The organism is Streptomyces sp. SPB162 (genome assembly GCF_029504575.1).
In the GTDB taxonomy this organism is placed as follows: Bacteria; Actinomycetota; Actinomycetes; order Streptomycetales; family Streptomycetaceae; genus Actinacidiphila.
Genome location: NZ_JAQFII010000001.1, coordinates 892,501 through 1,007,051 on the forward strand (window position 1 = coordinate 892,501; position 114,551 = coordinate 1,007,051).

The 114,551-nt window shown below is 72.5% G+C and carries 93 protein-coding genes, 1 rRNA gene and 7 pseudogenes (2 of these 101 only partly in view); 60 read left to right on the forward strand and 41 right to left on the reverse strand.

What is annotated here, in order from left to right; translation table 11 throughout:
• A 16S ribosomal RNA gene (locus M2266_RS04105) occupies positions 1–23 on the reverse strand (it extends 1,500 nt beyond the left edge of the window).
• A 699-nt stretch (positions 24–722) separates the two neighbouring features.
• Here M2266_RS04105 and M2266_RS04110 point away from each other — a divergent pair.
• Together M2266_RS04110 and ptsP are read left to right on the forward strand one after the other, a co-directional pair.
• Positions 723–1,172: a PTS glucose transporter subunit IIA gene (locus M2266_RS04110; protein ID WP_277436872.1), complete on the forward strand. Its 450-nt coding sequence runs from the start codon at positions 723–725 to the stop codon at positions 1,170–1,172.
• Between the two features lie 101 nt (positions 1,173–1,273).
• A complete protein-coding gene (gene ptsP, locus M2266_RS04115) occupies positions 1,274–2,944 on the forward strand; it encodes a phosphoenolpyruvate--protein phosphotransferase (RefSeq protein WP_277436873.1) in 1,671 nt (556 codons plus the stop codon).
• 99 nt (positions 2,945–3,043) lie between these two features.
• Here ptsP and M2266_RS04120 read toward each other — a convergent pair whose 3' ends face one another.
• Complete coding sequence (locus M2266_RS04120) at positions 3,044–3,991, reverse strand: hypothetical protein (protein WP_277436874.1); 948 nt, start codon at positions 3,989–3,991, stop codon at positions 3,044–3,046.
• Between the two features lie 21 nt (positions 3,992–4,012).
• Entirely contained in the window at positions 4,013–5,266 is a 1,254-nt protein-coding gene (locus M2266_RS04125) for an MFS transporter (protein WP_277436875.1), read from the reverse strand.
• Between the two features lie 115 nt (positions 5,267–5,381).
• Between M2266_RS04125 and M2266_RS04130 the strand changes: the two genes are divergently transcribed.
• Positions 5,382–6,710, forward strand: coding sequence for an aminotransferase class I/II-fold pyridoxal phosphate-dependent enzyme (locus M2266_RS04130; RefSeq protein WP_277436876.1), 1,329 nt, complete (start codon positions 5,382–5,384; stop codon positions 6,708–6,710).
• Between the two features lie 107 nt (positions 6,711–6,817).
• Positions 6,818–8,380, forward strand: coding sequence for a cellulose binding domain-containing protein (locus M2266_RS04135; protein WP_277436877.1), 1,563 nt, complete (start codon positions 6,818–6,820; stop codon positions 8,378–8,380).
• Between the two features lie 58 nt (positions 8,381–8,438).
• Here the strand turns inward: M2266_RS04135 and M2266_RS04140 are convergent, their stop codons facing one another.
• The gene (locus M2266_RS04140) at positions 8,439–10,448 is read right to left on the reverse strand and encodes an acetoacetate--CoA ligase (protein WP_277436878.1); all 2,010 of its coding nucleotides are present in this window, start codon (positions 10,446–10,448) and stop codon (positions 8,439–8,441) included.
• Between the two features lie 222 nt (positions 10,449–10,670).
• Here M2266_RS04140 and M2266_RS04145 point away from each other — a divergent pair, with 222 nt between their 5' ends.
• A complete protein-coding gene (locus M2266_RS04145; RefSeq protein WP_277436879.1) occupies positions 10,671–13,028 on the forward strand; it encodes a glycoside hydrolase family 31 protein in 2,358 nt (785 codons plus the stop codon).
• A gap of 43 nt (positions 13,029–13,071) precedes the next feature.
• On the opposite strand, the gene M2266_RS04150 is transcribed toward M2266_RS04145, so the two are convergent.
• The gene (locus tag M2266_RS04150; RefSeq protein WP_277436880.1) at positions 13,072–13,620 is read right to left on the reverse strand and encodes an NUDIX domain-containing protein; all 549 of its coding nucleotides are present in this window, start codon (positions 13,618–13,620) and stop codon (positions 13,072–13,074) included.
• 125 nt (positions 13,621–13,745) lie between these two features.
• On the opposite strand from M2266_RS04150, the gene M2266_RS04155 reads away from it, so the two are divergent.
• Entirely contained in the window at positions 13,746–14,513 is a 768-nt protein-coding gene (locus M2266_RS04155; RefSeq protein ID WP_277436881.1) for a M15 family metallopeptidase, read from the forward strand.
• Here M2266_RS04155 and M2266_RS04160 read toward each other — a convergent pair.
• The 4 genes from M2266_RS04160 to M2266_RS04175 all read right to left on the reverse strand — a co-directional run bounded on the left by M2266_RS04160 (position 14,423) and on the right by M2266_RS04175 (position 18,904).
• Positions 14,423–15,730, reverse strand: a complete 1,308-nt coding sequence (locus M2266_RS04160) for an adenylosuccinate synthetase (RefSeq protein WP_277436882.1) — start codon at positions 15,728–15,730, stop codon at positions 14,423–14,425. The two genes, M2266_RS04155 and M2266_RS04160, sit on opposite strands and share 91 nt — an antisense overlap.
• A gap of 208 nt (positions 15,731–15,938) precedes the next feature.
• On the reverse strand, positions 15,939–16,934 hold the full coding sequence (locus M2266_RS04165) for a hypothetical protein (protein WP_277436883.1): 996 nt from the start codon (positions 16,932–16,934) through the stop codon (positions 15,939–15,941).
• A 72-nt stretch (positions 16,935–17,006) separates the two neighbouring features.
• Positions 17,007–18,044 (reverse strand): molecular chaperone DnaJ, encoded by a 1,038-nt coding sequence (locus M2266_RS04170; protein ID WP_277436884.1) that lies wholly within the window; start codon positions 18,042–18,044, stop codon positions 17,007–17,009.
• Positions 18,041–18,904: an NUDIX domain-containing protein gene (locus M2266_RS04175; RefSeq protein ID WP_277436885.1), complete on the reverse strand. Its 864-nt coding sequence runs from the start codon at positions 18,902–18,904 to the stop codon at positions 18,041–18,043. Before M2266_RS04175 ends, M2266_RS04170 begins: the two co-directional genes overlap by 4 nt.
• A 137-nt stretch (positions 18,905–19,041) precedes the next feature.
• Here M2266_RS04175 and M2266_RS04180 point away from each other — a divergent pair, with 137 nt between their 5' ends.
• The 5 genes from M2266_RS04180 to glpK all read left to right on the forward strand — a co-directional run bounded on the left by M2266_RS04180 (position 19,042) and on the right by glpK (position 23,598).
• Entirely contained in the window at positions 19,042–19,395 is a 354-nt protein-coding gene (locus M2266_RS04180) for a DUF962 domain-containing protein (RefSeq protein WP_277436886.1), read from the forward strand.
• Between the two features lie 140 nt (positions 19,396–19,535).
• Positions 19,536–19,997 (forward strand): zinc ribbon domain-containing protein, encoded by a 462-nt coding sequence (locus tag M2266_RS04185; RefSeq protein WP_277441061.1) that lies wholly within the window; start codon positions 19,536–19,538, stop codon positions 19,995–19,997.
• Positions 19,994–21,181: a lipid-transfer protein gene (locus M2266_RS04190; protein ID WP_277436887.1), complete on the forward strand. Its 1,188-nt coding sequence runs from the start codon at positions 19,994–19,996 to the stop codon at positions 21,179–21,181. The genes M2266_RS04185 and M2266_RS04190 overlap by 4 nt, the downstream gene beginning before the upstream one ends.
• 149 nt (positions 21,182–21,330) lie before the next feature.
• Positions 21,331–22,062, forward strand: a complete 732-nt coding sequence (locus M2266_RS04195) for an MIP/aquaporin family protein (protein ID WP_277436888.1) — start codon at positions 21,331–21,333, stop codon at positions 22,060–22,062.
• 9 nt (positions 22,063–22,071) lie between these two features.
• Entirely contained in the window at positions 22,072–23,598 is a 1,527-nt protein-coding gene (glpK, locus tag M2266_RS04200) for a glycerol kinase GlpK (protein ID WP_277436889.1), read from the forward strand.
• A 3-nt stretch (positions 23,599–23,601) separates the two neighbouring features.
• Here the strand turns inward: glpK and M2266_RS04205 are convergent, their stop codons facing one another.
• The 4 genes and pseudogenes from M2266_RS04205 to M2266_RS04220 form a co-directional block, all read right to left on the reverse strand.
• Positions 23,602–24,210 carry an ATP/GTP-binding protein gene (locus M2266_RS04205; protein ID WP_277436890.1) on the reverse strand — a complete coding sequence of 203 codons (609 nt, stop codon included), beginning with the start codon at positions 24,208–24,210 and terminating at the stop codon, positions 23,602–23,604.
• Positions 24,191–24,583: a DUF742 domain-containing protein gene (locus M2266_RS04210; protein WP_277436891.1), complete on the reverse strand. Its 393-nt coding sequence runs from the start codon at positions 24,581–24,583 to the stop codon at positions 24,191–24,193. Before M2266_RS04210 ends, M2266_RS04205 begins: the two co-directional genes overlap by 20 nt.
• A 32-nt stretch (positions 24,584–24,615) precedes the next feature.
• Positions 24,616–25,038 (reverse strand): roadblock/LC7 domain-containing protein, encoded by a 423-nt coding sequence (locus M2266_RS04215; protein WP_250974712.1) that lies wholly within the window; start codon positions 25,036–25,038, stop codon positions 24,616–24,618.
• Positions 25,035–27,552 (reverse strand): annotated as a pseudogene (locus M2266_RS04220) (nitrate- and nitrite sensing domain-containing protein). Before M2266_RS04220 ends, M2266_RS04215 begins: the two are co-directional and overlap by 4 nt.
• 324 nt (positions 27,553–27,876) lie before the next feature.
• Here M2266_RS04220 and M2266_RS04225 point away from each other — a divergent pair.
• The gene (locus M2266_RS04225; RefSeq protein WP_346780866.1) at positions 27,877–28,215 is read left to right on the forward strand and encodes a hypothetical protein; all 339 of its coding nucleotides are present in this window, start codon (positions 27,877–27,879) and stop codon (positions 28,213–28,215) included.
• Between the two features lie 7 nt (positions 28,216–28,222).
• Here M2266_RS04225 and M2266_RS04230 read toward each other — a convergent pair whose 3' ends face one another.
• The 3 genes and pseudogenes from M2266_RS04230 to M2266_RS04240 form a co-directional block, all read right to left on the reverse strand.
• Positions 28,223–32,953, reverse strand: coding sequence for a hypothetical protein (locus tag M2266_RS04230; protein WP_277436893.1), 4,731 nt, complete (start codon positions 32,951–32,953; stop codon positions 28,223–28,225).
• Positions 32,954–33,082: 129 nt separating this feature from the next.
• Positions 33,083–33,982: pseudogene (locus M2266_RS04235) on the reverse strand (hypothetical protein); the annotation flags it as partial.
• Positions 33,983–34,031: 49 nt separating this feature from the next.
• Positions 34,032–35,546 (reverse strand): hypothetical protein, encoded by a 1,515-nt coding sequence (locus M2266_RS04240; protein ID WP_277436894.1) that lies wholly within the window; start codon positions 35,544–35,546, stop codon positions 34,032–34,034.
• 247 nt (positions 35,547–35,793) lie between these two features.
• On the opposite strand from M2266_RS04240, the gene M2266_RS04245 reads away from it, so the two are divergent.
• Genes M2266_RS04245 through M2266_RS04255 form a run of 3 tightly spaced genes read left to right on the forward strand, consistent with a single transcriptional unit; the run spans position 35,794 to position 38,062 of the window.
• Complete coding sequence (locus M2266_RS04245; RefSeq protein WP_277436895.1) at positions 35,794–36,567, forward strand: 5-oxoprolinase subunit PxpA; 774 nt, start codon at positions 35,794–35,796, stop codon at positions 36,565–36,567.
• On the forward strand, positions 36,564–37,181 hold the full coding sequence (locus M2266_RS04250) for an allophanate hydrolase subunit 1 (protein WP_277436896.1): 618 nt from the start codon (positions 36,564–36,566) through the stop codon (positions 37,179–37,181). Before M2266_RS04245 ends, M2266_RS04250 begins: the two co-directional genes overlap by 4 nt.
• Positions 37,178–38,062 (forward strand): biotin-dependent carboxyltransferase family protein, encoded by an 885-nt coding sequence (locus tag M2266_RS04255; RefSeq protein ID WP_277436897.1) that lies wholly within the window; start codon positions 37,178–37,180, stop codon positions 38,060–38,062. The genes M2266_RS04250 and M2266_RS04255 overlap by 4 nt, the downstream gene beginning before the upstream one ends.
• A 21-nt stretch (positions 38,063–38,083) precedes the next feature.
• Here the strand turns inward: M2266_RS04255 and M2266_RS04260 are convergent, their stop codons facing one another.
• The 3 genes from M2266_RS04260 to M2266_RS04270 all read right to left on the reverse strand — a co-directional run bounded on the left by M2266_RS04260 (position 38,084) and on the right by M2266_RS04270 (position 41,929).
• Entirely contained in the window at positions 38,084–39,262 is a 1,179-nt protein-coding gene (locus M2266_RS04260) for a glycosyltransferase (protein ID WP_277436898.1), read from the reverse strand.
• Positions 39,259–40,380 (reverse strand): glycosyltransferase family 1 protein, encoded by a 1,122-nt coding sequence (locus M2266_RS04265; protein WP_277436899.1) that lies wholly within the window; start codon positions 40,378–40,380, stop codon positions 39,259–39,261. The genes M2266_RS04260 and M2266_RS04265 overlap by 4 nt, the downstream gene beginning before the upstream one ends.
• A 121-nt stretch (positions 40,381–40,501) precedes the next feature.
• Positions 40,502–41,929: a HEAT repeat domain-containing protein gene (locus M2266_RS04270; protein WP_277436900.1), complete on the reverse strand. Its 1,428-nt coding sequence runs from the start codon at positions 41,927–41,929 to the stop codon at positions 40,502–40,504.
• Positions 41,930–42,267: 338 nt separating this feature from the next.
• Between M2266_RS04270 and M2266_RS04275 the strand changes: the two genes are divergently transcribed.
• The gene (locus tag M2266_RS04275; protein WP_277436901.1) at positions 42,268–43,743 is read left to right on the forward strand and encodes a SpoIIE family protein phosphatase; all 1,476 of its coding nucleotides are present in this window, start codon (positions 42,268–42,270) and stop codon (positions 43,741–43,743) included.
• A 25-nt stretch (positions 43,744–43,768) separates the two neighbouring features.
• Here M2266_RS04275 and M2266_RS04280 read toward each other — a convergent pair whose 3' ends face one another.
• Entirely contained in the window at positions 43,769–45,241 is a 1,473-nt protein-coding gene (locus tag M2266_RS04280) for a hypothetical protein (RefSeq protein WP_277436902.1), read from the reverse strand.
• 456 nt (positions 45,242–45,697) lie between these two features.
• Between M2266_RS04280 and M2266_RS04285 the strand changes: the two genes are divergently transcribed.
• On the forward strand, positions 45,698–46,786 hold the full coding sequence (locus M2266_RS04285) for an aminoglycoside phosphotransferase family protein (RefSeq protein ID WP_277436903.1): 1,089 nt from the start codon (positions 45,698–45,700) through the stop codon (positions 46,784–46,786).
• A gap of 290 nt (positions 46,787–47,076) precedes the next feature.
• Positions 47,077–49,018, forward strand: a pseudogene (locus M2266_RS04290) (peptidoglycan recognition family protein).
• Between the two features lie 77 nt (positions 49,019–49,095).
• Here M2266_RS04290 and M2266_RS04295 read toward each other — a convergent pair.
• From M2266_RS04295 to M2266_RS04305, 3 genes and pseudogenes are all read right to left on the reverse strand, one after another.
• Positions 49,096–49,597 (reverse strand): annotated as a pseudogene (locus M2266_RS04295) (hypothetical protein).
• 77 nt (positions 49,598–49,674) lie between these two features.
• Positions 49,675–52,593 carry an AAA family ATPase gene (locus M2266_RS04300; RefSeq protein WP_277436904.1) on the reverse strand — a complete coding sequence of 973 codons (2,919 nt, stop codon included), beginning with the start codon at positions 52,591–52,593 and terminating at the stop codon, positions 49,675–49,677.
• A gap of 145 nt (positions 52,594–52,738) precedes the next feature.
• A complete protein-coding gene (locus M2266_RS04305) occupies positions 52,739–55,660 on the reverse strand; it encodes an AAA family ATPase (RefSeq protein WP_277436905.1) in 2,922 nt (973 codons plus the stop codon).
• Positions 55,661–55,843: 183 nt separating this feature from the next.
• Here M2266_RS04305 and M2266_RS04310 point away from each other — a divergent pair, with 183 nt between their 5' ends.
• Positions 55,844–56,941: an isoafricanol synthase gene (locus M2266_RS04310; protein ID WP_277436906.1), complete on the forward strand. Its 1,098-nt coding sequence runs from the start codon at positions 55,844–55,846 to the stop codon at positions 56,939–56,941.
• Positions 56,942–57,007: 66 nt separating this feature from the next.
• Here M2266_RS04310 and M2266_RS04315 read toward each other — a convergent pair whose 3' ends face one another.
• Entirely contained in the window at positions 57,008–58,963 is a 1,956-nt protein-coding gene (locus tag M2266_RS04315) for a phospholipase C, phosphocholine-specific (protein ID WP_277436907.1), read from the reverse strand.
• A 327-nt stretch (positions 58,964–59,290) separates the two neighbouring features.
• Here M2266_RS04315 and M2266_RS04320 point away from each other — a divergent pair.
• Positions 59,291–59,938, forward strand: a pseudogene (locus M2266_RS04320) (maleylpyruvate isomerase family mycothiol-dependent enzyme); the annotation flags it as partial.
• A 78-nt stretch (positions 59,939–60,016) separates the two neighbouring features.
• Here M2266_RS04320 and M2266_RS04325 read toward each other — a convergent pair.
• The 5 genes from M2266_RS04325 to M2266_RS04345 form a co-directional block, all read right to left on the reverse strand.
• Positions 60,017–60,256, reverse strand: coding sequence for a DUF397 domain-containing protein (locus tag M2266_RS04325; protein WP_277436908.1), 240 nt, complete (start codon positions 60,254–60,256; stop codon positions 60,017–60,019).
• 98 nt (positions 60,257–60,354) lie between these two features.
• On the reverse strand, positions 60,355–61,521 hold the full coding sequence (locus M2266_RS04330) for a thiolase domain-containing protein (RefSeq protein ID WP_277436909.1): 1,167 nt from the start codon (positions 61,519–61,521) through the stop codon (positions 60,355–60,357).
• Positions 61,518–62,564 carry a thiolase domain-containing protein gene (locus M2266_RS04335; protein ID WP_277436910.1) on the reverse strand — a complete coding sequence of 349 codons (1,047 nt, stop codon included), beginning with the start codon at positions 62,562–62,564 and terminating at the stop codon, positions 61,518–61,520. Before M2266_RS04335 ends, M2266_RS04330 begins: the two co-directional genes overlap by 4 nt.
• Positions 62,565–63,533 carry an OB-fold nucleic acid binding domain-containing protein gene (locus tag M2266_RS04340; protein WP_277436911.1) on the reverse strand — a complete coding sequence of 323 codons (969 nt, stop codon included), beginning with the start codon at positions 63,531–63,533 and terminating at the stop codon, positions 62,565–62,567. It lies immediately after the preceding gene.
• A gap of 68 nt (positions 63,534–63,601) precedes the next feature.
• Positions 63,602–64,408: a crotonase/enoyl-CoA hydratase family protein gene (locus tag M2266_RS04345; RefSeq protein ID WP_277436912.1), complete on the reverse strand. Its 807-nt coding sequence runs from the start codon at positions 64,406–64,408 to the stop codon at positions 63,602–63,604.
• A 181-nt stretch (positions 64,409–64,589) separates the two neighbouring features.
• Between M2266_RS04345 and M2266_RS04350 the strand changes: the two are divergent.
• From M2266_RS04350 to M2266_RS04380, 7 genes and pseudogenes are all read left to right on the forward strand, one after another.
• Positions 64,590–66,225, forward strand: a pseudogene (locus M2266_RS04350) (acyl-CoA synthetase).
• Between the two features lie 206 nt (positions 66,226–66,431).
• On the forward strand, positions 66,432–67,007 hold the full coding sequence (locus M2266_RS04355; protein WP_277436913.1) for a TetR/AcrR family transcriptional regulator: 576 nt from the start codon (positions 66,432–66,434) through the stop codon (positions 67,005–67,007).
• A gap of 42 nt (positions 67,008–67,049) precedes the next feature.
• Complete coding sequence (locus tag M2266_RS04360) at positions 67,050–67,634, forward strand: DUF4865 family protein (RefSeq protein ID WP_277436914.1); 585 nt, start codon at positions 67,050–67,052, stop codon at positions 67,632–67,634.
• Positions 67,631–68,017: a carboxymuconolactone decarboxylase family protein gene (locus M2266_RS04365; RefSeq protein ID WP_277436915.1), complete on the forward strand. Its 387-nt coding sequence runs from the start codon at positions 67,631–67,633 to the stop codon at positions 68,015–68,017. The genes M2266_RS04360 and M2266_RS04365 overlap by 4 nt, the downstream gene beginning before the upstream one ends.
• Positions 68,014–68,955 (forward strand): phosphotriesterase, encoded by a 942-nt coding sequence (locus tag M2266_RS04370; protein WP_277436916.1) that lies wholly within the window; start codon positions 68,014–68,016, stop codon positions 68,953–68,955. Before M2266_RS04365 ends, M2266_RS04370 begins: the two co-directional genes overlap by 4 nt.
• Positions 68,956–68,962: 7 nt before the next feature.
• A pseudogene (locus M2266_RS04375) lies at positions 68,963–69,127 on the forward strand (chloramphenicol phosphotransferase); the annotation flags it as partial.
• 77 nt (positions 69,128–69,204) lie between these two features.
• The gene (locus tag M2266_RS04380) at positions 69,205–71,169 is read left to right on the forward strand and encodes a hypothetical protein (protein ID WP_277436917.1); all 1,965 of its coding nucleotides are present in this window, start codon (positions 69,205–69,207) and stop codon (positions 71,167–71,169) included.
• Positions 71,170–71,204: 35 nt separating this feature from the next.
• On the opposite strand, the gene M2266_RS04385 is transcribed toward M2266_RS04380, so the two are convergent.
• The 4 genes from M2266_RS04385 to M2266_RS04400 form a co-directional block, all read right to left on the reverse strand.
• Positions 71,205–72,758 carry an acyl-CoA synthetase gene (locus M2266_RS04385; RefSeq protein WP_277436918.1) on the reverse strand — a complete coding sequence of 518 codons (1,554 nt, stop codon included), beginning with the start codon at positions 72,756–72,758 and terminating at the stop codon, positions 71,205–71,207.
• Between the two features lie 10 nt (positions 72,759–72,768).
• Complete coding sequence (locus tag M2266_RS04390) at positions 72,769–73,884, reverse strand: nitronate monooxygenase family protein (protein ID WP_277436919.1); 1,116 nt, start codon at positions 73,882–73,884, stop codon at positions 72,769–72,771.
• A gap of 82 nt (positions 73,885–73,966) precedes the next feature.
• A complete protein-coding gene (locus M2266_RS04395) occupies positions 73,967–76,135 on the reverse strand; it encodes a serine/threonine-protein kinase (protein ID WP_277436920.1) in 2,169 nt (722 codons plus the stop codon).
• Positions 76,136–76,322: 187 nt separating this feature from the next.
• Entirely contained in the window at positions 76,323–77,513 is a 1,191-nt protein-coding gene (locus tag M2266_RS04400) for an acyl-CoA dehydrogenase family protein (RefSeq protein ID WP_277436921.1), read from the reverse strand.
• A 222-nt stretch (positions 77,514–77,735) separates the two neighbouring features.
• On the opposite strand from M2266_RS04400, the gene dhaK reads away from it, so the two are divergent.
• The 6 genes from dhaK (at position 77,736) to M2266_RS04430 (ending at position 85,194) form a co-directional block, all read left to right on the forward strand.
• Entirely contained in the window at positions 77,736–78,728 is a 993-nt protein-coding gene (gene dhaK, locus M2266_RS04405; protein ID WP_277436922.1) for a dihydroxyacetone kinase subunit DhaK, read from the forward strand.
• Positions 78,729–78,795: 67 nt separating this feature from the next.
• Complete coding sequence (gene dhaL / locus M2266_RS04410) at positions 78,796–79,434, forward strand: dihydroxyacetone kinase subunit DhaL (protein ID WP_277441063.1); 639 nt, start codon at positions 78,796–78,798, stop codon at positions 79,432–79,434.
• Entirely contained in the window at positions 79,431–79,838 is a 408-nt protein-coding gene (locus M2266_RS04415) for a PTS fructose transporter subunit IIA (RefSeq protein ID WP_277436923.1), read from the forward strand. The genes dhaL and M2266_RS04415 overlap by 4 nt, the downstream gene beginning before the upstream one ends.
• A 180-nt stretch (positions 79,839–80,018) precedes the next feature.
• Positions 80,019–80,675, forward strand: coding sequence for a peptidylprolyl isomerase (locus M2266_RS04420; RefSeq protein ID WP_277436924.1), 657 nt, complete (start codon positions 80,019–80,021; stop codon positions 80,673–80,675).
• A 155-nt stretch (positions 80,676–80,830) separates the two neighbouring features.
• Complete coding sequence (locus M2266_RS04425; RefSeq protein WP_277436925.1) at positions 80,831–84,634, forward strand: helix-turn-helix domain-containing protein; 3,804 nt, start codon at positions 80,831–80,833, stop codon at positions 84,632–84,634.
• A 158-nt stretch (positions 84,635–84,792) separates the two neighbouring features.
• A complete protein-coding gene (locus tag M2266_RS04430; RefSeq protein ID WP_277436926.1) occupies positions 84,793–85,194 on the forward strand; it encodes a hypothetical protein in 402 nt (133 codons plus the stop codon).
• A gap of 82 nt (positions 85,195–85,276) precedes the next feature.
• Here M2266_RS04430 and M2266_RS04435 read toward each other — a convergent pair whose 3' ends face one another.
• Positions 85,277–86,497, reverse strand: coding sequence for an MFS transporter (locus M2266_RS04435; protein ID WP_277436927.1), 1,221 nt, complete (start codon positions 86,495–86,497; stop codon positions 85,277–85,279).
• 151 nt (positions 86,498–86,648) lie between these two features.
• Between M2266_RS04435 and M2266_RS04440 the strand changes: the two genes are divergently transcribed.
• Entirely contained in the window at positions 86,649–87,107 is a 459-nt protein-coding gene (locus tag M2266_RS04440; RefSeq protein ID WP_277436928.1) for a MarR family transcriptional regulator, read from the forward strand.
• An 18-nt stretch (positions 87,108–87,125) separates the two neighbouring features.
• On the opposite strand, the gene M2266_RS04445 is transcribed toward M2266_RS04440, so the two are convergent.
• A complete protein-coding gene (locus tag M2266_RS04445) occupies positions 87,126–87,566 on the reverse strand; it encodes a cupin domain-containing protein (protein ID WP_277436929.1) in 441 nt (146 codons plus the stop codon).
• A gap of 152 nt (positions 87,567–87,718) precedes the next feature.
• On the opposite strand from M2266_RS04445, the gene M2266_RS04450 reads away from it, so the two are divergent.
• Positions 87,719–87,865: a hypothetical protein gene (locus M2266_RS04450; RefSeq protein WP_277441423.1), complete on the forward strand. Its 147-nt coding sequence runs from the start codon at positions 87,719–87,721 to the stop codon at positions 87,863–87,865.
• 265 nt (positions 87,866–88,130) lie between these two features.
• On the opposite strand, the gene M2266_RS04455 is transcribed toward M2266_RS04450, so the two are convergent.
• Both M2266_RS04455 and M2266_RS04460 read right to left on the reverse strand, forming a co-directional pair.
• The gene (locus tag M2266_RS04455; RefSeq protein ID WP_277436930.1) at positions 88,131–89,327 is read right to left on the reverse strand and encodes a site-specific integrase; all 1,197 of its coding nucleotides are present in this window, start codon (positions 89,325–89,327) and stop codon (positions 88,131–88,133) included.
• Between the two features lie 134 nt (positions 89,328–89,461).
• Entirely contained in the window at positions 89,462–89,644 is a 183-nt protein-coding gene (locus M2266_RS04460) for a helix-turn-helix domain-containing protein (RefSeq protein ID WP_277436931.1), read from the reverse strand.
• Between the two features lie 1,481 nt (positions 89,645–91,125).
• On the opposite strand from M2266_RS04460, the gene cutA reads away from it, so the two are divergent.
• A complete protein-coding gene (gene cutA, locus M2266_RS04465) occupies positions 91,126–91,446 on the forward strand; it encodes a divalent-cation tolerance protein CutA (protein ID WP_277436932.1) in 321 nt (106 codons plus the stop codon).
• A 71-nt stretch (positions 91,447–91,517) separates the two neighbouring features.
• On the opposite strand, the gene M2266_RS04470 is transcribed toward cutA, so the two are convergent.
• The gene (locus tag M2266_RS04470) at positions 91,518–92,759 is read right to left on the reverse strand and encodes a helix-turn-helix transcriptional regulator (protein WP_277436933.1); all 1,242 of its coding nucleotides are present in this window, start codon (positions 92,757–92,759) and stop codon (positions 91,518–91,520) included.
• 254 nt (positions 92,760–93,013) lie between these two features.
• Here M2266_RS04470 and M2266_RS04475 point away from each other — a divergent pair, with 254 nt between their 5' ends.
• The gene (locus tag M2266_RS04475; protein ID WP_277441064.1) at positions 93,014–93,400 is read left to right on the forward strand and encodes an ATP-binding protein; all 387 of its coding nucleotides are present in this window, start codon (positions 93,014–93,016) and stop codon (positions 93,398–93,400) included.
• Positions 93,401–93,462: 62 nt separating this feature from the next.
• On the opposite strand, the gene M2266_RS04480 is transcribed toward M2266_RS04475, so the two are convergent.
• Together M2266_RS04480 and M2266_RS04485 are read right to left on the reverse strand one after the other, a co-directional pair.
• Complete coding sequence (locus tag M2266_RS04480; protein WP_277436934.1) at positions 93,463–93,963, reverse strand: SAM-dependent methyltransferase; 501 nt, start codon at positions 93,961–93,963, stop codon at positions 93,463–93,465.
• 72 nt (positions 93,964–94,035) lie between these two features.
• The gene (locus tag M2266_RS04485) at positions 94,036–95,424 is read right to left on the reverse strand and encodes a Tat pathway signal protein (RefSeq protein WP_277436935.1); all 1,389 of its coding nucleotides are present in this window, start codon (positions 95,422–95,424) and stop codon (positions 94,036–94,038) included.
• Positions 95,425–95,718: 294 nt separating this feature from the next.
• Between M2266_RS04485 and M2266_RS04490 the strand changes: the two genes are divergently transcribed.
• The 21 genes from M2266_RS04490 to M2266_RS04590 all read left to right on the forward strand — a co-directional run bounded on the left by M2266_RS04490 (position 95,719) and on the right by M2266_RS04590 (position 112,336).
• The gene (locus tag M2266_RS04490) at positions 95,719–96,111 is read left to right on the forward strand and encodes a DUF6415 family natural product biosynthesis protein (protein ID WP_277436936.1); all 393 of its coding nucleotides are present in this window, start codon (positions 95,719–95,721) and stop codon (positions 96,109–96,111) included.
• A 228-nt stretch (positions 96,112–96,339) separates the two neighbouring features.
• Complete coding sequence (locus tag M2266_RS04495) at positions 96,340–98,184, forward strand: glycoside hydrolase family 15 protein (protein WP_277436937.1); 1,845 nt, start codon at positions 96,340–96,342, stop codon at positions 98,182–98,184.
• Positions 98,184–99,644, forward strand: a complete 1,461-nt coding sequence (locus tag M2266_RS04500; RefSeq protein WP_277436938.1) for an ATP-binding protein — start codon at positions 98,184–98,186, stop codon at positions 99,642–99,644. The genes M2266_RS04495 and M2266_RS04500 overlap by 1 nt, the downstream gene beginning before the upstream one ends.
• Positions 99,641–100,051 carry a roadblock/LC7 domain-containing protein gene (locus M2266_RS04505; protein WP_277436939.1) on the forward strand — a complete coding sequence of 137 codons (411 nt, stop codon included), beginning with the start codon at positions 99,641–99,643 and terminating at the stop codon, positions 100,049–100,051. Before M2266_RS04500 ends, M2266_RS04505 begins: the two co-directional genes overlap by 4 nt.
• Positions 100,048–100,404, forward strand: a complete 357-nt coding sequence (locus tag M2266_RS04510) for a DUF742 domain-containing protein (RefSeq protein ID WP_277436940.1) — start codon at positions 100,048–100,050, stop codon at positions 100,402–100,404. Before M2266_RS04505 ends, M2266_RS04510 begins: the two co-directional genes overlap by 4 nt.
• Positions 100,382–100,972 carry an ATP/GTP-binding protein gene (locus M2266_RS04515; protein ID WP_277436941.1) on the forward strand — a complete coding sequence of 197 codons (591 nt, stop codon included), beginning with the start codon at positions 100,382–100,384 and terminating at the stop codon, positions 100,970–100,972. The genes M2266_RS04510 and M2266_RS04515 overlap by 23 nt, the downstream gene beginning before the upstream one ends.
• Positions 100,969–102,147 (forward strand): cytochrome P450, encoded by a 1,179-nt coding sequence (locus tag M2266_RS04520; RefSeq protein WP_277436942.1) that lies wholly within the window; start codon positions 100,969–100,971, stop codon positions 102,145–102,147. The genes M2266_RS04515 and M2266_RS04520 overlap by 4 nt, the downstream gene beginning before the upstream one ends.
• 13 nt (positions 102,148–102,160) lie before the next feature.
• A complete protein-coding gene (locus tag M2266_RS04525; RefSeq protein ID WP_277436943.1) occupies positions 102,161–103,393 on the forward strand; it encodes a cytochrome P450 in 1,233 nt (410 codons plus the stop codon).
• A gap of 26 nt (positions 103,394–103,419) precedes the next feature.
• Complete coding sequence (locus tag M2266_RS04530; protein WP_277436944.1) at positions 103,420–103,698, forward strand: LuxR C-terminal-related transcriptional regulator; 279 nt, start codon at positions 103,420–103,422, stop codon at positions 103,696–103,698.
• Between the two features lie 8 nt (positions 103,699–103,706).
• A complete protein-coding gene (locus tag M2266_RS04535) occupies positions 103,707–104,345 on the forward strand; it encodes a hypothetical protein (RefSeq protein WP_346780867.1) in 639 nt (212 codons plus the stop codon).
• Positions 104,342–104,917, forward strand: coding sequence for a DUF6624 domain-containing protein (locus M2266_RS04540; protein WP_277436945.1), 576 nt, complete (start codon positions 104,342–104,344; stop codon positions 104,915–104,917). The genes M2266_RS04535 and M2266_RS04540 overlap by 4 nt, the downstream gene beginning before the upstream one ends.
• A gap of 74 nt (positions 104,918–104,991) precedes the next feature.
• On the forward strand, positions 104,992–105,459 hold the full coding sequence (locus M2266_RS04545; RefSeq protein WP_277436946.1) for a DUF6082 family protein: 468 nt from the start codon (positions 104,992–104,994) through the stop codon (positions 105,457–105,459).
• Between the two features lie 39 nt (positions 105,460–105,498).
• Entirely contained in the window at positions 105,499–105,906 is a 408-nt protein-coding gene (locus M2266_RS04550) for a 6-carboxytetrahydropterin synthase (protein WP_277436947.1), read from the forward strand.
• Positions 105,903–106,649 (forward strand): 7-carboxy-7-deazaguanine synthase QueE, encoded by a 747-nt coding sequence (locus M2266_RS04555; protein WP_277436948.1) that lies wholly within the window; start codon positions 105,903–105,905, stop codon positions 106,647–106,649. The genes M2266_RS04550 and M2266_RS04555 overlap by 4 nt, the downstream gene beginning before the upstream one ends.
• Positions 106,650–106,705: 56 nt before the next feature.
• Positions 106,706–107,335 (forward strand): GTP cyclohydrolase I FolE, encoded by a 630-nt coding sequence (gene folE / locus M2266_RS04560; protein WP_277436949.1) that lies wholly within the window; start codon positions 106,706–106,708, stop codon positions 107,333–107,335.
• Positions 107,332–108,159 carry a hypothetical protein gene (locus tag M2266_RS04565; protein WP_277436950.1) on the forward strand — a complete coding sequence of 276 codons (828 nt, stop codon included), beginning with the start codon at positions 107,332–107,334 and terminating at the stop codon, positions 108,157–108,159. Before folE ends, M2266_RS04565 begins: the two co-directional genes overlap by 4 nt.
• Positions 108,156–109,235: a hypothetical protein gene (locus M2266_RS04570; RefSeq protein WP_277436951.1), complete on the forward strand. Its 1,080-nt coding sequence runs from the start codon at positions 108,156–108,158 to the stop codon at positions 109,233–109,235. Before M2266_RS04565 ends, M2266_RS04570 begins: the two co-directional genes overlap by 4 nt.
• The gene (locus M2266_RS04575) at positions 109,232–109,924 is read left to right on the forward strand and encodes a thymidylate kinase (protein WP_277436952.1); all 693 of its coding nucleotides are present in this window, start codon (positions 109,232–109,234) and stop codon (positions 109,922–109,924) included. The genes M2266_RS04570 and M2266_RS04575 overlap by 4 nt, the downstream gene beginning before the upstream one ends.
• Before the next feature lie 34 nt (positions 109,925–109,958).
• Positions 109,959–110,888 carry a DUF2797 domain-containing protein gene (locus tag M2266_RS04580; RefSeq protein ID WP_277436953.1) on the forward strand — a complete coding sequence of 310 codons (930 nt, stop codon included), beginning with the start codon at positions 109,959–109,961 and terminating at the stop codon, positions 110,886–110,888.
• Positions 110,889–110,948: 60 nt separating this feature from the next.
• Complete coding sequence (locus tag M2266_RS04585; RefSeq protein WP_277436954.1) at positions 110,949–111,794, forward strand: class I SAM-dependent methyltransferase; 846 nt, start codon at positions 110,949–110,951, stop codon at positions 111,792–111,794.
• Positions 111,791–112,336, forward strand: coding sequence for an NUDIX hydrolase (locus M2266_RS04590; RefSeq protein WP_277436955.1), 546 nt, complete (start codon positions 111,791–111,793; stop codon positions 112,334–112,336). Before M2266_RS04585 ends, M2266_RS04590 begins: the two co-directional genes overlap by 4 nt.
• 15 nt (positions 112,337–112,351) lie before the next feature.
• Here M2266_RS04590 and M2266_RS04595 read toward each other — a convergent pair whose 3' ends face one another.
• Positions 112,352–112,879 (reverse strand): NUDIX domain-containing protein, encoded by a 528-nt coding sequence (locus tag M2266_RS04595; RefSeq protein ID WP_277436956.1) that lies wholly within the window; start codon positions 112,877–112,879, stop codon positions 112,352–112,354.
• Positions 112,880–113,021: 142 nt separating this feature from the next.
• Between M2266_RS04595 and M2266_RS04600 the strand changes: the two genes are divergently transcribed.
• Both M2266_RS04600 and M2266_RS04605 read left to right on the forward strand, forming a co-directional pair.
• Positions 113,022–114,230, forward strand: a complete 1,209-nt coding sequence (locus tag M2266_RS04600; RefSeq protein WP_277436957.1) for a hypothetical protein — start codon at positions 113,022–113,024, stop codon at positions 114,228–114,230.
• A gap of 173 nt (positions 114,231–114,403) precedes the next feature.
• Positions 114,404–114,551, forward strand: partial view of an IS630 family transposase gene (locus tag M2266_RS04605; protein WP_277436958.1) — the beginning only. 944 nt of this gene lie beyond the right edge of the window; 148 of the gene's 1,092 nt are visible here — the first part of the coding sequence; it begins with the start codon at positions 114,404–114,406; its stop codon lies beyond the right edge, outside the window.

The following is a 114,551-nucleotide window of genomic DNA, read 5'->3' on the forward strand; positions in this document are numbered from 1 at the left end:
GCCAGGATCAAACTCTCCGTGAATGTCTCCACGCAAGAGCGGCACCACCGGCCGGAATAAGGCCCGTGGTGCACAGCGTCCTCGCTGTGTTATTCGCCTCCCGCCAGTTCCCGTCCCGAAGGACCGGAGGGCGAAAGGACTTTTTCAAAGGAACCACCAAACGAAACCCGTATGGGTTCCGCCCGGGGTGTTTTAAGTCTGGCGTTGACTTTTGGCACGCTGTTGAGTTCTCAAGGAACGGACGCTTCCTTTGGTGCCGTTTCCGGCGCCCTCCGGGCTTCCCTTCGTGTTTCCGACTCTATCAGACGCTTTCGTGTCCGATTCCCAGTCAGCGGGAGTCCTGCAGTTCTTGCTTTGTGTTGCTCCAGCGTTTCCGCCTTTCGGCTTTCCCGCTGCACCCGACTTTAGCAGAAGCCATTCGTCGGATTTACCGGCCAATTCGAGTCTGCCGTGGAAAACATACGTTTCCGAGGCACTCGTCCAGGCGGCTGTGCCACGGTACTGGACACCTTCGCCCCGTGCAAATCGGCTGTCAGGGTCCTTCGGCCCCCGATCGGGTCCGGTGCGGATGCCACACTGAGTGGTCGGGATCGATCACCCGATGGTCGGATCCGCTCGGGCGGAATCCTTACTTCACATGACTTAGGCTGCTCAAGCGGCATCGCCGTCCGGTGACAGGTAGTGACGGCGTCTTTGAGCTCCGCATCTAGGAGGCTTCCCCAATGACGATCGTTTCGTCTCCCCTGGCCGGACGGGCCATCGGGCTCGCGGCTGTGCCTGATCCGGTGTTCTCCGGCGCGATGGTGGGCCCCGGCACCGCCATTGACCCCGTGCGAGAGCCTTCGGCCGCGGTCTCCCCCGTCGACGGCGTCATCGTCTCCCTGCACCCGCACGCGTTCGTCGTCGTGGATGACGAGGGCCACGGTGTACTGACGCACTTGGGCATCGACACCGTTCAGCTCAATGGTGACGGTTTCGAACTGCTCGTCGCGAAGGGCGACACGGTGCGGCGGGGACAAGAGGTCATCCGCTGGAACCCGGCCGCGGTCGAGGCCGCCGGCAAGTCGCCGGTCTGCCCCGTCGTGGCCCTCGAGGCCACCGCCGAGGCGTTGAGCGACATGACCGCCGAAGGTGACGTCAAGGCCGGCGCCCAACTCTTCGTCTGGCAGTAGTTCCCCCCGCTGTACCCCGCAGTACCCCAGGGGGCGTCAACGAGGACGTCGGAAGAATCTGAGCGACGGCACGACCGTCGCAGTGACCGGAGACAGGTGAGATGGAGACAACGCTGCGAGGCGTCGGTGTCAGCCACGGTGTGGCGATCGGCGAGGTACGGCACATGGGTACCGCTGTTCTGGAGCCCCCGGCCAAGCAGATCCCGTCGGACGAGGCACCACGGGAGCAGGGCCGTGCCCGGCAGGCCGTCGAGGCGGTGGCAGCCGACCTGATCGCGCGTGGGAACCTGGCCGGCGGTGAGGCCCAGCACGTGCTGGAGGCCCAGGCCATGATGGCCCAGGACCCCGAGCTGCAGGCCGACGTCGAGCGCCGGATCGCGGTGGGCAGTTCCGCCGAGCGCGCCGTGTACGACGCTTTCGCCTCCTACCGTGCGCTGCTGGCCAACGCGGGCGAGTACCTGGCCGGCCGGGTGGCCGACCTGGACGACGTCCGCAACCGCATCGTGGCGCGGTTGCTCGGCGTCCCGATGCCGGGTGTCCCGGACAGCGACGAGCCCTACGTACTGATCGCGCGGGACCTGGCGCCCGCGGACACCGCGCTCCTCGACCCGACCCTGGTCCTCGGTTTCGTCACCGAGGAGGGCGGTCCCACCAGTCACAGCGCGATCCTGGCGCGCGCCCTGGGCGTCCCGGCCGTCGTGGCCATGCCCGGCGCGGGCGAGATCACCGAAGGCACCGTCATCGCCGTGGACGGCAGCACCGGTGAGCTCTTCGTCAACCCGAGCGCCGAGAAGCGCGCGGAGCTCGAAGAGGCCGCCGCCGCCCGCAGGGCCTCCCTGTCGGCGACCTCGGGTCCCGGTGCCACTTCCGACGGCCACAAGGTCCCGCTGCTCGCCAACGTGGGCGGCCCCGGCGACGTCCCCGCGGCGCTGGAGGCGGGTGCCGAAGGTGTGGGCCTGTTCCGCACCGAGTTCCTCTTCCTCGACGACTCCGCGAAGGCGCCGTCCGAGGAGAAGCAGGTCGAGGCGTACCGCAAGGTCCTCGAGGCGTTCCCCGAGGGCCGGGTGGTCGTGCGGGTGCTCGACGCGGGCGCCGACAAGCCGCTGGACTTCCTCACCCCCGCCGACGAGCCCAACCCGGCGCTGGGTGTGCGGGGTCTGCGATCGCTGCTGGACCATCCCGACGTGCTGCAGACGCAGCTGCGGGCGCTGGCCAAGGCGGCCGAGGGTCTCCCGGTGCACCTCGAGGTCATGGCGCCGATGGTGGCCGACCGTATCGATGCCAAGGCCTTCGCCGACGCCTGCCGCGAGGCCGGGTTGCGGGCGAAGTTCGGTGCGATGGTCGAGATCCCCTCGGCGGCGCTGCGGGCCCGGTCCATCCTCCAAGAGGTCGAGTTCCTGTCGCTGGGCACCAACGACCTGGCGCAGTACACGTTCGCGGCCGACCGGCAGGTCGGCGCGGTCTCGCGTCTGCAGGACCCCTGGCAGCCCGCGCTGCTCGACCTGGTGGCGGCGGCGGCCGACGCGGCCAAGGCCGAGGGCAGGAGCTGTGGTGTCTGCGGCGAAGCGGCGGCCGATCCGCTGCTGGCCTGTGTGCTCACGGGTCTGGGCGTGACGAGCCTTTCCATGGGCGCTGCCTCCATTCCTTATGTGCGCGCCACGCTCGCGAAGTACACGCTCGCGCAGTGCGAGCGTGCGGCGGTCGCCGCTCGGGCGACCGACACCGCCGACGAGGCGCGCCGTGCCGCGCAGGCGGTGCTGTCGGGCGAGTGACAGCCACCGGCCGTGCGGCCGGGAGCTTCGAGGGGCGTTTCACCGGAGTCCGGTGGAACGCCCCTCGCTCGTGGGGGCGTCGGTCGTGTGGGGCCCGCGTCAGTCGTGCGGTGAAGGCCTCAGCGGCAGGCCGGCCCGGTAGGTGACGCCGGGTTCCGGCGGTACCGGTTCTCCGGTTTCGGCGTCGGTGCAGTAGGCGTTGAAGACTTCCGCCTCGGTAAGGGGTCGCGGCCAGCCGTCGCGCACGGACCAGCCGCGTACCTCGTCCCGGCCGTCGGCGACGGTGGTCCGGATGACGATGCCGGCGGAGCTGCCGCTGACGGCGGCCGCGGCGAGGACCGTGCAGAACACCAGGGCGTCGGCCTCGGCGCAGTGGATCCGGCCGGAAGCGGTGCGCTCCGTGGTGAGGACGGCGAGCAGTGGCGCGTCGTCCAGTTGCACGCTGCAGACCACGTGGTGGATGCCGGTGCCGGCGGTTTCGATGAGTCCCACCAGCGCCCGGGAGGCCCGTTCGAAGGCGAGCCGGGCGAGATCCCGTCCGCTGTCGGTGTGGTCTTCGGCGGCGGTCAGAACGTCGGAGGCCCGGTCCCAGGCAGCCTGCCGGTCGGTCTCGTGGTCCAGTTGGGAGATGAGTTGGCGTACCGGCTGCCCGCTGTACGGGACGCCGGGCCCGTTCGCGGTGATGTCGGCGGTGTAGCGGGCGCGGCTGGCGGGGGTGTCCGGGTCACGGCCGGTGTCGGCGCAGTACTCCGCGTACTCCTCCGGGTCGAAGAGGGTGACGGTGACGAACAGCCCCTGGGAGAGCAGCGAACGCAGCACGCCGTCCATCTGCCGCAGGTACTCCGTGTGGTCCTCGCAGGGGAGGCCGCGGGGGCCGCGCATCGCGGCGAAGTCCCTTTCGCCGGCAAGCAGCGCGACGATGCTGGGCGCTTCCCTGCGCAGGGAGCGCCGCACGCTCGCCCGGCGCGGTGCCCGGCCCCGCGAACGGCCGCCGGTCCGGCCGCTGTTCCTCCGGTGGTTCCGCTTCCCGTTCCTGGTGTGTGCCATGGCTCCCCCTCGGCGCGACGATCAGTTCTCACTCACCGTAATCGTCGGCACTGACAATCCGGACGGCTCCGTCACCGTCCGTGTGGATCCGAGGCGCCGCAGCACCATGTGCTTCTGCAGGAAGGCGGTTCCGGCGAGGGCGGTGCCGAGGCCGAGCCAGCCGAGCGGCCCCGCGGCGATCACCGCGGTGGTCATGATCAGCGGGCCCGCCGCGCGTTCGGCGGACTGGGCCAGTCCGTGCACTCCGACGTACGCGCCCTGCGCGTCGTCCGGGGCGAGCGCCACGGACAGCTCCCACGAGACCGTGGCCTGGTACATCTCCACGAAGGTGAAGGCGACAGCGGCGAGCAGCAGTGCGGTGGTGGCCGCCCAGCGGGCGTCGACGACGGAGGCCGCCACGGCCGCTCCGCCGAGGAAGTAGCAGGCGGCGACGTGCCGCAGGGTCCTGGCGGCCAGCCGCGGGGTGCGCCCGTGCCGGGAGAGCCGGACCTGGAAGAGCACCACGACGACGGTGTTGATGACGAAGAGCAGCGCGGCGAGCCCGTGCGGGGCGGTGGTGGAGCTGATGATCCACAGCGGCATGCCGACCCGCAGCACGGAGCCGTCGAGGAAGAGCAGGGCGTCGGTGGCGGCGTAGCCGAGGTAGCCGCGGTCCCGCCACGGGTTGGAGGACGGTGCCGGGCGGGCGGCGAGCGCCGCGGCCGGCGGTTTGGTGGCGGAGGAGGCCACCGTCCGGGTGGCGGACGGGGGTTCGGCGCAGCGGGCGACGAGTACGGCGACGACGCAGAAGGAGAGGCCGTCGGCGAGCAGGAGGCCGCGATAGACGGTGGCGTTGCCGAAGGCGAGGCCTACGGAGGCGCCGAGGCCGCCGAGTGTGTAGCCGACGTTGACGACGGTGCGCTGCACCGCCTGGTAGCGGGACCGGTCGGGGCCTGCGACGCGGGCCGCGTAGAGCTTGGTGAGGACGGAGGCGGAGCGTTCGCCGAAGCTGCCCAGTGCCACCAGGGGCAGCAGTTGCCAGAAGCCGTCGGCCGCGAGCAACAGCAGACCGGAGGCGGCGCGCAGCAGTTGGACGGCGAGCAGCAGCCGGGTGAGCGGGAACCGGTCGGCGAGGCGGCCGGCGACGGGCGAGCCGGCGATGCCGACGGCGCCGGCGAGTCCCATCAGCAGACCGATCCGGCCGGCGCTGAGGTGGGCGACGACGAGGAAGTACAGCGCCGTGACGCTCAGCCAGAGACCGGAGCCGGTCTTGTCCACGAAGTTGATCCAGAGCATCCGGCGGCCGTCGGGGCCTCCCGGTATCCGCGCCGCCATCGCTGTCCCTGTCCCCGGTCGCCTGCGCACCCGTTCCCCCTTGACCACTTCTTTGTATCAATACATACTTGTTAATGTGGCAACACAATATGCGATCAGCGGTACGACCGCCAAGGGAATCGCCGCTTCCGTCGAACGCGCGGTGGCGGACGGCTCGTTGCCCCCCGGCAGCGCCATGCCGCCGGTACGCAGGCTCGCCGAGGATCTCGGGGTGAGTCCGGGCACCGTGGCCACGGCCTACAAGGAGTTGCGGCAGCGCGGCATCGTGCTGACCCGCGGGCGTGGCGGGACGGTGGTCGCCGAGGCGCCGGCCGTCGGGACCAGCGGCTCGCGCCGCCCCCCGAAGACCCCGGCGGGCGTGCGCAGCCTGGCCGGCGGCCATCCCGATCCGGCGTTCCTGCCCGATCTGGTGCCGCCGACCCGGGTGGTTCCGGGGCCCGGCTCGCACCGGACCTCGCCCCGGCTGCCGGCACTGGAGGAGGCGGCCAGGCGCTGGTTCGAGCGCGACGGCGTTCCGGCCGGGCAGGTGACGTTCGCCCATGGCGCGTTGGACTGCGTCGGCCGGCTGCTCTCGGCCGAACTGCGGCCGGGCGACGCCGTGGCGATGGAGGACCCGGGCTTCCACCGGCTGCTGGACCTCGCTCCGGCTCTGGGGCTGCGGATCGTGCCGGTGGCGGTGGACGAGGAGGGGATGCGGCCGGAGGCACTGCGGGCCGCGCTGCGCGCGGGGGCCAGGGCGGTGGTGTGCATGCCGCGGTCGCAGAGCCCGATGGGCGCGTGCTTCTCCGAGCGGCGCCGGGCGGAGCTGCTGGCGGTGCTGACCGCCGCCCCCGAGGTGCTGGTCATCGAGGACGACTACACGGCGGACACCTCCGGCGTTCCCCTGCACTCCCTCACCACCGGCGGCCTGCCCCGCTGGGCGCAGGTCCGTACCGTGTCCAAGCACCTGGGCAGTGACCTGCGGTGGGCCGCGCTCGCCTGCGACGAGACGTCGCTGGCCCGGCATGACGGCCTGCTGCTGCTCACTTCGGGCTGGGTGAGCCATGTGCTGCAGGAGACGGTGCTGCGGCTGCTGGCCGATCCGGCGACGACCGCGTTGGTGGCGCGGGCCGAGGCCGCGTACACCGCCCGCCGCGAGGCGCTGATCGGCGAACTGGCGCGGCGCGGCATCCCCGCGCACGGCCGCAGCGGGCTGAACGTCTGGGTGCCGGTCAGGGACGAGTCGGCGGTGGTCAACGGGTTGCGGTCGCACGGGTGGTGGGTCGCGGGCGGGGCCCGGTTCCGTACCGCGTCGGCGCCCGGGGTGCGGATCACCACGGCGGCCCTGCCGGTGGAGGACGCGGCCGGACTGGCGGCCGATTTCGCCGCGGTGCTGGGCGAGTCGGAGAGCACCTACGGAGGTTGACGAGGTTGACGGGTCGTCAGTGACTCCTGACGTGAGCCTTGACGCGCACCTGGTGGTCAAGTATTCACAGAGTGGGCGGCATTGGTACAGACCTATGGGAGTCCAGTATGCGAAGATCCCTCACGCTCGTCCTGGCACTGCTCGGGACGCTCGTCCTGTTCCTCTCGCCGCCCGCCGCCGCGGCGGGCGGCGCCTCGGCGGCGTTCTCCAAGACCTCGGACTGGGGCTCCGGCTACCAGGCCCAGTACCGGATCACCAACGGCTCCACCTCCACCCTGACCAGCTGGAAGGTGGAGTTCGACCTGCCGTCGGGAAGCGGTGTCGGCAGCTACTGGGACGCGCTGCTCACCAAGAACGCCTCCCACTACACGTTCACCAACCGCGAGTACAACGGCACCCTGGCCCCCGGCGCCTCCGCGGTCTTCGGCTGGGTCGCCGCCGGCTCGGGCACCCCGGCCAACTGCCTGCTGAACGGCGGCTCCTGCGACGCGGGGCCCGCCGACACCACCGCCCCCTCGGTGCCCGGCGGCGTCACCGTCGGCTCGGCCACCGGCTCCTCCCTCACCGTGCGGTGGACGGCCTCCACCGACGACTCCGGCTCCGTCGCCGGCTACGAGGTCTCCCGCGACAACGCCGCGCCCGTGGCCGTGAGCGGCACGTCGTACACGGCCACCGGGCTGCAGCCCACCACGGGCTACGGTTTCCGGGTCCGGGCCAAGGACACCGCGGGCAACACCTCCGCCTACAGCATGTCGGTCAGCGGCACCACGACCGCGGGCGGCGGCCCCGGGCCCGGCACCGTGCACACCGCCCCCTATGTCGACATGGGCGCCTGGCCGACGCCGAGCATGCCCGCCATGGCCGCGGCGAGCGGGCTGAAGAGCTTCACCATGGCCTTCATCACCGCCTCCGCCTGCAAGGCCATGTGGTTCAACGCCTACGACCCGCGCGCCGGCTGGGCCAAGGACCAGGTCGACGCCATCAGGGCGGCCGGCGGTGACGTGAAGATCTCCTTCGGCGGCGCCTCCGGAGCGGAACTCGCCCAGGCCTGCTCCACCGTCGACGCGCTGTACGCCGAGTACGACGCCGTCGTCACGGCATACGGCCTCACCTACGCCGACTTCGACATCGAAGGGTCCGCCACCGCCGAGCCCGCCTCCATCAGCCGCCGCTCCCAGGCGCTGGCCCGGCTCCAGCAGGCGCACCCCGGGCTGCACATCTCCCTCACCCTGCCGGTGCTGCCCGAGGGGCTGACGGCGGACGGCATCAACATCGTGAAGTCCGCGCGCGACGCGGGCGTCACCCTCGACGCCGTCAACGTCATGGCCATGGACTACTACCGCGCCACGGACTACGGTGATGCGGCCGTCCAGGCGGCGCAGAGCACCCAGGCGCAGCTCAAATCGCTGTACCCGACCAGGACCGACGCCCAGCTGTGGGCGATGACCGGAGTCACCCCGATGCTCGGCCAGAACGACGACGGGCACGTCTTCGACCAGGCCGACTCCCGTCAGCTCGTGTCGTTCGCCCAGGGCAGGCACCTGGGCATGCTCGGCTTCTGGGAGGAGACCCGCGACCGCAACGCCTGCAACGGGGCGTTGTACCTGTGCACCAACGTCCCGCAGGCGCCCTACGAGTTCTCGAAGATCTTCGCCCAGTACACCGGGTGAGGGCGGCGCCGTGCTGACGCGGTCGGCCGCGTCAGCACGGCACTCGCCGTCGTCGGATTCAGGCGCGGCGCTCCTGCGCGAGCCGCTCGTAGAAGCGCAGCGCCTCGATGTCGTCAACAGACCCGGGGTTGACCGTCTTGTCGAAGGCCGCGCCTTGCAACAGCCGCTTGACGGGGACCTCCAGGCGCTTGCCGGTGAGGGTGTGGGGCACCGCGGGGACGGCGATGACCTCGTCGGGGACGTGGCGCGGGGAGAGCTCGACGCGGATCACGTCCTTGATGCGGCCGCGCAGCGCGTCGTCGAGCTCGGCGCCCGGCGCGAGGTGGACGAAGAGCGGCATCCAGTAGCCGCCGTCCGGCAGCTCGACGCCGATGACGAGGGACTCGCGGATCTCCGGGAGCCGTTCGACGGCCTCGTAGATGTCGGCGGAGCCCATCCGGACGCCCTGCCGGTTGAGGGTGGAGTCGGAACGGCCGTGGATGATCACGGTGCCGCGCTCGGTGATGGTGATCCAGTCCCCGTGCCGCCACACCCCGGGGAACATCTCGAAGTAGCTCTCGCGGTAGCGGGCGTCCCCCGGGTCGTTCCAGAACCGCACCGGCATCGACGGCATCGGGTTGGTGACGACCAGCTCCCCGACCTCGCCGGTGACCGCCCGGCCCGACACGTCCCAGGCCTGCAGGTCGGTGCCCAGACCCGCCGCCTGCAGTTCCCCGATGTGGACGGGAAGGGTGGGCACGCCGCCGGCGAAGCAGCTGCACACGTCGGTGCCGCCGCTGACGGACGCGATCCACACGTCCTCCTTGACCTCCTCGTGGATCCAGCGGAACCCGTCGGGCGGCAGCGGTGAACCGGTCGAGGCGACGCACTTGACCGCGGAGAGGTCGAAGTCGCGGCCCGGCCTGACCCCCGCCTTGCGGCAGGCCATGACGTAGGCGGCGGAGGTGCCGAAGACGGTGGCGCCGGTGCGCTCGGCGATCCGCCACTGCGCGCCGGTGTCGGGGTGGCCGGGGCTGCCGTCGTAGAGCACGGCGGTGGCGCCGGCCAGCAGGCCCGACACCAGGAAGTTCCACATCATCCAGCCCGTGGAGGTGTACCAGAAGAAGCGGTCGCCGGGACCGAGGTCCATGTGCAGGCCGGTCTGCTTGAGGTGCTCCAGCAGGATGCCGCCCTGGGACTGGACGATGGCCTTGGGCAGGCCGGTGGTGCCCGAGGAGTACAGCACCCACAGCGGGTGGTCGAACGGCACCTGCTCGTACGCCGGCGCGGTGTCGTCCGAGACGACGGCCTCCCACTCCAGCGCGCCGTCGGGCGCCTTGGTGCCCAGCAGCGGGATGTGGACGACCGCGCGCAGCGAGGGCAGTTCTGCCCGCAGCTCGGCGACGCTGTCCGTCCGGCCGTGCTCCTTGCCGCCGTACCGGTAGCCGTCCACGGCGAACAGGACGACGGGCTCGACCTGCTGGAAGCGGTCCAGAACGCTGCGGGCGCCGAAGTCCGGGGCGCAGGAGGTCCACACACCGCCCACCGCGGCGGTCGCGAGCAGCGCGACGACGGCCTGCGGGATGTTGGGCAGGTAGCCGCTGACGCGGTCGCCGGGTGTGACGCCGAGGGCGCGCAGCCGGCCCGCGACGGAGGCGACCTGCCGGCTCAGTTCGGCCCAGCTGGTCTCGGCGATCTCCGGGCGTTCGTCCAGGTGGACCAGGGCGGGGGTGTGGGCGCGCTCGGGGTCCAGCGCCGGACGCAGCGCGTGCTCGGCGTAGTTGAGGGCCGAGCCGGTGAACCACTGGGCGCCCGGCATGGAGGCGTCGGCGAGCACGGCCTCGTACGGGGTGGAGAAGCGCACCTGGAACCACTCCGCGACGGCCCCCCAGAACACCGCCGGCTCCCGGACCGACCAGGCGTGCAGCGCCCGGTAGCTCGCGGCTGGGTCCGCCGGGTCGCCGGCCGGGGCGCCGTGCCGCTCCGCTGCCCAGGCCTGGAAGTGCGTGACCCGCGCGCCGGCGACCCGCTCGGGGCCGGGGGTCCACAAGGGCTCCGGGGCGTGGGCGGGCTCGGTCGTGGTGCTCATGGGGCGGCTCCCGGACGGTACGGCGACGTCGCTTTGTGTGCGGCTGGACCCTGCGCGGGCGGAATGTCCTACGGCAGGGCTGGGCAGGACGATGCCACGTGATCGTCTCCGGCGCCAGGGCGGGGCCCCCACAACGGGGAGTGTCGCGATGTGGTGCACCTACAGGTGAACACCGGTTGAACGCGCGGTACAGCGGCGGGGAGCAATGGAAGGGTGGGCGCCATGAATGCTCGGGACGTGGTGCGGTCGGTACGGATGGTCGGCTCCGCGAACGGCTTGCGGACGCTGCGGTCCGCGTGGCGCCGGCAGCGCACGGACGGGCGCGACCTGCCACCTCGGGGGACGGAACGGGCCCGGGTGCCCGGGCCCGCGCTGGGGATGGAGCCGCTGCCGGGCGGCGGGGTGGTGCGGTTCACGCGCTCGACGCTGCGGGTGCGGGTCGCGGTGGGCGGCGCGGTGTTCTGCGGATGGGACGGGGCCGAGCCGGAGCCGTCGTACGCGGTGGCCGGGGACGGGCCGCCCGTCGACACCCGGGTGGAGATGGAACGCGACAGGACCGGGGACGGCTGGCGGGTGGTGTCGGAGCGGGTGACGGTCCTGGTCTCGCGCCATGGCGCGGTGGAGTTCCGCACCCCGGGCGGTGTACTGCTGCGGCGGGACCTTCCGCCCCGCTGGTGGGATCCGGCGGGCCGGCAGCCGGGCGACCGCACCCGCTGGGTGCAGCGCTCGGAGACCGCCGCGGACGCGTGCGTGTTCGGCCTCGGTGGCCGGGCGTCGGGCCCCCGGCTGCGGGAGGGCTCGTACCGGCTGTGGAACACCGACCCGGGCGGCGCCTTCGGCCCCGGCGACGACCCGCTCTACATCACCATGCCGGTGCAGATGGTGGTCGCGGACGCCAGTTGCCATCTGGTCTTCCACGACAACACCTGGGACGGCCGGGTGACGCTGCGCGACGGTGAGGAGGGCGCGGGCTCCGGGCACGACCGGGCCGGCGGCTGTGAGCTGCGGGCCGACGGCGGACCGCTGCGCTACTGGGTGCTGACCGGTTCTCCGGCCCGGATCCTGGCGGGCTGGACGGCGCTGACCGGGCGGCCGGCGCTGCCGCCGCGCTGGGCCCTGGGCTACCAGCACTCGCGCTGGGGGTTCAACGACGAGCAGGAGGTCCGCAGGATCGCGGCCGGCTACCGGGAGCGCGGGCTGCCGCTGTCGGCCCTGCACCTGGACATCGACCACTACGACGGCCACCGGGTCTTCACCGTGGACCGGGAGCGGTTCCCCGATCTCCCCGGGCTCGCCGCGGATCTGCGGCGCGACGGGGTGCGGCTGGTGTCCATCATCGATCCCGGGGTGAAGGCGGAGCCGGGCAACCAGGTGTACGACGGCGGGACGGCCGCCGGGGCGTTCGTACGGGACGCCCGGGGCCAGGAGGTGCGCGGCATGGTGTGGCCGGGCGAGGCGGTCTTCCCGGACTTCACCGACGCGCGGGCGCGCAAGTGGTGGGGCACCCTCTACGCGGAGCGGCTGGCGCAGGGCTTCGCCGGGGTGTGGCACGACATGAACGAGCCCGTGTCGTTCACCGCGTTCGGCGAGCCGACGCTGCCGCGCTCGGCGCGGCACGCCCTGGAGGGCCGGGGCGGCGACCACCGCGAGGCGCACAACGTCTACGGGCTGGCCATGGCGCAGGCCGGCTACGAGGCGCTGCGGGAACTGGCGCCCGACGCCCGGCCGTTCCTGTTCTCCCGCTCCGGTTGGGCGGGGATGCAGCGGTACGGCGGGACGTGGTCGGGCGATGTGACCACCGGCTGGCCCGGGCTGCGGGCCTCACTCTCCCTGGTGATCGGCCTGGGGCTGTGCGGGGTGCCGTACTCGGGACCCGACGTCGGCGGGTTCAGCGGATCACCGTCCCCCGAGCTGTATCTGCGCTGGTTCCAGCTCGGCGCCTACCTGCCGTTCTTCCGCACCCACTCGGCGATCGAGGCGGGACGGCGGGAGCCGTGGGGGTTCGGACCGCAGGTCGAGGAGCACGCGACGGCCGCGCTGCGCGAGCGGCTGCGGCTGCTGCCGTACTTCGACACGCTCGCCCACCTCGCCCGCCGCACCGGAGCGCCGTACGTGCGGCCGCTGTGGTGGAACGATCCGGAGGACCGCAGGCTGCGCGGCTGCGGGGACGCGTTCCTGCTGGGCGACGCCCTGCTGGTGGCACCGGTCATGGAGCGCGGCTCGGTCACCCGGGCGATCCGGCTGCCACGGGGCCGCTGGTACGACACCGCGACCGGCACCGCGTACGAGGGGCCCGGCCAGGTCCTGCTGGACGCGCCGCTCGGCCGGATCCCGGTGCTGGCGCGGGCCGGCGCCGTCCTGCCGGTGACGGGCGACGACGGGACCGTGGAACTGGAGGTGTGGGCGCCGGCGGCCGGGCGTACGGGCGGCGGGATCGTGTTCACCGACGAGGGGGACGGCTGGGCCGCACCGCTGGTGGAGCGCTTCACGTCGCGGCTGGTCGACGGGCAGGTGGTGGTGGAGCGCGAGGGGGAGGACGAGGTGGGTCACCCGGTGCGGGTGCGCGGGCTGCCGGGGTGACGGGGTGTGGGCTGCCGGGGTGGCGGGGTGACGGGGTGTGGGGTCACCCGCGCTGTCGGGCGGCCCCGTGTGCGTCCTGTGCACCGTATCCGCCGTCGAACCAGCGGCGGACGGCCAGGGTGTGCAGCGGGAACGCCAACTCGGCCGGCGCGTGGAGCACTTCCCAGCCCTCGGTCTCGTCGGTGGGCACTGACGGCGGCAGGTCGGCCGCGTCGCGGAGCGGCAGCAGCCCGAAGACCAACAGAAACCCGCCCTCCGGGTCGGTGAGGGTGTCGGCGAGCACGGGGTCGGCCGCCGCCTCGATCCCGGTCTCCTCGACGAGCTCGCGGACCACGGCCCGCTCCCACGTCTCACCGTGGTCGATGAAACCGCCGGGAAGGGCGAGCAGCCCGTACCCCGGCTCGATGGTGCGGCGGATGACGGCGAGCCCGGTGCCGGCGTCGTCGCGGACCGGGAGCAGCGCGATCGCCACCGGAAGCGGGTTGCGGTAGGCGGTGGATCCGCAGGAGGCGCAGGTCCGCGGCCAGCCGGGGGCGGGCCCGAACGCGGTACCGCAGTAAGAGCAGTTGGAGTCCTTCTCGCGACGGGGCACGCCGGGACTGTATCCGATCACTCCGCCCGGGAGCACTTGTCCGCACCCTCGATCCACGACACTGTTGCGCGTCGACGACCGCGCCCACATGCGGTACCCACATCCGTCCGACCGCTGGAGGACCCATGCCACGACTCACGACCGTGCTCCGCACCCTCGCCGTGTCCGTCGCCACGCTGATCGCCGTCACCGCGGGCTCCGCCGCCGCACCGGCGCAGGCGCGTTCCGGGCACGGTGACGGAGGCGGGCCCAAGGCCCCCGAGGCGTTCGTGGCACTCCACGACGTCGACCCGACGATCCAGCAGGAGATGCGCTACTTCACCCCGCACAACTTCGTCGGGGTGCCCATCGACGGCTACCGGCAGCCGATCTGCCTGCTGACCCGGCCGGCCGCCGAGGCGCTGCACGCGGCCCAGGTGAAGCTGCTGCGCCGCGGGTACACGCTCAGGGTCTACGACTGCTACCGGCCGCAGCGCGCCGTCGATCACTTCGTGGCGTGGGCCAAGGACCTCGACGACCAGCGGATGAAGGACGAGTTCTATCCGAATGTCGACAAGTCGCGACTGTTCGAGGACGGCTACATCGCGGCGAAGTCCGGGCACAGCCGGGGCAGCACCCTGGACGTGACCATCGTGCGGCGCTCGGGCGCGACGGTCGACATGGGGACCCCGTTCGACTACTTCGACACGCTCTCCCACACCCTGGACCCGCGGATCGAGGGCGTGCAGCGGGAGAACCGGCTGCTGCTCAAGGACACCCTCGAGGGGCTGGGCTTCGTCAACCTCGCCGAGGAGTGGTGGCACTACACGTACAAGCCGGAGCTCTTCCCCGACACGTACTTCGACTTCCCGGTCTCGCGGAGGTCCCTGACGTCCTCGCACGTCGGCCCGTAGGACTCCAGCGCGACGGGGGCGGACAGCGCCTCGCCGACGGCGGCCGACCAGGCGTCCGGGTCGGCGCCGGGGGTCTCCCAGACGGCCGGTCCGGCCGCCGCCAGACGGGCCGTCAGCTCGGCCTGTCCGCTGAGGTCACCGGGGGCTCCGGCGGGGAGCCGTTCGACCAGCCGGCCGTCCATGCCGTAGGCGCGGGCGATCCGCAGTCCCGGGCAACGGGCGGGGGCGTCGAGGTGGGTGACGGCCAGCGCGTCCACTCCCCCGCAGACCTCGACGGCGTAGGCGTGCGCCACCGCGTCGAAGTGCCCGATGCGGAAGGCGCCCTGCCAGCGGCCGTGCCCGTTGTGCGGTTCCGGCAGCTCCCGGGCCAGTTCCGGGTCCTCGGTGACCAGCGGGCCCGGCCCGTGCCGGGTGGTGTAGGTGCGCACCACTCCGAGCCGCCGCGCCGTGCCCGCGCCGCCCGCCTCGGCCAGCAGCGTCTCGGCGTTCGCGAAGGTGGTCGTCGACCACGTCGTGTACGGGTGGAAGCCGTGCCACTCGTCGAGCAGTACGCCCTGCGCGCCCTCGAAGACCACCGGCCCCTCGGCCAGCAGCCCCGCGAGATGCCCCTCGCCGGCCAGGGTGACGGCACGGGCGAACGCCGCGAAGGCGTCCGCGCAGTGCTCGACGGGCGGCGCCGGCAGCCGCCCCAGCTCGTCGGACAACCGGTCGCGCAGCAGGGTCAGTTTGCGCAGCAGGCGGGGGCGGGAGACGCAGTCGCCCACCCGGGGCGCGTCCTCGGGGTGGGCGAGGGCGTACGCCGCGGTCTCGCCGATGCCCATGCCGCACGAGCCGTGCCGCTGCCCACCGCGGGCCTGTTCGCGCAGCCGGTTGGCGGCCGCGTGGTACGGGGTGGTGAGCGCGGCGTCCCGGTCGACGGTCAGCAGCGAGAGCGGCTCCCGGACGCCGAGCGTGGCGAGGTGGTCCGCCTCCGCGATCAGCGCGAGCGGGTCGACGAGCATGAAGCGGGACAGGTACGTGGGCGTCCCGTGCAGGGTGCCGGAGCCGAACTGGGCGAAGGTGTGGTGGCGTCCGTCGGGTGCGACGACGTTGTGCGCGGCCTGGGCGCCGCCGTTGAAGCGGACCACCGCCCGGACCGGCTCCGCCGAGCAGAGCCGGTCCACGACGGCGCCCTTGCCCGCGTCGCCGTAGCCGAGGTCGACGACGATGCTGTGCATGGCCCCTCCGGGGGGTGCGTGTGGGGTCTGGCGTGCGGGTTGGGGTGCGTTGCGCTCTGGGATGGGGGTTGAGCTCAGGGGTCGGGGGCCCGCCGGGGTATCTCCTCGGGCGACGAACGCTCGTGTCCGCGTCAGGGTGCGGGTCGAGTGCGTTCGCCGCCCTGCGGGGACACCCCGCCGTGCCCCCTCCGCCGCGTCCCGGCTCGGCTCACAGACGCGTTGTGCCCCCGGTCGGGGATGTGCCCGCTCCTTCGATCAGGGGGGCCGAGGCGGCCGCTGACGTGCGGTCGCGGTTGATGGCTGCCAGAGCCTTGCCGACGGAGGCGCCCGCGCCCGAACCGACGTCGTCGAGGTCGGCGAGGCCCTCCGCGAGGTCGATGGCCTCCTCGCCGAGACCGATGGTGAGCGCGATCGTCTCGCAGACCGCGTCCAGGTCGTCGAGTTCGATGACGTTCTGGCCCAGCAGCTTGCGCCACAGGCCGAGGACCTCGGTGTTGCCCACGTACGAGGACCCGGCCGGCAAGATGTAGTACACGTCGAACTTGCGGCGCAGCTCGGCGATGATCGCGGTGATCGGGATGTCCTCCCGCAGGTCGTCGCCGATGACGTCGCGCACCTCGCGTGCCTTGACCTTCCCGTACGGCATCTCGTCGCCGATGAGGAACAGGTAGCCGCGCCGGCCGCGCTTCTCGTGGCAGTCGATGGAGGTGTGCCGGGCCATCGCGTACAGGGCGAGCTCGTACGACTCGGTCATCTGCCCGCCGCCGCCGCCCTCCAGCAGGATGTTGCCGAGGTCGGCGTCCATCCGGTTGTCGGACTCGAACTGGCCGAGCTGGAGCGGTACCCGGTCGCAGGTGGCGTCGCCGACCGCGCCGAAGAGGATCTGCGGGTGCTCGACATAGCCCTTGCGGAGCAGCAGCCCGAACAGCTCCGGCAGTTTGGTCTGCAGCGTCTGCGGCACGGACCGCATCGAACCGGTCACGTCGAAGAGCACCGAGATGGCGACTGACGTGGGGTGCTCGTCCGAGTCGCGGCTCTCGCGGACGGTGAGGTCCTTGGGGTCCAGGGACGGGTGCGCCGTCCAGGAGCCGCGCGGGGCGGACGAGGTGACGTGGTCGCTGTAGGCGAAGGCTCCGGCGCCGGATGCGGCACGGTAGCGCGCGGCGGCGTCGTAGACATTGGTGGACCAGCTTCCGCTGCCCATGGTGTTCCCCCTTGGTGAGGTGTTCGGGTGTGCTTGTCGGGGTCGGTCGTCGGATCGGTCGCCGGGACGCCGTCAGCCGACCGGCATCGTGAACGGGCGGAAGGTGCGCGGCCCGTAGAGCCGGTCCAGGAGCTCGTCCAGTTCGGCGAGCAGCCGCCAGGCGTCGTGCGGCCGGCCCGCTTCGCCGGGGAGCGTGCAGCCCCGCACGAAGGCGGCCAGCGGTTGGGGGATGCGCTCCCCCATCAGGTGCTCCATGCAGCGCGCCGCGAGGTGGAGGTCGGTGGCTTCGGTGACCGGCCGGCGGCCGGGGATCTCGGGCGGGTACCGCTCGCGGTGCCGCTCGATGAGGACCGGCGCAGTGGTGCCGGTCGCGGTCGCGTAGCACCAGTCGACGAGCACCAGTCCGTGCATCGCGGGGTGGATGAGGACGTGCTCGGGGAAGACCGCGCAGTGCGCCAGTTGGGCCCGGTGCGCCCAGCCGAGGGCGACCAGCAGCCTGCGCCACATCCAGACGGCGTCCAGCGGGTCCAGGCCCCCGGGGTGCGCGGCGGCGACCTCGGCGAGGCTGTGGAAGCCGTCCAGCGGTTCGAGGGCGTTGACCCGGCGCTCGGTGCCGTTGGTGTCACGGTGTCGGAACGTCTCGATCAGCCGGGGGGCGTAGGCGCGGTGGCGCGGATCCGCCCGGGTGTCGAGTCGGGTCAGCACATCGGCCTCGTGCTCGATCAGGTCGTTGTCGTAGGGCCGCAGCGGGATCTTCAGCAGCGCGTCGTGCCGGGTCCCGTCGACGCGCCGGTAGGTGGCGCGGCGCAGCACGGCGAGGTCGCCGGTGGCCTGCGGCCCGCCATCGCCGAGCAGGTACGTGTGCCGGCGGGTGGTGACGGTGGCGGGCGCGGGGTTCGCGGCGTCGCAGTACTCCGTCCACCGCGCGGTCAGGGCCGGGAAGGCGGCCGAGGCCTCCGCCCGGCGGCCGGGCGGCGCGGTGTCGGGGTGCAGCAGCCGGGCGAGCCGGCGGTGCAGCCGGCCGGCGGCCGCCCGGTCCTCGGGGAAGCCGTGGCGCAGGGCGGCCAAGGCCTGGTCGAAGGTGTGGCAGGCGCCGCTGGTGACGGTCATCGCACGGTCTCCTCGCGGTCCGGGCGCAGCAGGGCGGGGTGCAGGAGGCGGGCGTCGCCCGCGCGGTAGAGCCGGGCGCGCGGGCCGCCGCGGGCGCTGCCGTGGGTGGCGGTGCCTCCGGTGGACTCGACGAAGCCGGGGACCGAGAGCACCTTGCGGTGGAAGTTGCCCGCGTGCAGGGTCGCGCCCCAGACGGCCTCATAGACGGCGCGCAGTTCGGAGACGGTGAACTGCTCGCCGAGGAAGGCGGTGGCCAGCGGGGTGTACTCGATCTTCGAGCGCGCGCGGTCGAGGCCGTCGGCGAGGATGCGGGCGTGGTCGAAGGCCAGCTCGGGGCCTGCGGGCCGGCGACCGGGACCACCCCCGTGGGCCCCGGGCCGCCGGCCCTGTTCGTTGGGACGCGGGTCCGGCGCGTCCGGTTGCCCGCCGGGTTCAACTTCTGCGACGGGAATCCACGCGGCGGCCGCGGCGTCGCTGCCGGCCCGTGCGTCCGGCAGGTCGGGGGCGAAGGCGAGGTGGGCGACGGAGACCACGTGCATCCGCGGGTCACGCTCCGGGTGGCCGTACGAACCGAGCTGTTCGAGGTGCACCCGGCCGAGCCCGTCGGCGGCGTCGAGACCGGTCTCCTCGGCCAGCTCCCTGGCCGCGGCCTGGTCGAGGGACTCCCGGCCGGCCCGGACGAATCCGCCGGGCAGCGCCCAGGCGCCCTCGAACGGCGGCGCGCCCCGGCGGACCAGCAGGACGTGGAGGGCGCCTTCGCGCAGCGTCAGGGCGACCACGTCGACGGTCACGGCGATCGGGTCGAAGGCGCGCGGGTCGTAGGCGGCGAGGAAGCGCTCCTCCTCCTGCTGCGGTGCCATGGCTGCCTCTCGTCGGGTTCCGAGTTCTTCTCACATTGAGTAATTCTCGATTCGAGAAGAACTTAGCACCGGCTCCCGTCCGCGTCCAGGGATGCGAGGGCTGTCGGCCGGATGGGCGGTGGGGTTAGCGTGCGGACATGACACAGCGGACATTCGAATCGTTCGAGGATTTCTGGCCCTACTACGTGGCGATGCACTCCAGGTCCGCCACCCGCTGGGTGCACCTGACCGGGACGCTGACAGGGCTCGCCGTCAGCGCGTACGGGCTGGCCCGGGGACGCAAGCGGTACCTGGCGGCGCTGCCGCTGATCGGCTACGGGACGGCCTGGCCGGCACACTTCCTGATCGAGGGGAACAACCCGGCCTCGTTCGGACACCCCGCCTGGTCGCTGCGCGGCGACGCGAAGATGATCGCGACGATGCTGGCCGGCCGGGACGCGGAGCTGGGCGACATCGCGGCCAAATGGCTCGCGGAACAGCCGCGGGACTGATCCGACCGCCGACGCGACTCCCGGGGCCGGGCCCCGGGCCCGGCCCCGCCATTCCCTCCCCCGGCCCACCGTGGCAGACTCCTGACGAACCGTCAGATAAAAAGGGGAGGCGGCACGTGGCGCGAGCACGCAGACCTGTGGTGGCCGGCTGGTTCACGGAGCCCGGCCCGCCCACCACCGACGGACCGGCCGCCGGAGGCACCGGCGAGGACTTCCGGCTGATCGGCACCCGCTGCCAGGACTGCGGCTCGGTGTTCTTCCCCCGGGAGGACACCTTCTGCCGCAACCCGGCCTGCTCCGGCACCACGCTGGAGGAGACCCGACTGTCCCGGCGCGGCCGGGTCTGGTCGTACACCGACGGGCGCTACCGCCCGCCCGCGCCCTACGTCTCCGACCCCGGCCGGGAGTGGGAACCGTACGTCCTGGTCGCCGTGGAACTCGCGGCCGAGCGCATGGTGGTGCTCGGCCAGGCCGCCCCCGGCACCGCTCCGGCGGACCTCGCCGTCGGTATGGAGGTCGAACTCGTCCCCGGCGTACTCAACGAGGACGACGAGACCACGTGGACCACCTGGCACTGGAAGCCCCTGGGAGGCGGCCGATGACGCGCGACGTGGCGGTGCTGGGCGCGGGCATGCACCCGTGGGGCAAGTGGGGCCGGTCCTTCACCGAGTACGGCGTCGCCGCCGCCCGCGCGGCCCTCGCCGACGCCGGGTTGGCCTGGACCGACATCCAGCTCGTGGTGGGCGCGGACACCGTGCGCGGCGGCTATCCCGGTTATGTCGCGGGCGCGACCTTCGCCCAGGCGCTGGGCTGGCAGGGGGCCAGGGTCAGCAGCGTGTACGCCGCCTGCGCGTCGGGCGCCCAGGCGGTCAACGCCGCGCGGGCGCAGATCCTGGCCGGGATGGCGGACGTCGCCCTGGTGATCGGCGCGGACGCCGCGCCCAAGGGCTTCTTCGCCCCGGCCGGCGGCAACCGCCCCGACGACCCGGACTGGCTGCGCTTCCGCGTGCTGGGCGCCACCAACCCCACGTACTTCGGCCTCTACGCCCGCCGCCGCATGGCCGTGCACGGCGACACCCTGGAGGACTTCGCCCAGGTCAAGGTGAAGAACTCGGCGGCCGGCGCCGCCAACCCCAACGCCCGCTACCGCAAGGCCGTCTCGGCCGGCGAGGTCGCCGCCTCCGCGGTCGTGGCGGATCCGCTGCGGCTGCTGGACATCTGCGCGACCTCCGACGGGGCCGCCGCGGTCGTGCTGTGCAGCATGGAATTCGCCCGGCGGCACACCACGGACCCGGTGCGGATCCGCGCCGTCTCCACCGTCACCCCGTCCTATCCCAAGACCGTGCTGGACCTGCCCGACTTCGCCACCGACTCGGCGGTCGCGGTGGAGCCGCCCGCGCTGGGACTGCGCGCGTCCATCGCGGCTGCGGCGTACGAGGAGGCCGGGATCGGACCGGCCGATCTGGACCTCGCCGAGGTCTACGACCTGTCCACCGCACTGGAACTGCAGTGGTACGAAGACCTGGCGCTGTGCGCGCCCGGCGAGGGCGCCAAGTTGCTGCGGGACGGCGCGACCGCGCTCGGCGGCCGGATTCCCGTCAACACCAGCGGAGGGCTGGCCTCGTTCGGCGAGGCGGTGCCGGCGCAGGCCATCGCCCAGGTCTGCGAGCTGACCTGGCAGTTGCGCGGGCGGGCCGGCGACCGGCAGGTGGCGGGCGCCCGCGTCGGGATCACCGCCAACCAGGGGCTGTTCGGCCACGGCTCCTCGGTGGTGGCCGTACGGTGAGCCGTTCGCGGCCTTGACGCTCCATCACGCCAGGAGAACACTTCCGGTGGTGCGCAGGTCCGCGGGAGGCCCTTCCCCACCGCAGGCGATGACGCGCGCCCTGTCGATGGCACAGCCCGGTCAGTGCAGCCTGCGCGAGGGAGCCAGCCATGCATTCCAACGGGGACGTCTTCATAGGCGAGATCATCGGAACCGCGATACTGATCCTCTTCGGGGCGGGAGTGTGCGCCGCCGTCACCCTCAAGCACTCCAAGGCCAGGGCGTCAGGGTGGATCGTCATCGCCTTCGGCTGGGGCTTCGGCGTCCTCGCCGGGGCCTACACGGCCGGGCCGCTCTCCGGCGGCCATCTCAACCCGGCCGTCACGCTCGGCATCGCCATCGACACCGGTGACTGGGACCAGACGCCGTACTACATCGGCGGTCAGCTGATCGGCGCGGTCATCGGCGCGACCCTGGCCTGGCTGGTCTACTACGGCCAGTTCGCCGCCAACGACGGCCAGGACGAGGAGCCGCTGGGCACCCTCGGGATCTTCTCGACCGTCCCGGAGATCCGCGTCCCCTGGCAGAACCTCGTCACCGAGGCCATCGCCACCATGGGGCTCGTGCTGCCGGTGCTCGCCCTCCCCGGCAACAAGGGGCTGGGCGAGTCGGGCACCACCACGCTGCTCGTCGCCCTGCTGGTCGTCGGGATCGGCCTGTCCCTGGGCGGGCCGACCGGCTACGCCATCAACCCCGCCCGCGACCTGGGCCCGCGCATCGTCCACGCACTGCTGCCCATCCCCAACAAGGGCACGTCCGACTGGGGTTACGCCTGGGTGCCGGTCGCCGGTCCGCTGATCGGCGGCGCGCTCGCGGGAGCCCTCTACAACGCCGCGTTCTAAGGATGCCTTATGAGCGACGAGTCCCATCTGTACGTAGCCGCCATCGACCAGGGCACGACCTCCAGCCGGTGCATCATCTTCGACACCCACGGCTCCATCGTCGCCGTCGACCAGCGCGAGCACCGCCAGATCTTCCCCCGGCCCGGCTGGGTGGAGCACGACGCCACCGAGATCTGGTCCAAGGTGCAGGCGGTGGTGGCGGGCGCGCTCGCCAAGGCCGGGCTGCGCGCCGAACACCTCACCGCGCTGGGGATCACCAACCAGCGGGAGACCACCGTGCTGTGGGACCGGGCCACCGGCCGGCCCGTGCACAACGCGATCGTCTGGCAGGACACCCGCACCGCCGCGCTCTGCGAGGAACTCGGCGGCCAGGACGGCCAGGACCGCTTCCGCGAGCTGACCGGCCTGCCGCTGGCCAGCTACTTCTCCGGGCCGAAGGCGGCCTGGCTGCTGGACAACGTGCCGGGCCTGCGGCGCCGCGCCGAGAACGGCGAGATCGCCTTCGGCACCATCGACTCCTGGCTGATCTGGAATCTGACCGGCGGCGTCGACGGCGGGGTCCACGTCACCGACGTCACCAACGCCTCGCGCACCCTGCTGATGAACCTGGAAACGCTGCAGTGGGACCCGTCGGTGCTCGCCGCGATGAACCTCCCCGAGGCGATCCTGCCGGAGATCCGGGCCTCCTCCGAGATCTACGGCACCGCCGTCGGCCAGTTGGCCGGCGTTCCGGTGGCGGCGGCGCTCGGCGACCAGCAATCGGCGATCTTCGGGCAGACCTGCTACGAGCCCGGCGAGGCCAAGAACACCTACGGCACCGGCAGTTTCCTGCTGCTCAACACCGGCACCCGGCCGGTGCCCTCCAAGAACGGCCTGATCACCACCGTGGGCTACCAGCTCGGCGGGCAGGCGCCGGTCTACTGTCTGGAGGGCTCGATCGCGATCACCGGCGCACTGGTCCAGTGGTTCCGCGACCAGCTCGGCATCATCCGCTCCGCCGACGAGATCGAACCGCTGGCCGCGAGCGTCGAGGACAACGGGGGCGCCTACGTCGTGCCCGCCTTCTCCGGCCTGTTCGCCCCGTACTGGCGCTCCGACGCCCGGGGGGTGATCACCGGCCTGACCCGCTACGTCACCAAGGCACACCTGGCGCGGGCGGTGCTGGAGGCGACCAGCTGGCAGACCCGCGAGGTCGTCGACGCGATGTACCAGGACTCCGGGGTGCGGATCACCTCACTGCGGGTGGACGGCGGCATGACCGTCAACAATCTGTTGATGCAGCATCAGGCGGACGTCCTGGGGGTGCCGGTGATCCGGCCGGTGGTCGCCGAGACGACCTGCCTGGGCGCCGCCTACGCGGCGGGCCTGGCCACGGGCGTCTGGTCGGACCTGGACACCCTCAGGGCGCACTGGAAGCGCGATACCGAGTGGACCCCGGGTATGGACGAGCCGACCCGGGAGCGCGAGTACCGGCGCTGGAAGAAGGCGGTCGAGCGCAGCTTCGGCTGGCAGGACGAGGAGGACGGCCGGCCCTGAGCGTCAGGTGGCGGCGGGCTCCCTGCGGTCCGCCGCCACCTTCGCGGCATGCTCGACCACGGTGATCAGCACCTGCTTGGCGGAGGCCCGGTCCCGCGCGTCGCACATCACGACCGGCACGTGCGGGTCGAGGTCCAGCGCGTCGCGGACCGTCTCCGCCGCGTGCTGGGTCGCGCCGTCGAAGACGTTCACGGCCACGGTGAATGGGATGCCGCGCCGCTCGAAGTAGTCGACGGCGGCGAAGCAGTCCTCCAGGCGACGGGTGTCGGCCAGCACGACCGCGCCCAGCGCGCCCTGCGCCAGCTCGTCCCACAGGAACCAGAAGCGGTCCTGGCCGGGCGTGCCGAACAGGTACAGCACCAGGTCCTCGCGGAGCGTGATCCGCCCGAAGTCCATGGCGACGGTGGTCGTGGTCTTCGCCTCGACACCGTGGATGTCGTCGACCGGCCGGCCCGCCTCGCTCAGCGGCTCCTCGGTGCGCAGCGGCCTGATCTCGCTGACCGCGCCCACCAGAGTCGTTTTGCCGACCCCGAAACCGCCCGCGACCAGCAGCTTGAGCGCTACCGGATCGGGGGCGGACCTACGGCGTCGGTCAGAGCGCCCGAAGCCCATTGATCACCTCTCGAAGAATGCTCTCGTCCACCAGTTCGGCCGGCGGAACAGGCATGCTGACGTGGACGAGTTCCGCGTCCAGCAGGTCGCCGACGAGCACGCGCACCACGCCCACCGGCAGATCGAGGTCGGCCGCCAGCTCGGCGACCGAGGTCGCCATCAGCTGGCAGCGTTCGATGATGTCGAGGTGCTCGGGCGACAGGGTGTGGTCGCCCTCGGCCGCGCCGTCCTCACCGTCCGGCTCGGTCATCACCAGGGCGATGAGGTCGAGTCGGCCTTCGGCGGCGTGGCTGGTGCGGCCACGTGTCATCGCGTACGGACGCACCACCGGGCCGGCGGCGTCGTCGTACCATCGGTCCTTTTCTGAAGTCATGTCACCCCGTACCCCGTCCTCAGGTCATGCCGTCAGCCGCTGAGCGCCGCGCCACTGTCGGTGCGGGGGGCGGTGCCCAGGTGGGCGCCGACCCGCTTGACCAGCAGCGCCATCTCGTACGCCACCTGCCCGACGTCGGAGTCGGCGTCGGTCAGTACGGCGAGACAGCTACCGTCACCGGCCGCGGTCACGAACAGGAAGGCTTCGTCCAGCTCCACCATGGTCTGCCGGACCCCACCCGCGTCGAAGTGCCGGCCGACACCCTTGGCCAGGCTGTGGAAGCCGGAGGCGACGGCGGCGAGGTGTTCGGAGTCCTCGCGGGTCAGTCCGTCCGAAGCGCCGATCGCCAGGCCGTCGCCGGAGAGCACCAGTGCCTTGCGGATGCTGGCCACACGGGTGACCAGGTCGTCAAGGAGCCAGCTCAGCTCACGTGTCGGGCTCGATGGTGCGGTCATCGACCGTTCCCCTCAGGAGTCGTTCTCGGTGCTGTGTGTTCGTCGTCCGGACCGTCCGGGCCGACGGGGCCCTCTGCGAGGTCGTGTTCACGTCCGCGCTGCCAGCCGCGCTGCAGCGCGGCCATCCGGTCCCGCACCTCGTCGGCGGTGCGTTCGCGCGGTGCCTCGGCGCCGGGCCGCGCCGCGGCACCGGTGTCCTGCGACGCCGATTCGACGCGCAGCTGCGGGGCGAGGTTGGCCTGCCGGAACCCGCTTCGGCAGCAGCGCCGCCGTCGGGGCCGGGGGGCCGGGCGGGGCGGGCGGGCCGGAGGGGCCGGACGGCTCCGCGGAGCGGGCCGCCGGGATGGTCGGCGGGGCGACCGGGCGGCCGCGGTCCGAAACCAGGACCGGAGCGGTACGGCGGCGCCGCGGCAGCGGCAGCGGGTCGCCCTCACCACCGTCGGGGCCGGGACCGGCGGCGTCGGGGGCCACGTCCGGTACCTGCACGTGCTCCCTGCTGTCGTCGCTCCGCGCGGTCTCCAGTCCCCACTGCCGGAAGGAGAGTTCGGTTCCCGCCGAGTCCATGTCGATCTCCTCCGCCCCGAGGATCCCGCCCAGGCGGGTCGCTCCGGTGTCCTCACCGGCTTCGGTGAGCAGCGTCGCCGGGATGAGGACGACCGCCGTGGTGCCCCCGTACGGCGACAGGCGCAGGGAGACCCGGATGCCGTGCCGCTGGGCGAGCCGGCTGACGACGAAGAGGCCGAGCCGGTCGGTGTCGGACAGCTCGAACTCGGGGGTCTCGGCGAGGCGCAGGTTCGCCTCCAGCAGCGCGTCCGGGGTGAGGCCGAGACCGCGGTCGTCGATCTCCAGGACGAAGCCGTTGGCGACGTGCTCGCCGTGCACCCGGACCGCGGTGTGCGGAGGCGAGAAGACGGCGGCGTTCTCGATGAGTTCGGCGACCAGGTGCGTCACGTCGGCGACGGCCGAGCCGGCCACCGCCAGTCGGGGCAGTCGGCGGACCTCGATGCGCTCGTAGTCCTCGACCTCGGCGACCGCCGCGCGCACCACGTCCATGAGCTGGATGGGCTTGCGCCACTGCCGGGAGGGCGCGGCGCCGGAGAGGATCACCAGGCCCTCGGCGTGCCGCCGCATGCGGGTCGTCATGTGGTCGAGCCGGAAGAGGTCGGCGAGTTCCTCGGTGTCCTCGGTGCGCCGCTCCATCGCGTCCAGCAGGGTGAGCTGGCGGTGCAGCAGGACCTGGCTGCGGCGGGCGAGGTTGACGAAGACGTCGGAGACGCCGCGCCGCATGTCGGACTGGCGGACGGCTGCCTCGACGGCGGCGCGCTGCAGGGTGTTGAGGGCCTTGCCCACCTGCCCGACCTCGTCGTCGCTGTACTCCAGCCGCGGCACCTCGGTCTCGACGTCGACCTTCTCGCCGGCCGCGAGGCGGCGCATGACGCGGGGCAGCCGGGTGCCGGAGACCTCCTGGGCCTCCTTGCGCAGCCCGGACAGGTCGCGGATCAGGCTGCGGCCGATGCGCACCGAGACGAAGAGCGAGGCGATGACGGCGAGCAGGCCGGCACCGCCCGCGATCGCCGCCATGATCAGCAGCTTGAGGGCGTAGGGCTCGGCACGCTTCTTGTGCAGGTCGCCCGCCTGGGTGTTCAGCCGGTCGAGCTCGCCCAGCGCGGTGGTCGCGGTGTCGAGCCAGGAAGCCTGGTCGGCGGCCCGCGGCGCCGCGGCGGCGCCCGCGGCCATGACGGAGTCCTCCGCGGCGAGCAGCGCCTTGCCGTTGGCGCCCCGCCAGAACTCCTCGTAGAGCGACCGTTCGTTCTCGGGTAGGAGCTTGACGTTGTCCTCGAAGTAGTCCCGCTGCTCGGCGACGGCGAACGTGAAGGAGCGCATCTCCTGCGGGCTCATCCGGCCGGTGGTGATCGTCGCGGCCATCAGGGCGTCCTCGCGGCTGATCGCTTCGCGGGCCCGGGTGATGATGATGAGGGCGCGGCCCTGCTTGTCGATCTCCACGTTGTTCAGCGGGTTGAGCGCGTCGAGGAAGTCGTAGCAGGGGTCGACCATCTCGTTGTAGGCGTCGAGTGCCTCGTTGCGCGTGATCGTCTGGCCGTCGACCCGGGCGCGCAGTGCGCTGAGGTCCTCGAACCCGCGTGTCACCGCGTCCAGTCGGAGCTTGGCGTCGCCGCTGAGGTCGTCCCTGACGTCCGCGTCGGACGCGTTGGCGCGCAACTTGGCGAAAACCTGGTCGGTGGCCTGTTCCTGCTTGGCCAGCCCGGCCTTGAAGTCCGACCGGCGGGGATCGGCCAGATACAGGATGGCGGCGCGCCGCTCCTGTTGCAGGGCCTGGACCGCGTCCTCGGTCGGGTAGCCGACGTTGTTGACGACGCGCTCGATGTCCAGCAGACCCCAGACCTCGCGGCCGGTGAGCGTGGCGGCGAACGCCCAGATGGCCGTGAGCGACACCAGCGGGATCAGCAGCAGCGCCACGATCTTCCGGCGGATCGTCGTACCGCGAAAGCGCATGGCCTCCCCAACGTCAGCCCCGTTCGGGGGGTGTTCGATCGCATGGAATCTGCGCGAGCCTACTACTGCCTCACAGGTATCTCGAAAGCCAGTCCGGTGGCTGGAGTGCGTCGGCCAGATTTGACGATGGCTCGTTTTCGGGTTTAATCCGGGCAACACGGATGACACCGAGGTTCGGGTCACCCCGGTTCGGGCGCGATGCACCTTTGTGCTACGTGGCTGGAAAGGTACTGCGGAATGTCGAGGTCGATTCGGGGGCAGTCACCTTCTATGGACACAGAACCCCTTTCCCTGTGGGTCGAAGATCCCGTCGGGACCCCGCGGATGGCTGATCCGGTCCGGGCCGCCGCCGTCCGTGCCTCGCTGATCGCGTCCTTGACGCTGATCGAAGCGGTGATCACCACGCTGCTGACCTTCGGCGGCTCCTGGCTCTCCGCGCCGGCCATGATCTTCACCGTGGTCAGCGTGATCGTGGCGACCTGGGCCGTGTTGGACGTGTGGGTGACCCGGCAGGTGTGGAACCAGCGCAACGGCGTGGTCTCCAGCCCGAGCAGCGCCGCGCGTGCTCTGCGCCGGGAACGGCGCAGAGCACGGCGCCGGGAGCGGACCGCGGCGAGGCCGAAGCCGCGCGGGCACATACCGCAGTCGCTGTCGCGGGCCTGAAGCACGGCTACCGGGGCTGCGGCTCCGGTCGCGCCTCCTGCTGCGGGCGCGGCTCCTGCTGCGGGCGCGGCTGCTCCGGCGGGCGGCGGAACATCCGGGTGGCGGTGATCTCCCCGTGCACCGTCTCACTGCCGGTGTCCTGGACGGGCAGACCGGGCCGCAGGTGCTCCTCGACGGTGATGTACTTCAGTCCGGCGCGCAGGTCCGCGTCATTGCGCAACCGGACGACCAGCGGGAACTCGGCGAGCGCCGTGGTGTCGAACAGGCCGGTGGTGTAGATCAGCTGGACGCCCAGCGCGTCGGCGACCGCCCGCTGCAGCTCCAGCAGATACGTCGCGTTGGCGCGCCCGATGGGGTTGTCCAGGAAGAGCGTGCCCGCGTGCCGGTGCCGGTCGCGCCCTCGGTCGTTGCTGCGCAGCGCCGCCATCGTGCAGTACAGCGCGATCGCCGCGGTGAGCAGCTGGCCGCCGGAGAACACGTCGCCCATCTGACCCACCGGGACGCGCTCGGCGCGCAGCACGGCGTCCGGCTTGAGGATCTCCACCGCGATCCCCTTCGGCCGGAGCGCCGCCGCGACGCCGCGCAGCAGCAGGGACATCCCGTCGCGCCGCAGGTCGGAGTTCTTACGGACGGCGGAGCTCGTCGCCTCGTCGATGACCTCGCCGAGGCGCTCGGTGAGCGCCGCGTGGTCCGGGTCCTCGAAGCGGATGCGCAGGAACTCCTGCCCCGACCAGTCGCCCAGCCCCTCGGGGAGGCGGGAGAGCCGCTGGGCGGAGCGCAGCGTGGCGAGCGAGGACTCGACGAGGCCGCGCAGCCGGTCCACGATGCTGTCGCGGTTGCGCTCCAACTGCTCCATCTCGTCGGTCAGCACGCGCAGCCGCGGTGCGAACGCCACCGCCCAGGCCGCCGCGTGCTCGGGCAGTCCGGCCGCCGGCAGTTCCCGGATCTGCTGCCTGGCCGGGGTCCTGACCTGCTCGAACCGGGCGGCGTTGGCGTGCCGCACCAGGATGTCGGACGCCTCGCGCAGCTGCGACTCGGCCGCCGAGAGGTCGGTGGCGCAGGCGCGCAGGCTCCGGCGGACCTCGGCGGAGACCGTACGCGCCTCCTCCAGGGTGCCCGCGTAGGGCTCGGGCTCCGCCTCGGCCTCCTCGTGGGCCGCCGACCCGTCCCTGAGCAGATCACGCAGCAGCGCGGCCAGTTCGTCGAAGCCGCCCGCCGCGTCCTCCGCGGCCCGGTGCGAGCGCACCAGGTCCACGTGCGCGCCCCGGGCCTCGTCCAGCGCCTCGGTGCGCGCGGCGAGTTCGCCGTTGGCGCCGCGCAGCAGTTCCTGGGCGTGCCCGGCGTCGCGCGGCAGCAGTTCGGCGGGCAGTTCGGTGTGCGACTCCCCCGCGGCGGGGGCGAGCCGCTCGGCCTCGCCGCGCAGCCGGCCCAGCTGCTCGCTGGCCGCCGAGGCGCGGGCCTCGATGGTCTGGACGAGCTGCTCGGCGCGGGCCGCGGCGGCCTGCCGGGACGGGCCGTCGGCGCCGTCGGACCCCTCCAGGAGCTGGGCGGCGCGAGTGCGGACCTTGTTGCTCAGCCGGTCCAGTTCGGTGAGGGCCGAGCTCTCGGTGCTCTCCGCCCGGGCCTGTTCGGCGCGCAGGTCCGCGCCGACGCCGACCTGTTCGTACAGCTGTGAGGCCGCGCGGTAGGCCTCGCGCAGCGCGGGCAGTGATTCGCCGGAGGGCGGCGCCGCGTCCCGCGCGGGCTCGTCGGGCGCGCCCGCGATCTCGGACCGCTCGGCGCGCAGCACCCGGGCGGTGCGGCGGGCGTCGTCGGCGCCGCGCTGGGCGGCCCTGCGGTCCTCGTCGGCCGCCTGGGCCAGCGCGAGGCAGGCCTCGGCGCGTGCCTCGGCCTCGGACGCGTCCTCGGTCAGCTCGCGGGCCCTGCGCTGCCAGGTGGCGCGTTCGCGCAGCCGGTGCGCGAGACCGGCCAGCAGATCCGCGCGGCGCCTGGCCTGCTGCGCCGCGTCCTGGCGCGCGTCGCGCTCGCGGGCCGCCTCGGCCGACACCTCGTCCGCTTCGGCGCGCAGGGCGCGCACCTCGGTCAGTTCCGCGCGGGCCGCGGCGGCGGCCTCCACCGCCGCCTCCACGGCGGCCGCGAGCTGCCCCAGCTGACCCTGCGGGCAGCCGGACCGCCAGGACGCGAGCCGCGCGGCCAGCGTCCGGTCGTGGCCGAGCCGGGCGGCCAGCGCGCGGATATCGGCCTCCCGGGCGCTCGCCCGGGCCCGCAGCTCCCGGCGTTCACCGTCGGCCGCCAGTTCGTCGTGCATCGCCGGGTTCGGCGGTACCAGGAACACGTCGAACCCGGGCCCGTCCGAGGGGGTCGGCGCGAGCAGGGCCGCCGCGGTGCCCACCGCCACGGTCGAGCGCGGCAGCAGCGCCGCCTGCGCCAGGACCTCACGGGCCCGGCGGTACGTCTCAGGATCGGTGACGACGACGCCGTCCACCAGCTCCGGGCGCGCCGACAGCACCGCGGTGTGGTCCGCCGGGTCCACGGCCTGCGCGAGGTAGCGCCAGCCGGGCAGCGCCGGGATGCCGTGCTCGCCCAGGTACTCCACGGTGGCCAGCACGTCGGGGCCCGGCGGCAGCAGGCCGCCGTCGCCGAGCGCCGCGAGGATCCGCGCGTCGTCGGCGGCCGAGGTCCGCAGGTCGAACAGCTGCCGTTCGGCCGCCGCGACGGTGCCGTCCAGCAGCTCGCGCAACGGTTCGGCGAACGCGTCCAGCTCCAGGGCGCCCAGCGGCCCGGCGTCGGGCCGGCGCGGTGCGGCGGAGCCGCCCTCGGGCCGCTGCGGGGCGCCTGGGGAGGACGCCGGGCCGCGCGGACCCGGGATGGCGTCCCGGGTGACGGACTCGGCCGCCGGCAGGCTCAGCAGTTCCGACAGCCGCGGTTCGGCGGCGAGGGCCTCGGCGACGCGGAAGTCGGCGGAGTGGGCGGCCTCGGCGGCCGCCAGGGCGTCCGCGGCGCGGGCGGCGGCCAGCTCCACCCGGGACTCGGCCGCGGCGGCATCCCGGGCGTGCTCCGCGGCCTGGCGGGCGGTCTCCCGGGCGGTCTCGGCGATCGCGGCCGCGGCGCGCTCGGCGTCGGAGGCCTCCAGGGCGGCACGGGCCGGGTCGGCGTCCGGGGCGGAGTCGTCGAGCCAGCCGGCGCTGACCGCCTCGGCCGTCTCCTGCGCCACCTCGGCGAGTCGCTGACCGAGGTGTCCCGCCTCGCTGCGGGACCGCTGCGCCTCGGTGGCCGCGGCGGTGGCGTCCCGGTGGGCGGCCACGGACTGCTCCTGGAGCGCCGCGGAGCGCTCCTCCTCCCGGTCCGCCTGCCGGTCGGCGCCGTCCGCCGCCGCATGCAGCGCGCGGACCAGGTCACCGGCGGCCAGCGTGCGGGCGGCCAGCGCGGGGGCCGCGTCGCGCTCGGCCTCCTGGATGGCCGCGCTGACCCGCGCCAGCCGGTCGCCGGCCGCGCGGTGCCGCAGCACCGTCTCGGCCGCCTGCCAGGCGGCGTGCAGGGTGCGGGCCTCGTTCAGTTCGCGGCGCAGGCCCGTCGCGCCCTTGTCGGACGCGGCGAGTGCCAGCGAGGCGTGCCGGTAGGCGAGTTCCGCGGCGACCAGCGCGCTGCGGCCGCGGGCCCGCTCGGCGTCCGTGACGTCCCGCGCGGCCCGCTCGGTGTTCTGCGCGAGCTCCTCGCCGCGGCCGCGCTCCTCACGGGCGCGCGCCGACAGCCGGCGCGCCAGGGCGCGGGTGCGGCGCTCGGACTGGGTGTGGATGCCGCGCGCCAGCTCGCGGGCACTGGCGTGCTCGACGATCCGCTCCAGCAGCTCCAGCGAGCCGGCGGTGAAGTCGCGTTCCGCGGTGAGTTCCGCGCGGCGGCCGAGCTTGCCCGCGAAGCTGTGGACCAGGTCCGCGAGACCGTCGGTGTCGCGGGTGTCGGTGACGGCGCGCAGCAGCAGGTCGGCGAAGTCGGAGTCGTGCCGGACGGCGAAGAGCCCGGCCGCCTCGCCCTCGTCGGCGTTCATCTCCCGCTGGTAGCGGAAGAGCTCCGGGTCCAGGCCCAGCTCGCCCAGGTGCTCGTTCCACCGATCGTGGATCTCCTCCCAGGCCACTTCCAGGTGCGGGTAGAACTTGCCGGCCTCGGTGAGGGCGTCGCGGAAGCCCTTCATGGTGCGGCGGCGGCCCGTCGCGCCCGAGGCGCCCTCGGCGGGCGGCCGGACGGCGGTCGACTCGGCGACCGGCAGCGAGTCCAGGCTGAGCCCGGGGCCGGGGCGGAAGGAGTACCAGGCCTCGGCGAACTTGCGCGGGTCGGACGACACCTGGCGGCCGCGCCACTCACTGACCTTGCCGACGACGACCAGCTCGCCGGTGACGGTGTGCTGCCACTCCAGCGCCACATGGCCGCAGTCGTCGGCCAGCAGGAACTTGCGCAGCACGCCCGAGCTGGCCCCGCCGAGGGTGTTGCGGTGGCCGGGCAGCATCACCGAGAAGATCAGCTTGAGCAGGACGGACTTGCCGCCGCCGTTCTCCAGGAACAGGACGCCCGCGGGGGCGGGACGGCGCAGCGGGCCGGTCGGCTCGTCCTGGAAGAACTCGGCCTGGGCGGGCGCGGGCTGCGGCACGGGCGCGCCGACCCCCCGCAGGTCCAGGACGGTGTCTGCGTACCGGGCACCGGCGGGGCCGATGGAGTACAGGCGGAGCCGGGACAGCTCGTACATGGCGGCGGACTCTCGTTCATCTGCGCGGGTGGGCGTGCGGGTGGGGGCGGCTCAGGAGTGGCTGTGCTGGTCTTCCCGGCTGTGCCGGCTCTCGCCGCGGGGGCTGTCGCCCCCGTGGCCGCCGCTCTCGTGGAACGGCAGGCCGGCTTCGGCGACGAGGTCCAGCTCCCCCGTGTCGTCGGGCGGCAGCAGGGTCGCAGAACCGTCGCTCACCGGGACCACGCCCAGCTCCAGGAGTTCGGCCATGGCCGCGCTGCCCGCCATGTCACGGACCTGCAGCTGGTACCGGGCGGTGGTGCGGAACGTGCCGCCCGCGTCGTCCCCGGTGCGCTGCAGGAAGCCGGAGTCGACGAGGAAGGCGACCGCCTTGCCGACGATGCCGGTGGTGGAACCGGACAGCCGCCGGGCGTCCTTGGTGGCGCCGGTGGAGGTGCGGCGCGTCCACACCCGCCAGGCCGCTTCCAGGCCGGGGGCGTCGCTGGCCGGGTCGGTGTTCTCGCCCTGCTCCGCGGCGCGCTCCTCCAGCCGGCGGCAGGCCTGGCGGACGAACCCGTCGACGCCGTTGACGGTGATCCGGCCGATGTAGCCGTCGTCGGCGAGGTCCTCGGGGCGGGGGAACGCCATCGTCGCCGTCGCCAGGTGCGCCAGACCGTGCAGGAAGCGGTCGGCGGCGTCGGAGGCGGCCCGCCGCGAGTACTCGCCCATCCGAACCGCGAACACCGAGTCCTCGGCGGCCGCCACGGCCATCCCGGCGCGCGGCGACACCTCCAGCACGATCAGGCCGAGCCCGGCGGCCACCGCGTCCGCGAGGCGCGCGAAGGCGGGCTCCTCGCGGTGTCTGCGGATCAGTTCCGCGTACTCCGCGTCCCTGGCGGGGAGCAGCTTGGGCTGCAGCCCGTAGGAGACCAGCCGGGCGGCGTCCGCCGCGTCGGCCGCGGTGACGGGCGACGGGGCGCCGGAGCGCGCGGCCGGCGCGGCGTCGCCGTGGGCGGCCGGCGGCGCGGTCTCGGCGTCTCGGTACTCGGTCACGGGTGGATCTCCTCGGGGGCGCTGAGCGGTCTGGTGGGGGTGGCGGCCGTCATGCGATCTCGGAACGCGCCGCGGCCATGCCGGCCGTGTCCAGCCGGGCGGTGCCCACGATCAGGTCGGCGCCGCCGAACTCCGGATCCGTCAGCTCCTCGCCGTCGTCGACGGAGAAGAGCAATCGCGGCTCGCCCTGCCGGTAGGCGGTGCCGACCGGCGGGCTGGCGGCGTGCACCGCCAGCAGGGCCACCAGGTAGGGAAGTTCCGGATCGCGGCGGCGGGCGTCGGCGAGCAGCCCGGACAGCCGGCGCGGCGCGTCGTCGGGCAGGTCCAGCAGTTCCAGCGCGCTCTCCAGCTGCTCCTCGCTGAAGCGGCTGTCGGCGGGGGTGGCCACGAGGTCCGGTTCCGGCATCGCCGCGCCCAGGTGCTCGCGTTCGGTGGGCGGGGTGAGCAGTATGTCCACGAGGTCGCAGACCCGCACCGCAGGCGGGGTGCGCAGGCCCGTACCGCGCGCGAAGAAGGCGTCGGTGACCCGGGACGCCTGCTCGACGGGGAGCGGCAGGATGGGCGAGACCAGCTGCCCGTACAGGTCGAGCCCGGCGCGGGCGGGCGCCGAGGCGAACGCCTGCCGGTCCTGCTCCGCGCGGAACAGCGGCCCGGCCTCCAGCAGCCGCGACTGCAGCTGGGTGTGGCGGCGGATGCAGTCCTTGACGATGTCGACGAGCTCGGCGGCCCGCCGCTTGTGCCCGGGGTCCTCCGCCTCGTCCCGCGCCTTGCGGATGTTGGTGAGGATCGCGTTCTCGTGCCGGTACCGGTCGGCGACGTGGTCGAGCGCCTCGGCGATCATGTCAGGGACGGCACGCAGCCAGTCCACCGCCCGGACGTTGCGCCGGGTCGCCTCCAGAGCGCGGCGCAGTGTCTCCGCGTACTGCACGGTGCGGTAGCGGGCCTGCTCGGCGGCGAGCTGGGCGTCTGCCAGCCGCCCCCGGCTGATCAGCACCTCCAGCTTGACCTCGGCGGCGATCTGCGCGCTGGTGACGTCCGTGTCGAGCGCGCCGACCAGGACGTTGACCGCCTCGTCGGTGGTGCGCAGGTACACGCCGCCGCCGGGACCCGGCACCTCCTCGATCAGCTTGAAGTCGTAGTCGCGGCGGACGTACGCGCCGTCGGCGCCGAAGGTGCCGTAGACCGCGCGGAAGCCGCGGTCCACGCTGCCGACGTTGACCAGGTTCTCCAGGACCCAGCGGGCGACCCGCTCGTGCTCCTCGACGGGCCGGCGCGGTGCCTGGGCGGCGACCCGGGGCAGCAGCCTGGTCACTATCTGCTCGGGGTCGGCGCCCGTGTCGAAGTCCATGTTGAGCGTGACCATGTCGATGGCGGACAGCGCCACCTCCGCCATCGCGTACACCGAGTACTCGCCGGCCAGGTTCGCCTTGCGCACGTCCAGGTCGTGCAGCGGCGCGGTGCACGCGAGCGCCTTGAGGCGGCGGGCCAGGCCCTCGTCGGCGGCCGGGCCCGGAGCGGGGCGGGGCGCGCCCGTCGTCGGGTACGGGGTGGTCGTTACGGTCACGACCCACACATTAGGCGGTGCCACCGACATCGAACGAAACGGCACGGATCACCCGCCCGGCCACAAGTCACCCGCGGGGCGGTCGTCGAACCGCCTCCCGGCCACCGCTGGGTGGCGCCTCCGGTTGCCGGCCCTGGACCACCCCGGTGCCTCAAGTACCGGGGCGGGTGCGGCCGATCGCCTTGGATCGCCCGCACCCGACGCCCCCCTTCGAAGACGCAGGCGCCGCGCCGGACGCGGTGGCACCATGGCGGTCATGGTCATCGATCTCAACGCGGATCTCGGCGAGGGCTTCGGCCGGTGGACCCTCACCGACGACGACGCGCTGCTGTCCGTCGTCACCAGTGCCAACGTCGCGTGCGGCTTCCACGCGGGCGATCCGGTCACGATGCGGCGGGTCTGCGCGCTCGCCGCCGAGCGGGGCGTCCGGATCGGGGCCCAGGTCTCCTACCGGGACCTGGCCGGCTTCGGGCGGCGCGCCATGGACGTGCCTCCGGACGAGCTGGCGGCCGAAGTCGCCTACCAGATCGGGGCACTGGACGTCTTCGCGCGGGCGGCCGGCTCACGGGTCGCGTACGTCAAGCCGCACGGCGCGCTCTACAACCGGACGGTGGGCGACGCGGCGCAGGCCGCCGCCGTGGTGGCGGGCGTCCTGCTGGCCGGGGGGCCGGACGGCGGACTGCCGGTGCTCGGGCTGCCCGGCTCCGAGTTGCTGGCCGCGGCCGGGAAGGCCGGTCTGCCGGCGGTCGCCGAGGCGTTCGCCGACCGGGCCTACACCGAGCGCGGCACGCTCGTGCCGCGCGGCGAGGCGGGCGCGGTGCTCCTGGACGGCGACGCCGTCGTCGCCCAGGCCCTGGCGGTCGCCCGCGACGGCCAGGTCGTCGCGGCCGGCGGCCGGCGGATCGCCGCCGGCGCGCGGTCGCTGTGCCTGCACGGCGACACGCCGGGCGCGGCGGACCTCGCCCGGCGGGTGCGGCGCGAACTCCAGGACGCGGGTGTCGTGTTGGGGGCCTTCGCATGAGGACGCTCCCGGTGGGGGAACGCGCGCTGCTCGTGGAGCTGGACACGGACGGCGAGGTCGGGGCGTTCCACGCCGAGCTGTCGCGGCGGCGCGCGGCGGGGACACTGCCCGCCGTGCGCGAGATCGTCCCGGCGGCCCGCACCATCCTGCTCGACGGCCTGGACGACCCCCGCGCGCTGGCCAGGGAACTGGCCGCCTGGACCGTTCCGCCGCTCACGCGGGGAGCGGGGGCGGAGACGGAGATCGCGGTGCGCTACGACGGGCCCGATCTGGCGGAGGTCGCCGAACTGTGGGACGTGCGGCCCGAAGACGTCCCGGACATCGTCGGCGGCCTCGTCTTCCGGGTGGCGTTCTGCGGCTTCGCTCCCGGTTTCGCGTATTTGACCGGGCTCCCCGAGCACCGGCACCTGCCGCGCCGCGCCACTCCCCGGACCGCGGTCCCCGCCGGTTCGCTGGCGCTGGCCGGACCGTACGCGGGCGTCTACCCGCGTTCCTCTCCCGGCGGCTGGCAGCTGATCGGCACCACCGACGCCGTCCTGTGGGACCCGCGCCGGGAGCCGGCGGCGCTGCTGACCCCCGGCACCCGGGTGCGCTTCCTGTCGGACCCCGCATGACGCGGGCATGGGTGCGCGTGGTGCGGGCGGGCGCGCTGACGACCGTGCAGGACCTCGGGCGGCCGGGCCACGCCCACCTCGGCGTGCCGCGTTCCGGTGCGCTCGACCCACCCGCGCACCGCGGGGCCAACCGGCTGGTCGGCAACCCGGAGGGGGCCGCGACCCTGGAGACGACCGTCAACGGCTGCGCGGTACGGGCGGGCCGTCCGGTCGTCGCGGCCGTCACCGGCGCCCCCTGCGCCGTCCGGATCGACGGCGCCCCCGCACCCTGGGGCGCGGCGGTGCGCGTCCCGGCCGGCGCCGTCCTGGAACTCGGCGCCGCCGAGGGCGGGCTGCGCTGCTATCTGGCGCTCGCCGGCGGCATCGACGTCGAGCCGGTGCTCGGCAGCCGCTCCGCGGACCTGCTCTCGGGGCTCGGCCCGGCGCCGCTCGCGGAGCACGACACGCTCCCGCTGGGCGTGCCCCGCGGCCGGTCCCTCGGCGCCGACACGATGCCGTGGCCCGCCCCGCCGGCCGAACTCGTGCTGCCCGTCCTGCTCGGCCCGCGCGACGACTGGTTCACCGAGGAGGCGCCGCGGCTGCTGGCGGCCGGCGCGTACACCGTCTCGGCCGCCTCCAACCGCATCGGGCTGCGCACCGAGGGCCCCGCACTGCGGCGGGCACTCGACGGCGAACTGCCCAGCGAGGGCATGGTGCTGGGCGCCGTCCAGGTGCCTCCCGACGGCCACCCCGTCATCTTCCTGGCCGACCACCCCGTCACCGGCGGCTACCCCGTCATCGGCGTCGTCCCCGAGGCGCGGCTCGCCGCGGCGGCGCAGGCCGTCCCGGGCACCCCCGTACGGTTCCTCCCGCTTCGGGGGCGCGGGTCCGGGCGGCGGTAGCCGTATTCCGGCGGCCGGCGGTTACGGCGTGGCCGCCGCGGTGTGGACGTGCGGAGCACCGAGGGGGGCGTCGTGGGCCGCGAGGAACGCGGAGACGGCGGCGGGCCAGCCGTACCGCTCGGCCCGGAGGCGGGCGGCGGCGCGGCGGGCGGACTCCGGCCGGGCGAGCAGCCGCTGCACGGCGGCCGCGAACGCGCGGCCGTCGGTGGCGCAGGCGCCCGCCGGGCCGATCAGGTCCGGGAGCGCGGACAGGGCGCTGGCGACGACGGGCGTGCCGCAGGCGAGCGCCTCGATGGCGGCCAGCCCGAAGGTCTCGGCGGGCCCCGGGGCGAGGACGACGTCGGCACAGGCATGGAGGGCGGCCAGCCGGTCGCGGTCGGCGACGTGGCCGAGGAAGGTGACCGGGAGTCCCGCGGCGCGGGCCCGCGCCTCCATGCGGCCGCGCAGCGGGCCCTCCCCGGCCACGACGAGCGCCGCCCCGACTCCGCGCCGGCGGAGTTCCGCGAGGGCCTCGAGCGCGCGCCCGGGCCGCTTCTCGGCGGACAGCCGCGAGCACATCACGAGCAGCACCGCCGCGCCGTCCGCGTACCGCGCCCGCAGCGCCCCGTCGCGGAGTGCCGGGCGGAACCGGTCGAGGTCCACCCCGAGCGGAGCCCGCACCACGTTGCGCGCCCCGAGGCGTTCGAACTCGGCGGCCGCCCACGGGGTCGTGCACACGACCCGCGAGTAGGCGTGCGCGGTACGGCGGTTGAGCCGGTCGGCGGCGGAGCGGGCGGCGGCCGACGGCACCCCCCAGGTGCGCAGGACGGCGTCGGCGCTCTCATGGGAGACCATGACGGCCGGGACCCGGTTCTTGCGGGCCCACTCCCCCGTCCAGCGCAGTGTCGTGCGGTCGGAGACCTCCAGCCGGTCCGGGGCCAGCGCGTCGAGCAGCGTCTCGACCGGACGCCGGCGGGCGAGCACCTGGTAGCCGCCGGTGCCCGGCACGACGGTGCCGGGGAGGGTGATGACCCTCCCCTGCGCGGTCGTTTCGGCGCGGATCGCCGGGCATCCGGGAGACATGTCCCCGGGGATGACGAGGACCGGCTCGTGGCCGGCCGCGAGATAGCCCTCGCCCAGGTGCTGGAGGGCGGTGCGCAGCCCGCCGGAGACGGGGGTGACGAAGTTCGCGAGGCGGACGATCCGCAGCGGCCGGCTCATGCCGCGACCACCGTCCGGGCGCCGAGCACCTGCGCGTAGTGGTCCAGCAGCTGGTCACCGACCGCCTCCCAGGTCCGCGCCGCGACGTCGGCACGCCCTGCCGCCCCGTACCGCGCGCGCAGCGCGGGGGCGCGCTGCAGGAGCCGCACCGCGTCGCACAGCGCCTCGTCGTCTCCCGGCGGCACCAGCAGGCCGGTGCGTCCGTGGGCGACGAGGTCGAGCGGGCCGCCGGCGGCGGGCGCGATCACCGGCACCCCGCTGGCCATCGCCTCCTGGACCGTCTGGCAGAACGTCTCGAAGGGGCCGGTGTGCGCGAAGACGTCGAGCGAGGCGAAGATCCGGGCCAGGTCGTGGCCGGTCCTGGGACCGAGGAAGAGCGCGCCCGGCAGCGCCGCCCGCAGCCCGGGGGCGCTGGGACCGTCACCGACGACGACCACCCGCACACCGGGCAGCGCGCAGACCCCGGCGAGCAGCCCGACCTGCTTCTCGGGGGCGAGCCGGCCCACGTAGCCGACGATCAGCTCGCTGCGCGGGGCGAGCGTGCGGCGCAGCTCGGGGTCGCGGTGCTCCGGCCGGAAGCGCACCGGGTCGACCCCCCTCGGCCACAGGTGTACCCGGGGGACGCCCTGCCGTTCCAGCTCCCGGACGGAGGCGGTGGACGGCGCGAGGGTGCGGGCCGCGGCCGCGTGCACGGCGCGGATGCGCCGCCAGGCGGCGGCCTCGCCGACGGGCAGGTAGGAGCGGGCGTAGCCGGCGAGGTCGGTCTGGTAGACGGCGACCGCGGGGACCCGCAGCCGCCCGGCGGCCGCCATGCCCCGCACCCCGAGGACGAACGGGCTGGCGAGGTGGACGATGTCGGCGCGGTGCGCGGCGATGGCGGCGGTCGTCCGCCGGCCCGGGAGGGCCACGCGCACCTGGGGGTAGCGGGGCAGCGGCAGGGAGGGCACGCGGACGACCGGGCAGGGGTCGTCGCCGGGCGGTGGGGCGTTCGGCACGGCCGGTGCGACGACCAGCGGCTCGTGCCCGCGCCGGGCGAGGTGTTCCGCGGTGCGCAGCGCGCAGTGCGCGACGCCGTTGAGGTCGGGAGGGAAGGACTCGGTGACGATCGCGACTCGCATACCCCTGTTGTCGCCATACCGAGCGTTGTCAGGGCCACGACGATCTGTACCGCCGTGGAACGCGTGATGACCCTTCGGGCGGCGGCCCCCGCCGAGGAGGCGGGGGCATCGCCGGCCTGCCCTACCGGGCGGGCTCTCCCGAGCTGAGGCGGCCGCGCACGGCGGTCTGCACCTCGGCCTCCTCGGCCGGATCGGCGGCCATCCGGCGCAGCTGGGCCAGGACCCGTACGTCTCCGGTGGCGGCTTGATGCGCGGCGAGTTCGCGCGTCGTCTCCTCGCAGTCCCACAGGCACTCCACCGCGAAGCCGGCGGCGAAGCCGGGGTCGGTGGCGGCCAGTGCCTGGGCGGCGTACCCGCGCAGCTGGGAGGAGGAGGTCTCGCGGTAGACGTGGCGCAGCACGGGTGCCGCGCGGTCGATCGTGAGCCGGCCGGCGCCCTCGATGAGGACGGCGAGGCCCTCGGCGTCGGCGCCGTCGTTCTGGACGAGCCGGCGCAGTCCGGCCAGCACCCGGCCGGCGTCCTCGTCGCCGCCTCGGCAGGCGAGCATGCGGGCGGCGGAGATGCCGAGCGCGTCCTCGCGCTCGGACCAGGCGCGGGCCCGGTCCATGGCGTCGCCGCCGCGCATCCGCTCGAACGATTCGAGGGCGGCTCTGACGACGAGGTCCACGGGGTCGGCCGCGGCGGCTTCGATGAGGTCCAGGACCTGTGGGTCCTGCCGGTCCGCGAGGTGGCGCAGCGCGGCGGCGCGGGCGGCGGGCCGGCCGTCCTGGGCGGCGGCGACGAGCTCGGGGCGGTCCTCGGGCCCGGCGACGGCCGCCAGGCAGCGGGCCGCGGGCTGATCGCGGTCGACGGCCGGGTACTGGACGAGGCCCTCGTCGGCCCATTCGAGTACGGCGCGGACGCTCCAGCCGGGGGTGGGTCCCGTCGGGCGCAGCTGGCGCTGCCAGCGGCTGAACGACACCTCTTCCAGTGCCTTGCGGACCCGGGCGGCGCTCGCGGGGCGCCGGGAGTCCTCGGCCCACAACTGCCACGGCCTGGGCTCGTACGCCTCGCGCACGGCCGCGGCCAGCTCGGTATCGCCCTCGGCGGTCTCCGGGAAACGGGCGAGCAGGGCGGGACCGAGGTCGCGCAGTCCCTGTTCGTCGTCACGGACGGCCAGCTCGTCCAGGGCCCACTCCCAGTTGCCGCCGGTGGCCGCGTAGCGCCGCAGCAGGCGCAGGGCGTCACCGCGCCCGTAGCCGGCGAGGTGGCCGAGGACGGACAGCGCGAGACCGCAGCGGTGCTCGTCGGGGGCCAGGAGGTCGTCCGGATGGAAGAGGTGCTGTTCGATCCCGTCGAGCCCGGCTTCCAGTTCGGAGTACAGCCGCGCGTAATAGAGGGAGCGTGATTCCACCCGCCAGTCGAGGCGGGGGTCACGCAGGACGCACTGCTCCAGAGCGGCGAGGGCGTCTGCCCGCTGCGCCGCCAGGGCATGCAGGGTCCCGTCTCCGCGTCCTCGCTGGAGGAGGCCGAGAAGGGTTCCACTGGGCGCTATGTCTGGGTCGAACATGAGGTCAGCATCCGGTGCGGGGGGTTCCAAGGCAACGGGATTTCCGCTGCGGGTGCCCGGCATCCTTACCGGCCGCCGGGCGTTTCAAGCCTGGCGGCGGATGAGAATGTGTGGGGCCGGGGCGGGCCGCAGCCTACCGAGGTTTCGCCGCCCGTGTCGCTCCGGGCCGCCAGACGTTCCGGAAGGCTCGTGGCATATGCCAGGAGCACCACCGGATCGGGTATTGCAGAAAGCCTTACGGCCCATCACGCCGTGTGCCACAGTCGTTACCGGCCCTTCCGTCCCGCCCTGGCCGCTCAGCCCGGTATCCGGTATCGGAGTCACCTTCGGAGAGCGTCATGCCGTCTCACCTGCACGCGGACCGCTCCGCCGCACAGCCGACCGACCCCGGCACGGTGGACGCGCTGATCTCGAAAGCCCGCCGGCTGCGCAGCGAGGTCGACGCGGTACGCCGTGAGGCCGCCACCCCGGACGGGGACCCCCAGGTCCGCTGGGAGCGCGCTCTGTGCGATCTCGCGGTGCACCAGCTCGACGATCTGGGCGAGCACCTGGGACAGCTCCGCGAGGGTCTGGCCGACGACGACGGCACCGCGGACCCCTTCGTCCCGAGCGACTTCGCCGGCTCCTACGTCCCGTCCGCGCCGGTGCCGGACCGTGTCCCGGATCACGCTCCCGGCCGGGCCGGCAGCGCCGAATGGGACCTGCTGACGGACGAGGCGGAATGGTCCGACGAGCTGTACCGCATCTTCGGCCGTGACCCGGACGACGGGCCGCTGACACTGGACGAGCTCCCCTCCTGGCTCTACGAGGAGGACCAGGCGTCCCTCACCTCGATGGTCACCGGTTGCCTGGTCGACGGCAGGCCCATCGACGGCGAGTTCCGCATCGTGCGCTCCGACGGTTCCACCCGGACGCTGCACATGGTGGGCGAGCCCGTGCTCGACGCTGACGGCGGCACCGCTTCGATGTGGGCCGTGCTGCGGGACGTCAGTGAGCTGCGTCGCAGCCAGCTGACGCTGAGGGAGACCCGTGACTCTCTCCAGCGCCAGCGGCAGTTCGCGCGGTCGGAGCACCGGCTGGCGGTCGAGCTGCAGGAAGCCGTGCTCCCGCCGTGGCGCGGCTCCCTGCGGTTCCCGCAAGGAGGCGGCCCCGTCACCCTGGACCTGGCCGCCCACTACCTCCCTTCCGGTACCAGCGCGCTGATCGGCGGCGACTGGTACGACGCACTGTTCCTTCCCGACGGCGCGACGCTGCTGACCGTCGGCGATCTCACCGGACACGGTGTGAACGCCACGTCCGGCATGGCGATGATGCTCGGCGCGCTGCGCGGCATGGCGGTCGCGGGACTGGAACCCGGACCGTTGCTGGGCAGGCTGAACCACCTGCTGGACACCTCGGCCCAGCCCACCCTCGGCAGCGCACTGTGCTGCCGCTACAACCCCGCCGACCGCACCCTGAGCTGGGCCCAGGCCGGCCATCCCGCCCCACTGCTCTTCCGCGACGGGACCGGACGCGCCCTGGACCCGCCCGAGGGCGTGCTCCTCGGGGCCACCTCCGACGCGCGGTACACCCAGGCCGCCGAGCCCCTCAAACCTGGCGACCTGCTGGTACTGCACACCGACGGACTCGTGCCCCGCCGGACGTCGTTCCCGGCCGGGACGGAGCCCACGGACGGCGCACGCCGACTGCTCGCGATGGCACCGCTGTTCGCCCGGGCCCGCACCGCGCAGGACTGCGTACGGCTGGTCGTCGAGGAGTTCGGCGCCCCCGAGCGTGAGGACGACGCCTGCGTGCTCGTCGCGAGGATCGGTTGAGGATCGGTAGGAGACCGATCTGTCGTCAGACCTGGCGGGTGCTCCTGTTCTTCGGAAGCGGTGGCATCGCCGCCTCCAACTCCGACCTCAGGTCCTGGATCGTCGTGCAGTCCGCGTACCGCCCGGTGAGCCGGTACATCTCCCGCAGCCGGTCCCACGTCCGGTGCGAGGACGTGCTGCCGATCGTCAGCAGTGCCATCCGCGCGTAACGGTCGGCCTGCTCGGGGTCGTTGCCGAGGAAGCAGGCCGAGGCCAGCGAGATGTAGTCGAAGATCTTCGACCGGTCCCGGCCCGCCGCCCGCAGCTCCAGCGCGTACTTGGCGTGCCTCTGCGCCTGGGCCGCGGCGGACGGATCGTGCTCGGCCAGCGTGCGGTACGCCAGCGCCTGCATCCCGTGCAGGTCCGCCTCGTCGAACATCTGCATCCAACTCGGTGGCGGCACGTCGCCCTTGTCCGAGGCGAACAGGTCCTCGGCCTCTCCCAGCGTCCGCCGCATCGCCTGGCCGCGCCCCATCGACGCCTGGGCCCACGCCTCGATGGTCTGCAGCATGGCGCGGGTGCGCGGCAGGGCCTGCTCGCCCGAACCCGACTTCGCCAGCTTCATCAGATCGAGCGCGTCGTCCGGCCGGCCGATGTGGACCATCTGCCGGGCGGCCCGGGACAGTGCCTCGCCGGCCCGCGGCCGGTCCCCTCCCTCCCGCGCCGCGTGCGCGGCGATCACGAAGTACTTTTGCGCCGTGGGCTCCAGACCCACGTCATGGGACATCCACCCGGCGAGCACGGCCAGGTTGGCGGCCACGCCCCACAGCCTGCGCTGCAGATGGTCCTGGTGGTGGTAGGCGAGCATGCCGCCCACCTCGTTGAGCTGGCCGACCACAGCCTTGCGCTGCAGCCCGCCGCCGCGGGCCGCGTCCCAGGCGCGGAAGACCTCGACCGAGCGCTCGAGCGCCTCGATCTCCTGGGAGCCCACCGGAGCCGCCTCGTACCGGTCGTACGCGGCGGGGTCGGCGTGGAGTGGATCGTTGATGACCGGGGCATCGGCCACCAGGGCCGGGTCGGTGTGCAGCCAGTCGTACATGGCGCTGCTGAGTGCTGAGCCAGCGGTGAGCGCTGCGCCCGCGCCCACCAGACCGCGTCGGTTGAGCATGAGGTCCATTCCCGTGAATTCGGTGAGGACCGCGGCTGTTCTCTCCGGTGGCCACGGCAGACCGTCTCCGGTCTGCTTCTTCCCCGCGCGCCGGTGCCGGTCGAACCCGAGATCCTCGATGGTCACGACACGGCCGAGCCGCTCGGTGAACAGAGCCGCCAGCACCTTCGGAACGGGTTCGCGCGGCGACTCACCGGTCTCGATCCAACGGCGCACCCGCGAGGTGTCGGTCGCCAGCTGCGGATGGCCCATGGCCGCCGCCTGCCGGTTGACCAACCGTGCGAGTTCGCCTTTGGACCAGCCGGTGAGGCCGAACAGGTCCGCAAGTCGGGTGTTGGCTTCTTTGCTCACGTCAAGCCCCCAGGTTCCTCGGCACCGTTGACACTAATCGCCCGACAAAGGCCCCGCGAGTATTCGCCACGCTTCGCCAGGGTGCGCCAGATGGTCTGCCACCCGCGCCAGGGTGTGATGTAGGAACGCGCCAACCCGGCCCGGCAACAACCGGCTCCCGGAAGGTCGTTCGAGTCGCCCGCGAGTCGCGCAGAAGCGCTCCCGTCGAGAAGACGACCGCCCCAGGGAGGGGCGTACGGCGCGTGGAGGGACCGGGCCGTTTCGGCTCGAACCCGCATTCCCCAGGGTGCGGGTCCGGACGCCGACACGGTGCCGTGCCGTCCACGCGCCGGCCACGCCACCGACCACCACGTCGCGGCTCCGCGACGCGGCAACCGCCGAAGGCTCTTCGCCACGACGAAGTACCGCATCACCGTCATGAGCTCACAGGCACACGAAGGGATCTGTTTCCCCCTCATGTATTCAGCATCGTCCTCCGTGTCCGCTCCGCCCCGGTTGTCGCTCCCCGCTGGTACGGACTCCCCCATGCGCTCCCGTCCGCCGCTCACCGCCGCTCGGCGGGGCCTCCCGACGGGTACCTCCCATCCGCTCAGCGGGAGACTCGACTTGACCGGCCCCCAGGGCGCTCAGTTGCGGACGGCCATCGCCGCCGTGCAGCGGATATGTCCAGAGTTCAACCCTGTCCAGATGCTGCGCCGCAGTGGGCGCACCGCACTGCTGGTCGGGACGTCGGGACGGAGTCCCGCGGTCGCCAAGTGCCTGCTGGACCAGTCCCCGGCGTGGGTCGAGCGGTTCCAGCATGAAATAGCGGCATACCGGGCGTTCGTCCGCCACCGGCCGCCGGCCCGGGTCCCACGGCTGATCGCCGCGGACCCGGAGAGCTGCGTGCTGGTCCTGGAGCGCATGCCCGGACGTGTCGTGTCGGTGCACCGCCACCCGACCGAGACCTTCCCGCGGTCCGACGTCCGTGCCGCCATCGGCGCCTTCGGCCGGGTCAACCTGTGGCGGCCGCCGGCCGGCGTGTTCGACGCGCCGATCGACTACCCGGCACGGATCTCGCGCTACCACGAACTGGGGCTGCTCACCGACCGGGACATGGGTGACCTGCAGAAGCTGCTGCACGGGCTGGCCCATGTGCAGGGGCAGTTCTGCCACGGCGACGCCATGCTCTCCAACGTGCTGCTCTCCCCGGCCGGCCCGGCGCTGGTCGACTGGGAGCACGCCGGCTGGTACCTGCCGGGGTACGACCTCGCGGTGCTGTGGTCCGTGCTCGGCAACGACCCGGTGGCGCGCCGCCAGATCAGCCAGCTCGCCCAGAACCAGGGTCCGGCCTCCCGCGACGCCTTCCTGGTCAACCTGATGCTCATCCTGACCCGGGAGATCCGTACCTACGAGACCGCCGTGCAGCGCACCATGCGGAGCACCGCCCCGCCCACCCAGACCATGGCCGGAGCGGGCGAGGAGCAGCGGCTGCTGCTGCGCCGGCTGCACGACGACTGCGGTCTGGCCCGGCGGGCGGTACGTGCCGCCGTCGGCACGCGCTGAGTTCTACGGGACCTGTCCCGCCCCCCGATCACGGGGGCTCACACCGCCCGCCGCCGACCGCGCCACCGGTCCAGACCACTGACGCGAGGCAGGCCAGCGCGCCCGTGTCGGGGAAACCCCCGGCACGGGCTTGTGACGTGCTCAAACAGCTTCCTGTCAGGGCCTGTTGACGGATCGTCCGGAAGCCGATACCTCTGTGGAGCCGTTCGCCCCAGTACCGCTTCAAGGAGGCCGCATTGCGAGAGTCCGCCGCCCGACCAGCGAGGCACCGCCGGAGCACGCTGCGCACGGTGACGGCCGCGGCCGCTGCCGCGGCATTGCTGCCCGTGCTCTCCACGGCCACGGCCACATCCGCGAGCGCCGCCCAGCCGGCCACCTCGTCGCTGCAGCAGGCGTTCAGCGACGCGGCCCTGCGCTACCAGGTGCCGACGAGTGTCCTGCTGGGCGTGTCCTACATGGAATCGCGCTGGGACACCCACCAGGGACTGCCCAGCGTCACCGCGGGATACGGCCCGATGCACCTCACGGACGCCCGTACGGCGCTCGCCGACTTCCCCCGCAAGGGCGACGGCGGCGACGATCCCCGAGGTGACGACTCCCGGCCGCTGACCGGTACCGCGCCGGCCGTCCCCGGCACCGACCTGTCGAAGCTGCCCGCCACCCTGACCACGCTCGACCGGGCCGCGGGGCTGACCGGGCTGCCGGCCCGGGACCTGCGCGAGGACCCGGCGGCCAACGTCGCCGGCGGCGCGGCGCTCATCGCCGACGCGCAGAAGTCCTTGGGGCGGCCGCTGAGCGCCGACCCCGCGGACTGGTACGGCGCCGTCGCGCGCTTCTCCGGCGCCGACGACGCGGCCACCGCCACCGCCTTCGCGGACGACGTCTACGACCTGCTGCGGCAGGGCCAGTCCCGCACGACCGACACCGGGCAGACCGTCACCCTGGCCGCGGCTCCCGGGCTGGCCCCGGCCACCGCGCGGACGGCGGCACCGGGACTGAAGCCCGCCGACGACAGCAGGACGGAGTGCCCGCGCACGGTGGGTTGCGAGTGGGTTCCCGCGCCCTACCAGGAGACGACTCCCGGGGACTACGGCAACCACGACCTCGCGGACCGGCCCGCCTCCCAGAAGATCGACACCATCGTCATCCACGACACCGAGGGCAGCTGGGACGTCTCGCTGAAACTGGTGCAGGACCCGACCTACCTGGCCTGGCACTACACCGTCCGCTCGGCGGACGGCCACATCGCCCAGCACCTCAACACCAAGGACGTCGGCTGGCACGCGGGCAACTGGTACCTCAACGCCAAGTCGATCGGGATCGAGCACGAGGGCTTCCTCACCGAGCCGGGCGCCTGGTACACGGAGTCGATGTACCGCGCCTCCGCGCGACTGGTCGCCTACCTGGCGAAGAAGTACGGCATCCCGCTCAACCGCCAGCACATCCTCGGCCACGACAACGTGCCGGGACCGACCGGCGCGTACATCGGCGGGATGCACACCGACCCCGGGCCGTACTGGGACTGGGCGCACTACTTCCAGCTGATGGGCGCGCCGCTGCACGCCACGGCCGGCCCCGCCGGCGGCCTCGTCACCATCCGCCCGGACTACGACACGAACCGGCCGCTGTACACCGGCTGTGTCACGGCCGGCGACACCTGCCCGTCCCTCGGCTCCGAGGCGGTTCGGTTGTACACCGCGCCGAGCGAGGACGCGCCGCTGGTGAAGGACATCGGCCTGCACCCGACGGGTGACTCCACCACGGGTGTCAACGACGTCGGGGCGCGTGCCTCAACCGGTCAGCAGTACGCCGTCGCCGAGCGCCAGGGCGACTGGACGGCTGTGTGGTACCTGGGCCAGAAGGCCTGGTTCCACAACCCGCGATCGCAGCCGACCGCCGTCAACGCCTGGGGCTTCACCGTCACCCCGAAGGCGGGCCTGGCCGACATCCCGGTCTACGGGCGCGCCTACCCCGAGGCCGCGGCGTACCCGGCGGGCGGTTCCCGTCCAGGCGATCGTGCCGATGCCGTACAAGCTCCCGGCGGGCCAGGAGTACGCGATCGGCAACCGCGTCCGGGGCGAGTACTACTACTCGACGACCTTCGACACCGCCTCGCACCAGGTCGTGCGCGGCAACCAGGTCTACTACGAGATCCAGTTCGGCCACCGGGTGGAGTACGTCAAGGCCGAGGACGTCACCGTCCAGCCGTCCCAGGTGGGCGCTCCGCGCTGAGCGGTACTGGCGCGGGACGCGAAGGGGCGCCGCCGGATCCCGGCGGCGCCCCTTCACGTGCGGTACGGCCGTGCCGGTCAGCCCTGCTGGAACATCTCCGCGGGCAGCGGCTTCAGCAGCTGGTACAGGTCGTCGGTGATGGGGCGGTCCCAGGTGGCGATGGTGACCTGGACGCCGTCGCTGCGGTCGAACTGCGCGCAGGCGATCCGCGCTTCCGAGACCTTGATCCGCCGGACGATGAGCAGGCCGTCGCCGTGCATAGCGGGGTGTGTCCTCGGTGCTGACCACCTCCACCGGCTCCTCGTTGCCGAGGGCCACCATCAGCTGCGCCACCTCGAAGGGGACCTGGCCGTCCTCCAGATCACGTGCCGGGGAGCCCTCGGGAAGGTTGCCGATCAGCATGGCGGGACCGCGGCCGCCGAAGAGGTCGTAGCGCAGGAAGATGCCCTGGCAGCTGCCGTCGGGACCGGGCAGCAGCCCGGCGCCGAGAATGCCGGGCCAGTCCCCCGGGTCCATGGCCAGGACATCGAAGTCCGGCCCGGTGGGCGTGGCTGCGGTGCGGCGGCGGAGGAACGACATACGGCCATCGTACGTGGCCCGCGGCCCCCCGCGCGGCGCCGGGGGCCGTGGCCGCCGGACCTCCCGGCGCCCCGCCGTCATTCCTCTCCCGCGACCGCCTCCGGCGGGCCCCCGGACGGGTCCGCCGGATAGGCCGCCGGCAGCCCGCCGGGGTCGGTGCCGAGCTTGCGGTAGACGGCGGAGAGCAGCCGGCCGACCGTCGCCTCGTCGGTGGACAGCGCCGCCGCTGTCACCGCCGGCGTCGAGCCCGTGGCCGCGCGGGCGGCGGCCGCCCGTTCCCGCTCGGTGAGGGTGGCGCTCCCGGGGGCGGTCAGCCGCAGGGGCCGCAGCCCGGCCGCGGTGAGTTGGCCGCGGGCCCGGGAGGCCAGCTCGTCGGCGCCGCACTGCAGGGCGCCCTCCAGGCCCCGGTAGAGCTGTTCCGCGGCCTCGGCGGGGCGCCCCGCCCGGCGCAGCGCCGTGCCGTGCGCGACCAGCGAGCAGGCGAGCTGGTAGCCGGCCGGGGAGCGCTCCAGCCAGTCGACGGACTCCTCCAGCAGCTTCATCCGCTCCGCTCCCCCGGACACCTCCGCGGCGACCCGCAGGGTCTGGCCGATCGTCGAAGCCGCACCGAACTGCCGGGCGCGGGCGACGGCCTCCAGGGCGGTGGCGGGCGCCCTTTCCGGGGCCGTGGACGCCTGCGCGAGCGCCAGGTGCGACTGCCAGGGGCACCACGCGGGGTTGCGCATGCCGCGCCGGTTCAGCCGGCGGCCCACGGCGGCCAGCTCCGCGGCGGCCTCCTTCGCCAGACCGCGCGCGAGCAACAGCTCGGCGTGGACGCCCTGGGCGTCGGGGAAGGTGACGGCGCTGGGGAAAGGGGCGTGGAAGCCCTGGTCGGCGGCGAGTTCCGTCGCTTCGGCCACCCGGCCACGGGCGAGCAGCACCTCGATGAGGACCGCGACGGAGTACCACTGGACAGGGGTGCCGCGGCCGACGCGCTCGGCGAGCCGCAGTCCCGCGCGGGCGAAGTCCTCGGCCTCGGAGAGCCGGCCGCGCCGGAAGCGGACGTAGCCGAGCAGCACGTAGCCGAACGACAGGTGGGCGCCGCGCCAGCCCTGGCGCTCGAACTCGGCGATCCCGTCGGCGAACAGCTCTTCGGCCCGGCCGGGCCGGTCCGCGTACATGTACACGAGGGCCACCAGCACCGGGACCTCGAACCCCCAGTCCACCTCGGCCCAGCGCAGCCCGCCGTCCAGGGCCCGGCCCGCATGGCGCAGTGCGGTGCCGGTGGGCTCGCCGCGCAGGACGGCGTCCCAGGCGCGCAGCCCGATGATGTAGCGCTCGGTGAGGTCGCGGCCGGTCAGCCGGTCGGCGAGCCGTGCCAGCCGCCGGGAGCGGGCGGGCGAGTCGGGCTCGTCGGCCCGGAAGGCGTCCCACATGAACTGCTCGGCCTGCATGCGCAGCCGCACGCGGGGGTCGGTGGCGGCACGGGCCGCGTCGCCGACGGTGTCGGCTGCCTCGTCGAGCCGGTCACTGTGGGCGAGGGCCTGGGAGAGGTGGAAGACGATCCCCTCGCGCAGGGCGGGGTCGCCGGCCGGCTCCTCCAGCGCGGCCCGCAGGTGGTTGACGGTGGTCGCGGGTTCGAGCAGCAGGGAGGCGCAGCCCAGTTCGTACAGGACGGCGGCCCGCTCGCCGGGCGACGGGGGTTCGCGCAGGGCCCGGGCCAGGTAACTGCGGGCGGCTTCCGGGGCGCCCGCGCGCAGCGTCTCGCGGGCGGCGGAGCGCAGTTGGCCCACGACCCAGGGGTCGCCCTCGGGGTGGGTCTCCAGCAGGTGGCGGGCGGCGGCCGACGCGCCCAGCCCCGCGCCCACCACCGACCAGGCCGCCTGGCCGTGCAGCGCGACGCGTGCGGCGTCGGGGATCGCCCGGTAGACGGCGGTGGCGATCAGCGGGTGGACGAACTCCAGGGTCGCGCCGCCGGTCAGCACCCGGGCGTCGCGCAGCCGGTCCGCGGCCTCCGCCGCCTGCGCGGCGCCGAGACCCGCGATCTCGGCGGCCAGTGCCGGCGAGATCTCCGTTCCCAGCACCGCGGCGGCCCAGGCCAGCCGGACCGCGGGCACGCCCAGCCGTTCCAGCCGGGTGGTCAGCCCGCTGCCCTTCACCGCGGCCGCCAGTTCGCGCAGCAGGTGCGCGCTGGTCCGGTCGGGACGCAGGCCGCGGTCGCGGATCTTGGCGGTCAGCTCGACAGCCTCGAACGGGTTGCCCGCCGTGACGGACCAGAACTCGCGGCAGAACGCGTCGTCCGCGTGCTCGCCGACCGACGCGCGCACGAGGTCGCCGATCGCGGCGGCGGTGAGCGGTTCGAGGCTCAGGGCCTGGTGCGCGGTGCCTTCCGGCCCGACGCGGAACGATGCGGCGTGCTCGGGCAGTTCCTCGGGCCGGTAGGCGACGACGATCAGCAGGGACAGTTCGGCGGCGCGCGGCGCGAACGCGGCGAGCCACCCCAGGGACTCGGGATCGGCCCAGTGCGCGTCGTCCAGGACCAGGACCACCGGGGCGCGCCGCTGGGCGAGGTGGGTGAGCACCCAGTCCAGGCCGTCCCGCAGGCCCTGCGGGTCGGGCGCGGCGCCCCCGGCCGCGGCGCACAGGCCCAGTGCCGGGGCCACGATGCCGTACCAGCCGCCGAGCGTGGCGCGCAGTTCCCCCTCGCCGGCTCCGGCGAGCTGTGGCTGCAGGAGTTGGCGCGCCACATGGAAGGCCACCCGCTGCTCCTGGTCGCCGCCGCGGGCGGACAGTACGGTGCAACCCCGGTCCGCCGCGCGGCGTCGTGTCTCGGCCAGCAGCGTGGTCTTGCCGAGCCCGGCGGTGCCGGAGAAGCCCAGCAGCCCGCCGAGCGGCCGGTCGAGGCTCTCCCCGTCCGCGCGCAGTCCCGTGAGCCGCCGCAACGCCTTGTCGACGGCGTCCAGTTCGGGCTCGCGTTCGAGCAGCGGCCGGCCTGGGCGGGCCCTGTGCTCCGGCATCGTGCCACCCCCTGCCACCACCGCGTACGCCGGGCGCCCGGTGTCTTCGGCGCACCCGCGTCCGGTGCCACTTCAGCGTACGCCCGCGGCAGGGGCCGGGACCCTCTCCCGGCCCCTGCCGCGGGCTACCCGGCGAACTCCTCGTTCACCGGCCCAGCGCGGAGTGCTGGAACACGCTGTCCGACGTCTGTTCGAGGGCTTTGGGTAGCCCGGCGTGATCCGTGCCGGCCTTGCGGTAGACCGCGGACAGCATGCGCGTCACCTCGCGTTCCGCGGTGCCCATCTCCTCGGCGACGTCGGCGGTCGACCGGCCGTTGGCGATCCGTTCCGCCACCGCCCGCTCCGGGCCGGTGAGCGTGTCGGTCCCCGTGCTGTGCAGCTGCAGCGGGCGCATCCCCGCCGCCGCGAGCTCGTCACGGGCCCGGGCGGCGAGCGCGTCGGAGTTGCAGTGCAGCGCGCCCTCGAGACCGGCGTGCAACCGGTCGGCGGCGTCCTGCGGCAGTCCCGCCCGGCGTAGCGCGGCACCGTACGCGACCTGGGCGCGGGCCAGTTCGAACGCCGAGGGTGAGCGCTCGAGATGGCCCACCGCCTCGGCCAGCAGCCGCAGGCCGTCAGGGCCGCCGGTCACTTCGGCGGCCACGTGCAGCGCCTGACCGATCGCCGACGCGGTGCCGAACTGGCGGGCCCGCTGGACGGCCTCCCGGACGGTTGCCGCCGCTCGCTCGGGCTCGACGAGCGCGACCGCCTGGGCGAGGTGCAGCTGCCACGGACACCAGCCGGGATTGCGCATGCCGCGCGCCTCCAGCCGCTGCCCGACCGCCGTGAGGTGGCGTTCGGCGTCGCCCCGCATGCCCTGGGCCAGCAGCAGTTCGCTGTAGACCGTCTGGGAGTCGGGGTAGACGACCGCGTTCGGGATCACCTCGCCGTAGTCGTACGTGTCGGCGAGCTCCTGCGCCTCGTGGGTGCGGCCGCGGGCGAGCAGGATCTCGATGAGGATGCCGATCGCGAACCACTGCGCGGGCACTCCCGTCCCCACCCGGTCGGCGATGCCGAGCCCGGCGTGGACCAGGTCCTCGGCCTCGGCGAGCCGCCCGCGTCGGTAGCGGATGTACCCGAGGAGCGTGAAGCCGAACGACAGGTGCGCGCCGCGCCACCCCTTGCGCTCCAGCTCCGCGATGCCCTTGTTGAACAGGTCCTCGGCGCGACCGGGCTGGTCGCAGTACATGAAGGTGAAGGCGACCAGGACCGGTACCTCGAAGCCCCAGTTCTCGTCGGTCCAGCTGAGGCCGTCGCCGAGGGCCTCCTCGGCGTAGCGCAGGGCGACGGCGGCCGGTTCACCGCGCACCATCGCGTCCCAGGCGCGCAGTCCCAGGATGTAGCGCTCGGCCTGGCCGCGGCCGGTGAGGTGGTCCGCCAGCCGGTTCAGCCGCCGGGAGCGGGCGGGCGAGTCCTGTTCGTCGGCCCGGAAGGCGTTCCACATGAACTGCTCGGCCTGCATGCGCAGCCGGGTGCGGGTGTTGGTGGCCCGGCTGGCCTCCGCCTCGACGGTACGGGCGGCCTCCGCCATCCGGCCGGTGTGTCCCAGGGCCTGCGCGAGCCGGTAGGTGATGGCCTCGCGCAGCTCCGGTTCGAGCTCCGGCTCCTCCAGGGCGGCCCGCAGGTGGTTGACGGTGTTCGCGGGTTCGTTGAGGAGCGAGGAGCAGCCCAGCTCGAAGAGCACGGCCGCGCGCTCGCCGTAGGGCGGCGGTTCGCGCAGGGCGCGGGCGAGGCAGCGCTGGGCCGCCTCGGGCGCACCGGCCCGCAGGTACTCGCGGGCGGCGGCGCGCAGTTGCTGCACCACCCCGTCGTCACCCTCGGGGTGCAGTTCCAGCAGGTGCCGGGCGGCGGACGTCGGGCCCAGTCCCGCCTCCATCACGGCGGCCGCCGCCTCGCCGTGCATCCCGACGCGCAGCGCGCTGGGGATCGCCCGGTAGACGGCGGTGGCGATCAGCGGGTGGACGAACTCCAGGGTGGAGCCGTCGGCGGCGCCGACGGTCAGGATGCGCGCGGCGCGCAGCCGTTCGAAGGCGTCGGCCGCCTCCTCGTGGCCGAGCGCGGCAACCCCTGCTGCCAGTTGCGGTGCGATCGACGTGCCGAGGACGGCCGCGGCCCAGGCGAACCGGACCGCGGACGTGCCCAGCTTCCCGATCCGCTCGATGAGGCCGCTGCCCTTGACCGCGGAGGCGAGGTCGCGCAGTTCCGCGATGTCCTCGCGCTGGCCCTTGAGTTCGTGGTCGCAGACCTTGGCGGTCAACTCGGTGACCTCGAAGGGGTTGCCGCCGGTGACCGCCCACGCCTCGCGGCAGAACGCCTCCTCGGCGCTCTCCCCGACGGCGTCGCGCACGATGCGCCGGACGGCGCCCGGGGTGAGCGCCACCAGGTCGAAGGGGCGGGAGCCGTGTCGGCCGGCGAGTTTGAGGAACGCGATCGCGTCGGCCGGCAGTTCGTCGGGCCGGTAGGCGACGATCACCAGCATCGGCAGTTCCTCGGCCCGCGGGGCGAAGGCGGTCAACCACGCCAGCGACTCCGCGTCGGCCCAGTGCGCGTCGTCCAGGATCAGGACGACGGGCGCCTGCTGGACGGCGAAGCGTGTCACCACCCAGTCCAGGCCGTCCCGCACACCGGTGGGGTCGGCCGCGCCGTCGCCCCGCGAGGCGACCAGCCCGACGGCGGGGGCGACGATGTCATACCAACTGCCCAATATCCGGCGGTGCTCCTCCTCGGAGGCCGCCGCGAGGACCGGCTGGACGAGCTGGCGGACGACATGGAACGCCATGCCCTGCTCCTGCTCGCCGCCGCGAGCTGACAGCACGGTGCAGCCACGCGCCGCCGCCCGCCTGCGGACCTCGGCGAGCAGCGCGGTCTTGCCGAGCCCGGCGGGACCCGCGAAGGCGAGCAGGCCGCCGTGCCGGGTGCCGGACCGAGTCCCGCAGAGATCGTTCAAAGCGCCGTCCAGCGCGACGAGTTCGGACTCACGTTCGAGAACCAAGCGATTCACTCGTCCTAATTGTTCTACCGCGTCTGGCATGTCCGTTCCCGTTCTCGTTGCCTGTTCGGCAGGTAACGCCGAGCGTACGCCCGCAGGGACGCTCCGTAGTGCCCGCTGGTGATATCCACGTCGGACGAACGGGTAGATGGCAAACGCCAGTTCACTTTCCCCCCCGGTCCGGGCGGCTCCGGACCGACCGCGACGCAACCCGAGGTGGGCACCTTGACGGACACCACAGCCCCCAGCGGCCCCATCCAGCGCGACATCCTCGCGGAGCGCACCACCCTGCTCAGCATTCCCTTCACCGGCCGGTCGAGCCCGTATGCCGACCGGTCCCGCCGACACACCCTGCAATGGCTGCGCGACCTGGAGATCCTGCGCTTCGACCGCGATGTCGAGGAGTACGACGCCCTGCGGCTGGAGCGGCTGATGGCGTTCTTCTACCCCCGCGCCACCGGGCCCGACCTCGACCTCGCCGCCGACTTCAACGCCTGGTTCTTCATCTTCGACGACCAGTTCGACGGCCCTTTGGGGCGTCGGCCGGACGAAGTGGAGCGCGAGGTCGACACGTTGGTGTCGATCCTCTACGAACCACCTTCCCCCACCGACGGGGTCCCGAACCCGTCGGGGAACCCTCTCGCGGACGGATTCCGCGACATATGGATCCGCTCGGCCGCGGGCACGCCGACCGTGTGGCAGGACCGGTTCCGCGAGCACTGGCGGGACTACCTGCGGGCGTACCACTGGGAGGCCCTGAACCGGACGCGGCGGCCCGCCATGACCCTGGAGGCCTTCCTGCGGGGCCGACGGGACTCCATCGGCGTCCAACCGTGTCTGGACTTCGCGGAACGGTGCGGCGGCTACACCCTGCCGGACATGCTGCACTCGGGCGCACTGGCCGAGATGCGGGAGATCACCGGTGACGTGGTGATCTTCGTGAACGACATCATGTCGGTGGACAAGGAGCTGGCGGCCGGGGACGTCAACAACAGCGTCATCCTGCTGCTCGACACCACGGACCACACCCTGAACGGAGCCGTGGAGCTCATCGCGCGGGCCGCCAACGCCCGCGTGCGGCGGTTCCAGCTGCTCGCCGACCGCCTCCCCGGGGTGCTCGACGAGTACGACGCCACGCCGGAACTGCGGGCACAGGTGGCGGACTACGTGCGCGCCATGTGCCATGTGATGCGCGGCAATCTCGACTGGTCCCTGGAGACCGCCCGCTACCGCGCCTCGGGGGTCGCCGCGGTGAGCGGCGGCCGGCAGCGGCCGTGGTCGGACCTGTTCGGCACGGACGCGGACCGCGGCGGCCTCGACTGAGCCCGTACCGGGAACGGACAGCGCGACGGCCGGGGCCGCACGAGGGTGCGGCCCCGGTCCCGTCCGCTACTGGGCGGGGTGGACGCGGCCGGCGAAGCGGCGCTCGAAGCCGTCACCGGTGTTCGCGGTCACGGTGTAGTCGTAGCCGCCGTCGGCCGCCGCCGTGAGCGCGAGCTGCTGGGAGCCGCCCGCCGCGACGGTCACCGTGCTGCCGCCGGTGCCGTCCCCCGCGGCGTTGCCGCCGACGGTGAAGACCACCCCCGCGCCACCGGCGTTGGTCAGCGTCAGCGCCAGGTTCCGCGGCGTTGCGCGGGCGATGGCCACGGCCGCCTCGGGGTGCCCCTTGGCCGCGTTCGACCAGGTGCGCACGTCGCCCTTGAAGCCGCGCAGATACCCGTCGGGGCCGTGCGCGTCGATGTCGTACAGGCCGCCGCCGTACGTCTGGGCGCTGAAGTAGTCCTGCACGCTGCCGCCGACCGGGACGGTGTAGCGCCAGGTGTCGTACGCGCGGTGGTTGACGGTGTACATCGCGAACCCGGCGCCCAGCGTGCCGGTGTTGGCGACCTTGATCCAGATGCGGCCCGTGGACGTCTCGGTCCACGAGGTGGTGTCGAAGCCGTAGCCGATCCGCCGGGCCGGCCGGGTGCCCGCCTCCTGGACCGGCGCCACCTGCGCGGCCGGCGGGGCGGCGTCGGGCAGGGAGTTCTGGGCGTCGCACGCGGCCACGAGCGCGGCGGTGTCGGGGAGCGAGGGGAAGGTGGCGTTCTTGGTGGTGAAGTCGAAGGCGCTCATCAGATCGCCGCAGACGGTGCGGCGCCAGGCGGAGATGTTGGTCTCCTTCACCCCGGTCCAGTTCTCCAGGAACCGCAGCGGCGAGGTGTGGTCGGCGACCTCGGAGTTGACGTACCCGCCGCGGCTCCAGGGCGAGATCACGATCATCGGCACGCGCGGGCCGAGCCCGATGGGCGCACCGCCGACGAACTCGTCCGCGGTTCCGGCGGGGGCGACGGGCGGTGCCACGTGGTCGAAGAAGCCGTCGTTCTCGTCGAAGTTGAGGAAGACCACGGTCTTGGCCCAGACGGCCGGGTTCGCCGCGAGCGACTCCAGGACGTACTGGGAGGTGTAGTTCGCGCCGTACGCGGGCGGGTACTCCGGGTGCTCGCTCTGGCTGGCGGGGGCGACGACCCAGCTGACGGCGGGCAGCGTGCCGTTCTTCACGTCCTGGTTGAACGCGTCGGCGCTCCGCCGCTGCATCCCGTTGACGTACAGCGGTGAGGTGGTGGCGGCGCTCTTGAAGTTCTTGAACCAGGCCAGCGGGTTGTCGTCGTAGTTGTCCTGCTGCTGATAGACCCGCCAGGAGATGCCCGCCGACTGCAGGCGCTCGGCGTACGTGGTCCAGGAGTACCCCTTCTCGGAGTTGTCCGTGACCGGCCCGCCGTACTTGCCCGCCGGGTCGACGGTGGCGGTCCACTGGTACAGCCGGTTGGGGTTGGTCGGCCCCTGCACGGAGCAGAAGTACTGGTCGCACAGGGTGAACGACTCGGCAAGCGCGTACTGGAACGGGATGTCGGCGCGCTGGTAGTACCCCATCGACCAGGCGCTCTTGGCCGGCACCCAGTTGTTGTACTTGCCGCCGTTCCAGGCGCTGTGGGTGCCCGACCAGCCGTGGTCGAGGTCCCGCACCCGCTGCGCGTCCGTGGTCACCGTGTTCAGGTGCCAGGGCAGGACGAGACTGCCGCCGGAGGGCCCCGCCGCGGTCTGGCGCAACACGTCCTGGCCGTTGGGGAAGCGCAGCCGCGACCGGTCGCCGAAGCCGCGTACGCCCTTGAGCGTGCCGAAGTAGTGATCGAAGGAACGGTTCTCCTGCATGAAGATCACCACGTGCTCGACGTCGTCGAGCGTGCCGGCCGCCGAAGTGGCGGCCATGGCCTGCTGGAGGGACGCGGGCAGCGTGCCGAGCGCGGCGGCGGCGCCGGAGCCGGCGGCCGCTCCCAGGAATCCGCGGCGGGACAGTGGCGTCAAAGCGACTCCTCGGTGAGGGGGCACAGATGGCGGGGTCGCGCCGAATTGAACGCTCACAACACGGCGGTGGCGCCAATACCCGCGGAGACTGCCATGACCGCTCGGCACACACCAGATGACGGGCGCCCCAAGTACCGGCAAAACGGCCGGACTTCCCGTACGCGCCACAGAAGCCGCGGGAACCGGACACTTCAGAGAGGGCGCCTAATGCTATATTCGCGGCAATGCATTAGGTGATGCGTCCGGTTGGACTACCGCCGTCCCAAGGAGTTGCTGTGGCCGTGAACCGTCCCGACCCCGTACCGGCGATCCTGGACAGCCAGGGCCCGGCTGCGGGTGCTGCTCGGCGACCTGTCCGACGCCGAGGTGCGCGCCCCGAGCGCACTGCCCGGCTGGACCCGCGGGCACCTGCTCAGCCATGTCGAGGGGGTCGCCCTCGCCCTGGCCCGGCAGGCGCGCTATGCCCTGAAGGACGAGCTGATCGACCCCTACGACGGCGGGCCGCCCGCTCGCAACGCCGCGATCGAGGCAGGTCACGGCCGCTCGGCGGCGGAACTGCGGGCGGCCGTCAGCGCGGCCCTCGACGAGGCCGAGCAGGCGTGGACCGCGATCGACGCGCGCGACCTGCGGCGACCGGTGCGCTATCGCGACGCGACGCTGTCGGCCGCCGCGCACGCCTGGTGGCGGGAGTTGGAGATCCACACGGTGGACGCGGCGATCGGGTACCGCGCGGCGCAGTGGTCACGGCCGTTCTGCGCGCACGTCCTGGACTTCCTCGCCCCGCGCGTGCCGGACGGCGTGCGGCTGACGCTGGAGGCGTCGGACGGCCCGGAGTCACGCGTCCTGGGGGACGGGCGACCGGTCACCGTGCGCGGCGCGCTCACCGACCTGACCGCCTGGCTGGCGGGACGGGCGCCGGAGGGCCCGCTGGACGGCGGGACCGCGCCGCTGCCCGAACTCAAGCCCTGGCCGTGACCGTTACCGCGAAACGCCGGCCGCCGGGCCTCGGTGACGAGGTTCGGCGGCCGGCGGCGGGCGTCCATGCCGGACGCCTCAGGTGAGGTCGAACTCGCCGTCCCGCGCGCCCAGTACGAAGGCACGCCACTCCGCCGGGGTGAAGATCAGCGATGGCCCGTCCGGGCTCCGCCCGTCCCGCATCGCGATGTAGCCCTCGATAAAGGCGATCTGGACGTCGCCCGTGCCCTGACTGCTGGACTGCCACTGCGCGCCCGCAAGATCCAGCTGCGGCTTCCTACCGTTCGTCAACGGCTGTCCGATGGTGCTCTCGGCCACGTCCGCTCTCCTCCCAGGTCGTCATCCGCGACCCACCCTAGCCACCAGGCTCCTTGCCTGACAGGCAATGGGACAAGCTGCCCGGATACACCGCCCGATCAGGTGGTGGGCCGGTCCGCGCCGACGAGCCACATCGAGAAGAACTGCGCGCCGCCGCCGTACGCGTGGCCCAGCGCCCGGCGGGCCCCCGCCACCTGGTGATCACCGGCCTGGCCGCGTACCTGCAGCGCCGCCTCGGCGAAGCGGATCATGCCGGACGCGCCGATCGGGTTGGTGGACAGCACCCCGCCCGACGGGTTGACGGGCAGCTCCCCGTCGAGTTCGGTGACGCCCGCCTCGGTGAGCTTCCAGCCCTCCCCCTCGGCGGCGAAGCCGAGGTTCTCCAGCCACATCGGCTCGTACCAGGAGAACGGCACGTACATCTCGACGGCGTCGATCTCCCGGCGCGGATCGGTGATCCCGGCCTGCCGGTACACGTCCGCCGCGCAGTCCTTGCCCGCCTGCGGGCTGACGTAGTCCTTGCCCGCGAACATCGTCGGCTCGCTGCGCATGGCCCCGCCGTGCAGCCAGGCGGGCGGTCGCGGCGACCGGGCCGCGCCCTCGGTGTCGGTGAGCACCATCGCGACCGCGCCGTCGGAGGACGGGCAGGTCTCGGAGTAGCGGATCGGGTCCCAGAGCATGGGGGCGGCCCGCACCTTCTCCAGCGTGATGTCCTTCTCGTGCAGATGGGCGTAGGGGTTCTTCAGCGCGTTGCGGCGGTCCTTGTACGCGACGAGGGAGCCGATGTGGTCGGGCGCCCCGGTACGCCGCATGTAGGCGCGCACATGCGGCGCGAAGAACCCGCCGGCGCCGGCGAGCAGCGGCTGCTGGAAGGGGATCGGCAGCGACAGCCCCCACATGGCGTTGGACTCGGACTGCTTCTCGAACGCGACGGTCAGTACGGTGCGGTGGACGCGGGCCGCGACGAGGTTGGAGGCGACCAGCGCGGTCGACCCGCCGACGGAGCCCGCGGTGTGCACCCGCAGCATCGGCTTGCCGACGGCTCCGAGGGCGTCCGCCAGGTACAGCTCCGGCATCATCACCCCCTCGAAGAAGTCCGGGGCCTTACCGATGACGACGGCGTCGATGTCGGCGAAGGTGAGTTCGGCGTCGGCGAGCGCCCGCAGGGCCGCCTCCCGCAGGAGTCCCGCGATCGACACGTCGTGCCGGGCCGCGACGTGCTTGGTCTGGCCGATGCCGACGACCGCCACAGGTGCCTTGCTCATCTCGCGTCCCCTTCCAGGACGGCGACCAGGTTCTGCTGCAGGCAGGGGCCCGAGGTCGCGTGGGCGACGGCGCGGTCGGAGTCGCCGCGGTGGATGCGGGTGGCCGCCTCGCCGAGCCGGATCAGGCCGGCGGCCATGATCGGGTTGGCCGCGAGCGGACCGCCGGACGGGTTGACGTTCACGTCGTCGCCGAGCCGCAGTGCCCTGCGCAGGACGACCTCCTGGGAGGTGAACGGCGCGTGCAGTTCGGCGGTGTCGACCGGTGCGTCGAACAGCCCGGCCCGCTCGGCCGCGAGCCGGGTGGACGGCGAGTCGGTGAGGTCGCGGACGCCGAGGCTGTGGGCCTCGATGCGGTGGTCCAGGCCGCGGATCCACGCCGGGCGGTCGCACAGCCGGCGGGCGGTGTCCCCGGCGGCCAGCACGATCGCGGCGGCGCCGTCGCCGACCGGCGGGCAGTCCTGGCGGCGCAGCGGCCGGACCACGTACCGCTCGCCGTCGCGGACGGAGGTGAGCTGCGCGTACGGGTTGTTTCGCGCACAGGCGCGGCTGCGGGCGGCGATACCGGCGAGTTCGGGTTCGCCGGTGTGCCCCGCGTCGATGAGCGCCCGCGCCTGGAGCGCGGCGAGCGCGACCGGGTCCGGCCACAGCGGCGCCACGTAGTAGGGGTCCAGCTGGCGGGTCAGCACCTCGCGGACGTCGCCGGGCGAGGACTTGCCGTAGGAGTACACCAGCGCGGTGTCGGCCTCACCGGTGAGGATCTTCACCCAGGCCTCGTAGAGCGCCCAGGCGCCGTCCATCTCGACGTGCGACTCGGAGATCGGCGGCCAGGCACCGACCCCGTCCAGGGCCATGGTGAAGGAGAAGGCCCGGCCGGCGAGGTAGTCCGAGGAGCCGGAGCAGGTGAAGCCGATCTCTCCGGCCCGCAGTTCGACCTGCCCGAGCGCCTCGTGCAGCACGGGCATGAGCATCTCGACCTCGGAGACCTCGGCCGAGCTGCGCACGTGCCGGCTCTGGGCGAACGCCACGATCGCGACGTCCCGCATCTAGACCATCTCCTTGTACGTGTCGTAGTCGGCGTCGGGCTCCCCGGTCGGCCGGTAGTGGTCGGGGAAGCCGCCGTCCTCGCTCCACACGGGTTCGACCCGCATGCCCATCCGCACCTGGTCGTAGGGCAGGCCGCCGATGCGCCCGTGCAGGGCGAGGTCGGCGCCGTCCAGGGCGATGTGCGCGTAGACGTACGGCACTTCGATGTCGAGGCCGCGGGCCTTGATGTTGACGATGCAGAAGGTGGTGATGGTGCCGCCGGGACCCACTTCCACCTGTTCGTCGGTGGCGACGCCGCAGGTGGGGCAGGCGCCCCGGGGCGGGATGTAGACCTTCCGGCAGGCCGGGCAGCGTTCGCCGATCATCTTGCGGTCGGCGAGCGCGGCGAGGTAGCGGGTCTGGGCCCGGCCGGGGCTGTAGACGTAGTCCAGGCGCGCGAGGGCGACGATGCCGGTCACCGGATCGGCGAACTCGCCGGTGTGCGCGGCGGCCTCCGGCCGTCCGGTCCCGCCGGTCCCGTCGTCCGGTTCGAAGCACGCGATGTCGGTGATCGCGCCGACCCGTTCGGCGGCCCACCGGATCCGTACCCGCATTCCGGTGCCGACGGCGTCGGGCCCGGATGCGTCCAGTGCGTGCAGCATCGCGGTGTCGGCGCCGTCGAGGCGCACCAGGACCCAGGCGAAGGGCGTGGAGAGCGGCTGATTGCGCCCGGGTTCGGGGTTCCACGCCCAGGTGGTGACGGTGCCGGTGGTGCCGACCTCGACGAGTTCGCGCAGCTCCGCCGAGGTGACGGGGTCGTACTCGACGGGCGGCACGAGCACCCGGTCGTCGCCCGTGCGCACCCCCAGCACGATCCGCTCGCGCAGGCCGGTGAGGAACGCGCTCTGGACGGGGCCGAGCGAGCGGGTGAACGGGAACTCGACGACCAGGGGCGCGCTGAGCACCTCCGGTGCGGGGGCGGACGTCATGGGGTCTCCCTTCGTTGCGCGGTGCGCGACCTACGCCGCGCCGGACGGGCCGACGTCTGACCCGGCGCTCACAGGCGCCGGTAGACGGGCGGGCGCTTCTCCGCGAAGGCGCGCGGGCCTTCCTTCGCGTCGGCGGTGGCGAAGATCGGCCAGCCGCGCTCCAGTTCGTGCTTGAGGCCCTCCGTCTCGGTCATCTCCGCCGTGTCGTACACGGACGCCTTGACCGCCTCGACGGCCAGCGGCCCGTTGGCGTTGATCTGCTCCGCGATCTCCAGGGCCCGCTCCAACGCCGTGCCGTCGGCCACGACATGACCGATCAGGCCGATCTCCTTCGCCTCCGCCGCGGAGTAGGGGCGGCCGGTGAGCAGCATCTCCAGGGCGTGGGTACGGGGGATCTGGCGGGGCAGCCGCACGGTGGAGCCGCCGATGGGGAAGAGCGCGCGCCGGACCTCGAAGAGCCCGAGGGTGGCGCTCTCCCCCGCGACACGGATGTCGGTGCCCTGCAGGATCTCGGTGCCGCCCGCTACGCAGTACCCCTCCACGGCGGCGATCACCGGCTTGCGCGGCCGGTGGTGCCGGAGCATCGCCTTCCAGTGCAGGTCGGGGTCTGCTTTCATCCGGTCGCGGTACTCCTGCCCGGCCATCGCGCCGTCGTCGGAGGCCAGCGCCTTGAGGTCCATGCCGGCGCAGAAGGTGCCGCCCGCCCCGGTGAGGACGATGGAGCGGACCGTGTCGTCGGCGTCGGCCTGCAGCCAGCCGTCGTAGAGGCCGACCAGCATCGGCAGGGAGAGGGCGTTCTTCGCCTCGGGCCGGTTCAGGGTCAGGACGAGCGTCGCGCCCAGGCGTTCCACCGTGAGATGTTCCGTGCCGCCCATGGCCGGCCTCCAAGGTCGCAGTCTTCCGTCGCGGACCTAGAACAGGTTGCAGTAGGCGCAGGTCGAGTTCAATAGTTTTCTGACTACCAGTCAGATTTCTCGCCCGGTATCCCTTCCCACCACACCCCGGGAGGGTTCTAATGACGGCCGAGACCTTCGCAGCATCGAGGCTGGAGGAGCCGTGGAGTACAACCTTGCCGACCTCTTCGAGTCGGTCGTGGACGTGGTCCCGGACCGGGAGGCACTCGTCTACATCGACCACCCCGGCACCGGCGCCGAACGCCGCCTGACGTACGCCCGGCTCGACACGGCCGCGAACCGGATCGCGCACCACCTGATCGACCACGGGATCGGCCCCGGTGACCACGTCGGCCTGCACCTCTACAACGGCATCGAGTACCTGCAGACGGCCCTGGCCTGCGTCAAGGCCCGAGCCGTGCCGGTGAACGTCAACTACCGGTACGTGGAGGAGGAGCTGGTCTACCTCTACCGGGACGCGGATCTGACGGCGCTGGTCTTCGACGCCGAGTTCACCGATCGGGTGGCCGCCGCGCTGCCGCACACCGAGAAGCTGCGCCACCTCGTGCGGGTGGGCGTTCCGACCGCAGACGCGCGGGAGCCGGCCATCGCCCCGGTCGCCTTCGCCGACGCCGAGGCGGCCGGATCACCGGACCGCGGCTTCCCTCGGCGCTCCGCCGACGACCAGTTCATCATCTACACCGGCGGCACCACCGGGATGCCCAAGGGCGTCATGTGGCGCCAGGAGGACCTGTTCTTCTCCGGCATGGGCGGCGGCGCCCCCACCGGCGAGCCGGTCAAACGGCCCGAGGAGCTGGCGGAGCGGGTCGCCGCGAGCGGCGAGGGGCTGGTCTTCTTCCCCGACCCCACCGCTGATGCACGGCACCTCCACGCTCACCGCCTTCATCGGTTTCAACTTCGGCCAGAAGATCGTCATCCACCGCAAGTACGTGCCGGAGGAGGTGCTGCGCACCATCGAGAAGGAGAAGGTCAGCAGCGTCTCCCTGGTCGGCGACGCCATGCTCCGGCCGCTGGCGGACGCGCTGGCCGGACCGATGGCGGGCACCGACTGCTCCTCGCTCTTCACCATCTCCAGCTCGGGCGCGATCATGTCGGAGACCGTCCGCGCCCAGTTCCAGGCGCTGGTGCCGACCGTCATGATCCTCAACAACTTCGGCTCCTCGGAGTCCGGTTTCAACGGGACGGCCACCGACGACTCCGGTCCCGCCAACGGCTTCCGGCTGCGGGTCAACGCGCATGTCGCGGTGGTCGACCTGGCCACGACGGAGCCGGTCGCGGTCGGCGAGCCGGGACGCATCGCCCTGCGCGGGCACGTTCCGCTCGGCTACTACAACGACCCCGCGAAGACCGCGGAGACGTTCTTCCAGCGGGACGGCGAGCGGTGGGTGCTGCTCGGGGACATGGCGACGGTCGACGAGGACGGCGTCGTCACGGTCCTCGGGCGCGGCTCGCAGTGCATCAACACCGGTGGCGAGAAGGTCTATCCGGAGGAGGTCGAGGAGGCGCTCAAGGCGCACCCCGACGTCTACGACGCCCTGGTCGCCGGGGTGCCGGACGAGAAGTGGGGCAACCACGTCGCCGCCGTCGTGCAGCCGCGCGACGGCGCGGACCCGCTGACCCTGGACGACATCCAGGCGCACTGCCGCACCCGGCTGGCCGGCTACAAGATTCCGCGCAGCCTCGTCGTCATGGACCGCATCCAGCGCTCCCCCAGCGGCAAGGCCGACTACCGCTGGGCGCGTTCGGTGGCCACCGACGCCGCGGAGGCCGGGCGGTAGCTCCCGGGTGCTGCGCCGGCCGGTGGGTGGTTCGCGATCTGTTCCGGGGGGTCGGCGGCGACCCCGGCCGACCACCTTGCGCACCCCCACCGGCCCCCACCGGGCGTCCGGGCGCTCCCCGGCCCCGGCGGCAGCCGAACCGTACCCGCCGGCCGGCCGGCCGCCCCGCAGTACCGTCTGTACCTACTAGTATGTACACTCGGTTCATGGACACGGCGGAACGGTTGATCGAGAGCACCCGGGAACTCCTGTGGGAGCGCGGCTACACCGGCACCAGCCCCAAGGCGATCCAGCAGCACGCGGGCGCCGGCCAGGGCAGCATGTACCACCACTTCTCCGGCAAACCCGAGCTCGCGCTGGCCGCGATGCGGCGCAGCGCGGACCAGCTGACGGCCCAGGCCGAGGCCCAGATGTCCGGCGGCGGCAGCGCCGTCGAGCGCGTGTCGGCCTACCTGTTGCGCGAGCGCGACGCGTTGCGCGGCTGCCGGGTCGGCCGAATGGCCATGGACCCGGACGTGATCGACAGTCCGGAGCTGCGCCGCCCGGTGCAGGAGACGTTCGCCTGGCTGCGCGGGCGGCTCGCGGAGATCATCGCCGAGGGGCTGGCGGCGGGCGAGTTCGACGCCGCGCTCGATCCGCGGGACACCGCCGCCATGATCACCGCCGTCGTCCAGGGCGGCTATGTGCTCGCCCGCGCCGAGGGCTCGCAGGAGCCGTTCCACCAGGCGGTGCGCGGCGCGGTCGCGCTGCTCGCCGCCCGCTCGACCGCGTCCCGGAAGTGACCGCCGCCCGGACGGCCGCCCCGAGGTAGGGAGTTCAGCCCGATGCACGCCATGCAGTACCGGATCACGCTGCCCGCCGACTACGACATGAAGATCATCCGCCGTCGGGTCGAGTCCAGGGGCCGTCTGCTCGACGACTTCCCCGGCCTCGGGCTCAAGGCCTACCTCATCCGCGAGCGGGGAACCGACCTCTCGCCCGTCAACGAGTACGCGCCCTTCTACCTGTGGAACACCCCGCAGGGGATGAACAGTTTCCTGTGGGGGCCGGGGTTCCAGGGGATCATCGACGACTTCGGCCGCCCCGCGGTCGAGCACTGGACGGGGCTGGCCTTCGACCACGGGCCCGCGGCGGCCACGGTCCCCCGCGCGGCCGCCCGGCGCGCCCTGCCGATCCCTCCCGGCGAGGCTCCGGCCGCCGTCATCGACCGCGCGCTGGGCACCGTCCGCGAGTACGCCGCCACGCCGGGCGTGCACTCGGCGGCGCTCGCCGTCGATCCCCGCCGCTGGGAACTGCTGCACCTCACCCTCTGGGAGCACACCGCCCCCGCCGAGGCCGGGGACCGCTACCAGGTGCTGCACCTGTCGGCCCCGGAACAGGACACCATCGAGACGGGACGGCACTGGTGAAGCAGGCGCACATCGACCGCGAGGCCGGCTACCGGCTGCTCGGCGAACTGGCGGGCCCGGAGACCATCGAGGCCACCCTCTCCCGCCTCGACGCGATAGCCCCCGGATTCCCCGACTGGATCGTGACGGCCCTGTTCGGCGGCACCTACCAGCGCGAGGGGTTGGCGCTGCGCGACCGGCAGATCGCCAATCTCGCCGCGCTGGCGGCGCTCGGCGGTGTGGAACCGCAGTTGGACGACCACGTGCGGAACAGCCTGCGCATCGGGATCGAGCCGCGGGAGATCGTCGAGGTGATGGTCCACCTGGCCCCGTACATCGGGGTGCCGAAGGCACTGGCGGGGCTCCGCGTCGTAACGGCGGCGCTCGCGGAGGACACCGTATGAGGACGGTCCGTACGGTCCTCGGCGACGTCCCGCCCGCCGAGTTGGGCGTGACCGACGCCCACGACCACCTCTTCTTCCGCGTTCCGGCCCTCGCGGGACAGGAGCTGGACTCCGCCGAAGCGGCCGAGGCCGAGCTGCGGGCCTTTCACGAGCTGGGCGGCCGGAGCGTCGCGCAGTGGACCCCCTTCGGCCTGGGGCGGCGCGCCGCCGACCTCCCGGCGGTCTCCCGGGCCTCGTCGGTGCACGTGGTCGCCGCGACCGGGCTGCACCAGGCCGCGCACTACGCGCCCCAGGCACTGGACCGGTTGCGGGGCAGGCCGGCCGAGTTCTTCGTCTCGGAGCTGACGCACGGGATGCGGCCGGGCGACGACCCCGACGCCCCGCCCGGCGCCGCCCGCGCGGGCATGATCAAGGTCGCGGGAGGTTTCCACGGCCTGGACGCGCACGCCCGGTACGTCATGGGGGCCGCGGCCGAGGCCCATCACGCGACCGGCGCCCCGATCGGTGTCCACCACGAGCTGGGCACGGCCGCGCCCGACGTCCTCGAACTGCTCTGCGGGAAGCTGGAGGTGCCGCCGACGAGCGTGATCCTCGGCCACCTCAACCGCTCGCCGGACCCACGCGCGCACCGCGAACTCGCCGCGTCCGGCGCGTTCCTCGCCTTCGACGGCCCCTCCCGGGCCAACCACGCCACGGACTGGCGGCTGCTGGACTGCCTGCTGGCCCTCGCGGAGGCCGGCCACACCGGGCAACTGCTGCTCGGCGGCGACACCACGACGGCCGGGGCCCGCGCCGCCACCGGCGGCGGCCCCGGCATGCCGTACCTGCTGCACACCCTGCGCCCGCGGATCGAACGCGAACTGGGCGTACGGGCCGCCGAGGCGGTCTTCACGGCCAACCCGGCGCGGGCGCTGTCAGCCGACTGGATCGGCGGGTAGGGGCCGCGAGGCCGCAGTCGCCAAGGAGCGGGAGGCCGCCCGCGGCGACCGGCCCGCAGGCATGGCGCGGAGCCAGGCCCTGCTCGTGCACGAAGGGGTCGACTACGACCTCGAGGTGGACACCACGAGCACGCCGGCCCTGGTGTGCGCCCGCGCCGTCGCGGCGCGGCTGACCGCGCGGTCCCGGGACCCGCCGTCACGGGCGTCTGGAAGGATGTCGGACCACCGCTGTCTCGGGAGAAGGCCACTATGCAGCCGTCGCACGCCTCCTCGCCCCGGCCCGTCGGGCCGGTCGGCGGCCCCGGCGCCGGGGCCGTACTGGAGAGCAACCGGCTGCGGACGGACCCGGCGCCCTGGTGGATGCCGCCGTCGACGGCCGCCGTCGCGGGGGCGCTCGCCTCTGTGCTCGCGGACGACCGGCTGCTGCGGGTGCTGGTGCCGCTCGCGGTGGCGGCGCTCGCCTGGGGCGCCGCCACCCTGTGGTGGCGGTTGCGCCCGCTGACGTTCTGGCGGTTGAGCGCGAGCGGGCTGCAGCAGTTGCGGGGCGGCCGGGTGCGGGTGACCCACTCCTTCTCCCGCGAGCAGCCGCTGACCCTGCTGGTGCCGGGTCTCGACGTGCTCGCTCCGGCGGAGTACGGCGCGACGCGCGTCGGCAAGCTCTGCTCGGTGGGCGTGGAGGAGATGGGACTGGCGATGTTCCCGTTCCATCTGACGGCCCGGCGGCTCGGCGCCCCGGTCCGGATCACGGACGGTCAGGGCGCGGCCTCGGGCGCGGCGGTGCACTGGGAGACGGTCTTCGCCCGCCGTGAGGCGGCGCTGCTGACCGCCGCGGCCGAGGGCCCGCTCCCCGCTGCCCAGGAGGGCGCGGTGGAGCTGTCCCGAGCCCAACCGGGTTTGCGCGCCCGGCAGTACGGACGCCGGCTCGTGGCGCTGGCCGTCGGCGCCACCGCGCTGCTCGTCGCGGCGGTCGCCGACGGCGCGTCGGCGGTCCCCGCACACGTCGCGCTGATCAACGCCCTCGGAGCCGCGGTGGTGGTCCTGGCCGCGGGGTACCTCGTCCGGCTGGCCGGGAACCGGCCCACGCACTGGACGGTCTCCCCTCAGCGGATCACCGCCTTCGATCCGGTCTACGGCACCACCGACCTGGCCGCCGGGCGTGTCGCCGGCCTGATCGCGCAGCCGCTGTCCGCCGCCGGCACGGTCGGTGGCGGCGGCGAGCCGTCGGCGCTGCTGCAGGTCTACGGCCACGACCTGGCACTGCTGGGCACCGCGCACACCGGCCGGATCCCGGCGGGAGAGCTGTTCGCGGTGCTGCGGTCGCGTGGCTACCGGGTGATCGAGGACGGGCCGCGCAGCCGCGCCTACGACCTGCGTCCCGGCTTCCTGCCCCATCAGATCGCCCCGGACGCCGCCCTGACCGTCACCTCGGAGTGCCTGCGCTGGGAGGGCGGCAGCACGGAGATCCGCGTCCAGCGCGCGGACATCGGCGCGCTGGAGATCAACACCCGCCACGGCCATCCCTGGCTGCGGCTGCGCGGCGCGGACGGGACCGAGCAGCTGAACGCGCCGCTCAGCGCACTCCGCGTCTCCCGCACCGAACTGCGGGACCGGGCGCGGGCCTTCGGCTATCCGGTCAGCGATCCGGAGCACGACGCCTACCAGACGGCGGCCTACGCGGGCCTGGCGGCGGGCGTCGTCCAGGACCGGCCGGCCGCGCCCGCGGCGACGTCCGCCGAGCCCGTCGTGCTGGACATGCCGTGGAGCACCCGCAGGTGGTATTACATCGCGGGCGCCGTGCTCATGGTCGTCGTGGTGGGTGTCATCGGCTTCAAGACGCGTTATCTCAGCGGCGACATGAGCTGGCTCCTGTGGGGTCTGCCGGCGGCCGCGGCCGCCGGCGCGCTGTTCGGCGGCCTGTACGACCTGCGCCGCCCGGGGCTCGCCCTCGGCCCGGACGGCGTCCGCCTCGCCTCGCGCGGCGGCTCGGGCCGCACCCGGTGGGAGCACCCGCGCACCGCGATCGGAGGCATCGGCGTCGACACCCACGAGGAGGGCCAGGAGGCGCTGTTCGTCTGGTCGCCGACCGGCCAGGTCATCCGCAAGGAGAGCTTCGACCTGCCGGACACCGATCAGTTGCGCCGGGCCTGCGAGAGCGCCGGCCTCCCGTTCGGCCGCCCGGACCCGGGCCGCTGGGGCCCACCGCCGGAGATCTGACACGTGGCGGCGGGCGGCCCGACCGGGACTCGGCGTCACAGCGCGCGGTCGCGGCCCTCCCAGTACGGGTCGCGCAGCCGCCGCTTGTAGAGCTTGCCGTTGGGGTCGCGGGGCATCTCCGTGATGAAGTCGACGGTCCTGGGCCGCTTGTAGCCGGCGAGCCGCCTCTCGCAGTGCGCCAGGATCTCGTCGGCGAGTTCGGGCCCGGCCCGGTGGCCGGGGGCGGGTTCGATGACGGCCTTGACCTCCTCGCCCCAGCTCTCGTGCGGGATGCCGAAGGCCGCGGCGTCCGCGACGGCGGGGTGGGTGAGCAGCGCGGCCTCGATCTCGGCGGGGTAGATGTTGACGCCACCGGAGATGATCATGTCGATCTTGCGGTCTCGCAGGTACAGGTAGCCGTCCTCGTCGAGGTAGCCGAGGTCGCCGACGGTGAAGAAGTCGCCGATGCGGTTCTTCTTCGTCTTGCCCTCGTCCTTGTGGTAACTGAAGCCGCCGGTCTTCATGTTGATGTAGACGGTGCCGACCTCGCCCGCCGGCAGCCGGCCGCCCGCGTCGTCGTAGATGGCGATCTCGCTGATCGGCCACGCCTTGCCGACCGTGCCGGGCCGCTTGAGCCAGTCGGCGGCGGGGGCGAACGTGCCGCCGCCCTCGCTGGCGGCGTAGTACTCCTCGACGCACGGCCCCCACCAGTCGAGCATCGCGCGCTTGACGTGCTCGGGGCAGGGCGCGGCGCCGTGGATGGCGTGCCGCATCGAGGAGACGTCGTAGCGCTCCTTGACCTGGTCCGGGAGGGCCAGGAGGCGGTGGAACTGGGTGGGCACCATGTGCGTGTGGGTGCAGCGGTAGCGGTCGATGACGCGGAGCATCTCCTCGGGCGACCACTTGTCCATGAGGACGACGGGGTGCCCGATGTGCAGCGCCGCGCCCGCGAACTGCAGGACCGCGGTGTGGTAGAGCGGCGAGCAGACGAGGTGGACGTTTCCGTCGAACGGCTTGATGCCGAAGATGCCGAGGAACCCACCGAGGTAGGTCTCCTCGGGGAGCTTGCCGGACAGCGGGCGGCGGATGCCGCGGGGGCGTCCGGTGGTGCCCGAGGTGTAGTTCATGACCCAGCCGCTGGTGCGGTCCGCGGGGGCGCCGACCGGCTGCCCGTCCGTCAGGTCGGCGTACGGCCGGAAGCCCGGCACCTCGCCGACCGAGAACCGCCGCTCCGCGGGGAAACCGGCCTCGTCCGCGGCGGCCCGCGCGTCGCCCGCGAAGCGCTCGTGGGCGACGAGGACCTTGGCGCCGGAGTCGGACAGGATCCAGGCGATCTCGGGTGCCACGAAGTGGTGGTTGATCGGCACGAGGTAGAAGCCGGCCTGGAACGCGGCGAGGTAGGCGGTGAAGAACTCGACGCTGTTGGGGAGCACGACCGCGAACGCGTCGCCGGGTTCGAGCCCGGCCTCGCGCAGTCCGTGGACGAGCTGGTTGCAGGCGGCGCTGAGCCGCCCGGCGCTCCATTCGTCGCCGTCCGGGGCGATGAGCACGAGCCGGTCGGGGTCCTGGGCGGCCTGTGCCCAGAAACCGTTGGGTGCGGTGGAAGTCATGCGGGCCTCCTCAGGCTCGGCTCAGGCTCGGGCCGGCGATGCGGTTGATGCGGTCGACGGCCCGTTCGAAGCCGCGGGTGAGATCGTCGAAGACGGCCTGGACGCTGCGCTCGGACGTCATCTGGCCGACGATCTGCCCCACCGGGGTCCCGAGCAGCGGCTCGGTCTCGTACTTCTGGATCCGGGAGACCGCGTCGGCGACCAGCAGGCCCTGCAGCGGCATCGGCAGGGTGCCGGGTCCTGCCGGGTCCTCCCAGGCGTCGGTCCACTCGGTGCGCAGTTGGCGGGCCGGTTTGCCGGTCAGGGCCCGGGACCTGACGGTGTCGCCGGAGCCCGCCGCCAGCAGCTTGTCGATGAGGACCCGCGAGGGCAGCTCCGCCTCGGTGGTGGTGAGCCACACCGAGCCGAGCCAGGCGCCCTGGGCGCCTAGCGCCAGGCCCGCGGCGACCTGTTCGCCGGTGCCGATACCGCCCGCGGCCAGTACGGGCAGGCCCTCGACGGCGCTGACCACCTCGGGGACCAGCACCATGCTGGCGATCTCCCCGGTGTGGCCGCCGGCCTCGTACCCCTGGGCGACGACGATGTCGATGCCGGCGTCCTTGTGGTGCCGTGCGTGCCGGGCGCTGCCGGCCAACGCTGCCACGAGGACGTCGTGCTCGTGGGCGCGGGCGATGACGTCGGCGGGCGGTGAGCCCAGCGCGTTGGCGAGCAGCCGGATCGGGTAGTCGAAGGCCACGTCGAGCTGGTTGCGGGCGACCTGCTCCATCCAGCCGGTGATCCGCCAGCCCGACACGTCGTCCGGTCCCAGCTCCGGTACGCCGTGCTTGGCGAGCACCTGGCGGACGTACTCGCGGTGCCCTTCGGGGATCATCGCCTCGATGTCGGCCTCACTCACGCCCTCCACCTTCTTGGCGGGCATCACGACGTCCAGGCCGTAGGGCCGGCCGCCGGTGTTCTCCTCCATCCAGTCCAGACTGCGGGCGAGTTCGTCCGCGTCCGAGTAGCGCACCGCACCGAGCACGCCCATTCCCCCGGCGCGGCTGATGGCCGCGGCCACCGCGGGGAACGGCGTGAAGCCGAAGATGGCGTGCTCGATACCCAGCCGTTTGCTCAGCTCCGTCTCCATGGGGGGCAGGATGCCGCAGCGGGCGTGGAGACGGAAGAGATTATCTGACGCAACGTCAGTTATTTGCGGAACCCGACCGACCTCACAGCCGCTGCGGGCCGCCCTGCTGCGCCGCGACCTTGCGGTAGAGCGCGAGCGCCTCCGCCGAGCGGCCGAGCTGTTCCAGGCAGTGCGCCTCGTCGTTGCGGCTGGTGAGGGTGTCGGGGTGGGCCGGGCCGAGTACCCGTGTCCGCGCGTCGGCGACCTCGCGGTACACGTCCAGCGCGGTCTCCCAGCGGCCCAGCCAGCCGAGGCCCACCGCGACCTCGCGCTTGCTGACGAGGGTGTCGGGGTGGTCCGCGCCCAGCGCCCGCTGCCGGATCCCGGCCACGTTCTCCGCCTCGGCCAGCGCCTGGTCCCAGCGGCCGAGCCGGCCCAGGTTGACGCCCAGGGCATGCCGGGCGCGCAGCGTCTCGGCGTCGGACGGGCCCGCGGTGCGGGTACGGGCCGCGACCAGGTCGCGGTAGAGCTCCAGCGCCTCGGCGCTGCGCCCCAGCCGGCCCAGGCATATCCCCATCTCGTAGCGGGCGGCCAGGGTGTCCGGGTGGCCCGCCCCCTGGGTGCGCTCATGGGCGGCGGCCACGTCCCCGTACACCTCCAGCGCCTCGGCCCAGCGGCCGAGCTGGCCCAGCACGTAGCCCACCTCGTAGCGGGTGACCAGCGTCTCGGGGTGGTCCGGGCCCAGCACCGCCGCGCGGACCGCGGTGAGTTCGACGGCCAGGGCGTACGCCTCGTCGAGCCGGCCCAGCCGGCCCAGGTTGAAGGCCAGGTTGTGGCGGCAGCGCAGGGTGTCGGGGTGCTCGGCGCCCAGCGTGCGCTCCCGGGCTGCGAGTACCGCGGAGTATCCCTGGTGGGCCTCCAGGTGCAGTCCGAGCCGGCCCAGCGCGTACGCCGCCTCGTGGCGGGCGGCGAGGGTGTCGGGGTGGTCGGGGCCCAGGACCCGCTGCCGGACGCCGGCAACGTAGTCGTACAGCCGCATCGCGTCCTCGGTCCTGCCCAGCCGGGCCAGGCAGGACGCGGCCTCATGGCGGCTGGTCAGGGTGTCCGGGTGCTCGGTGCCCAGCGCCCGGTCGCGTTCCGCGGCGACCGCGGTGTGCAGGTCGTACGCCTCCTGCCAGCGGCCCAGCCGCTCCAGGTCGACGCCCTCGGTGTGCCGGGCGGCCAGCGTCGCGAGCTGCTCCGGCGCGGGCGCGACGGCGCCCGAGGGGGTGCGGGTGGACCAGGCGCCGGTGAGTTCGTGGCGCGGCGGCGCCGCGGCGTGGAAGGCACGGGTGGCGCGGGCCCCGGAGTCGGAGGCCAGGCCGCGCGCCCAGGCGGGCAGCGGGACCACCGGGCGTTCCGGGACGCCGCTCATCGCCTTCAGCCGGCCTCCGACGTCGGCCGCGTTCTGCGGCCGGTCGTCCGGGTCCTTGGCGAGCAGGTCCAGGATGAGCCGCTCCAGCTCCCGCGGCAGGTCGGGCCGCCCGGCGCGGAGCGGCTCGGGCACGGTGTCGCGGTGCGCGACCAGCACGGCCCAGGCGTCGTCCATGTCGAACGGCGGCCGCCCGATGGCGAGCTCGTACAGCACGCAGCCGAACGAGTACAGGTCGCTGCGCTGGTCGACCTCGGCCGCGCCGATCTGTTCGGGCGACATGTAGTGCGGCGTCCCCATGGCGATGCCGGTGCCGGTGAGGCGCGAGGTGAAGCCGATGTCGTGGCCGAGCCGGGCGATGCCGAAGTCGCAGATCTTCACCGCGCCGTCGCTCAGCCGGATGATGTTGGCCGGTTTCAGATCCCGGTGCACGATGCCCTGCGCGTGGGTGTACGCCAGCGCCGACGCGACCTGTTCCGCGATGTCCATGAGGTCGGGGACCGGCAGCGGCTGCCGCCTGGCGTCGTCCAGCACCTGCAGCAGGTTGCGTCCGTCCAGCAGCTCCATCACCAGGAACAGCACGCCGTCGTGTTCGCCGAAGTCGTGCACGACGGTCACCCCGCGGTGCTGCAGCGAGGCCGCCACCCGGGCCTCGCGCCGGAAGCGCTCCTGCAGGACCCGGGTGAACCCGGCGTCCGCCGCCGGGCTCAGCGGCTTGAGGCATTTGACCGCCACCCGCCGCCCCAGCGACTCGTCCAGCGCCAGCCAGACCTCGCCCATCCCGCCCCGGCCGATCAGCTCGTCCAGCCGGTACCGGCTCTGGATCAGCGTGCCGCTTCCATCATGTACAGCCGCCATCATCCGCCGCCGCCCCCGTCGTCCCGCGTACGTCCCCCGGCCTCCAGTATGGCCGCAGCCACCCCCGGGCGGCACGTCGCATTACGGCAGGGAACGAGCCCCTTCGCGCGGCTTGTACACGGACGGGTGGCTTCCGGGTCCGGAGCCGCCCCACCACCGTGCTCGTACCCGGCACGCTCCCACGCCCGCGCTAACGCCGGACGCGCGGCATACCCAGGCCGATCCAGGAGATGATCTCCCGCTGGATCTCGTTGTTGCCGCCGCCGAAGGTGAAGATGACCGCGCTGCGGTAGCCGCGCTCCAGCTCGCCGTGGAGGACGGCGCCGGCGGAGCCCTCCTTCATCGGGCCGGCGGCCGCGGCGACCTCCATCAGCCAGGCGTAGGCGTCACGGCGCGCCTCGGAGCCGTAGACCTTGACCGCGGAGGCGTCCTGCGGGGTGAGCGTCCCCTGCTGCAGGGCGTCCACCATCTGCCAGTTGAGCAGCTTCATGGCGTCGAGCCGGGTGTGCGTCAGGGCGAGCCGGCGCCGCACCCAGCCCAGGTCGATGACCCGGCTGCCGTCGGCGAGCTTGGTGTCCGCCGCCCAGCGCCGCACGTCGTGCAGGGCGCGGATGGCCATGGTGCCGTGCGCGGCGAGCGTGACGCGCTCGTGGTTGAGCTGGTTGGTGATCAGCCGCCAGCCCTTGTTCTCCGCGCCGACCCGCCGGCTCGCCGGGACCTTGATGTCCTCGTAGTAACTGGCGGTGGTGTCGTGCGAGGCGAGGGTGTTGATGATCGTGCACGAGTAGCCGGGGTCGGAGGTGGGCACCAGCAGCATCGTGATGCCCTTGTGCGGCGGGGCGTCCGGGTCGGTCCGGACGGCGAGCCACACCCAGTCCGCGGTGTCGCCGTTGGTGGTCCAGATCTTCTGGCCGTTCACGGTGTAGTGACCGGTCTCCTCGTCGCCCTCGCGCACCGCGCGGGTCTTGAGCGCGGCGAGGTCGGTGCCCGCGTCCGGCTCGGAGTAGCCGATCGCGAAGTCCAGCTCACCGGCGAGGATCCCGGGCAGGAAGAACGCCTTCTGCTCCTCGGTGCCGAACTGCATGATCGTCGGACCGACGGTGTTCAGGGCCATCAGCGGCAGCGGCACCCCCGCCTGCGCCGCCTCGTCGAAGAAGATGAACTGCTCCATCGGCGACAGCCCCCGGCCGCCGAACTCCGCCGGCCAGCCGATGCCCAGCCAGCCGTCGGCGCCGAGCCGGCGGACGGTGTCCCGGTAGAACTTCTTCTGCGCCGCGGGATCGGCGTAGCGGGCGTAGACGTTCTCCGGCACCAGTCCGGCGAAGTACGAACGCAGCTCCACGCGCAGGCGCTGCTGCTCGGGTGTGTAGTCGAGGTGCACGGCCCCTCCTGAGGTCTCCGGGTCCCCGGTCCCTGCGGCGACGGCGCACAGACTAGAACGCGTTCCAGAAATTCGGAAGGGGTAGCGCCCCGCGGTGGAACGGCCCGGGCCGGCGCCGCGCCGGGGCCGCCGCGCCGAGGTGCCTTCACCGGGCCCGGTCCGTAGGCTGCCTGCGTGCACAGTGGACGCAACGACAGCTGTTGAAGCGGAGGGCCGCACCTCATGAAGATGCTCATCAACGTGGCCGAAAGCGTGGTCGCCGACGCCCTGCGCGGCATGGCGGCCGCCCACCCGGAACTGCTCATCGACGTCGACCGCCGGCTGGTCGTCCGCCGGCACGCCCCGGTCGCGGGCAAGGTCGGCCTGGTCTCGGGAGGCGGCTCCGGGCATGAGCCCCTGCACGGCGGATTCGTCGGCCGGGGCATGCTCGACGCCGCCTGCCCCGGCGAGGTGTTCACCTCGCCCGTGCCGGACCAGATGGTCCGCGCGGCCGCCGCCGTGGACAGCGGCGCGGGCGTGCTGTTCATCGTCAAGAACTACACGGGCGACGTGCTGAACTTCGACATGGCGGCCGAGCTCGCCGAGGACGAGGGCGTGCAGGTCGCCAAGGTCGTCGTCAACGACGACGTCGCCGTCCTCGACAGCCTGTACACGGCCGGCCGGCGCGGTACCGGTGCGACGCTCTTCGTCGAGAAGCTCGCCGGCGCCCTGGCCGAGGAGGGCGCGCCGCTGGAGCGGGTCGAGGCGCTGGCGCGCAGGGTCAACGAGTCCTCGCGCAGCTTCGGCGTCGCGCTCAGCGCGTGCACGACCCCCGCCAAGGGCAGTCCCACCTTCGATCTGCCCGCGGGCGAACTGGAGCTGGGCGTCGGCATCCACGGCGAACCCGGCCGCGAGCGCCGCGGGATGATGACGTCGGGCGAGATCGCCGACGTCGTCGTCGAGGCGGTCGTGGAGGACCTGCGCCCCGACGCGCCGGTGATCGCCCTCGTCAACGGAATGGGCGGCACCCCGCTGCTGGAGCTGTACGGGTTCAACGCCGAGGTGCACCGGGCGCTGGCCGAACGCAAGGTGGCGGTCGCCCGCACCCTGGTCGGCAACTACGTGACCTCCCTGGACATGGCCGGCTGCTCGGTGACCCTGTGCCAGGTGGACGAGGAGCTGCTGCGGCTGTGGGACGCCCCGGTCTCCACACCGGCGCTGCGCTGGGGCTGCTGAGTCGCGTCGTCGAAGTCCGTAGATCCGTAGAGAGGACCGCATGAACGCATCCACGGCTCCCGGCCCGGTGGTCGACGCCGACTTCGTACGCCGCTGGCTGGCCACGGCGGCCGCGGTCGTCGACCGCGAGGCGGACCGGCTGACCGAACTCGACTCCCCCATCGGCGACGCCGACCACGGCAGCAACCTGCGGCGCGGCTTCACCGCGGCGCACGCGGCGGTGGAGCAGGAGCCGCCGCAGACCCCCGGCGGGGTGCTCACCCTCGTGGGTGCGCAGCTCATCAGCACCGTGGGCGGGGCGGCCGGCCCGCTGTACGGGACGCTGCTGCGCCGAGCGGGCAAGGCGCTGGGCGACGGCACCGCGGCCACCCCCGAGGAGTTCCGTGACGCCCTGCGCACGGGGGTCGAGGCGGTCGGGAAGCTCGGCGGGGCCGTACCGGGCGACAAGACGATGCTCGACGCGCTCGTCCCGGCGGTGGAGGCCCTGTCCTTCGCCCTCGACGCGGGCTCCGGGCTCGCGGACGGCCTCGCCGCCGCCCGGATCGCCGCGGACGAGGGCGCCTCGGCGACCGTACCTCTGCAGGCCCGCAAGGGGCGCGCGAGTTATCTCGGGGCGCGCAGCATCGGACATCAGGACCCCGGCGCGACCTCGGCCGCGCTACTGGTCGCCGCGTTCGCGGACACCGCGGCGGAGGCGGTGGCATGAGCGGCGGCCTGGTCGGCATCGTCCTGGTGTCGCACAGCGCGGCGGTCGCCGACGCGGTCGGCGGGCTCGCGAAGGGGCTGGCCGCCGGCGGCGCCGTCGCGCCCGTCGCCCCGGCGGGCGGAACTCCCGACGGCGGGCTGGGCACCAGCTCCGACCTGATCGCGGCGGCGGCGCGCTCGGTGGACCAGGGCGCCGGAGTGGCGGTCCTCGCCGATCTGGGCAGCGCCGTGCTCACCGTCAAGGCGATGCTGGCCGATGAGGACGAACTGCCTCCGGGCACCCGACTCGTCGACGCGCCCTTCGTCGAGGGCGCGGTCGCCGCCGTGGTGACGGCGTCGGCGGGGGCGGACCTGGCGGCGGTCGTCGCCGCGGCCGAGGAGGCCTACACGTACCGCAAGGTGTGACCCTCCGGCGGGTCCTTCGAGCGGAGGGGCCCGCCGGGACACCGGGCGGATGTTCGGAATGCGAGCGGGAGACGCCGGTTTCGGCCATCCCGCCCCACCGGGCCCTTGCGGCGCTTAGCCCCCACCGGAATCGGGCAGGCACGGTGCGGCCATGTCAGGTTCGATCCGGAGGGTCCTCGTATGAAGCGCAAGCAATGGGCGTTGCTCACCGCCGCCGCCGTTCTCCCGCTCGGCATGACGACGGCCGCGGCCGCCGACGATCCGCCGCCGGCGCCCCTGCCCTGCGCCTACACCGCGGCCGTCCCCGCCGACAACTTCAAGGGAATACCGGTCTTCGACGCGCGGAAGGCCGCGAGACCGTACAGCGCCACACTGAAGACCAGCCAGGGCGCCATCACCGTCAGGATGCTGACGGACAAGGCCCCGTGCACCACCTGGTCGTTCCGGTTCCTGGCCGAGCGTGACTACTTCAACCGCTCGCACTGTCACCGCCTCACCACCCAGCGGCTGTACGTCCTGCAGTGCGGTGACCCGACCGGTACCGGGAGCGGCGGCCCCGGGTACTCCTTCCCCGACGAGAACCTGACGGGCGCCACCTATCCGGCCGGAACGCTGGCGATGGCCAACGCCGGCCCGAACACCAACGGCAGCCAGTTCTTCTTCGTCTGGAAGGACACCAAGCTCTCCCCCGCCTACACCCCGTTCGGCAAGGTCACCGCGGGTCTCGACGTCCTGCGGAAGATCGCCGCGGCCGGCGAGGACGACCAGAACGGCCCCGGCGACGGCTACCCCGCCCTTCCCGTGGACATCAGGAAGGTGCAGATCGGCAACAGGTGACGGTGCGGCCGGCGGCCGGTTCCGCGAGCCCGCGGCCGGCCCCCGCCCGGCGCCTGCGCCGTACCGCCACCATCCCGCGCAATCATGACTATCGGTCACCAAGTATGGGGATCCCGCCTGTAGCGTGGTAATCCGGATCTCCGCGGGGAGCACGCATGGGTGGGCCGGACGACACACCGCCGAGCGCGACGGAGGAGGCCGATACGCCGCCGACCGGGGGCGGACCGACCGGGTTCGGCGCGGAACTGCGCCGGCTGCGCGGCGAGCGAGGGCTGTCGCTGACCGCCCTCGCGCAGCGGCTCCACTACAGCAAGGGCTACCTCAGCAAGATCGAGACCGGTGGCAAGCCGCCCACCCCTGATCTCGCCCGCCGCTGCGACCGGGCGCTGTTGGCCGCGGGCGCGCTGGAGCGGCTGGTGCCCGAGGTTCCACCGGCCAGGACGCCGGAGCCGGACGACCCGGGGAACGCGGAGTGCCCCTACCCGGGGCTCGCGGCCTTCCGGGCGCGGGACGCGCGGTATTTCTCCGGCCGGGACCGGGCGACCGCCCGGCTGCTCGAACAGCTCGCGGGCCGGATCGGCGGTGGGCCGCTGGCGGTGATCGCCCCGTCCGGCGCCGGGAAGTCCTCCCTGCTGCGGGCCGGGCTGGTGCCGGCGCTGGAGCGCGGGGCGCTGCCGGTCGCGGGCTCCCGGGACTGGCCGGTGGTGGTGTGCACCCCGACCCCGGACCCGTTGAGGGAACTGCTGCGCTGTGTGACCGAGGCCCTGGGAATCGGCCTCGGCGTCACCCCGGAGGAGCTGACCGCACGGCCCGGGCGGCTGGCGGAGGTCCTGCGCCCCGTCCTCGGCACGGCGCGGCTGGTGCTGCTGGTCGACCAGTTCGAGGAGACGTTCACCCTGTGCGCGGACGAGGGGGAGCGGTCCGCCTTCGTCTCCGTGCTCTGCTCCGTCTCGCGCGCGGCGTTCGGCGGTGCTGAGCCGCCCGGCGTGGTGGTGCTCGGCATGCGTGCGGATTTCTGTGGCCGGTGCCTCGAACACGAGGAGCTGGCGGCGGTCTTCGCCCACGGGCTGTTCGCGCTGGGCCCGATGACCGCCGCCGAGCAGCGCGAAGCCGTCGTCCGCCCCGCCGAACGGGCCGGGCTCGCACTGGAGCCGGGCCTGGTGGAACTGCTGCTGCGCGACCTGGAGGTGCGCGGCGCGCCCCGCGGTGCGGCGGCCGGCGCGCTGCCGCTGCTCTCCCACGCCCTGCTCGTCACCTGGCAGCAGCGCAGCGGCCGCACCCTGACCGTGGCGGGGTACGAGACGACCGGGGGCATCCACGGGGCGGTCGCCCGGTCGGCCGAGGAGGTCTTCGCCGGGCTGCGCCCGGCGGAACAGGACCTCGCCCGGCGCATCCTGGTCCGGCTGGTGCATGTCGGCGACGGGGATGTGGAGTCCCGGCGCCGGGCGGACCGCGAACCACTGCTGGCGCAGCTGCCCGACCGGCGGGCCGCCGAGGCGGTGCTCGACGCCTTCGTGCGCGCCCGGTTGCTGACGGTCGACCGGGACGCCGTGGAGATCACCCACGAGGCACTGCTGCGCGCCTGGCCCCGGCTGCGCGGTTGGATCGACAACAACCGGGCGGGTCTGCTGATCCACCAACAGCTCGCCCAGGCCGCCGGCGAGTGGGTGCGGGAGCGGCGCGACCCGGGTCTCCTGCACCGCGGCAACCGGCTGGCCGTCGCGCGGGAATGGGCGGAACAGGCCGACCGGCGCGCGGAACTCGGTCCGCACGAGACGGAGTTCCTGGACGCGAGCCTGGCGGAGGAGCGCGGCCGCCGGACCACCGCACGGCGCCACGCCGTGATCCAGCGCCGGCTGATGGCCACCCTCGCCGCGCTGCTGGTCGTCGCGGTCCTCGCGGGCGGTCTGGCGTTCCAGCAGCGGTCCCGCGCGGTCGACGGACGCCGGGTCGCGCAGTCGCAGGCGATGGCGGTGCGGTCCGGCGCGCTGGCCACCGGCCGGCCGGAGGCGTCGATACTGCTGGCCGCGGCCGCTTACCGCACGGCGCCGACCACCGAGGCGCGCGGCGCCCTGCTCAGCACGCAGTCGCAGTACTTCGCCGGCCGTCTCAGGGGGCACACCGGGCCGGTCAACGCGGTCGCGTTCAGTCCGGACGGCCGGTTGCTCGCCTCGGCGAGCTCGGACGGGACGGTGCGGCTGTGGCGCGTCGCGGACCACCGCACCGTGACGACCCTCCCGGGCTCCGGTGCCACGGTGCGCTCCGTCGCCTTCAGCCCGGATGGCCGGCTGCTGGCCTCGGCCGGCTCGGACGGCGTCGTACGGCTGTGGGACGCCCTGAACCACCGGGCGGCCGGCCCGCCGCTGACCGGTCACAGCGGCAGCGTCCGTGCGGTCGCCTTCGCGCCGGACGGGGCGACCCTCGCCTCCGGGGGGACGGACGGCACCGTCCGGCTCTGGGATGTCGCGGCCCGGCGACCCCTGGCGACCCTCACCGGCCACCAGGGCGACGTCAACGCCGTGGCCTTCGGCCCGGACGGCAGGACCCTCGCCTCCGGCAGCGCCGACCGCACCGTACGCCTCTGGGACGTCGCGGCTCGCCGACCACTGGCGACCCTCAGCGGCCACAACGACCAGGTACTCGCCGTGGCCTTCGGCCCGGACGGCAGGACCCTCGCCTCCGGCAGCGCCGACCGCACCGTACGCCTCTGGGACGTCGCGGGCCGCCGACCACTGGCGACCCTCACCGGGCACAACGACGACGTGAACGCCGTGGCGTTCAGCCGGGACGGTAGCGCCGCCATCAGCACCAGCGGCGACGGCACCGCGAAGCTGTGGGACACGGCGACCCACCGGGTGACCGCCACCCTCGCCGGGCACACCGACTATGTGCTGTCGATCGCCGTCGGGCCGGGAAACCTGCTGGCCACGGCGGGGTTCGACCAGACCGTCGTGCTCTGGGACCCGGGCAGGTCCACGCTGACCACGCGGCCCTTCGCGGAGCTCTGGCAGTCGGTGTTCTCCCCGGACGGCCGGCTGCTGGCCTCCGCCGGGGCGGACCGCACCGTCAAACTGTGGGACGTCGCCCACCGCCGGCCACTGGCCGACCTCACCGGACACAACGGATCCGTCTTCGCCGTCGCCTTCTCCCCCGACGGCCGACTCCTCGCCTCCGCCGGCGCGGACCACACCGTCAAACTGTGGGACGTCGCCCACCGCCGGCCACTGGCCGACCTCACCGGACACAACGGATCCGTCTTCGCCGTCGCCTTCTCCCCCGACGGCCGACTCCTCGCCTCCGCCGGCGCGGACCAGACCGTCAGACTGTGGGACGTCGCGCGGCACCGGCTCGTCACGGTCCTCACCGGGCACCAGGACTTCGTCAACACCCTCGCGTTCAGCCCCGACGGGCGGACGCTGGCCAGTGGCAGCGATGATCTGACGGTGCGGCTGTGGGACGTCGCCGGGGGCCGTGCGGGGGCGGTCCTCCGGGGCCACAGCGGCTCGGTGCGCGGCGTCGCGTTCAGTCCGGACGGCCGGACCCTGGCCAGCGGGGGCAACGACGGAACCGTGCGGCTCTGGGACCCGAGCGGGCACGGGGCCGCCGGGCGCAGCACCGAGCAGTCCGGCCACAGCGGCGCGGTGCGCTCGGTGGCGTTCAGCCCGGACGGCCGGACGCTGGCCGGCAGCGGCAGCGACGGCACCGTTCTGCTCTGGGACACCGGAACGTGGCAGCTCACCGCCACGCTCACCGGCCACAGCGGGGCCGTCTGGGGGGTCACCTTCGACCCACGGCTGCCGCTGCTGGCGAGCAGCAGCAACGACGGCACCGTTCGGCTGTGGAACGTCGACGTGCGGCAGCGCTGGGCGGAGATCTGCGGGCTGGTCGGCCCGGTGGACGGCGCGCGCTGGGAGCAGCTACTGCCCGGGGTGCCGCCGCAGCGGCTCTGTCCGTCCTGACCGCTGATCGGGCCTGATCAGCGCTGTTTCCCGCGGTGTTTCCCGTTTCCCGTCGCAGCGGGCGACGGGCCGGACCTCGACACCGGCCGGACCGCCGCACAGGCTCGGAGGGCAGCAACTCACTCCCAGCACCGACGTAGTCATCTTCTGGAGGAGTCATGTCCGCACGCATGTCCACCCGCAGCAAATTCACCCTCGCGCTGGCCGCCACCGCTCTCACCGCAGGGCTGACCGCCGCCGTCCCCGCCGCCGCGACCACCGCGACTGCCGCCGGTCCGGCCACGGCCGCCGCCGACTGCAGCGTCCACTCGGACGGCAAGCTGTGGTGCGGTAACCGGGTCGGGGCGAAGGGGTACGTCGACCGCTCGTACGGATCCGGCATCCGGGGTCCGCTGAACTCGTCGTACAGCTGGTTCCAGTGCTGGGGGCACGGCGACCGGCACGGGGGCGGCAACGACATCTGGTACTGGACCCTGCTCGACAACGGCCAGTGGGGCAACGTTCCCGCCGTCGACGTGTACACCTCGGTGGACCCCGCACCGCATCTGCAGGAGTGCTGACCTGACGGCCTGACGGCGACCAGCAGGGCGGGCCGGTCCCGGATCCGGGGCCGGCCCGCCGTGCTGCGCGGGGCAGGACGGTTCAGAGGCGGGCGGGGACGGGCTCGCGCTCGGCGGACGGTGCGGGCGCCTTGGTGGTGGCCGGTCGGGTGCGGGCGGTGGTCCGGCGCTCCAGGGAGCCGGACAGGATCGCGAGCACCAGCGCGGCGGCGGCGAGGGCGCCACCGACCCAGTTGGGCGCGGTGTAGCCGAGTCCCGAGGCGATGACGAGGCCGCCGAGCCAGGCCGCGAGGGCGTTGCCCAGGTTGAAGGCGCCGATGTTCACGGCGGAGGCGAGGGTCGGGGCGCCGGCCGCCTGGTCCAGCACGCGCTTCTGCAGCGGCGGGACGGTCGCGAAGCCCAGGGCGCCGATCAGCAGGATGGTGGCCGCGGCCGTGATCTTGTTGTGGGCGGTGAAGGTGAACAGCGCCAGGACGACGGCGAGGGAGCCCAGCGTCACGTAGAGCATGGGCATCAGCCGGCGGTCGGCGTAACGGCCGCCGATCAGGTTGCCGCCGACCATGCCGAGGCCGAACAGGACCAGCAGCCAGGTGACGGAGGTGTCCGCGAAGCCGGCGACGTCGGTCATCATCGGCGTGATGTAGGTGACGGCGGCGAAGACCCCGCCGAAGCCGAGCACCGTCATCGCCATCGCGAGCAGCACCTGGACGTTGCGGAAGGCCGCTATCTCGTGGCGCAGCCGTACGCCCTCGGGGCGGGGCTGTTCCGGCAGCAGCCTGGCGATGCCGAGCAGGCCCAGGACGCCGAGTCCCGCGACGACGAAGAACGTGGTGCGCCAGCCGAAGTGCTGGCCCACGAGGGTGCCGAGCGGCACTCCGACCAGGTTCGCGACGGTCAGTCCCGTGAACATCATCGCGATCGCTCCGGCCTTCTTCGCCGGGGCGACCAGGCCGGCCGCGACGACCGCGCCGATGCCGAAGAACGCGCCGTGCGCGAGGGAGGCCACGATCCGGCCGGCGAGCATCACGCCGAACACCGGGGCGACCGCGGAGATCACGTTGCCCGCGATGAAGAGCCCCATCAGCAGCATCAGCATGCGCTTGCGGGAGATCCGGGTGCCGAGGACGGTCATCAGCGGGGCGCCGAGCACGACGCCGAGGGCGTAGCCGGTGACCAGGAATCCGGCGGTCGGGATCGAGACGCCGTAGTCGGCGGCGACCTCGGGCAGCAGCCCCATGATCACGAACTCGGTGGTGCCGATCCCGAAGGCCCCGATGGCGAGGGCCAGCAGTGCGAGAGGCATGGGGTTCACTTCCCGTAACGTTGCGAATGCTCCTTACGGGACTCGACAATAATTGCAGACGCCTTTCATTGCAAACGCGGGCTATCGCGGTTGTGCCCTATCCTGGGCTGTACGCGCGCTCACGCCCGCGCCTCGCCGCAGAAGGGACCCCATGACCGCCACCGACCCCGCACTGACCGGTCTCGCCCAGGGCTGGTGCGCCCTGTCCCTGCTGCACGGCCGGATCGAGGCGCACATCGAGCGGGCGCTGCAGGCGCGGCACGAGCTGAGCGTCCGCGAGTACTCGCTGCTCGACGTCCTCAGCCGCCAGCACGACGGCGAGGGCGGCCACCTGCGGATGCACCAGGTCGCCGACTCCGTCGTCCTCAGCCAGAGCGCGACCACCCGGCTGGTCTCCCGGCTGGAGGACCGCGGGCTGCTCTCGCGCTACCTGTGCCCGACCGACCGTCGCGGCATCTACACCAACGTCAGCGAGGCGGGCCTGAAACTCCTCGCCGAGGCGCGCCCGACCAACGACGCCGCGCTGCGCGAGGCCCTCGACGAGGCCGCGAAGAACCCCGGGCTGACCCCGCTGGTCGACGCCGTCGAATCGCTGGGCGCGCCTGCCTGACCGTTTCGCGGCGGGCGTTCACTCCAGCGTGAAGTCCTCGAAGTCGAACCCGGGGGCGACGACGCACGTCACCAGGACCGGCTCGTCACCCGCCGGCTCGGCGGACTGCCAGTAGCCGCCGGGCACCAGGAACTGCGGCTGCTCCCCGTTCTCGACGCCGTTGCCCAGCACCTCCTCGACGGCGCGCGCCCCGTCCGGGCGCTCGCCATCGCCGCCCAACCGCATCCGCAGCGGGCCGCCGCGGTGCCAGAGCCACAGCTCGTCCGAGCGCACCCGGTGCCACTTCGAGACCTCGCCCGGGTGCAGCAGGAAGTAGATGCCGGTCGCGAACGCGCGCGGACCCGGATATCCAGCGGGAACCGCCTCGCCGGGCGCCTTCCACGTCTCCCGGTACCACCCGCCCTCCACATGGGGTTCGAGACCGAGCAGCGTGACCAGTTCTGAGATGTCGTCCGTCATCACCCCAGACTCTCGCAGCCGGCCGCGGCATGGGGCCGGAGCGCACAGGACGTGATGGGACTGTGGTGTCCCACCACATGGGTCTACGGACCACCTCTTCCTACCGTGTGGCAGCACCCGGATAATCCGTCCCCGCCTGGAAGTGGACCCCCGTGACTACCCAGCCCGCCCAGCCTGCCCAGGCTCCCGCGCCACCCACCCCCGGCTCCCTGCGGCGCATCGTCGCCGCGAGCCTGATCGGCACCACCATCGAGTGGTACGACAACTCATCCGATCAGAGCTGCGACCTGCGGTTTTGACGCCATTGGCCCTCCGAAGTCAGCACCGAACCAGCACCGGGAAATCTCGTGCTCGGTGGGAGACAAAGCCGTGCTCAATCTGACTGGCCGTGGGGCTTGGTGACAGGTACCGAAGATCGTCACTCACCGTAGCGCTTCCCGCGTCATTAGCGCCACGCCGACCGGCCGCCTGCCGACCTCCTCAGCGGGTCTGGGCCACCAAACCGCACGCGTGGGGGCATCACCAGTTGTCTGGCTGATGCCCCCACGCGTGCGCGGATACACGTCAGGCCACCTCGACCACCGCCTCGAACTCGAGGGGCAAGTCGAGCTCGGTCTGCATTGCGAAGACGCCATCCATCAGTGACCTCAGGCGCTCGGGAGCGTCCGGCATGACATGCGCGTACGTCTGATGGGTGATCCTGGGGTCGCGATGCCCCAGCCACTCAGCCATGTCCGTCACCGGAACGCCCTTCGACAAGCCGGCGGAGGCGAAGAAGTGGCGAAGCCAGTGAGTGGTGATCCTCCGCGAGATGCCCGCCGCCTTCTTCGAGTTACGCCACAGTCGGTCGACGAGGGAGTACATGAGGATGTTGGTGCGCCCGACGTTGGAGAAGAGATAGTTCCCTTCCAGGCGGTTGAGGCCCTCCTCCACGCGAAAGGTGCCGTACATCCGGATGTGCTCCTGCACCTTCGCGGCGATGGTGGGTGGCACGGGAACCGCTCGCCCCTCATCGAGATCGCGCCACTTGAGGTGGCGGATGCAATGGGCGCGCCCCCTGCCCTTGGTGATGGCCTTTTGGACGGTGGTCTTGGGCTCCTCGTTCTCGCCGTCCTGCGTCACCTGACGGTCGACGTAGAGCGTTCCGCTCTCAAAGTCGAACTGCTGCAACGTCACGGCACACGCCTCACCGATGCGCAGTCCACACCCGGCCATGAGCCACACGAGCAGCTTGTAGGGCCCGGGTAGGTGCTGCTCAATCGCCTCGATCTCCGCCAGGGTAGGCAGGCGGATCATCTTCTTGACCCTCCGCTTTACCCGCTGGCGACCGGTGCGGACATGCTGGCACGGATTCTTGGTTATGTACTCGTTGGCGACGGCGAAGCTGAAGACACCCGCGAGCGTCTCATAGCGATTGATCGCCGTGCTTTCCCCATAACCACGCTCTTCCACCATCCACTTCAGCCATGCATTGAGGTGCTTTGGCTTGACGGCACCAATGGCAGTAGCCCCGAAGTAGGGCTCCACGTGGAGGCGAAGGCTCGTCTCGTACTGATACCGTGTTCCATTTACCCGGCTGCCGGAGTCGATGAACTCGTGGTACACCGTCACGAGCGGGACAAGCAGCCCCGTCGGGGCGATGTAGGTTCCGAGATCCTTTTCCCGCTCAACCTTGGCGGCAAAGGAGTCGGCGGCCCCTTTCTTCTCGAACGACTTCTCGCGCTGCCGTCCACCGCGTCCACCAGGCTCCCGATAGCGCACCGTCCAACTGTGGCCGCAGCGAGTAGCAGTACAGGGGTAGTTACCGCTCTTCGCATCTTCCTTGCATTTCTGGAAAACCCGAGCCAACCTAGCGGACCACCAGCCGATGCACTGACAGAGTGCGTTTCATCAGGTTATCCATACTTCCTTTCCAAATACGCGACGATGTCGCGCTCGCGAAATCTCAGAAGTCGGCCGACTTTTTGAGGTCGCAAACCCCAAGATCTGTACTTATTCTTGATCGTCTGCTCACTAACTTTCAACCAATCAGCCACTTCAGCCGGCGTTAGAAGCCGGTAGCTTCCACCCTGCGTCAAGAACGCACCTCATCTCCTCGAGTAAAGATCAGTAGGACAACGGGGCGCTGAAGGATCTAGGGCGGCGCCGCCAGCTCTTGTCCAGTGGCCGCACCCATGAGGGAAGCAGTAAGACGGTGCCGCCCTTCCTCGTCCAAGGATTGCGGCACTACCTACTGCGCCCCCTAAAGCTCCCCTGCCGAGGGGAGCCCAATGCGGGCTCACTCAATGGTCGTCACGATCGCCGGTTTGGCTAACCGTCGATCGTGGTCTATGTTTTGCGCCCCCACGGGGAAACTCACGGAGGATTGTTAGCGGGCAAAACTCAGGGAGGCCCGCCGGTACGACCGGGAGGACGGGCTCACGCCGTCCGCCACAAGCACCCGGAGCCCATCGTCAATGAGCCGGTCAAGATCGCGTGCAACGACGCGTTCGGGAACAACGCCGGCTCGGGCTACGTGTCTGGGTGGGCTCCAGGTGTGTCGCGATGTGCGCGAGGACCCCTCGGTCCCGTCGGCAGCTACATTGCAGCAAGTCCTCGCCGGCCAACACGGCCGCACTGGCACAGCGCTGTGGAAAAGCACCGTAGTTCACTCGCTCCGATGTGGTCCGTACGTTCAGGGCGCCAAGTGCCAAGCGGATGGGGGCAATGAATCGAGCGGGTCGGAGAGCGGCATTCGACCGGGGGCTCCTTTGGGTCGGGGTCTCTGCGATGAGGCCGAGCAGCATGAGGTACTGGCCGACCTGGCCGTAGGTCGGCTCGAAGGCTGGCTCCCCCCTCACTGACCTGGTTTTTTCCGGGACGTTGTACGTTGACATGGTTCCGGAGCAGGTTCCAGTCCTTCGGGGTCCTTTCTCGTCTGCCGTCGGCGAATGCCAGGCCGAGGAAAGGGCAACGGGACAATGTCATGCGGCGCTTCCTTCTGTGCGGAGCAGCCGGGCATGCTCCCCGTCGGCCTGGCTGGGTCGCACCGTGATGCCCGGTATGCACGCGCCAGCGAACAGCCCGGACGAGTGGCCCACAGCCGAGACAGAAGCGGCACCGAAGTCGCTGGCTGCGAAGAATTTGTAACCCGGAGTGCAGTAGCCGGGCTACAACGTCTGAGTGTCGCGGAGTCCGCGAGGGCTACATGATCCTTTTTTAGTGCCAGGGTCGCGGAGATCCCACTTCAGCGGGCACGCCGGAAACCGCTCGAAGTCCATCAGTAGCCTCTGGGCCGCTGTGCGGGCGTCACTGCCGACCCGCGCGTCACCGTGCGCGACGCACTCGGGGGTGCCCGCGAGCCTGTGCTACTACCACTCGCGGAGTTCCGCATGTCGACGCCTCAACCAGCCGAGATCACCCTCGGTCGGGAGATGTCACCGCCTCGATCCGCTAGGCGACCCGTATGAGCGGGTCGAGCGTGTCGAGCCGAAAGTCCGGCACGGGCAAGGGCAGCAGCGTGACGTGTGACCTGGGCGGCTGGGTAAGGTCGCGGTACCCGAGCTGGAGAGGTAATTGCATGGCCAACGAGATTGTGATCGCGCAGACGACCAGCGACACCGAGGATCAGGCGAAGGCGCTGGCCCGTGGCGCGGTCGAGAGCAAGCTTGCAGCGGGAGTTCACATCGATGCGCCAATCACCGCCTTCTATTGGTGGAAGGGGGAGGTCGAGACGGCGCAGGAGTGGCGGATCTCGTACATGACTACGGCGGACCGTCTCCCGGCACTGGAGGCGTGGCTGCATGAGAAGCACCCGTACGACGTCCCCCAGTGGATCACGCTGCCCGTGACCGGCGGTTCGGAGGCGTACTTGTCCTGGGTTGTCGCGGAGACGGCATAGGTCCGCCGAGCGACGGACCGGCCGTACGACTGCGTTCGCGTCCTGGGCTTGTCCGCGTGCCACGCAGGGACTCAGGATGCGAACTGCCGCAGATGGCGGCTGAGTTCCTGCTCGCTGTCGGGGAGCGACGCTGCGATTGCCAATGCGCGCTCCTTGCCCATCGTGTTCGGCTTGGCCTGTGCCGCTGCGGCGAACTGGCGTGACACGTAGACCCCTTGGTCGACATCACCTCCACGCAGCAGGGCAGAAGCGAGATCACCGAGAACCACGACGCCTCCGTCCGGGAGTTCGTCTCCGAGGCGGTCGACTGCGGTGTCTGCTGTAGCGGTGAGTTCGGGACGCCCCAACTGCCCGTATACAGAGAGGGCCAACGAGTCCATGCGGTATGGGGTCACGAACCGGACCCACGCCTGCTCGCTGGTGTGATCTGCGAAGTCGTAGGCGAAGCGCGCTCGCTCCAACGCCCGGAGCGCCCCCATTTCGTCGCCAGCCGCCGCAGCCTCCTCCGCGTGCCTGCCGAAGACCCAGGCAGCAGCAGTAGCGTTGCCACGGCCTCGCACGTCGCTGGCCGCTTGGGAAAGGAACTCCGACTTCGCCTTCGGCGTCGAGGCGCCGTAGCTGCTGTAGGTCAGGGCCAGGGCTCGGAGCGGAGGGTGCCCCGCAGTCGTCGCGCACTGCGACGTGACCTTGTAGTAGGCGTCGGCTTTGTCGTGCTCACCCAGGTCCCAGGCCACCCAACCGGCCAAGGCGGCGGTTTCTCCGGCGGCGATAGTGAGAGCCCGCTCGTGCTCGCCGGCACGAGGCAGAGCCGCGGTGATCGCGTCAAGATGCGACTCGACCGTGCTTTGTAGCCGCCAGGCGCTGAGATTGAGTTCCTGGACGTGTAGCTCAGCGGCCCGGTCGATGAGCGCGACGGCGGAGGGCGAATCGATCTTGGACCCCTTGCTGAGGGCGAAGGCGAGGCGCCCCCAGGGCTCTGCAGCCGCGCTCACGCCAGCAGCGGCGCCACCCAGCAGCGTGCGACGCTTCACGGCGTCCTGGACCTCCTCTGCATTGGCATGCCCCTTTCTCTTCCGAGCGCGGGCAGCCTTGGCCTCCTGCTGTAGCTCCTCGAAGGGCACACCACAGGCCGCCGCGATGTGGGCGATTGTGTGATTGGTAGGGACGTTCTCGAAGTTCTCATAGCGGCTGATCTCTCGGCGGGTCATGGTGTCCCGGCCGGAGACAGCGTTGATCGCCTCTGCCTGCTCCTCCTGCGTCCGGCCCGCATCCTGCCGAAGCCGCAGGAGCAGGTCGGCGAACGGATCTGGCACGAGTGTGACCTCTGTTGGTGGGCGGAATCTAATCATGGCCTCAATTCCCCCTCCGGCTCTCCCCCTTGACAGATTTTTCCCCCTCTGGATTCCCCTGGTCGACGGCGTCGCCACGCGGTGCGATAGCCCCCATGACCAGGCTTCAAGAGCAGGCCCCGCCCGGCGGGGGCATCCGTAGCTTTACCGACGTGGCAGGCGTGTCATGCACGAGGTCGGTTCACGAAGACCGGCACAGCACATCGGCGAGGGCAGACATACCGGCGCCATCCCATGGCTGTCAGGCCGCCTTTCTCCCTGCTCTCACGAGAGTTGGGGAAATGCGGCAGACAGCCGGGGCGTTCCTGCGGCGGTGCCGCGTTTCGGAGCCGGTGGCGGGGGTCGTCGTACTGGCCGTCTCGGAGCTGGTCACCAACGCTGTGGTTCACGGTGAGGGAGAAGTCGTGTTCCGGATCACGGTGGCCGTCGACGTGGTGCGCGTCTCGGTCACCGATCACAATCCGGCCCCAGCTGTACTCAGGGAAGCCGGACCCGCTGGTGAATCCGGTCGAGGGATCCGGCTTGTCGATGCGATCTCAGACGCGTGGGAGAGCAGCGGCAAGGAGACGTGGTGTGAGTTCCGGTGTGCGAGCGCCGCGGGTTGAGCCAGACTTCTAACTGGTTCCCGGCCATGCGGTTGACGAGTCGGGCAGCTCAGTCACTTCCCCTACAAGGGACGCTCCGAGGGCCGTTCGCTTGCCTTCGCCCAGTAGCTCGGTTCAAGCATCTCGCCAGGCCATGCGGGCTGACGGATCAGGCCCTGAGGCCCCATCTGTTCGAAGTACGGTGCGAGGTCGATCACGGGCGTCCCGTCGACGGCGTCGAGATCGGTTACCACAAGGTCCCTGCCTTCGACCTTGAGCAACCGTGGGTAGCTGACCGCCAGTTGGTTGGGGCGCCGGTGGTTGCGGTGGACGAACGTACCGGTCGCCGGCCAGTTCGGATTTCCCCTTGCACTGCGTGCGTGGAGCTGGACGTCTTCGGGTCGGGCCAGATGAAAGCGCCAGGTCACGGTCAGGTGGGAGAACTCCTCGATTCCTTGCAGCGTTTCAAGGGGATACGCGTCGTCGAGCCGGATGATCGATTCGACCCCGCCTTGGTAGTCGTCCTGTACGCGGGTGTGGCCGCCGACGACCGTTGCGATCGACTTGACCTCGTAGGTCGGCATCAGCGCTCGTTCCTCTCCCTGGGCGTAGCGTGCGCGGCGGCCTCCGGTCGGCGCCGCGAAACCGTTCTGTGGTCAGCCTATGGCGCGCAACATGCCTCGCGCGCGACGGTCCAGTTCGGCGACGTGGAGACCACCGCGCTGCCGGACGGGCGAGATGTCGATCTGCATACGGACGATGACGTCGCGGGCTCGCCCGGACTGGATACCGGCCATGGCGTCGAGTGCTTCGTTCCAGGTTGCGCATGCCTCGTCAAGGTGCCCCTGCTGGACTTGGACTGCGCCGAGGTAGCCGAGGGTCACGCTGTGGGTACGGGCGAACTGCTGGCGTCGGCGCGTGGCCACGCTGCGCTTGAAGTGGATCTCCGCATCCCGAGGCTGACCCATGTCACGCAGAGCGCAGGCCGTCTCGTGGGCGAGGGAGGCTTCCTGGAAAAAGCCGACGCGGACCGGTGCCTCGGTGGCGTCGGCGCGGGCGAGGTCCCGCTCCGCGCGGCTAATGGCCGCGAGGGTGCCAGCCCGGTCGCCATCGGACGCGAGGGCGCGTGCATGGACGATCGCCAGCAGCGCCTTTTCACGATGGCTGGCCTGGCCGTAGCGGTCGCGGGACATCGAGGCGTCGGCCAGGGCCAGCGCCCGGCGCGGATGCCCGAGGTCCACGGCCTGGTGGGCGAGGGCGCGCAGGACATGACCACCAAGCGGTCCGTCTCCCGCTTCCGCCGCGATGCGGGCGGCAATGGTGAGGTAGCGCTGAGCAGTGCGGTGTTCACTGGCGTCGAAGGCCATCCAACCGGCGAGGTAGGTCATCTCCGCCACGGCGGAGTACGTGTCACGGCGAAGCTGATCTGTACGGAATCGGCCGCCGAGGAGCGGCACCGCCTCGTCGAGCAGGTGGCTGGCAAGGGCTTTGCGGCCGGATGCGCCGCCTCGCTGCTGGTCGCGCGCGGAGTAGTAGACCGTGAGGTCGCGGACGTCGTCGACGTCGGCCTGAGTCACCGAGCGCGAGGAGGCTGGTCGGCGGTTCGTCGCTGCAGCGGGGGCGGCTGCCCACCACGAGGTGGTGGGCAGGGCAAGGCCGGCCGCGGAGTAGGCGGCGGTGGCCAGCAGCTTGCGTCGGTGCATGTCGAGATCGTCGCTTCCCAGCTCGGCCAGTGCGGTCAGAGGGTCGACGCTCCAGTCGGATCCGGTGTCGGTCGTGCCTGTCGGCGCTTCTTCCAGCCCGAGGTCGGCCTGGGAGAGGCGGCGGCCGAGTCTGCGGGACAGCGTCTCGCGCAGGATATGCGGCGCTCTCCCACTCGGCTTCGTGCCGAGCACCCACATGGAGATGTGCGAGCGGGAGATCGCCTCCAGCTCGCGCACTCCGCACTCCGCGGCCACGCGGGCAACAGCGGCGGCTGCTTGCGGCTGGGACCAGCCTGCTTCGCGCAGGAGTGCGGCGAGGGCGACGTTTCGTTCACGGGCCATGGACTGCCCCTCGGTTCCGAAATGATCTTTGGCGCCTTTGGCGGCCTTCCCGTCCGCACAGGCATACCCCTCGGACGGGATTCACGGTTCGCTCAACGTAGCTGCCAGGTCACCCACTTCGCACGCCAGCCGTCGGCTCCGACCGGCGATCTCGGCTCACTTTGGCTTGATCCGAACAGGAGTTGCGTCATGCGCCTTTCGCTGGACCCTCACCGAGACGGCAGCCAGCCCGTGGGAGAGCGCGGGCGGCGAGCGCCCGTCACTGAGGCGCCGGCGCCGACGCGCGATCACGTGGTGGCCGCGTCGGAGACGGTGACGCTGGTGCTGGGCGAGGATTCGCCACTGCCCGAGAGCGCTGCCGATGTGGAGGACCTCGTTCGCCTTCTGCGCGGCCACATTGCCCAGTTGGGCGCACAGACCGCTCCCGGGATTCCCGCCCTGCTGCGCGCGCAGCGGCTCTGCTCCGACAGCGTCCCCGAGGGCTACATGCCGAGCCGGGTGTACCTGGTCAGGCTCGCCGAGGCCACCCAGGAGCTGATGGCACACGTGGAACGCGGCGGTCCCGGGCCGATCAGCGTGCAGGGCGGGCGGCGTTGGCGGAAGCCCACGGTCAACGTGCTGCGCGGGGCCGTCTTCGCCCTCGCCCTGGCCTGCCTGGTCTTCGCCGCTTCGGTGCCGCGGACATGACGGTGACCGGCGCCGTCGTCATCGCTTTGATCCTCGGGCAGACGGCCTGGCTGGTGCTTCGCGGCGAGCGGGCGGCCGGCCCTGCACGAGCCGTCGAGGACCTGCCGCCGCCCGGCAATGCTCCCCCTCGCCCCGGTGACCACCGACCTGCCTTCTGCCCACCTTTCCCTGCCGCTGCGGCGGCCCCGAAACCACCCCGGACCCGCGGGGCTCACGGAGATCGACACGATGAAACGGCTTCCGCGCATCGAGCAGTACGGCCTGATCGGCGACATGCAGACCAGCGCCCACGGCTGCGATGACGGTTCGATCGACTGGCTGTGCCTGCCCCGCTTCGACTCGCCGGCCCCGTTCGCGGCCCTGCTCGGTTCGGAGAAGCACGGGGCATGGCGCATAGCCCCCGCCGCCGCCTGCCAGGAGGGCGCCGCGGCGAGCGCCGAGCGGCGCTATGTCGGCGAGTCCCTCGTGCTGGAGACGGTGTGGAGGACCTCCTCCGGCAGCGTGACGGTCACCGACTTCATGCCGCCGCGCAACGGAGCGCCGCAGGTGATCCGGATCGTGGAAGGCACGGCCGGTCAGGTCTCCATGGTGTCCGCGCTGCGCGCCCGCCCGGGGTACGGCCGCATCAGTCCGTGGGTCCATGAGGTGGGCGGACGCATGGTGGCCGAGGGTGGCGAGGACGCGCTGTGGCTGGACACGGCCACCGAGCAGCGGGAGAAGGACGGGGCGATCGTGGGTTCCTTCACGGTCGCCGTCGGCGACAGCGTGGCCTTCGTGCTGAGCTGGAGTCCGTCCCACGGCTGCGCGCCCGAGATCCCTGAGCCCGAGGCGGCGCTGGAGGCGACCCTGGCGTTCTGGGAGGACTGGGCGAGCCAGTGCACCTACACCGGGCCCTACCGCGACGCTGTCCTCCGCTCGGTCATCACCTTGAAGGCGATGACGTACGCGCCCAGCGGGGGCATCGTCGCCGCGCCGACCACGTCGCTGCCCGAGGAACTCGGCGGCGAACGGAACTGGGACTACCGCTACACCTGGCTGCGCGACGCCTCCACCACCCTGGCCGCACTGCTCGGGTCCGGCTTCCGCCAGGAGGCCGACTTCTTCCGCCGGTGGCTCCTGCGGGCGGTGGCCGGCGATCCGGAGAACCTGCAGATCATGTACGGCATCACCGGCCAGCGGGACCTGTCGGAGCGGGAGTTGGGATGGCTGCCCGGATACGAGAACTCGGCACCGGTCCGGATCGGCAACGGCGCGGCCGACCAGGTGCAGCTCGACGTCTACGGCTACGTGATCGAGACCCTCTACCTCGCGCACGAGAGCGGCGTCGCCCCGTGCGGGGACACCGCGGTCCTCCACCAGCGGCTCGTTGAACACCTGGCCGAGCGTTGGCAGATGCCCGACGAGGGGATCTGGGAAGTCCGCGGAGAGCGGCGGCACTTCGTCCACTCCAAGATCATGACCTGGGTGGCCGTCGACCGCACCATCCGCCTGGTCGAGGCCGGTGCCATGGAAGCCGACCTGTTCGCGCTGATCGAGCTGCGCGAGGCCATCCACCACGACGTGTGCACGCGCGGCTTCGACGCCGAGCGCAACACCTTCACCCAGTCCTACGGATCGCAGGAGGTTGATGCCGCCCTGCTGCTGATCCCCCAGGTGGGCTTCCTACCGCCGGACGACCCGCGCGTGGTCGGAACGGTGGAAGCGGTGCGCCGGGATCTGTCCACCCCCGAGGGCTTCGTGCACCGGTACCGGACCGCCGGGAAGCGCACCGGGATCGACGGCCTGACCGGTAACGAGGGGACCTTCCTCCTCTGCTCGTTCATGATGGTCGACGCGCTCGCCCTGACCGGCCGCCTGGACGAAGCCCACGCCCTGTTCAGCCGACTGCTGGCCCTGCGCACCGACCTCGGCCTGCTCGCCGAGGAGTACGACCCCACCAGCGGGCGGCAGCTGGGCAACTTCCCGCAGGCGTACAGCCACATCGGGGTCATCGGATCCGCGCTCCTGCTGCAGCAGCTCGGCGCGGGTGCGCCTGCGGCGGAGGCGGACGCCCTCGTGGCGGCGAGTGCCTGATGAACACGCTCGCCATCACCACACTCGTCCTGCTCACCCTCGCGGCCGTCGTCGCCGTGGCAGCGGTCTGGGTCACCCGTCGCCGCTGGCTCGCGGCACGACAGCAGGCACTTCTCCTGGCCCGCGAGCAGCAGGCAACCGGGCAGGCTCTGGACCGGCTGGTCCACGAGGTGCTGCCGCAGATCCACACGGCCGGCGGCCGGGCTGCTCCGCCTGTTCTGGCGCCGGAGCTGGCCGGCACCGCGGTCGGCTGGCGGCTGGAGCTCGCGGTCAAGGCCACCGCCGGCCTCGCCCAGGCCATCGTCCGTGACATCCAGTATGCCGCGCACCAGGAGATCGAACAGGTCAAGACGCGCGGGGCGGAGGAGCTGCACCGTGCGCACACCGACGCGCAGGCGGAGATCACACGTGTGCAGGCGAACGCCGTGCGGTCGACCGAGGCCGCGGTGCGCAGCGTGTCGTCGGCGCTGGTGGGAATGGCCGCCCGGACCAGCCGCAGGGTCAGCGAGGGGGTCCGGGCGCACCAGGACGACGCCGCCTTCGAGACGCTGACCGGGATCGACCGCACCGTCCAGCAGACGCTGCTGGTCGCGCAGGGCTGGACGGTCCTGGCCGGCGGCAAGCTGACCCGGCACTGGACCACCACGAGCCTGACCGATCTGGTGCGGGCTGCGATGGGCTACGTCGAGGACTACCAGCGCGTGGCACCGCAGGAGTTGCCCCTCGCGGTGAAGACCCGTGTCGTCGGGCCCGTGGTGCACACCCTCGCACTCTTGCTGGACAACGCGCTGCGGTTCTCCCCGCCGCAGTCCCGCGTCCACGTCTCCTTCGAGCAGGGCCACCACGGGGTCACCGTCATTGTGGACGACAGCGGTCTGCAGATGACGCCGGAGCAGCTCGACGAGGCACGGGACGTCCTCACCGGCCAGCGAACCGACGACATCACACGGCTCGGCGCCCTGCCCAAGACCGGCTTCCGGGTCGCCGCCGCCCTCGCTCGCGCCTACGGCTTCCGGGTCGACGTCCAGGCCCCCAACGCGCTGCTGGGCACCCGCGCGCTCCTCACCCTGCCCCAGGACCTCCTCACCACCGTGGCCGAGGCCGCACCCGCACCCGCGCTGTCGGCGGACAGCGTCCCGCAGGGCGCGCTCGCCCCCGTCCCGGAGAGCCGCCTGGCACTGGCCCCGCCCGCGCGAGGACCGCAGCCCGTCGCCGTACCGGCACACCCGCCGGCAGAGGAGCGCCTCGATGCGCCGGCCGCTGTCGGGACGACGGCCAGCGGGCTGACGCGGCGCAACCGGCGCGGCACCCCGGCACCTGCTCCAGCCCGCCGCCCGGCCAATGCGGAGCCGGGACGCGCGAGCGTGATCGCCTCCTGGGCCCGCGGCACCCAGGCGGCACGCGCCGAACTTGACGCCGCCCCCTCCCTGACCCCTGACGAGCAAGGACACGAGGCATGAGCGAGAAGAACATCGGCTGGTTCCTGGAGCGCCTGGAGGAGACCGACGGCGTGGAGTACGCCGTGCTCGTCGCGGCCGACGGCATGAGCCCGGACTACACGCCCCGCCTCCCGCAGGAGCAGGCGGAGAAGATCGCCGCCATCACCTCGACGCTGTGGGCGGCGTCGCGGGCCTACGACCACGAGACCGGCGGCGGGGGCGTGCGCCAGTTCGTCATGGAGTCGGTCGACCACATCTCCCTGCTCGTCCCGGCCGGGGAGAACACGATGCTCGCCGTCCGCACCAGCAGCCCCAACGTCGACGTCGACGTGATCAGCGAGGCCGCCCTGCGGCTGGCGGGAAGTGTCGGCGATCATCTGGGCGTCAAGACCCGGGTGACCAGCGGCGTGGAAGCACCGCCGGCATGAGCAGGCCGCGGCAGGATCCCGACCTGGTCAGGCCCTACGTCCGCACGGGCGGACGTACCCGCCCCAGCACGGACGTGTGTCTGGAGAGCGTGGTCTTCGCCGCGACCGGCACACACCCCGGACTTAATGCCGACGGACGCCGCCTGCTGGCTCTGTTCGCCGGCTCCCGCGGCGGCGGTCTGGCCGTCGCCGAGATCGCATCCGAACTCGCCTTGCCGCCCTCGACCACCCGCATCCTCGTCGCCGACCTCATCGGACTCGGGCTGATGACCCTCGCCCAGGTCCACGACGCCGAACGCCCTCCCGCCTCACTGATCGAAAGGGTCCTTCATGGCCTCCGCGCTCACGCCTGACCGGTTCGTCGCGCCGACGGTGACGGCGACCGCGAAGATCGTGGTCGCCGGAGCCTTCGGCGTGGGCAAGACCACGTTCGTCGGCAGCGTCTCCGAAGTGCCGCCCGTGCACATGGAAGAGACCATCACCCGGGCCAGCGCTCTGGTCGACGACCTGGCCCGCACGCCGGAGAAGTCCACCACCACCGTCGGCGTCGACTTCGGGCGCAAGCACCTCGGCGACGACCTGGTGCTGTACCTGTTCGGCACCCCGGGCCAGGTCCGGTTCCGGTTCCTGTGGGAGGAGCTGATCGTCGGCGCCCTCGGCGCCCTGGTCCTGGTCGACCCCCGCGACCTCGATGCCTCCCACGAGATCCTCACCCTCCTCGAAGAGGCCGAAGTGGCGTACGCGGTCGCGGTCAACCAGTTCGACGGCGCACCCCGCTACCCGCTCGCCGAGATCCACGAGGCGCTCGCCCTGGAGGGACACACCCCGCTGAGCGTGTGCGACGCCCGCGAGCGGGCGTCGTGCATGCAGGCACTGATCCAGCTCACCGAATACCTCGCACGTCTGGAGCCCCGACCGTGAGCACCGCGCCCCCTCGCATCTCCCTGTACGAGCCGGACTTCGCCCAAGACCCGCACGCCTTCTACCGGCGTATGCGCGAGCAGTTCGGGCCCTTGGTCCCGGTGGACCTGGCGCCCGGCGTGCCCGCCACGCTGGTCGTCGGCTACGAGGCGGCCCGCCGTATCCTCGGCGACCCGCAGCGTTTCCCCGCCGACCCGCGCCGGTGGCAGACCACCGTCCCGGACACCTGCCCCATCCGGCCGATGATGGAGTACCGGCCCAACGCCCTGCGCTCCGCCGGCGCCGAGCACGCCCGCTATCGGGCCGCGAACACCGCCGCGTTGCAGGCCGTCGACCAGCACGCGCTGCGCGATCACGTCGAGCAGGTCGCCGCCCAGACCATCAGCGCCTTCGCTGCCGAGGGGAAGGCCGACCTGCTGGCCCAGTACGCCTGGCCGCTCGCGTTCCAGACGCTCAGCCACCTGCTCGGCTGCCCCGACGAGGTCGGGCGACGGATCGCGGACGGCATGTCCAAGATCTTCGACGGGGTCAACGCCTCCATCGGCAACCAGATCCTCGCCCAGGCCGTCACCGACCTCGTCTCCCTGCGCCGGGCGCATCCCGGAGACGACGTGACCAGCAGGCTCCTCGTCCACGTCGCGCGGCTGAACGACGTCGAGATGGGCCAGCAGCTCATCACCCTCTACGGCGCGGGCATCGAACCGCTGACCAACCTGATCACCAACACGCTCCTGGAGATGCTGACCAACCCGGATTTCTCCGGCGACCTGCACGCCGGCGACGCCTCCGTCCGCGAAGCCCTGGACATGGTCCTGTACCGCGACCCCCCGCTCGCGAACTTCTCCATGAGCTACCCGCCCCGGCCTGCCGACGTCGGCGGCTACCTGCTCCCGGCCGACGAGCCGGTGGTCATCAGCTACGCCGCCTGCAACAACGACCCCGATCTCGGCGGGCGCGCGCCGCTGGGCAACCGCGCCCACCTCGCCTGGGGCGCCGGCCCGCACAGCTGCCCGGCCAGCTCTCACGCCTACCTCATCGCCGAGGCCGCCATCCTCCACATCCTCGACGCCCTGCCCGAGATGGACCTCGCCACCCGCCGCGAGGACCTCACCTGGCGCCCCGGCCCCTTCCACCGGTCCCTGGTGACCCTGCCGGTCACCTTCCCCACCAACTGAAAGAGACCTCGACGTGCCCGAACAGCAGATACTCGTCCTCGACCCCACCGGCAGCGACCCAGACGCCGAACACCAGGCCCTGCGCGAGCGCGGCCCCGCCACCCTCGTAGACATCCTCGGCGTGCGCGCCTGGTCCGTCTCCGACCCGGCTCTCCTGAAGGAACTGCTCACCAGTAAGGACGTCTCCAAGGACGGCCGCGCCCACTGGCCGGCCTTCGCCGAGACCGTCCCCACCTGGCCGCTGGCCCTGTGGGTCGCGGTGGAGAACATGTTCACCGCCTACGGCGCGAACCACAACCGCCTGCGCCGCATGGTCGCCCCCGCCCTCTCAGCCCGCCGCACCGCCGCCCTCCAGACGGGCATCGAGACCCTGGTCACCGGGCTGCTCGACGACCTCGACGCCCTCCCGGCCGGGGAAAGTGCCGACCTGCGCGAGCACCTCGCCTACCCGCTGCCGATCGCCGTCATCGGCCAGCTCATGGGCGTCCCCGCCGACCAGCGCGCCGAGTTCCGCACCGTGGTCGACAACGTCTTCGCCACCCACCTCACCGCTGAGGAACAGACGGCCAACACCGCCGCCCTCTACGGCCTGCTGGACGCCCTCATCGCCACCAAGCGGATCACGCCCGGCGAGGACATGACCTCGCTGCTGATCGCCACCCGCGACGAGGAAGGCGACGGTTCCACCCTCAGCGACGCCGAACTGCGCGACACGCTCCTGCTGATGATCAGCGCCGGGTACGAGACCACCGTCAACGTCATCGACCAGGCCCTCACCACCCTGCTGTCCGACCCGCAGCAGCTCGCCCATGTCCGGGACGGACGGTGCACCTGGCAGGACATCGTCGAGGAGACCTTGCGGCACGAGCCCGCGGTCAAGCACCTGCCCCTGCGCTACGCCCTCACCGACATCCCGCTCCCCGACGGGCAGACCATCCGGTTCGGCGACGCCGTCCTCGCCTCCTACGCCGCCGCCAACCGACACCCCTGCCTGCACCAGGACGCCGACCAGTTCGACGCCACCCGGATCAGCAAGGAGCACCTCGCTTTCGGGCACGGCGTCCACTTCTGCCTCGGTGCTCCGCTGGCCCGCCTCGAAGTCGCCACGGCCCTGCGCCTGTTCTTCGAGCGCTTCCCCGACGCTCAGCTCGCCACCCAGCGCGAAGACCTGCAGCGCCTGCCGAGCCTCATCAGCAACGGACACACCAGCGTCCCCGTCCTGCTGCGCCCCACGACGACCGACTGACCGGCCCTCAACGAGGAATCCTTGCCATGACCGCCCTCGCCCCAACACAGCCCCTCACCCCGTCCGAACAGCGCATCGCCCAGCACGTGATCAAGGGCCTGGACGCCCGCGAGATCGCAGCCGCCACCCAGCTCAAGCCGAACACCGTCCACTCCACGCTGCGCACCGTGCGCTGGAAGCTGGCCTGTCCCGAACGCTGCTCCCTCACCGTCGTCGCCCACCGCCTGGTGGTCCTTGCGCACAGCTGGCAGCTGCTGCCGGCCGAGCATGCCGCCCACGCGACGCGAAGCGGGGCAACCCAGTGACCCGCCCTATGACCCCCACGGCCAGCGAGGACCGCTCCGTCCCCGTCCCGTTCACGCAGACGCCGCCGGCCGCCATCTACGAGATGCGCATGCTGAGCACCGCGGCCGAGCGCAAGGAAGCCGCCGCCCTCGTCCAGGACCGCCAGCACTGGCTCACCCTGCACAGCCTGCCCGTACCCGCCCGAGCCGACATCCCCGCGCAGTTCCGCGAGGCGCAGACCTTGCCCACCGGACTGTTCGAGGACGGGAGGCTGCTGGCCTGCATGATCCCCGAGGGCGACCCCGACCTCGGATGGGGCCAGGGGCCGTGCCTCTTCCTCCACAGCATCCACACCCTGCCCGGCCACTCCGACGACATCACCCGCCTGATCACCCTGTGGGCGTCCGACTTCGCCGCCCGACTCGAGCTCCCTGTCGTACGGGCCGAGACCCTGGCCCGCCACGCCCTCGAAGCCGAACCCCTCGCTGCTCTCCTGCGTCGGCTCACCGACACCGGCTGGGACGTGTGCGGATCCGGCTCCGGACGCGACGGTGATCGAGTCGCCCGCCTCGAACTCCCCGCCGAGCCCCGCCCCGGGCTCAGCGCGCTGATCAGCTGCCAGGTCCACGCGCCTCAGCAGGCCCCGGGTGATCGGAGCAACGCGTGACAACCGACGAACCGCTGCGGCCCGACCTCGCCCACGAGCTGATCGCCCGCGCCACGGAATCGGCCGCGCACCGGGCCAAGCGCGTGCGCGACCAGCTCGACGCCGTCCAACTCGGACAGGGCCGGCACACCGACCACGCCAACACCAAGGCGCTGCGCCGCATCCTGGCCGACCACGACTGGCCCGGCCACCGCCTCGTCGGCCCCGACGCGGCCCGCGCCGCTTGGAGCATCGCCCTGCACAGCGACGACGAACCCGACTTCCAGCGCGCCGCCGCCACCCTGCTGGGACGTGCGGTCCAGGACGGCGACGCACTGGTCCAACACTGGGCGCACCTGCACGACCGCACCCTCATCACCAGCGGGCGAGACCAGGAGTACGGCACCCAGCTCCTGCTGCGCGCCGACGGCATCGAACTGTGCCCGCTGCGCGCGCCGGAGTCAGTCGACGCACGCAGGGCCACCGTCGGTCTGCCGCCGATCGCCGTCGCGCGGAAGACGGTGCGCCGCCGGTACACCCCCCACGGCTCTGCCGATGAGGCCCCGACCGTCGTCCTCGCGGGGGCCGCGTGAAGAAGCGGAACCCCAACTTCTCGACCAGTCGGTCTCGCGGCCGCAACTCCGCTCTGCGAAAGGATTGCTGACGCATGAAGCTCACCACCGCCGTTCTCGCTGCCGGTGTTGCCGTCTCCCTCACCACCGCCGTGGTCGGAACGGCCCGGCTCCGGCAGGACGCGCGACACCAGGCCGAGCGAAACGAGGCGCTGCTCGCGGGCAACCAGATCGACTGGCTGGCGCAGATGTCCACCAATCCCGATCTCGCCAAGCTCTGGAAGCCGGAGGACATGGAGGCCGAGGAGTACATGCAGCTCATGTCGGCCAACCGGCTCATCTGCGCGCTCAGTCTGCGCGACCGCCTCGGCTTCGTCCCGAAGGGGCACCTGCCCTTCTTCGCTGCCTGGATCATGAAGAGCGACATCAGCCGACGGTACTGGAAGCGGTTCGGTGACCTCCGCGCCCAGGAGGCCGAGGGAGACGAGCGCGCCGAGCGGTTCACGAACGCTCTGGACCGGGCCGCTCAAGCCCATTCGCACGAACACACCGCAGCCGCCTGAAGAAGAGGCTGCCTCACCCTCAACTCGTGGAGGAAATCCGTGGACTTCAGTGCTGTTCCACTACCCGGCGACTTCACCATCGGGAAGACGTTCAACTTCGAGGCTGGCCACCGGCTTCCCGGGCTGCCGGACGAGCACAAGTGCTCGCGCCAGCACGGGCACAGCTACGAGGTCGAGGTCATCCTCACCGCACCCTCGCTGGAGGAGCCCGGCTTCGTCGCGGACTTCGGGGCGCTCGCTCCGTTCAAAGAGTTCCTGAACACCGAACTCGACCATCACAACCTGCACGAGATTCTTCCCTGCGAGCCGACCTCGGAGCGCCTGGCCCAGTTCCTGGCCGGGTGGTTCATCCAGAACCTTCAGCCCGCCATCCCTGGCCGCCTGGTCGCCGTTCTGGTCCGCGAGACCCAGAGCAGCTGGGCCCGCTTCGATGTGGAGGGACGGTGACCGCATCCGAGACGATCACCGACGAACCGACGGCTGCCGAAGGCGAATCCCGCCTGATCGTCGCGGAGTGCTTCGGCGTCGAGATGCCGACCTTCCAGGGCGAGGGACCGAGCTGCGGACACCCGGCGCTGTTCATCCGCCTGTCCCGGTGCAATCTCACCTGCGCGAAATGCGACACGAAGTACACCTGGGACTGGTCCCGGTTCGATCCGCGCAAGGAGTCGGCGAAGCGGTCCGTGGCGGACCTGGTGGCCTGGGCCGCGTCCTCGCCGGTCGGGCTGGTCGTGATCACCGGCGGCGAACCGTTGATCCAGCAGGCGCGGCTGGTGCCTCTCGTGCGGGGGCTGACAGCAGCCGGCAAGCGGATCGAGTTCGAGACAAACGGCACCATCGCGCCCACTCCCGAGCTGGTGGCCGACGGGGTCCGGTTCAACGTCTCGCCCAAGCTTGCCAGCTTCGGCGTGAAGGAGACCAAGAGCATCGTGCCAGCCGCGCTGGAGGCGTTTGTGGCCTCCGGGCGGGCGGCGTTCAAGTTCGTCGCTTCCACGGTGGCCGACCTCGACCGGATCGCCGAGCTGACCGACACTTACCGGCTCGCGCCGGTGTGGGTGATGCCGGAGGGCACCACCCCCGACGTGATCACCGCGACCACGCGGGTCCTCGCGGACGCGGTCGCGGCCCGGCACTGGCACTTCACCACCCGGCTTCACGTGTTGGCCTTCGCGGACGCCCGAGGCCGCTGACCGCACGCGCCACCATGCCCCATCCGTTCCCCAGTCCCCGGAAACGAGAGACGCCCATGACGACCTCTATCGCCAGCCCTGCGGCGGCGCCGACCGCCGCCGTCCCCGGGCCCGCTGCGGTCATCGACACCAGCCGGGTCGCCGGCCTGATCCACCAGCTCTTGGTCGAGCTGGGCGAGGACCCCGCCCGCGAGGGGTTGACCGGCACCCCGGACCGCGTGGCGGCCTGGTGGAACGCCTTCCTGTCCCCGGACGGCGCCGCAACGGCCACTTGCTTCACCGAGTCCCAGTTGGGCGGTCAGCTGGTCATCGTGGGCGGCATGAGCGTGTGGTCGCTCTGCGAGCACCACATGCTGCCCATGAACTTGCAGGTCACGGCCGGATACGTGCCGGACGGCGAGGTGGTGGGCCTGTCGAAGTTCGGGCGGATCGCCCAGCATTTCGCCGGCCGACTGCAGGTCCAGGAACGCTTCACCCGCCAGGTCGCCGAATACCTCAACGGCGTGATCGGACACGAGAACATCGCCGTCGCCGTGCGCGGCGTGCACCTGTGCATGAGCATGCGGGGCGTACGGATGGAGGAGGCCCGCACCACCACGGTGCACTCGGGCGGGCGCTTCGGCACTGATCCCGTCCTTTCCCAGCAGTTCCTCACCCTCACGACCGGCCTGTGGGGGGCGCCGTGATCACCACTGCGGGAATCGACGTCTCCGTCATCGCTCCGCCTGCCTACCTGGAGAACTTCGTCGCCCAGGAGCCGGCCCGCGTCCACCACGTGGCCGCCCAGCACGTGCTGTCCGACGAGATCTACCGGGCCTTCTTCGCTCGCGAGGCCGAGCGAGGCGCCGAGATCATCGTCGACAACGGGCTCTTCGACCTCGGCTACGCCCTGCCGGCGGAGCGCCTCGTCGAAGCCGCGCTCGCGGTGTCCGCGAGGGAGATCATCCTGCCGGACGTCATGTGGGACGGGGCCGCGACCTTGAAGGCGAGCGAGAAGGCCGCGCGCGAGATCCGGGAGCTGTCCGGCGACGCATTCCGGCTGTGCGCGGTCCTGCACGCCGCGGACGACGACGAGTGGCTGCGCACCTACGACGCCTTCGTGACCAGCGACTGGGCCGGGGCCATCGCTCTGCCGGCCTCGCGTCGACCGGATCCCGACGAGCAGCTGTGCCGCACCCGCTGGTTGGCAACTGCCTATCTGCAGGATCGCGGCCTGGTCGACGATCTGCTCATCTACCGGCTGCTCGGTCTGGGCCGGACCGGGCACCTGGAACTGATCGAGCAGCGCGAGCACGAGTGGATCTCCTCCGTGGACGGCGCAGCCCCGGTCATCCTCGGTGCGATGGGCATCGCCTTGCTGCCCGAAGGCCCGTACGCGAAGCCCTCCACGCCCCGCATCGAGAAGCTCGGCCCGATCCCCGAAGACCGGTTCGACCTAATCCGGAAGAACATCTCCGTGGTCCGCGCGGCGGCCGGCAGCACCGTGACGATCGCCGAGGAGCACCGATGACCCCCTTACTCGCCGACCCCGCCCCCGGACTCCTGCGCGCCGCCCCGATCGAGCCGGCCGGGCACACCATGACCCACGCGAGGCTGCTGCGCTACCTGGAGATCAAGGTCCACCACCTCATCCAGGACCAGGACTGGGACAGCATCCGCGTCATCGGCGGCTACGACCGCACGGCGGTGGTCTCCCGGTACGAGAAGACCGGGAAGCTGTTCAACATCGAACGGCCCACCGCAGAGATCCACGGCCGTGACCTCATCGTCAAGGCGTTCCCCGGAGCCGACTACGTCCAGCACTACGCCCTGATCATCGCCACGTACCTGGCCATGACCGGCCGCCCCGCTGGCACCGTCACCTATCAGCCGCCCGAGCAGGAGGAGTGCCGAGCGGCGCTCGACGCGCTCGACCTGGAACTGGACGGCGACCTGGTGATCGTCGGCTGGGGCCTTCAGTACCTCGCTCCCGAGAACGGAGTGTGGACGCGCGGACCCGGCTACGCGTGGCAGCGCATCGAAGTCGCCGACCGTCGCGTGGTCTACCTCGGGTTCCTCCACAGCATCTGGGGAGACGTGGCCGGACGGGTCGTCGCGCGCCTTGCCGAACTCGGCGCAGGCGATGTCGTCTACGTCGGCAAGGTCGGCTCGCTGACCCCCGGTGTCGAACCGAACGCCTGGCTGGCGACCGGCAACACCAGCCTGGTACGCGGGGCGATGGTGAGCTGGGACGACTTCTTCGGCGACTACGCCGCCGCCCACGAAGGGGTGCGCAGCGGCCTGCACGTCTCCTCCCCGTCGATCCTGCTGGAGAACCGCGACTGGCTGGCCCAGCACACCGCCTCGTACGCCTTCGTCGACCCGGAGATCGGCCCCATGGGGGCGGCGGCTCGCCAGGCGGGGATCAGATTCGGCTACCTCCACGTCATTTCCAACAACCTCGCCACCCATTATCCCGCCGACCTGTCCAATGAGCGTCACAGCGACGTCCTGCGCCAGCGCGCCGTCCTGGTGGACCGCATCCGCACCATCATCACCGGCCGCCTGAGCGCCAGCCCGACCCACCCCCTGGGAGAAACCCGATGACGGCGAACACGCCGGCCACCACCGCAGCCGGGAAGCTGATCACCTTCGTCGGCGGTGACGGGGCCGGCAAGTCCACCCTCGCCGCCCGCCTGCACCAGGCCCTCAACGACGTCGGCCACACGGCAGTCCTCATCGGCAAGCACAGCACCGACGTCCCCCAGGACCCGGAGCTGTCCGGCTACCTCGACCGCCTCAACGAGCTGGTCTTCCGGCGCGACGCCGGCGTCGCCCAGGCATGCGGCGACCACTACTGGCTGCTTGCCCTGGCTTCCTGGCACACCCTGCAGGACCGGCTCGTCATCCAGCCGGCCCTCGCCGCGGGCACCTACGTGATCCTCGACAACGCGCACCACAAGATCCTCGCCCGGTACGCGGTCAACCCCGAGGTCTCCCCCCACCTGTGCGAGCAGGTCTTCGCGCATCTGACAAAGCCGGACCTGGTGTTCTTCCTGAACATCGGTGCCCGCGAGGCTCTCGTCCGCAAGGGCTCGTTCACTTCCCTGGAAGCCGGCCACGCCGGCGGCGGTGACGAGGACTTCATCCGCTACCAGGACGCCGTCCTGGACCAGATGCGCGAACAGGCGCAGCGCGGCGCCTGGTTGACGCTGGACGTCGCCCAGCTGGACCGCGACCAGGTCTTCAAGGCCGCCGCCGCTGCCCTGGCCGACCGTCTGCACCTGACCGTCTGACCCAGCCCCGATCCCGATCGACAAGGAACGCACCATGGACCAGGCCCTGCCCGCTAGCGGGACATTCGTCTGCCACGGCATCACCTGGGCGAGCGGAGACCCCCGTCTTCTGCTTGCCCCCGTGACCGGCGGACCGCTCGTCTACGCCCCGGTCACGGGCAGGCGCCTGGGTTACCAGGTGAGCGGTACCGGCCGGTGGTGCACCGGCCGGTACCGGTTCGCCGACCGCGTCCGCGTCGAGGCGGTCGCCTGCCCTGACCGGGCCCCAGCCGAGGCCGGCGGACAGTGCGCGGCCTGCGCCGGGCGGGACGACTTCCGCTTCGCCCACCGGTTCCACTCCGGCGGGCACGTTCCCGACGCCCTGGCGGCGTACATGGCCCAGCCGCACTGGCTGTACCTGGCGACGTTCGCCGACGGCACCACCAAGATCGGCACCGCGGCCGAACCCCGTAAGCGCTCCCGCCTCGACGAGCAGGGCGCGCTGATCGCCACCTACCTCGCCCACAGTGCTGACGGCCGCGCCGTGCGGTTCCTGGAGGAGGCCCTCGCCCGCCGCCTCGGCCTGACGCAGACCGTGCGAGCCGCGGCCAAGCTGGCGGCCCTGGCCGAGCTGCGCGACCTCGCCCCGGCCCGCGCCGCCCACCAGCAGCACCTCGCCCGCGCCACCGAGGCCCTGAGCGGCCTGAACGTCCCGGCCACGCCGGAGCCGTGGACGCCGCCGGGCGAGGGCGACCTACTACGGACGCCGGAGGCCGGGCGCGCCTTGTACCCGCACGACCCGCGCTCCGGTGAGCACGGGCTGACGGTGCTCTCCTGCCTCGGCTCCCAGGTCCTCGCCACCCTCGACGGCGACGGTGAACAACTGCCCTACCTGCTCGACCTCGGCGCCCTCAAGGGCCGGCGCATCGTCCTCGGCGCACAGTTCTCTTCACCGCCCGCCGCCGTACAGTCCGCGCTCTTTTGACCCTGACCGAACGCCCGGCCTGCACTGCCGGGCCGCCCTGAGAAGCGAGGCCACAGCAACATGGGACCCCAGGACGCCCTCCTCGGCTGGGACGAGGACACCAACGCCGAGGCGTACCACGCCTTCACCCGCGCCCACCCCATGTACGACGCGACCAGCCGCGACCTCGCACGCCGAGGCCATCTGGCCAACGCCAGCCTGGTGGTCGACCTGTGCGGCGGCGCCGGCGCGACCGCCCGCGCGATCCTCGACCTCATCCCGGCCCACGCCAGGGTCGTCTCCATCGACAACGCCGCCGCGATGCAGCGTGTCGGCCGCCGCACCCTGACCGACGCCCGCCTGACCTGGATCACTTCCCCGGCCGAACGGCTCGCCGACCACCTCCACGCCGAAACCGCCGATGCTGTGGTGTGCAACTCCGCTATCTGGAAGACCGATACCGCCGCAGTATTCGCGGCCGTCGCTCACATCCTGCGCCCAGGTGGGCACTTCGTCTTCAACATCGGCGGCGGCTTCGCCGGCGTCCTGCACCCCGACGAACTGTCCGCCCGCACCGGGCCTTCCCTGAACGCCCTCATCCGTCAAGTCGCCGCTGAGGGCCACGGATACACCCCGCCGCCGAACGACCCGGACGGGCCGCCGAAGCTGCCGCTGAAGACGGTCACCGAGCAGCTGTCAGCAGCCGGACTGGCGGTCGTCGGCAGTGAGGTCACCGCCCAGCACAGCACCATGGCCGAGAAGAAGGCGTGGCTGTCCATCCCCGTCTTCGCGCGGCCTGAGGGCGACTTCACCCACGCCCAGCGGATGCAGATCCTCGACGCCGCCTACGCCATGACCACCCCCGGTGCCCCAGCCGTGACGAGCTGGCTCGTCGTCGTCGCCCAACGGCCGGAGGCCGCCGCATGACTCCGGCCGCCCTGGCTCTCGGCGGCGGGGCCCGCCTCTGTGACCACGCAAGCGTTGGGGTACTGATCTCCTCTCCGAGCGGCCTGCTGGTGTTCGAGCGGGCGACTCCTCCGGCCGGAATCGCCCTGGTCGCCGGCCACGTCGACGAGCATGGCGGCCCCGAGCAGGCAGCCCGCGAGGAGGTCACCGAAGAGGTCGGTCTCAACGTCGCCCACCTGCACCTGTTGCTGGATCAGTGGCGGCCCAACCGCTGCCGCCTCACGCCCAGCGGTCCGGTCGGCCACCACTGGTGGATCTTCCAGGCCGAGGTTTCCGGGTCGCTGTGCCCCTCGCCCCGGGAGGTCCGCGCCCCTCGGTGGATCCGCCCCGATCAGCTGCAGCAGCACGCGCTGCGGACCGCCGCGTACGCCAACGGGTGCCTGGACCGTGAAGAGTTCGAGCGCGAACCCGGCCTGGAGCCGGTGTGGTGCCGTTTCCTGCACGACCTTAAGCTCGTCACCCTGCCCTCGGCCGACCTCGACCGGATCGAGGCCGCCCTGTGAACGGCGGCCAGGGTCCTACCTCAGCGGGAGCCGGCCGGCCGCAAGGCGGCGAGCGTGCGCACGGATCCGCTCGCGGTCCTCGGGGAAGACGCTGTCCCAGCTCGTGTCCAGACGGAACCATGCCGCCGGCTGGTTCTGCTCTCCGGCGAGCGGTACGTCGCGTCCGACGACCGCGGCGTAGGACAGGCCCAGCGTCGGAGACCAGTCGGCCCGGTAGGAACGCACCGCCACGGCTGCGGGCTCGGGCAGCAGCTCGCTGCGCAGGCCGGCCTCCTCCAGCAGCTCTCGTGCCGCCGCCGCACGCGGTGCCTCGCCCGGCTCCACCTTGCCACCGGGCGGCACCCATCCGCGCACGCGGTGCTTGACCAGCAGGACGTGCTCGAAAGCAGGGTCGGTGACCCACACCTCGGCCGCCAGCGGCTCCATCGGATACCGACGGGCTTCCTCCAGCCAGGCCCGTGCACCGTCGAACTCCCATGCGGCGAGGCGGGCATCCGCAACAGCCTCGTCCAAGATCACCTGACCGACTTCACCATGACTCACCCGCCCCACCCTAGGCCGACGAACCGCCCGGACGTCACATCGACGACCAGGCAGCCATCCGGGGATGCCCGGCCGACCCGGTAGCCCCTTCGGGCTGCAGGGCGATCACCCATGGTGCCCGCTTCACACGAAGGAGACCAGCGTGCACGATGAGCAGCCCTCGGGCCAGGGAGCCTGGGTCGTCCTCGGCGGCGTCCACCTCCTCAACCGCACCGCGCCACGGCGACCAGACGAGCCGATCGTCGTCGTACGGGTGCCACCGCAAGAGGTATGCAGGCCGGCCACCACCGTGATCGTCCACTGGAACGCACTGGGGCCCTGCCAGGCCGAAGCGCTCCACCCCGGCGGCACCCGCCTCGGGGCGGCCAGGATCGACGGCAGCGAACTGTTCCCCGACGCCATCGCCGGCCCCGGCCTGCGCGACCTGGTCGGCACCGAGGCCGCCCCCGGCCTGGTGCCGCTGTGCTACCTGGCCGAACACCCCGGCGGCGGCTACCACGCGTACGCGCAGATCCGCTTCCACCCCGAGGACGCCTGCTTCGTCCGCACCACCCGAGAACCAGTCGGCCACGGCCCGGTCCAGGAGCTGCGCTGGCTCGAGCCCATGCTGACGGCGCACGCCGAGTCGAGCACGGCGCTCAACAACCACCTGCGGTACTTCCACAAGCACTTCTCCGGCACCGAGCTGGAGTTCAAGTACACCCTCGACCCGGCACCGAACATATGGGCCGCGTCCATGGAACTGCTCAAGGCACTGCGCGACGGCAAGCTGGAAGGCTGCCGTCCGGAGTACCGGGAAGAGTTCCAGATCCACCACACCGAGAACCATCTGTTCGACGTCACCGGCCCCGAGCCCGAGATCGGCTACGCCTCCTTCATTCCCACCGTCACCGCCGGGCACGTGCTCAAGCGGAAGTGGTTCACCGAGGACGCCTTCGCCCGCCGCGAGGAACTCACCTATGGCCTCGACATCACCCCCGACCGTTTCGGGACGTTCCTGCGCGAGGACCTGGGCCTCCAGGTCCGGGCCATGCCTCCCTTCCAGCGCGTCCGTTACGACATCCAGTGCGAGTCGCTGCGTACCGGACACGTCTACGGCATCTTCTTCGACCGCTGCGCCCTCCTCGCGGCGCCCGACGTGGTGCTCTCCCAGTGCGAGCTGGAGTACCTCCGCTCGCGCAGCATCCTCGACCACGACGAGGACGAGGTCCTCATCGAGATGAAGCGGATCGACAGCTGGCTCTGCGAGTACCTCGCCAGTCACAGCTGGGCGGCCGAGCACACCTTCTACTCCAAGCGCAGCTTCCTTCGCGACGCCGTCGCCTTCCGCCCGGACCTCGCCGCGCCATGACCGGCCAGGCGGTCTCCGGCAATCCCCCGCAGGAGGTACCGCAACCCACATGAGTGATCGAACACAGCATCACAGCCCACCTTGCCCGGCCACAGAACGCGAGGGCCCGGTATTCGAAATCAGGTTCTAGTGTTCTGAGTCTTGAGTTCGGTGCAGTTCGGTAGGCTTGTCCTGTGGCACGTCTGGGGCGGCCGAAGGCCGAGTTGGTAGTGACCGCTGTGGAGCGGGCGAGGTTAGAAGAGTTGGTGCGGCGGCGGTCGACGCCTCAGGCGCTGGCCATGCGATGCCGGATCGTTCTGGCGTGTGCGGCCGGTGCCACGA

Excerpts from the sequence above, each read along its gene's own strand:
- M2266_RS04110 (WP_277436872.1), top strand. The coding sequence starts at position 723 with ATGACGATCGTTTCGTCTCCCCTGGCCGGACGGGCCATCGGGCTCGCG.
- ptsP (WP_277436873.1), top strand. The coding sequence starts at position 1,274 with ATGGAGACAACGCTGCGAGGCGTCGGTGTCAGCCACGGTGTGGCGATC.
- M2266_RS04120 (WP_277436874.1), bottom strand. The coding sequence starts at position 3,991 with ATGGCACACACCAGGAACGGGAAGCGGAACCACCGGAGGAACAGCGGC.
- M2266_RS04125 (WP_277436875.1), bottom strand. The coding sequence starts at position 5,266 with ATGCTCTGGATCAACTTCGTGGACAAGACCGGCTCCGGTCTCTGGCTG.
- M2266_RS04135 (WP_277436877.1), top strand. The coding sequence starts at position 6,818 with ATGCGAAGATCCCTCACGCTCGTCCTGGCACTGCTCGGGACGCTCGTC.
- M2266_RS04140 (WP_277436878.1), bottom strand. The coding sequence starts at position 10,448 with ATGAGCACCACGACCGAGCCCGCCCACGCCCCGGAGCCCTTGTGGACC.
- M2266_RS04145 (WP_277436879.1), top strand. The coding sequence starts at position 10,671 with ATGAATGCTCGGGACGTGGTGCGGTCGGTACGGATGGTCGGCTCCGCG.
- M2266_RS04155 (WP_277436881.1), top strand. The coding sequence starts at position 13,746 with ATGCCACGACTCACGACCGTGCTCCGCACCCTCGCCGTGTCCGTCGCC.
- M2266_RS04160 (WP_277436882.1), bottom strand. The coding sequence starts at position 15,730 with ATGCACAGCATCGTCGTCGACCTCGGCTACGGCGACGCGGGCAAGGGC.
- M2266_RS04165 (WP_277436883.1), bottom strand. The coding sequence starts at position 16,934 with ATGGGCAGCGGAAGCTGGTCCACCAATGTCTACGACGCCGCCGCGCGC.
- M2266_RS04170 (WP_277436884.1), bottom strand. The coding sequence starts at position 18,044 with ATGACCGTCACCAGCGGCGCCTGCCACACCTTCGACCAGGCCTTGGCC.
- M2266_RS04175 (WP_277436885.1), bottom strand. The coding sequence starts at position 18,904 with ATGGCACCGCAGCAGGAGGAGGAGCGCTTCCTCGCCGCCTACGACCCG.
- M2266_RS04180 (WP_277436886.1), top strand. The coding sequence starts at position 19,042 with ATGACACAGCGGACATTCGAATCGTTCGAGGATTTCTGGCCCTACTAC.
- M2266_RS04190 (WP_277436887.1), top strand. The coding sequence starts at position 19,994 with ATGACGCGCGACGTGGCGGTGCTGGGCGCGGGCATGCACCCGTGGGGC.
- M2266_RS04195 (WP_277436888.1), top strand. The coding sequence starts at position 21,331 with ATGCATTCCAACGGGGACGTCTTCATAGGCGAGATCATCGGAACCGCG.
- glpK (WP_277436889.1), top strand. The coding sequence starts at position 22,072 with ATGAGCGACGAGTCCCATCTGTACGTAGCCGCCATCGACCAGGGCACG.
- M2266_RS04205 (WP_277436890.1), bottom strand. The coding sequence starts at position 24,210 with ATGGGCTTCGGGCGCTCTGACCGACGCCGTAGGTCCGCCCCCGATCCG.
- M2266_RS04210 (WP_277436891.1), bottom strand. The coding sequence starts at position 24,583 with ATGACTTCAGAAAAGGACCGATGGTACGACGACGCCGCCGGCCCGGTG.
- M2266_RS04215 (WP_250974712.1), bottom strand. The coding sequence starts at position 25,038 with ATGACCGCACCATCGAGCCCGACACGTGAGCTGAGCTGGCTCCTTGAC.
- M2266_RS04225 (WP_346780866.1), top strand. The coding sequence starts at position 27,877 with ATGGCTGATCCGGTCCGGGCCGCCGCCGTCCGTGCCTCGCTGATCGCG.
- M2266_RS04230 (WP_277436893.1), bottom strand. The coding sequence starts at position 32,953 with ATGTACGAGCTGTCCCGGCTCCGCCTGTACTCCATCGGCCCCGCCGGT.
- M2266_RS04245 (WP_277436895.1), top strand. The coding sequence starts at position 35,794 with ATGGCGGTCATGGTCATCGATCTCAACGCGGATCTCGGCGAGGGCTTC.
- M2266_RS04250 (WP_277436896.1), top strand. The coding sequence starts at position 36,564 with ATGAGGACGCTCCCGGTGGGGGAACGCGCGCTGCTCGTGGAGCTGGAC.
- M2266_RS04255 (WP_277436897.1), top strand. The coding sequence starts at position 37,178 with ATGACGCGGGCATGGGTGCGCGTGGTGCGGGCGGGCGCGCTGACGACC.
- M2266_RS04260 (WP_277436898.1), bottom strand. The coding sequence starts at position 39,262 with ATGAGCCGGCCGCTGCGGATCGTCCGCCTCGCGAACTTCGTCACCCCC.
- M2266_RS04265 (WP_277436899.1), bottom strand. The coding sequence starts at position 40,380 with ATGCGAGTCGCGATCGTCACCGAGTCCTTCCCTCCCGACCTCAACGGC.
- M2266_RS04270 (WP_277436900.1), bottom strand. The coding sequence starts at position 41,929 with ATGTTCGACCCAGACATAGCGCCCAGTGGAACCCTTCTCGGCCTCCTC.
- M2266_RS04275 (WP_277436901.1), top strand. The coding sequence starts at position 42,268 with ATGCCGTCTCACCTGCACGCGGACCGCTCCGCCGCACAGCCGACCGAC.
- M2266_RS04285 (WP_277436903.1), top strand. The coding sequence starts at position 45,698 with ATGTATTCAGCATCGTCCTCCGTGTCCGCTCCGCCCCGGTTGTCGCTC.
- M2266_RS04300 (WP_277436904.1), bottom strand. The coding sequence starts at position 52,593 with ATGCCGGAGCACAGGGCCCGCCCAGGCCGGCCGCTGCTCGAACGCGAG.
- M2266_RS04305 (WP_277436905.1), bottom strand. The coding sequence starts at position 55,660 with ATGCCAGACGCGGTAGAACAATTAGGACGAGTGAATCGCTTGGTTCTC.
- M2266_RS04330 (WP_277436909.1), bottom strand. The coding sequence starts at position 61,521 with ATGAGCAAGGCACCTGTGGCGGTCGTCGGCATCGGCCAGACCAAGCAC.
- M2266_RS04335 (WP_277436910.1), bottom strand. The coding sequence starts at position 62,564 with ATGCGGGACGTCGCGATCGTGGCGTTCGCCCAGAGCCGGCACGTGCGC.
- M2266_RS04340 (WP_277436911.1), bottom strand. The coding sequence starts at position 63,533 with ATGACGTCCGCCCCCGCACCGGAGGTGCTCAGCGCGCCCCTGGTCGTC.
- M2266_RS04345 (WP_277436912.1), bottom strand. The coding sequence starts at position 64,408 with ATGGGCGGCACGGAACATCTCACGGTGGAACGCCTGGGCGCGACGCTC.
- M2266_RS04355 (WP_277436913.1), top strand. The coding sequence starts at position 66,432 with ATGGACACGGCGGAACGGTTGATCGAGAGCACCCGGGAACTCCTGTGG.
- M2266_RS04360 (WP_277436914.1), top strand. The coding sequence starts at position 67,050 with ATGCACGCCATGCAGTACCGGATCACGCTGCCCGCCGACTACGACATG.
- M2266_RS04370 (WP_277436916.1), top strand. The coding sequence starts at position 68,014 with ATGAGGACGGTCCGTACGGTCCTCGGCGACGTCCCGCCCGCCGAGTTG.
- M2266_RS04380 (WP_277436917.1), top strand. The coding sequence starts at position 69,205 with ATGCAGCCGTCGCACGCCTCCTCGCCCCGGCCCGTCGGGCCGGTCGGC.
- M2266_RS04385 (WP_277436918.1), bottom strand. The coding sequence starts at position 72,758 with ATGACTTCCACCGCACCCAACGGTTTCTGGGCACAGGCCGCCCAGGAC.
- M2266_RS04390 (WP_277436919.1), bottom strand. The coding sequence starts at position 73,884 with ATGGAGACGGAGCTGAGCAAACGGCTGGGTATCGAGCACGCCATCTTC.
- M2266_RS04395 (WP_277436920.1), bottom strand. The coding sequence starts at position 76,135 with ATGATGGCGGCTGTACATGATGGAAGCGGCACGCTGATCCAGAGCCGG.
- dhaK (WP_277436922.1), top strand. The coding sequence starts at position 77,736 with ATGAAGATGCTCATCAACGTGGCCGAAAGCGTGGTCGCCGACGCCCTG.
- M2266_RS04415 (WP_277436923.1), top strand. The coding sequence starts at position 79,431 with ATGAGCGGCGGCCTGGTCGGCATCGTCCTGGTGTCGCACAGCGCGGCG.
- M2266_RS04420 (WP_277436924.1), top strand. The coding sequence starts at position 80,019 with ATGAAGCGCAAGCAATGGGCGTTGCTCACCGCCGCCGCCGTTCTCCCG.
- M2266_RS04425 (WP_277436925.1), top strand. The coding sequence starts at position 80,831 with ATGGGTGGGCCGGACGACACACCGCCGAGCGCGACGGAGGAGGCCGAT.
- M2266_RS04430 (WP_277436926.1), top strand. The coding sequence starts at position 84,793 with ATGTCCGCACGCATGTCCACCCGCAGCAAATTCACCCTCGCGCTGGCC.
- M2266_RS04435 (WP_277436927.1), bottom strand. The coding sequence starts at position 86,497 with ATGCCTCTCGCACTGCTGGCCCTCGCCATCGGGGCCTTCGGGATCGGC.
- M2266_RS04440 (WP_277436928.1), top strand. The coding sequence starts at position 86,649 with ATGACCGCCACCGACCCCGCACTGACCGGTCTCGCCCAGGGCTGGTGC.
- M2266_RS04445 (WP_277436929.1), bottom strand. The coding sequence starts at position 87,566 with ATGACGGACGACATCTCAGAACTGGTCACGCTGCTCGGTCTCGAACCC.
- cutA (WP_277436932.1), top strand. The coding sequence starts at position 91,126 with ATGGCCAACGAGATTGTGATCGCGCAGACGACCAGCGACACCGAGGAT.
- M2266_RS04480 (WP_277436934.1), bottom strand. The coding sequence starts at position 93,963 with ATGCCGACCTACGAGGTCAAGTCGATCGCAACGGTCGTCGGCGGCCAC.
- M2266_RS04485 (WP_277436935.1), bottom strand. The coding sequence starts at position 95,424 with ATGGCCCGTGAACGAAACGTCGCCCTCGCCGCACTCCTGCGCGAAGCA.
- M2266_RS04495 (WP_277436937.1), top strand. The coding sequence starts at position 96,340 with ATGAAACGGCTTCCGCGCATCGAGCAGTACGGCCTGATCGGCGACATG.
- M2266_RS04500 (WP_277436938.1), top strand. The coding sequence starts at position 98,184 with ATGAACACGCTCGCCATCACCACACTCGTCCTGCTCACCCTCGCGGCC.
- M2266_RS04505 (WP_277436939.1), top strand. The coding sequence starts at position 99,641 with ATGAGCGAGAAGAACATCGGCTGGTTCCTGGAGCGCCTGGAGGAGACC.
- M2266_RS04510 (WP_277436940.1), top strand. The coding sequence starts at position 100,048 with ATGAGCAGGCCGCGGCAGGATCCCGACCTGGTCAGGCCCTACGTCCGC.
- M2266_RS04515 (WP_277436941.1), top strand. The coding sequence starts at position 100,382 with ATGGCCTCCGCGCTCACGCCTGACCGGTTCGTCGCGCCGACGGTGACG.
- M2266_RS04530 (WP_277436944.1), top strand. The coding sequence starts at position 103,420 with ATGACCGCCCTCGCCCCAACACAGCCCCTCACCCCGTCCGAACAGCGC.
- M2266_RS04535 (WP_346780867.1), top strand. The coding sequence starts at position 103,707 with ATGACCCCCACGGCCAGCGAGGACCGCTCCGTCCCCGTCCCGTTCACG.
- M2266_RS04545 (WP_277436946.1), top strand. The coding sequence starts at position 104,992 with ATGAAGCTCACCACCGCCGTTCTCGCTGCCGGTGTTGCCGTCTCCCTC.
- folE (WP_277436949.1), top strand. The coding sequence starts at position 106,706 with ATGACGACCTCTATCGCCAGCCCTGCGGCGGCGCCGACCGCCGCCGTC.
- M2266_RS04570 (WP_277436951.1), top strand. The coding sequence starts at position 108,156 with ATGACCCCCTTACTCGCCGACCCCGCCCCCGGACTCCTGCGCGCCGCC.
- M2266_RS04575 (WP_277436952.1), top strand. The coding sequence starts at position 109,232 with ATGACGGCGAACACGCCGGCCACCACCGCAGCCGGGAAGCTGATCACC.
- M2266_RS04580 (WP_277436953.1), top strand. The coding sequence starts at position 109,959 with ATGGACCAGGCCCTGCCCGCTAGCGGGACATTCGTCTGCCACGGCATC.
- M2266_RS04585 (WP_277436954.1), top strand. The coding sequence starts at position 110,949 with ATGGGACCCCAGGACGCCCTCCTCGGCTGGGACGAGGACACCAACGCC.
- M2266_RS04590 (WP_277436955.1), top strand. The coding sequence starts at position 111,791 with ATGACTCCGGCCGCCCTGGCTCTCGGCGGCGGGGCCCGCCTCTGTGAC.